This window comes from Cupriavidus respiraculi, assembly GCF_914271545.1.
Lineage (GTDB): Bacteria > Pseudomonadota > Gammaproteobacteria > Burkholderiales > Burkholderiaceae > Cupriavidus > Cupriavidus respiraculi.
On record NZ_CAJZAH010000010.1, the window covers coordinates 1 to 115,343 of the forward strand.

Annotated in this window: 94 protein-coding genes and 6 pseudogenes (1 of these 100 running past the window's edge); 53 read left to right on the forward strand and 47 right to left on the reverse strand. The window is 62.5% G+C overall.

The genetic code is table 11. The features are described 5' to 3' along the window. Window positions 1-990: ISNCY family transposase (locus LDO27_RS24525; RefSeq protein WP_224044520.1), on the reverse strand; the 990-nt coding region annotated here is incomplete at its 3' end. Between the two features lie 660 nt (window positions 991-1,650). Between LDO27_RS24525 and LDO27_RS24530 the strand changes: the two genes are divergently transcribed. Both LDO27_RS24530 and LDO27_RS24535 read left to right on the forward strand, forming a co-directional pair. Further along, the gene (locus LDO27_RS24530; protein WP_222208674.1) at window positions 1,651-2,004 is read left to right on the forward strand and encodes a type II toxin-antitoxin system TacA family antitoxin; all 354 of its coding nucleotides are present in this window, start codon (window positions 1,651-1,653) and stop codon (window positions 2,002-2,004) included. After that, entirely contained in the window at window positions 1,952-2,434 is a 483-nt protein-coding gene (locus tag LDO27_RS24535) for a GNAT family N-acetyltransferase (protein ID WP_224044522.1), read from the forward strand. The genes LDO27_RS24530 and LDO27_RS24535 overlap by 53 nt, the downstream gene beginning before the upstream one ends. 585 nt (window positions 2,435-3,019) lie before the next feature. Here the strand turns inward: LDO27_RS24535 and LDO27_RS24545 are convergent. Both LDO27_RS24545 and LDO27_RS24550 read right to left on the reverse strand, forming a co-directional pair. After that, a complete protein-coding gene (locus LDO27_RS24545; RefSeq protein ID WP_012435767.1) occupies window positions 3,020-4,405 on the reverse strand; it encodes a heavy metal sensor histidine kinase in 1,386 nt (461 codons plus the stop codon). Continuing rightward, entirely contained in the window at window positions 4,402-5,088 is a 687-nt protein-coding gene (locus LDO27_RS24550) for a heavy metal response regulator transcription factor (protein WP_012435768.1), read from the reverse strand. The genes LDO27_RS24545 and LDO27_RS24550 overlap by 4 nt, the downstream gene beginning before the upstream one ends. Before the next feature lie 189 nt (window positions 5,089-5,277). Here LDO27_RS24550 and LDO27_RS24555 point away from each other — a divergent pair, with 189 nt between their 5' ends. From LDO27_RS24555 to LDO27_RS24575, 5 genes are all read left to right on the forward strand, one after another. Beyond that, complete coding sequence (locus LDO27_RS24555) at window positions 5,278-7,152, forward strand: copper resistance system multicopper oxidase (protein WP_151023046.1); 1,875 nt, start codon at window positions 5,278-5,280, stop codon at window positions 7,150-7,152. 216 nt (window positions 7,153-7,368) lie between these two features. Beyond that, window positions 7,369-8,292 carry a copper resistance protein B gene (locus LDO27_RS24560; protein WP_053823090.1) on the forward strand — a complete coding sequence of 308 codons (924 nt, stop codon included), beginning with the start codon at window positions 7,369-7,371 and terminating at the stop codon, window positions 8,290-8,292. A 34-nt stretch (window positions 8,293-8,326) separates the two neighbouring features. Beyond that, entirely contained in the window at window positions 8,327-8,713 is a 387-nt protein-coding gene (copC, locus tag LDO27_RS24565) for a copper homeostasis periplasmic binding protein CopC (RefSeq protein WP_222208677.1), read from the forward strand. A 7-nt stretch (window positions 8,714-8,720) separates the two neighbouring features. Continuing rightward, window positions 8,721-9,638, forward strand: a complete 918-nt coding sequence (copD, locus tag LDO27_RS24570; RefSeq protein WP_053821804.1) for a copper homeostasis membrane protein CopD — start codon at window positions 8,721-8,723, stop codon at window positions 9,636-9,638. A 69-nt stretch (window positions 9,639-9,707) separates the two neighbouring features. Then, the gene (locus LDO27_RS24575) at window positions 9,708-10,184 is read left to right on the forward strand and encodes a cupredoxin domain-containing protein (RefSeq protein ID WP_222208679.1); all 477 of its coding nucleotides are present in this window, start codon (window positions 9,708-9,710) and stop codon (window positions 10,182-10,184) included. Between the two features lie 110 nt (window positions 10,185-10,294). On the opposite strand, the gene LDO27_RS24580 is transcribed toward LDO27_RS24575, so the two are convergent. The 5 genes and pseudogenes from LDO27_RS24580 to LDO27_RS24600 all read right to left on the reverse strand — a co-directional run bounded on the left by LDO27_RS24580 (window position 10,295) and on the right by LDO27_RS24600 (window position 13,753). Then, window positions 10,295-10,822 (reverse strand): c-type cytochrome, encoded by a 528-nt coding sequence (locus LDO27_RS24580; protein WP_222208681.1) that lies wholly within the window; start codon window positions 10,820-10,822, stop codon window positions 10,295-10,297. A 42-nt stretch (window positions 10,823-10,864) separates the two neighbouring features. After that, on the reverse strand, window positions 10,865-11,281 hold the full coding sequence (locus tag LDO27_RS24585; protein ID WP_222208683.1) for a DUF411 domain-containing protein: 417 nt from the start codon (window positions 11,279-11,281) through the stop codon (window positions 10,865-10,867). Between the two features lie 64 nt (window positions 11,282-11,345). Next, window positions 11,346-12,396 (reverse strand): annotated as a pseudogene (locus LDO27_RS24590) (HAD-IC family P-type ATPase); the annotation flags it as partial. A 518-nt stretch (window positions 12,397-12,914) separates the two neighbouring features. Beyond that, the gene (locus LDO27_RS24595) at window positions 12,915-13,151 is read right to left on the reverse strand and encodes a hypothetical protein (RefSeq protein ID WP_151023048.1); all 237 of its coding nucleotides are present in this window, start codon (window positions 13,149-13,151) and stop codon (window positions 12,915-12,917) included. A 131-nt stretch (window positions 13,152-13,282) separates the two neighbouring features. Beyond that, complete coding sequence (locus tag LDO27_RS24600; protein WP_222208685.1) at window positions 13,283-13,753, reverse strand: CzcE family metal-binding protein; 471 nt, start codon at window positions 13,751-13,753, stop codon at window positions 13,283-13,285. Between the two features lie 319 nt (window positions 13,754-14,072). Here LDO27_RS24600 and LDO27_RS25690 point away from each other — a divergent pair. The 3 genes and pseudogenes from LDO27_RS25690 to LDO27_RS24615 all read left to right on the forward strand — a co-directional run bounded on the left by LDO27_RS25690 (window position 14,073) and on the right by LDO27_RS24615 (window position 17,557). Next, window positions 14,073-14,748, forward strand: a pseudogene (locus LDO27_RS25690) (copper resistance protein B). A gap of 555 nt (window positions 14,749-15,303) precedes the next feature. Continuing rightward, a complete protein-coding gene (gene copK / locus LDO27_RS24610) occupies window positions 15,304-15,588 on the forward strand; it encodes a periplasmic Cu(I)/Cu(II)-binding protein CopK (protein ID WP_053821801.1) in 285 nt (94 codons plus the stop codon). Window positions 15,589-16,483: 895 nt separating this feature from the next. Then, the gene (locus LDO27_RS24615; RefSeq protein ID WP_222208687.1) at window positions 16,484-17,557 is read left to right on the forward strand and encodes a porin; all 1,074 of its coding nucleotides are present in this window, start codon (window positions 16,484-16,486) and stop codon (window positions 17,555-17,557) included. A 131-nt stretch (window positions 17,558-17,688) separates the two neighbouring features. Here the strand turns inward: LDO27_RS24615 and LDO27_RS24620 are convergent, their stop codons facing one another. The 3 genes and pseudogenes from LDO27_RS24620 to LDO27_RS24630 form a co-directional block, all read right to left on the reverse strand. Beyond that, window positions 17,689-18,330: a hypothetical protein gene (locus LDO27_RS24620; protein WP_222208689.1), complete on the reverse strand. Its 642-nt coding sequence runs from the start codon at window positions 18,328-18,330 to the stop codon at window positions 17,689-17,691. 49 nt (window positions 18,331-18,379) lie between these two features. Beyond that, window positions 18,380-18,574, reverse strand: a pseudogene (locus LDO27_RS24625) (response regulator); the annotation flags it as partial. 370 nt (window positions 18,575-18,944) lie between these two features. After that, window positions 18,945-19,142 carry a hypothetical protein gene (locus LDO27_RS24630; RefSeq protein ID WP_222208690.1) on the reverse strand — a complete coding sequence of 66 codons (198 nt, stop codon included), beginning with the start codon at window positions 19,140-19,142 and terminating at the stop codon, window positions 18,945-18,947. A 1,425-nt stretch (window positions 19,143-20,567) separates the two neighbouring features. On the opposite strand from LDO27_RS24630, the gene LDO27_RS24635 reads away from it, so the two are divergent. Both LDO27_RS24635 and LDO27_RS24640 read left to right on the forward strand, forming a co-directional pair. After that, window positions 20,568-20,933 (forward strand): hypothetical protein, encoded by a 366-nt coding sequence (locus LDO27_RS24635; RefSeq protein WP_222208691.1) that lies wholly within the window; start codon window positions 20,568-20,570, stop codon window positions 20,931-20,933. A gap of 134 nt (window positions 20,934-21,067) precedes the next feature. Then, the gene (locus tag LDO27_RS24640; RefSeq protein ID WP_222208692.1) at window positions 21,068-21,289 is read left to right on the forward strand and encodes a hypothetical protein; all 222 of its coding nucleotides are present in this window, start codon (window positions 21,068-21,070) and stop codon (window positions 21,287-21,289) included. 281 nt (window positions 21,290-21,570) lie between these two features. Here the strand turns inward: LDO27_RS24640 and LDO27_RS24645 are convergent, their stop codons facing one another. Both LDO27_RS24645 and LDO27_RS24650 read right to left on the reverse strand, forming a co-directional pair. Then, window positions 21,571-21,861 (reverse strand): hypothetical protein, encoded by a 291-nt coding sequence (locus LDO27_RS24645; protein ID WP_222208900.1) that lies wholly within the window; start codon window positions 21,859-21,861, stop codon window positions 21,571-21,573. Then, entirely contained in the window at window positions 21,788-22,114 is a 327-nt protein-coding gene (locus LDO27_RS24650; RefSeq protein WP_222208693.1) for a four-helix bundle copper-binding protein, read from the reverse strand. The genes LDO27_RS24645 and LDO27_RS24650 overlap by 74 nt, the downstream gene beginning before the upstream one ends. 626 nt (window positions 22,115-22,740) lie before the next feature. On the opposite strand from LDO27_RS24650, the gene LDO27_RS24655 reads away from it, so the two are divergent. The 3 genes from LDO27_RS24655 to LDO27_RS24665 all read left to right on the forward strand — a co-directional run bounded on the left by LDO27_RS24655 (window position 22,741) and on the right by LDO27_RS24665 (window position 25,687). Beyond that, a complete protein-coding gene (locus LDO27_RS24655) occupies window positions 22,741-24,249 on the forward strand; it encodes an FAD-dependent oxidoreductase (RefSeq protein WP_224044524.1) in 1,509 nt (502 codons plus the stop codon). A 168-nt stretch (window positions 24,250-24,417) separates the two neighbouring features. Next, on the forward strand, window positions 24,418-24,798 hold the full coding sequence (locus LDO27_RS24660; protein WP_222208694.1) for a DUF305 domain-containing protein: 381 nt from the start codon (window positions 24,418-24,420) through the stop codon (window positions 24,796-24,798). A 112-nt stretch (window positions 24,799-24,910) separates the two neighbouring features. Beyond that, the gene (locus LDO27_RS24665) at window positions 24,911-25,687 is read left to right on the forward strand and encodes a DUF305 domain-containing protein (RefSeq protein WP_222208695.1); all 777 of its coding nucleotides are present in this window, start codon (window positions 24,911-24,913) and stop codon (window positions 25,685-25,687) included. A 573-nt stretch (window positions 25,688-26,260) separates the two neighbouring features. Here LDO27_RS24665 and LDO27_RS24670 read toward each other — a convergent pair. After that, window positions 26,261-26,881 carry a hypothetical protein gene (locus tag LDO27_RS24670; RefSeq protein WP_222208696.1) on the reverse strand — a complete coding sequence of 207 codons (621 nt, stop codon included), beginning with the start codon at window positions 26,879-26,881 and terminating at the stop codon, window positions 26,261-26,263. A gap of 11 nt (window positions 26,882-26,892) precedes the next feature. Then, a complete protein-coding gene (locus tag LDO27_RS24675) occupies window positions 26,893-27,108 on the reverse strand; it encodes a hypothetical protein (protein WP_222208697.1) in 216 nt (71 codons plus the stop codon). Between the two features lie 193 nt (window positions 27,109-27,301). On the opposite strand from LDO27_RS24675, the gene LDO27_RS24680 reads away from it, so the two are divergent. Continuing rightward, complete coding sequence (locus LDO27_RS24680; RefSeq protein WP_222208699.1) at window positions 27,302-27,496, forward strand: heavy-metal-associated domain-containing protein; 195 nt, start codon at window positions 27,302-27,304, stop codon at window positions 27,494-27,496. A 349-nt stretch (window positions 27,497-27,845) separates the two neighbouring features. Here LDO27_RS24680 and fdx read toward each other — a convergent pair whose 3' ends face one another. From fdx to LDO27_RS24695, 4 genes and pseudogenes are all read right to left on the reverse strand, one after another. Continuing rightward, complete coding sequence (gene fdx, locus LDO27_RS24685; RefSeq protein ID WP_222208701.1) at window positions 27,846-28,184, reverse strand: ISC system 2Fe-2S type ferredoxin; 339 nt, start codon at window positions 28,182-28,184, stop codon at window positions 27,846-27,848. A 52-nt stretch (window positions 28,185-28,236) separates the two neighbouring features. Further along, on the reverse strand, window positions 28,237-28,458 hold the full coding sequence (locus tag LDO27_RS25715; protein WP_456064377.1) for a MerR family DNA-binding protein: 222 nt from the start codon (window positions 28,456-28,458) through the stop codon (window positions 28,237-28,239). Then, a pseudogene (locus LDO27_RS25700) lies at window positions 28,437-28,484 on the reverse strand (hypothetical protein); the annotation flags it as partial. The pseudogene LDO27_RS25700 and the gene LDO27_RS25715, both read right to left, overlap by 22 nt. Continuing rightward, window positions 28,471-30,996 carry a heavy metal translocating P-type ATPase gene (locus tag LDO27_RS24695; RefSeq protein WP_224044555.1) on the reverse strand — a complete coding sequence of 842 codons (2,526 nt, stop codon included), beginning with the start codon at window positions 30,994-30,996 and terminating at the stop codon, window positions 28,471-28,473. The pseudogene LDO27_RS25700 and the gene LDO27_RS24695, both read right to left, overlap by 14 nt. A 563-nt stretch (window positions 30,997-31,559) precedes the next feature. Between LDO27_RS24695 and LDO27_RS24700 the strand changes: the two are divergent. Together LDO27_RS24700 and copD (LDO27_RS24705) are read left to right on the forward strand one after the other, a co-directional pair. Next, window positions 31,560-31,640: pseudogene (locus LDO27_RS24700) on the forward strand (copper resistance protein CopC); the annotation flags it as partial. Between the two features lie 7 nt (window positions 31,641-31,647). Next, window positions 31,648-32,565, forward strand: a complete 918-nt coding sequence (gene copD, locus LDO27_RS24705; RefSeq protein ID WP_222208703.1) for a copper homeostasis membrane protein CopD — start codon at window positions 31,648-31,650, stop codon at window positions 32,563-32,565. A 150-nt stretch (window positions 32,566-32,715) separates the two neighbouring features. Here copD (LDO27_RS24705) and LDO27_RS24710 read toward each other — a convergent pair whose 3' ends face one another. The 5 genes from LDO27_RS24710 to LDO27_RS24730 all read right to left on the reverse strand — a co-directional run bounded on the left by LDO27_RS24710 (window position 32,716) and on the right by LDO27_RS24730 (window position 37,323). Continuing rightward, the gene (locus LDO27_RS24710; protein ID WP_222208705.1) at window positions 32,716-33,243 is read right to left on the reverse strand and encodes a c-type cytochrome; all 528 of its coding nucleotides are present in this window, start codon (window positions 33,241-33,243) and stop codon (window positions 32,716-32,718) included. 48 nt (window positions 33,244-33,291) lie between these two features. Beyond that, complete coding sequence (locus tag LDO27_RS24715; protein WP_222208707.1) at window positions 33,292-33,708, reverse strand: DUF411 domain-containing protein; 417 nt, start codon at window positions 33,706-33,708, stop codon at window positions 33,292-33,294. Window positions 33,709-33,772: 64 nt separating this feature from the next. Next, on the reverse strand, window positions 33,773-36,220 hold the full coding sequence (locus LDO27_RS24720; RefSeq protein ID WP_222208709.1) for a heavy metal translocating P-type ATPase: 2,448 nt from the start codon (window positions 36,218-36,220) through the stop codon (window positions 33,773-33,775). A 262-nt stretch (window positions 36,221-36,482) separates the two neighbouring features. Beyond that, on the reverse strand, window positions 36,483-36,719 hold the full coding sequence (locus LDO27_RS24725; protein ID WP_222208711.1) for a hypothetical protein: 237 nt from the start codon (window positions 36,717-36,719) through the stop codon (window positions 36,483-36,485). 133 nt (window positions 36,720-36,852) lie between these two features. After that, entirely contained in the window at window positions 36,853-37,323 is a 471-nt protein-coding gene (locus tag LDO27_RS24730) for a CzcE family metal-binding protein (RefSeq protein ID WP_222208713.1), read from the reverse strand. A gap of 637 nt (window positions 37,324-37,960) precedes the next feature. Here LDO27_RS24730 and LDO27_RS24735 point away from each other — a divergent pair. The 5 genes from LDO27_RS24735 (at window position 37,961) to LDO27_RS24755 (ending at window position 44,803) form a co-directional block, all read left to right on the forward strand. Further along, on the forward strand, window positions 37,961-38,368 hold the full coding sequence (locus LDO27_RS24735; RefSeq protein ID WP_222208715.1) for a copper resistance protein: 408 nt from the start codon (window positions 37,961-37,963) through the stop codon (window positions 38,366-38,368). A gap of 72 nt (window positions 38,369-38,440) precedes the next feature. Beyond that, the gene (locus tag LDO27_RS24740; protein ID WP_222208717.1) at window positions 38,441-39,748 is read left to right on the forward strand and encodes a TolC family protein; all 1,308 of its coding nucleotides are present in this window, start codon (window positions 38,441-38,443) and stop codon (window positions 39,746-39,748) included. After that, window positions 39,745-41,301 (forward strand): efflux RND transporter periplasmic adaptor subunit, encoded by a 1,557-nt coding sequence (locus tag LDO27_RS24745; protein ID WP_222208719.1) that lies wholly within the window; start codon window positions 39,745-39,747, stop codon window positions 41,299-41,301. The genes LDO27_RS24740 and LDO27_RS24745 overlap by 4 nt, the downstream gene beginning before the upstream one ends. Continuing rightward, window positions 41,298-44,468, forward strand: coding sequence for an efflux RND transporter permease subunit (locus tag LDO27_RS24750; protein ID WP_222208720.1), 3,171 nt, complete (start codon window positions 41,298-41,300; stop codon window positions 44,466-44,468). The genes LDO27_RS24745 and LDO27_RS24750 overlap by 4 nt, the downstream gene beginning before the upstream one ends. Further along, on the forward strand, window positions 44,465-44,803 hold the full coding sequence (locus LDO27_RS24755; RefSeq protein WP_222208722.1) for a copper-binding protein: 339 nt from the start codon (window positions 44,465-44,467) through the stop codon (window positions 44,801-44,803). Before LDO27_RS24750 ends, LDO27_RS24755 begins: the two co-directional genes overlap by 4 nt. A 417-nt stretch (window positions 44,804-45,220) precedes the next feature. Here the strand turns inward: LDO27_RS24755 and LDO27_RS24760 are convergent. From LDO27_RS24760 to LDO27_RS24780, 5 genes and pseudogenes are all read right to left on the reverse strand, one after another. Further along, window positions 45,221-45,433, reverse strand: a pseudogene (locus LDO27_RS24760) (four-helix bundle copper-binding protein); the annotation flags it as partial. Window positions 45,434-45,858: 425 nt separating this feature from the next. Beyond that, a complete protein-coding gene (lspA, locus tag LDO27_RS24765; protein WP_222208724.1) occupies window positions 45,859-46,353 on the reverse strand; it encodes a signal peptidase II in 495 nt (164 codons plus the stop codon). Further along, window positions 46,343-49,357: a heavy metal translocating P-type ATPase gene (locus tag LDO27_RS24770; protein WP_222208726.1), complete on the reverse strand. Its 3,015-nt coding sequence runs from the start codon at window positions 49,355-49,357 to the stop codon at window positions 46,343-46,345. The genes lspA and LDO27_RS24770 overlap by 11 nt, the downstream gene beginning before the upstream one ends. 85 nt (window positions 49,358-49,442) lie before the next feature. Then, window positions 49,443-50,075 carry a cation transporter gene (locus LDO27_RS24775; RefSeq protein WP_222208728.1) on the reverse strand — a complete coding sequence of 211 codons (633 nt, stop codon included), beginning with the start codon at window positions 50,073-50,075 and terminating at the stop codon, window positions 49,443-49,445. Window positions 50,076-50,214: 139 nt separating this feature from the next. After that, window positions 50,215-52,164, reverse strand: a complete 1,950-nt coding sequence (locus LDO27_RS24780; RefSeq protein WP_222208730.1) for a cytochrome c/FTR1 family iron permease — start codon at window positions 52,162-52,164, stop codon at window positions 50,215-50,217. 326 nt (window positions 52,165-52,490) lie between these two features. Between LDO27_RS24780 and cadR the strand changes: the two genes are divergently transcribed. Then, window positions 52,491-52,898, forward strand: a complete 408-nt coding sequence (gene cadR / locus LDO27_RS24785) for a Cd(II)/Pb(II)-responsive transcriptional regulator (RefSeq protein WP_222208731.1) — start codon at window positions 52,491-52,493, stop codon at window positions 52,896-52,898. 474 nt (window positions 52,899-53,372) lie between these two features. Here the strand turns inward: cadR and LDO27_RS24790 are convergent, their stop codons facing one another. From LDO27_RS24790 to LDO27_RS24855, 14 genes are all read right to left on the reverse strand, one after another. Next, the gene (locus LDO27_RS24790) at window positions 53,373-54,740 is read right to left on the reverse strand and encodes a heavy metal sensor histidine kinase (RefSeq protein WP_222208733.1); all 1,368 of its coding nucleotides are present in this window, start codon (window positions 54,738-54,740) and stop codon (window positions 53,373-53,375) included. Between the two features lie 2 nt (window positions 54,741-54,742). Then, window positions 54,743-55,420 (reverse strand): heavy metal response regulator transcription factor, encoded by a 678-nt coding sequence (locus tag LDO27_RS24795; protein ID WP_222208735.1) that lies wholly within the window; start codon window positions 55,418-55,420, stop codon window positions 54,743-54,745. Between the two features lie 5 nt (window positions 55,421-55,425). After that, a complete protein-coding gene (locus LDO27_RS24800; protein WP_222208737.1) occupies window positions 55,426-56,400 on the reverse strand; it encodes a cation diffusion facilitator family transporter in 975 nt (324 codons plus the stop codon). Between the two features lie 58 nt (window positions 56,401-56,458). After that, complete coding sequence (locus tag LDO27_RS24805) at window positions 56,459-59,629, reverse strand: efflux RND transporter permease subunit (protein ID WP_222208739.1); 3,171 nt, start codon at window positions 59,627-59,629, stop codon at window positions 56,459-56,461. A 14-nt stretch (window positions 59,630-59,643) separates the two neighbouring features. Beyond that, a complete protein-coding gene (locus LDO27_RS24810; protein ID WP_224044525.1) occupies window positions 59,644-61,221 on the reverse strand; it encodes an efflux RND transporter periplasmic adaptor subunit in 1,578 nt (525 codons plus the stop codon). A gap of 17 nt (window positions 61,222-61,238) precedes the next feature. Next, the gene (locus LDO27_RS24815; protein WP_224044527.1) at window positions 61,239-62,501 is read right to left on the reverse strand and encodes a TolC family protein; all 1,263 of its coding nucleotides are present in this window, start codon (window positions 62,499-62,501) and stop codon (window positions 61,239-61,241) included. A 182-nt stretch (window positions 62,502-62,683) separates the two neighbouring features. Further along, window positions 62,684-62,926 (reverse strand): hypothetical protein, encoded by a 243-nt coding sequence (locus LDO27_RS24820; RefSeq protein ID WP_222208759.1) that lies wholly within the window; start codon window positions 62,924-62,926, stop codon window positions 62,684-62,686. Window positions 62,927-63,081: 155 nt separating this feature from the next. Continuing rightward, on the reverse strand, window positions 63,082-63,549 hold the full coding sequence (locus LDO27_RS24825) for a hypothetical protein (protein WP_222208761.1): 468 nt from the start codon (window positions 63,547-63,549) through the stop codon (window positions 63,082-63,084). A 722-nt stretch (window positions 63,550-64,271) separates the two neighbouring features. Further along, the gene (locus LDO27_RS24830; RefSeq protein WP_222208763.1) at window positions 64,272-65,582 is read right to left on the reverse strand and encodes a hypothetical protein; all 1,311 of its coding nucleotides are present in this window, start codon (window positions 65,580-65,582) and stop codon (window positions 64,272-64,274) included. Between the two features lie 82 nt (window positions 65,583-65,664). After that, entirely contained in the window at window positions 65,665-66,009 is a 345-nt protein-coding gene (locus LDO27_RS24835) for a hypothetical protein (RefSeq protein WP_222208765.1), read from the reverse strand. 39 nt (window positions 66,010-66,048) lie between these two features. After that, the gene (locus LDO27_RS24840) at window positions 66,049-66,762 is read right to left on the reverse strand and encodes a hypothetical protein (protein WP_222208767.1); all 714 of its coding nucleotides are present in this window, start codon (window positions 66,760-66,762) and stop codon (window positions 66,049-66,051) included. A 95-nt stretch (window positions 66,763-66,857) separates the two neighbouring features. After that, entirely contained in the window at window positions 66,858-67,541 is a 684-nt protein-coding gene (locus tag LDO27_RS24845; RefSeq protein ID WP_222208769.1) for a hypothetical protein, read from the reverse strand. Continuing rightward, window positions 67,538-67,849 carry a cyclic-phosphate processing receiver domain-containing protein gene (locus LDO27_RS24850; RefSeq protein ID WP_222208771.1) on the reverse strand — a complete coding sequence of 104 codons (312 nt, stop codon included), beginning with the start codon at window positions 67,847-67,849 and terminating at the stop codon, window positions 67,538-67,540. The genes LDO27_RS24845 and LDO27_RS24850 overlap by 4 nt, the downstream gene beginning before the upstream one ends. Window positions 67,850-68,038: 189 nt before the next feature. After that, window positions 68,039-68,452: a hypothetical protein gene (locus LDO27_RS24855; protein ID WP_222208773.1), complete on the reverse strand. Its 414-nt coding sequence runs from the start codon at window positions 68,450-68,452 to the stop codon at window positions 68,039-68,041. 668 nt (window positions 68,453-69,120) lie between these two features. Between LDO27_RS24855 and LDO27_RS24860 the strand changes: the two genes are divergently transcribed. The 5 genes from LDO27_RS24860 (at window position 69,121) to LDO27_RS24880 (ending at window position 80,090) form a co-directional block, all read left to right on the forward strand. After that, window positions 69,121-71,781 carry a PD-(D/E)XK nuclease family protein gene (locus LDO27_RS24860; RefSeq protein WP_224044529.1) on the forward strand — a complete coding sequence of 887 codons (2,661 nt, stop codon included), beginning with the start codon at window positions 69,121-69,123 and terminating at the stop codon, window positions 71,779-71,781. 8 nt (window positions 71,782-71,789) lie between these two features. Beyond that, window positions 71,790-75,140: a UvrD-helicase domain-containing protein gene (locus LDO27_RS24865; RefSeq protein WP_222208778.1), complete on the forward strand. Its 3,351-nt coding sequence runs from the start codon at window positions 71,790-71,792 to the stop codon at window positions 75,138-75,140. Between the two features lie 445 nt (window positions 75,141-75,585). After that, entirely contained in the window at window positions 75,586-76,770 is a 1,185-nt protein-coding gene (locus tag LDO27_RS24870) for a ParA family protein (protein WP_224044531.1), read from the forward strand. 2 nt (window positions 76,771-76,772) lie between these two features. After that, entirely contained in the window at window positions 76,773-77,750 is a 978-nt protein-coding gene (locus LDO27_RS24875; protein WP_222208782.1) for a ParB/RepB/Spo0J family partition protein, read from the forward strand. A gap of 1,296 nt (window positions 77,751-79,046) precedes the next feature. After that, entirely contained in the window at window positions 79,047-80,090 is a 1,044-nt protein-coding gene (locus LDO27_RS24880; RefSeq protein ID WP_224044532.1) for a helix-turn-helix transcriptional regulator, read from the forward strand. Here the strand turns inward: LDO27_RS24880 and LDO27_RS24885 are convergent. Then, entirely contained in the window at window positions 80,053-80,832 is a 780-nt protein-coding gene (locus LDO27_RS24885; RefSeq protein WP_222208787.1) for a hypothetical protein, read from the reverse strand. The two genes, LDO27_RS24880 and LDO27_RS24885, sit on opposite strands and share 38 nt — an antisense overlap. A gap of 109 nt (window positions 80,833-80,941) precedes the next feature. On the opposite strand from LDO27_RS24885, the gene LDO27_RS24890 reads away from it, so the two are divergent. From LDO27_RS24890 to LDO27_RS24915, 6 genes are all read left to right on the forward strand, one after another. Then, a complete protein-coding gene (locus LDO27_RS24890) occupies window positions 80,942-81,928 on the forward strand; it encodes a 5'-nucleotidase (RefSeq protein WP_222208788.1) in 987 nt (328 codons plus the stop codon). Between the two features lie 17 nt (window positions 81,929-81,945). After that, window positions 81,946-82,809, forward strand: a complete 864-nt coding sequence (locus LDO27_RS24895; RefSeq protein WP_222208789.1) for a GIY-YIG nuclease family protein — start codon at window positions 81,946-81,948, stop codon at window positions 82,807-82,809. Between the two features lie 143 nt (window positions 82,810-82,952). After that, window positions 82,953-84,944 (forward strand): anti-phage ZorAB system protein ZorA, encoded by a 1,992-nt coding sequence (gene zorA / locus LDO27_RS24900; RefSeq protein ID WP_222208790.1) that lies wholly within the window; start codon window positions 82,953-82,955, stop codon window positions 84,942-84,944. Between the two features lie 11 nt (window positions 84,945-84,955). Next, on the forward strand, window positions 84,956-85,714 hold the full coding sequence (locus LDO27_RS24905) for a flagellar motor protein MotB (protein ID WP_222208791.1): 759 nt from the start codon (window positions 84,956-84,958) through the stop codon (window positions 85,712-85,714). 80 nt (window positions 85,715-85,794) lie between these two features. Next, window positions 85,795-87,480 carry an EH signature domain-containing protein gene (locus tag LDO27_RS24910; RefSeq protein WP_224044534.1) on the forward strand — a complete coding sequence of 562 codons (1,686 nt, stop codon included), beginning with the start codon at window positions 85,795-85,797 and terminating at the stop codon, window positions 87,478-87,480. A gap of 82 nt (window positions 87,481-87,562) precedes the next feature. Further along, complete coding sequence (locus tag LDO27_RS24915) at window positions 87,563-90,784, forward strand: DEAD/DEAH box helicase (RefSeq protein WP_224044536.1); 3,222 nt, start codon at window positions 87,563-87,565, stop codon at window positions 90,782-90,784. Window positions 90,785-90,891: 107 nt separating this feature from the next. On the opposite strand, the gene LDO27_RS24920 is transcribed toward LDO27_RS24915, so the two are convergent. After that, window positions 90,892-92,523 (reverse strand): ATP-binding domain-containing protein, encoded by a 1,632-nt coding sequence (locus LDO27_RS24920; protein ID WP_222208794.1) that lies wholly within the window; start codon window positions 92,521-92,523, stop codon window positions 90,892-90,894. A 204-nt stretch (window positions 92,524-92,727) separates the two neighbouring features. Further along, complete coding sequence (locus LDO27_RS24925; RefSeq protein WP_222208795.1) at window positions 92,728-94,080, reverse strand: replication initiation protein; 1,353 nt, start codon at window positions 94,078-94,080, stop codon at window positions 92,728-92,730. 1,539 nt (window positions 94,081-95,619) lie between these two features. Here LDO27_RS24925 and LDO27_RS24930 point away from each other — a divergent pair. The 6 genes from LDO27_RS24930 (at window position 95,620) to LDO27_RS24955 (ending at window position 101,529) form a co-directional block, all read left to right on the forward strand. After that, entirely contained in the window at window positions 95,620-96,687 is a 1,068-nt protein-coding gene (locus tag LDO27_RS24930; RefSeq protein WP_224044537.1) for a PDDEXK nuclease domain-containing protein, read from the forward strand. Between the two features lie 366 nt (window positions 96,688-97,053). Beyond that, window positions 97,054-97,305, forward strand: a complete 252-nt coding sequence (locus tag LDO27_RS24935) for a hypothetical protein (protein WP_224044539.1) — start codon at window positions 97,054-97,056, stop codon at window positions 97,303-97,305. A 363-nt stretch (window positions 97,306-97,668) separates the two neighbouring features. Then, window positions 97,669-98,172, forward strand: a complete 504-nt coding sequence (locus LDO27_RS24940; protein ID WP_222208800.1) for a molybdopterin-dependent oxidoreductase — start codon at window positions 97,669-97,671, stop codon at window positions 98,170-98,172. Further along, the gene (locus LDO27_RS24945; RefSeq protein ID WP_222208802.1) at window positions 98,169-100,010 is read left to right on the forward strand and encodes a hybrid sensor histidine kinase/response regulator; all 1,842 of its coding nucleotides are present in this window, start codon (window positions 98,169-98,171) and stop codon (window positions 100,008-100,010) included. The genes LDO27_RS24940 and LDO27_RS24945 overlap by 4 nt, the downstream gene beginning before the upstream one ends. Further along, complete coding sequence (locus LDO27_RS24950) at window positions 99,994-100,782, forward strand: SDR family oxidoreductase (protein ID WP_222208804.1); 789 nt, start codon at window positions 99,994-99,996, stop codon at window positions 100,780-100,782. The genes LDO27_RS24945 and LDO27_RS24950 overlap by 17 nt, the downstream gene beginning before the upstream one ends. 252 nt (window positions 100,783-101,034) lie before the next feature. Further along, window positions 101,035-101,529, forward strand: coding sequence for a hypothetical protein (locus LDO27_RS24955; protein ID WP_222208806.1), 495 nt, complete (start codon window positions 101,035-101,037; stop codon window positions 101,527-101,529). A gap of 20 nt (window positions 101,530-101,549) precedes the next feature. On the opposite strand, the gene LDO27_RS24960 is transcribed toward LDO27_RS24955, so the two are convergent. After that, window positions 101,550-102,449, reverse strand: coding sequence for a helix-turn-helix domain-containing protein (locus LDO27_RS24960; RefSeq protein WP_222208808.1), 900 nt, complete (start codon window positions 102,447-102,449; stop codon window positions 101,550-101,552). Window positions 102,450-102,906: 457 nt separating this feature from the next. On the opposite strand from LDO27_RS24960, the gene LDO27_RS24965 reads away from it, so the two are divergent. The 12 genes from LDO27_RS24965 to virB11 form a co-directional block, all read left to right on the forward strand. Next, complete coding sequence (locus LDO27_RS24965) at window positions 102,907-104,850, forward strand: YadA family autotransporter adhesin (RefSeq protein WP_222208810.1); 1,944 nt, start codon at window positions 102,907-102,909, stop codon at window positions 104,848-104,850. A 98-nt stretch (window positions 104,851-104,948) separates the two neighbouring features. Then, a complete protein-coding gene (locus tag LDO27_RS24970) occupies window positions 104,949-106,088 on the forward strand; it encodes an OmpA family protein (RefSeq protein WP_222208812.1) in 1,140 nt (379 codons plus the stop codon). Further along, a complete protein-coding gene (locus LDO27_RS24975) occupies window positions 106,085-106,450 on the forward strand; it encodes a TrbC/VirB2 family protein (protein WP_222208814.1) in 366 nt (121 codons plus the stop codon). The genes LDO27_RS24970 and LDO27_RS24975 overlap by 4 nt, the downstream gene beginning before the upstream one ends. After that, window positions 106,447-106,746 (forward strand): VirB3 family type IV secretion system protein, encoded by a 300-nt coding sequence (locus tag LDO27_RS24980; protein WP_222208816.1) that lies wholly within the window; start codon window positions 106,447-106,449, stop codon window positions 106,744-106,746. Before LDO27_RS24975 ends, LDO27_RS24980 begins: the two co-directional genes overlap by 4 nt. Beyond that, window positions 106,733-109,399 carry a VirB4 family type IV secretion/conjugal transfer ATPase gene (locus LDO27_RS24985; RefSeq protein WP_222208818.1) on the forward strand — a complete coding sequence of 889 codons (2,667 nt, stop codon included), beginning with the start codon at window positions 106,733-106,735 and terminating at the stop codon, window positions 109,397-109,399. The genes LDO27_RS24980 and LDO27_RS24985 overlap by 14 nt, the downstream gene beginning before the upstream one ends. Before the next feature lie 37 nt (window positions 109,400-109,436). Then, window positions 109,437-110,090: a type IV secretion system protein gene (locus LDO27_RS24990; protein WP_222208820.1), complete on the forward strand. Its 654-nt coding sequence runs from the start codon at window positions 109,437-109,439 to the stop codon at window positions 110,088-110,090. A 61-nt stretch (window positions 110,091-110,151) separates the two neighbouring features. Further along, entirely contained in the window at window positions 110,152-110,367 is a 216-nt protein-coding gene (locus LDO27_RS24995; protein ID WP_222208823.1) for a hypothetical protein, read from the forward strand. Window positions 110,368-110,757: 390 nt separating this feature from the next. After that, window positions 110,758-111,618, forward strand: coding sequence for a type IV secretion system protein (locus tag LDO27_RS25000; protein WP_224044541.1), 861 nt, complete (start codon window positions 110,758-110,760; stop codon window positions 111,616-111,618). Between the two features lie 25 nt (window positions 111,619-111,643). After that, entirely contained in the window at window positions 111,644-112,297 is a 654-nt protein-coding gene (locus LDO27_RS25005) for a type IV secretion system protein (RefSeq protein ID WP_222208827.1), read from the forward strand. Between the two features lie 136 nt (window positions 112,298-112,433). Next, window positions 112,434-113,129, forward strand: a complete 696-nt coding sequence (locus LDO27_RS25010; protein ID WP_224044543.1) for a TrbG/VirB9 family P-type conjugative transfer protein — start codon at window positions 112,434-112,436, stop codon at window positions 113,127-113,129. Beyond that, complete coding sequence (locus tag LDO27_RS25015; RefSeq protein ID WP_224044545.1) at window positions 113,122-114,519, forward strand: TrbI/VirB10 family protein; 1,398 nt, start codon at window positions 113,122-113,124, stop codon at window positions 114,517-114,519. The genes LDO27_RS25010 and LDO27_RS25015 overlap by 8 nt, the downstream gene beginning before the upstream one ends. 47 nt (window positions 114,520-114,566) lie before the next feature. Next, window positions 114,567-115,343, forward strand: partial view of a P-type DNA transfer ATPase VirB11 gene (virB11, locus tag LDO27_RS25020; RefSeq protein WP_222208832.1) — the 5' portion only. 297 nt of this gene lie beyond the right edge of the window; the window shows 777 of its 1,074 coding nt (coding positions 1-777); it begins with the start codon at window positions 114,567-114,569; its stop codon lies off the right edge, out of view.

Below are 115,343 nucleotides of genomic sequence, written 5' to 3' on the forward strand. Positions count from 1 at the left end.
GTTCTGCGACACCTTGCGCCATTCGCGCCAGGTAAAGATCCGCGTCAGGTCTTCATCGCCACGCACCGGCCGGTGCGCATCGAAGTCGCTGCGCGGCACCTTGGCAAAGCGCGCGTTGAAGTCGGCGATGAAGGCCGGTGCATAGGCATTGGCGGCCGCCGGCGTGTCGATCCCGCGCAGCCGCAGCTCCTTGACCAGCCTGTCCTGCAACGTGCCATTCATTCGCTCCACGCGCCCCTTGGCCTGGCTCGAATTGGCGCACAGGATGTCGATGTTCAACTCGAACAGCGCCCGCCCGAACTGCGTGTAACCGCGTCCATCCGGCCCATCCTTGGCATTGACCCGGAACACCCCCGCCTTATCGCTGTAGAACGCCACCGGCTTGCCGTGCCGCTCCAGATAGGCCCGCGTGGCCGCAAAGTACGAGAACGTCGATTCGGTCGGCACGAACAGCAGTTGCATCAGTTGTCCGGTCGCATCGTCGACGTAGACCAGCAGCGTGCAGGCCGGCCCCCGGTCCTCGAACCAGCGGTGATCGCTGCCGTCGATCTGGATCAGCTCGCCCAGGCAGGCGCGCCGGTGCCGCGGCTGGTGCACCTTGGGCGGGCGCAGCTTCCTCGGCACCCAGAAGCCGGCATCGATCATGATCCGGCGTACCGTCTCCTTGGCCAGATCAATGCCGTGGCGCTCGCGCAGCTTCTCGCAGGCGAGCGTGGGGCCAAAGTCGGCGTAGGTGTCACGGATCAGCCCTCGGACCCGCGCCTCTAGTCCAGGAGTCAGTTGGTTATTGCCGGCACGAGCAACACGGCCATTGATTAGCGCCACCGGTCCGATGGCCTCGAATCGCCTCAGCAGTCGCAACGTCTGCCGGGTGGACAGTCCCATGCGCCCAGCCGCAATCCCGGTCTTGAGCAATCCCTCGGCCAGCGCCTGCAACACCTTCAACCGATCGATCTGCCTCATGGTCAGGGTGATCCTGTCTGAAGACATGGCCGGCTCCCATCAGATGGCAGCCGGTCAGGGTACGCCAACTCACTCGGACATTTGAACTTGGCTAAAACCGGACATTACAACTTGGCTCCAACATCATTGCTGCCGATAATAAACCTTATGTCAAATGAGACACCTGAGATCGCGCGGAGCATAGCGCGGAAAGCGTTGGCCACTTTTGCCGCATATTTCCACCGTAGTCCTAGTCGGAAGAAAAGCGCAGAGGGCCGAATCGACGCCACGGACGCTTGAACTGCGAATTTTCAAGTCCTACCGCCGCTATGCGCATTCGCGGGGTTGGCTTAGCCCTCAACGTCGGGCTGGAGCCCCAGTAGAACACCCAGGAAGCTGGCAAGCAAGGAAGCCGCTCAGCTGGCTCCAGCGGAGGTCGGCCTCCACCGGCATTGCCCCTTTGGCCGCCCCTTGCGGGCCGTTCTTTTGGCCCAACAAGCTATTGGTGTCATTTTGACGCCATTGGTTGCATTTTGGCACCACCATTGGTATGATTGGTTTCCTTCAGCCGGGGCTCAGAAGGGCCGCGGGTGAAGGCTGACGTTCTTTTAACCGAGCTTTTTTATACGAGCTTTCTATACGAGTTTTTTATACGCAGTTGTCCCGCCACGCCGTGAGGCGCCCGGGACGCATAAGGAGAGAACGACCATGTCTACGAAGCACGAAAGCGCGCAGGAAGTATCAGCGCGTGGGCGCATCACAGCCCGATTGAGTGTGGAGAAGCAGGACTTGCTGCAGCTTGCTGCAGACCTATCGGGTAGTACCCTTAACCAGTTCGTTGTGCAGGCAGCGCTACGAGCGGCTGAGGAAGTAATTGAGCACGAGGAATCCATCAAGGCTATCAAGCTGAACGTGGAACAGTCGCGGCGCTTCTTTGCGCTGCTCGATTCACCACCGACGCCGAACGAAGCTCTGAAACGCGCAATGGAACGTTTCCGGAGTTCGAAAATTGGAAATCGAGATTCAACCTTTGAGCTCGAGCCACGATCGCAACACGTTTGATTGCGGGGTCGGTTCGATGAATGCCTGGCTGCAGAAAACAGCCAGGCAGCACCAAGATAAAGGTCTGTCCCGGACGTATGTCGCGACCGCGGAGGACGATCCTAAACGGATCGTTGGCTACTATGCGGTATCGGCAACGCTGGTGGAGACCGAGGGGATGCCGGGCAAGCACCCTAAGGAAGTATCCGCTGTGCTCTTGGGACGGCTCGCCGTCGACAAGAACAACAAAGGCCAGGGCCTCGGCGGATGCCTCTTGATGCATGCCCTTGAACAGGCGGCGAAAGCGGCTGACATCATCGGTCTGCAATGCGTCATTGTAGACGCCCTCGATGCCGATGCCGCGGAGTTCTATCGCTACTACGGCTTTGCGCCGCTCACGACAGATCCCATGCGGCTTGTCTTACCGATGAGCACGGTCCGGCAGCTGTAAGCGGCTTGGGAACGCCGCCTACGGCGGCTTTCGGCAGCCACCGACCGATGTCGTCGGTGATCGCCGGCCGCGGTACAGGGAGCCGGCGCAACACTTCCACCGCGTGATCCGCCGCCCTGCCCTGCTCTACGTGCATCGATGCCGGAATTTTCAAACAACGTGGCGATATCTTCGCGACCCCGCAGCCGGGCCATCGCCGCAAGCTGTCGCTGGATGCGCCCCAGGATGGCACGCGAGGACTGGCCATGCGCCCTCTGCTCTCCCAGGTATTGCGCGACTGCCTGGCGCGTACCGAGGCCAGCATGCCAGGCGCGCAGTGCGGCCAGCGAGGCGGCGTCTGGGAAGTTCGGCGATGCGTCGTCACGAACTCGGCCGATGCGGACGCTAGTGCCGGAGCCCGCCGTCGATTGAGTCAGGGGCGATTTCATGCGCGCAAGTTTAGCCCAGTGGACTGGCTATTACGATAAGGATACTAATCTCAATAGCGTCGCTATTGGCAGCGGGATCCGGCACATGGCCTAACAGTATGCCGATCTTGCTGGCATCAGCACGTGCCTCGCAGCTCGCCATGGGGGACCGGCCTCCCTAAGCTCGTGGCTGGCGCCGCGGGAAGGTCAGAATAAAGCGGGTGAGACCGCCTGACGACTCAGCCGAGATTCCACCGCGGTGCGCCACCATGATGGCTTGCGTGATCGACAAGCCAAGCCCCACGCTGTCCGAATCAGCGCGCGCCCTGGACTTGTCGGCCCGAAAGAACCGGTCGAACAACGACGGCAACAGCTCGGGATCGATCCCCTCGCCCTGGTTCTCGACCACGATGGTGGCGCCGCCGTCTTGCTCGCATGCCTTGATCACAATCGCTTTGCCGCTGGGCGTATACCGCAGTGCGTTCGACAGCAGATTGCTCAGTGCGCGGCGCAACATCAGGCGATCGCCCACGATGCTGGCGTCGCCCTGCAGGCGCAGCTGCACACCCTTGTCCTCGGCCAAGGCGTCGTAGAAATCAAACAGCGCGCGGGCCTCGTCGCCGACATGGATCGACTCCTCGTTGGGCAGCGTGATGCCGTGCTCCATCTTGGCCAAGTAAAGCATATCGGACACCATGCGGCCAAGGCGCAGCAGCTCCTCGGCGTTGGAGGCCAACACGTCGCGGTACTTGGCGGCCTCGCGCGGCTGCGACAACACGACATGGGTCTGGGTCATCAGGTTGGTGATCGGCGTGCGCAATTCGTGAGCCAGGTCGGACGAGAATTCGGACAATCGCCGGAAATCGTCCTGCAAGCGCTCGAGCATGGCATTCAGCGTCGCCGCCAGATCGGCCATCTCCACCGGCACGGTCTCCACGGGCATGCGGGCGTCAAGGTGATTCGACGTGACACCCTTGGCGCGAGAGGCCATCGTTCGCAACGGCGCCAGACCGCGCCTGGCTGCCCACCAGCCGAACAAGCCGCTGGCGAGCACCGCCAACGTGGTATAGAAGGCCAGCGAGCGACGAAACGCGTGCATAAAGTGGGCATGGATTTCGGTGTCCATGCCGACCATCACCGCCAAGGGCACCGACTCGCCGGGCACTGTCGCGTGCGCGCGCATACCTCGGTATTCCTTGTCTCCCTGCTGCCAGCTCAAGGTCGTCTCATCCGGTCCAAGCCGGCCAATAACGTTGAGCATGGCGCCAAAATCGAACCCATTGGTGCGGTAAATGACGTCACCTTTCGCGGTGCTCACATGGGCGACAAAACCGGGGTGATGTTCCACCATTTCCGCAAGACGGCTCGGCAGGTGCGTGCTGGATTGCTCCTGAGCGATCTTTTGAATCAGACGAACGTTGTCCCCAAGCACCACATAATCTTCGTCGGCAAAATGCCGGTCCATGGAAAGCCAGATCAGTATTCCGAGGCCAAGTAGCACCAATGCCGACGTCAGAGAAAACAACAACGTCAGCCGCATGGTCAGCGACATACGGCGCTTCATTCTTGCCCCTCGGGCGCTTCCAGCACGTACCCCATGCCTCGCACCGTCTGAATCAGCTTGGCGTCGAAGTCGTCGTCGATCTTGGCTCGCAAGCGGCGAATCGCAACGTCGATCACATTGCTGTCGCTGTCGAAGTTCATATCCCACACCTGGGACGCAATCAACGAGCGGGGCAGAACTTCTCCCCGCCTGCGGGCGAGCAGTTCGAGCAGCGCAAACTCCTTGCTGGTCAGCGCTATCCGGCGACCTCCGCGCGAAGCGCGACGTCGACTAAGATCAAGCACCAGGTCGCCCACCTGAATGCGGTCCAGCCCCATCTGCACAGTGCCGCGGCGCAGCAGCGTCCGGACGCGAGCCAACAGTTCGGAGAATGCAAATGGCTTTACCAGGTAATCGTCCGCGCCGAGCTCCAGTCCCTTGACCCGATCAGCGACGCTGTCGCGGGCAGTAAGGAACAAGACCGGAACCGCGCTCTCGGCCGCGCGCAGGCTCAGCAGAATTCTCCAGCCATCGAGGTCCGGCAGCATGACGTCGAGAATAATCAGATCGTAAGACTCGTTGAGCGCCAGGTGTTGTCCATCAAGCCCGTTGCCAACCAGGTCGACAACGAATCCGGCCTCGGTCAATCCCTGGCGCAGGTACTGGCCTGTCTTGGATTCGTCCTCTACGACGAGCAGTTTCATGTTCGAGCTTCCTTTTTCCGATTGTATGGCTGCGCTTGGGTCAGCCCATGGCGAGTCTACGCAGCCCTGCTCCGAGTGGCCCGGACATTACCGGAATGTAATGTTCAGGTAAGTTGTCGGTAGCCTCGTCCTCGTTACTCTCTCTTTGCCGCTGTCCGATGCGGCCATTCAAGCAAAAAGGACTATTTCATGGGACGTGATCGACAGTCTGGCATTGTGCTGGCCAACCTACCGCGCCGCCGCTTCGTGCAGGGTCTGGCTGCGGGGGGTGTGATGGCAGGATTGTCCGGTCTTGGGGGCATCGCGTGGGCCCAAGCATCAGACAAGCCGCAAGGTGCCGCGTCGGGGACGGCGCCGGTGCTGCGGGGGACCGAATTCGACCTCGTGATTGGCGAGTCGGTGGTTAACTTTACGGGCAGCCCGCGGGTGGCAACCACCATTAACGGGATGTTGCCCGGGCCGACGCTACGCTGGCGGCAGGGCGACACGGTAACGATCCGGGTCACCAATCGGCTGCGCGAGCCGACCTCGATTCACTGGCACGGGATCATTTTGCCGTTCGAGATGGATGGCGTACCAGGCATCAGCTTTCCCGGTATCGCGCCGGGCGAGAGCTTCACCTACCGGTTCAAGGTAGAGCAGACTGGCAGCTATTGGTATCACTCCCATTCGGGCTTTCAGGAGATGACCGGCGTGTATGGCGGCATTGTCATCGACCCGGCCAGCGGCGTGGACGGCGTCCGGGCTGATCGCGATTACACGGTGCTGCTGTCGGATTGGACCGATGAGGATCCGATGCGCGTCCTCTCCAAACTGAAAGTCCAGAGCGACTACTACAACTATAACCAGCCCACGGCGATCGACTTCTTCCGCGACGTCTCGAACGACGGGATCAAGAGTGCGCTCGCCAAGCGCAAGATGTGGCAGCAGATGCGGATGAATCCGACCGATCTGGCAGATCTCTCCGGTGCCACCCTGACCTATCTGACCAATGGCGTTACGCCGGCCGGCAACTGGACCGGTCTGTTCCAGCCCGGCGAGAAGGTGCGGTTGCGCTTCATCAACGGCTCAGGCAATACCTTCTACGATGTACGCATTCCTGGCCTGAAGCTTAAGGTGTTCCAGGTTGACGGGCAGAACATCGAGCCGGTGACGGTCGACGAGTTCCGTTTCGGCGCTGGCGAGACTTGCGACGTCATCGTGGAGCCGCGGGACGAGGCCTATACCATCTTTTCGCAGGCGATGGACCGCACCGGCTACGCCCGTGGCACGCTGGCCACGCGAGAGGGCCTGGTGGCCGCGGTGCCTGCGCTGGACAAGCCCAAGTGGCTCACCATGGCCGACATGATGGGTAGCATGGGTGGAATGGGCGGCATGAATCATGGTGGTATGGCCATGCAGGGCATGGACCACGCCGGCATGGACCATGGCTCCATGGGCATGCAAGCAATGGGACACGGCGCAATGGCCATGGACCACAGCCAGCACGGCATGGGCGGCATGAACAGCATGGGCGCTGACGCATCGCTCAAGGTCCCGAGCACCAAGGCGCGGCACGCGAGGACCGAATACGGCGCCAGCACGGATATGCGGGTCGACATGGCGCGCACCAACCTGGACGACCCCGGCATCGGCCTGCGCAACAACGGCCGTCGCGTGCTGACGCTGGCCGACCAACATACCATCGGCGGTCCGCTGGACCAGCGCGGCCCAGGGCGCGAAGTCGAATTGCACCTGACCGGCAATATGGAGCGTTATTCGTGGTCCTTCGACGGTGTCGAGTTTGGTAAATCCACCCCGGTCTACTTCAAGTATGGCGAACGGCTGCGCGTCATCTTGCATAACGACACGATGATGACGCACCCGATGCATCTGCATGGCATGTGGAGCGAATTGGAGGCGCCGGATGGTGCGTTCCAAGCGCGCCGGCACACCATTGCCGTGCAACCTGCGCAACGAATCAGCTTCCTGGTCACCGCCGACGCCTTGGGACGATGGGCTTGGCACTGCCACTTGATGTTGCATATGGACGCGGGGATGTTCCGCGAAGTGGTGGTGGCCTGACCTTAACCGACTAAGAACATGCACAACAGAATAAGCACGATACTGGCCGCTCTACTCGCCACGGCAGGCATGAGCACCGCTTGGGCTCAGCACGCCCACACACCGAACAGTCAAGCAGAGCCGACTGCGCGCGGTGTCGCTGAGAGCGCTGGCCCGGCGCCGAAAGCAGGCCCGCAAAGGGAGCCTACCGGCACGCAAGGCGTGGATGACAGCCAGATGCAGGGCATGGACCATAGCAAGATGCAGGGCATGGATCACGGCCAGATGCAAGGCATGGACCATAGCAAGATGCAAGGCATGGACCACGGCCAGATGCAGGGCATGGACCACAGCAAGATGCAAGGCATGGACCACGGCCAGGCGGCAGACATGGATCATGGCGACATGCAGATGCAAGGCGGCAGCCCCCCGGCTGACGCACGCGATCCGCATGCATATTCCGGTGGCTACCAGCTCGGGGTAGGGAAATACGCCATCGGACCCGCGCGATCGCTCCATATGGCAGACGAGCACGTGTTCGCTTCGGTGTTGGTCGACCGGCTCGAATGGGTCAAAGGCAACGAGAGCAATGCCGCTGCTTACGAGGCACAGGCGTGGATCGGCGGCACGTATAACAAGCTCGTCATCAAGGCCGAGGGCGAGGCGGAAAAGCGCAAGATCCACGAGGCCCGCACCGAACTGCTCTGGGGTCATTCGATCGCAACGTATTGGGACACCCAGCTCGGTGTCCGTAACGATGCCGGCTACGGACGACCAAGCCGGAATTGGTTGGCATTCGGCGTGCAGGGCCTGGCACCGTATTGGTTCGAATTGGACGCTACCGGCTATGTCGGCACGGAGGGTCGCACCGCGCTGCGCCTATCCGCGGAGTATGAGTTGCTCATTACCCAGCGTCTGATTCTGCAACCGAGAATCGAGGCAAACTTGTATGGCAAGAACGACCGGGAGATCGGCGTCGGCAGCGGGCTTTCCAGCGGCGCGGTCGGCGTGCGCCTGCGTTACGAGTTCAGTCGCCAGTTCGCGCCGTACATCGGTATCGAGCGGTATCAGACCTTCAGCAATACCGCCGACATGGTTCGCGCCTCAGGCGGCCGTAGTGGCGAAACTCGCTTTGTGGCGGGTGTCCGGATGTGGTTCTAAGCAACTATCTATAAATCTGTAATCGGAGTTCATCATGCAAGCGCCCCGCTTTACCCTTCGTGCCACGCTGGCTGCCGCTGCCGTACTGGCTAGTTCTGCTGCTTTCGCGCACCCCAAGCTCGTTTCATCCACACCGGCGGACAAGGCAGAGGTGTCGGCTCCGCAGAAGATCGAGCTGAAGTTTTCGGAGAACCTGGCGACCCAATTTTCCGGCGCCAATCTCGTCATGACCGGCATGCCGGGCATGGCCAACCATGCGCCGATGAAAGTTGCGGCCAAGGTGTCTGGCAGCGACGATCCCAAGACGATGGTCATCACCCCAGCGCAGTCTCTGGCGCCGGGCAGCTACCGGGTGGAATGGCGCGCCGTGTCGTCCGACACGCATCCGATCACCGGTAATATCGCTTTCACCGTTAAGTGATCCACTGATGGACTGGACAACGGTTGCGGTGCGCTTCGCGCTCTATGTCGATCTAGCGGCGCTGTTCGGACTGCCGCTGTTCGGGCTGTACGCCTTGCGCCGTGACGAGATGGCGTCACGACTTGGCACGAGCTTTGTCGCTATTTGCACGGCGCTCGCTGCCATTGGCGTCGTCTTCTCATTGGCTAATATTGCCATCATGGCCAAAGGCATGACCGGCGCATCGGCGTACTCGGAGCTGCAAAGCCATGTCTTCGAAATGATCGTGACCGGCACCGATTTTGGTGCGGCCTGGGCGATGCGGCTCATTGCGCTGCTCCTGTGCGTGGCGATAGCCTTGTTTGGCCGCCGGTGGCCGACGCTTCAGTTTGCGGTGTTAACTGCGGCGGGCGGCGTGGCGTTGTCCACCCTGGCCTGGGGCGGTCATGGTGCCATGGACGATGGCGTTCGCCGCTACGTCCATCTTGCGTCCGATATTGCCCATTTGATCGCCGCCGGAGCCTGGGTCGGCGCCCTTCTCGCCTTCGTTCTGTTGTCGCACACCTCTAGCGCGCCTCAGAATGTGGTCCTTCTGAGCCGCACCTCCAACGGATTCGCCCGCATTGGGACTCTCGTCGTCGTCACCCTGGCCATCACCGGCGCGGTCAACTACGGGCTCATCGTGGGGCCAGTGTTGCCCGAACTGTCGCTGACGTCGTACGGTGGGCTGCTCGTGATGAAGCTGGCGCTATTCGGTGCAATGCTCGCGCTGGCCGCGGCCAATCGCATTCATTTGAGCCCGCGGCTCGAGCGCGCCATGCAAGGGGGCGACCAGGCCGGCGCCGTTCGGGCCCTTCGGCGCAGCCTGATGTTCGAAACCAGTGCCGCCACCCTGATTCTGGCCTTGGTTGCCTCGCTCGGCATCCTGTCGCCCGCTGGCGCGTAGCATGCCAAGGTTGCCCGATGCACTGCACGACCTGCGTCCCCTTCCTCCGTCCACCGCCAAGGAGAGGTCATGAAGACGATCAAATCATTACTGTTGGCGTTGAGCATGTCTCCGATGCTGGCGACTGCCGCCGGTATGGAGGGCAATCATGCCCATCATGACGCCGCAATCAAATCCGCTGCAGGCCAGCCTGGCGATCCCGACAAGGTAACGCGTACAGTGAACGTGGCAATGCGCGACACGATGCGCTTTACGCCCGAGGCGATTGTCGTCAAGGCCGGCGAGACGGTACGCTTTGTCGTGCGTAACCTCGGCAAGGTCGACCATGAAATGATCATCGGCACTGCCAGCGAGTTGCAGGCACACGCGCAGATGATGCGCAACATGCCGGCAGACAAGCATGCTGGCCCGAATCAGGTCACGCTGGCACCCGGACAGCAAGGCACGCTCGTCTGGCAGTTCGCTCGGCCTGAGACGGTGGACTTCGCCTGCTTGGTGCCCGGTCACTTCGAGGCCGGCATGGTGGGCAAGATCGTCGTCAGATAGCAATCGAGCATCCTCGACACGAGCGCGTGGCCGGCCCCGCTCGCCCGCTGCCAGCCGGGCCCAAGGTTTGCTCCGCTCTCTAACCGGTATAGCGGACTCCGGGCGCGGCGCTATGGCTGGCTCGCATGCTGATCGGTGACTTCGCGCTGGGCCGCCGCCACCTTGTCCGGCCACGTGCTCTCGAAGTAGGCCAGCACCGCCACAATGTCGTCATCAGACATCGACCGACCGAATGCCGGCATGTCGCTCACATAGCCTGCGGGCGCGGTGACGCCTGGAACCAGTCCATGCTTGGTGATGCCAAAGAGCACCGCATCGGCATGGTGCCAAGTATTCCCGGAAGCATCGTGCGGGGGCGCTGGCATGCGACCATTGGAAAGGTGCTCGCGCCAGTTGGGCTGGCCTTCGAGCTTGGCGCCATGGCAGGACGCGCATGCCTGCGCATACAGCTGCTTGCCGCGCGCCACGCGTACGGCGTCCGACGCATCGATGCGTAACTGCGGGGCCGAGGCCGGCCGCTTATCGGCAATTGGGGCCTCCAGGTAGCGTTTGGTCTGCAGGGCAACGGCGACGGCAGCGGCCGCGCCTAACGCCAACCATGCGGCGATGCGCCAGCGCGAATTTTCTGACTGTGCCATATCGGTTGACCGGCAGCACCTGGTGCGCCGCCAGTTCGGCCATCAGTCTTTGGAAAACGGCCGGCCAGCAAAATCGACGGTCACCAGCTTACCGCCCATCTGCCCCATTCCAGGGGAGTTGGCTGGCATGCCGGGTACCGCGACGTCTTTCATCGATGGCTTGGCAGCGAGTTCTTGGATCGTCGTTGCCGGAACGTGGCCCTCCACCACTTGGCCGCTAGCGTCGATGACGGCGGTATGGCGAGAGGCGAAGTGTGCCGGGACACCGAGCTTGTTCTTCATTGCCGCAACGTCCGGCGAATTGACCACCTTGGTTCGGATCCCTGCCTGGTTGACATGCTTGGCCCACTCTTCACAGCAACCGCGGTTGGGGTCTTTATAGACCTTCAGCGCCGGCGATGCAGCATAGCCGCTTGCACCGACGGCGAGCAACGCGACAGCGGTCAGGATACGTTTCATCGATACTCCCGAGAAAACGATGGCGATGCGTGGCTGGTAGCGCGACGCGACACCGACTGCGCTATCAAATATTGGTCTGCCTTAGCCGCAACGCGTTTGAGTCCCAGACGCGGAACTCAAACTCATCGCCAGCGCGGCAATCATAGGCGAGAGCAGCCGCCCGGTAAACGGGTACGTTCCCCCGGCCGCCAACGGCACGCCGAGCGCTTTGTAGAGGAACGCGAAGCCCAAGTTTTGCTTCATGTTTCGGATCGTGGCTTTCGATAGCGGCCGGGCCCGCGCAATTCCGCGCAGGTCGCCTTTGATCAGCGTCACTTGCGCATTGTGCATGGCGACATCGGTACCGGTTCCCATGGCGATGCCGACATCAAACTTGGCGAGCGCCGGCCCATCATTGATGCCATCACCGGCCATGGCAACGACGGCGCCGCCCTGCTGCAGCCCGGTGACTAGTTCCAATTTGTCTGCCGGCTTAACGTCGCCGTGAACCTTGGCAATATCCGGCTTTGCCGCGACCGCTTTCGCGGTGGCCACACCGACGCCGGTTGCCATGACTACTCGGATGCCTTCGGCCTTGAGGGTGGCTAGCGCTTCGGGCGTGGAGCTCTGGATGGGATCCGAGACGGCCAGCAGGCCGGCAAGGCGACCATCGACGGCGAGATACATGACACTCGTGTCTTGCGCCCGCAATGCATCGGCCCCTGCAGCGCTTCAGTTGCGCTGCCGTCGGTTTGCATCCGCGCGGTATTGCCGATCGCCATCGTCGTGCCCTCTACCCTGCCGCGCATGCCGATGCCGGTGTTCGGCTCAACGTCTTCCGCGTTCTCCAGCGCCAGGCCACGGGCGCGGCCAGCCTCCACCAAGGCCGCAACCAGCGGATGTTCGCTGCCATGTCAAGACTCGCCGCCAGACGCAGAACCTGCTCGTCCGCAAAGTCATTCGCCCCAATGCGCGCTCGGAAGCATCGTTGCGCCTGAGCCACCATTTGCACGATCTGCGACAGCACCGTTTGCGAGCCCACCTTGTCGGACCGAATGACTAGCCTGCCGAACCGCATTCATCGTCGCGCCGATGACACGCTCGCTCGACTGACTCCTTGTTGTCGTGGCGCTGCCAGGCCAGCCGCTCCGTGGAGAACGCCCAGGCAGGCCATCGGTTATACGGTGAAACTGATGCACGATCAACCGCTGCGGCCATGCCCAGCAGCGGCCGCGAAGCACCGTGGCTGCCAGACCGATGTCATCCGCAGTGGCAACCCTCGGCGCACGCGCATAGCCCGAAACTCGCGTATTCGATCGGCGTAACTGCCTTAGCAGGGCAGCATACGCGTCCCCGTCGTGGGAAAGTCAAGTGGGACGATGGCTCAAAATACGCCCCCTACCGCATACGGGGTGATGGTCTAGCCTTAGGAGAGCATTTTGGGAGACCGAAATCAACACTGACGGGCAGTGCGCAGTGTCGCACCCAGAAAAATCCCAGGAGGCAGCGCAGAGGGTAGTATCCGGCAGGGCCGCCTGCTGGGCCGCGGTGCCATCATTAGAAACGAACGACGCCCGGTGTCGCGAAAGGGATTCCGCGATACTGGGCCTCGCTTCGGGGCCAGTCCGGTATGAGCAGCCCCGCTGCAGCAAGATTAGGCGCCGTCCGTGAAGGTGTCACGATCGCCGGCCGCATGGTTGCCATCGGTGAACGGATCGCGCGTCCCCGTGGTATGGCCCCCGTGCGTGTACGGATCGCGCGTACCCATCGCGTGCGCCCCTTCGGTAAAGGGATCGCGCGGCGAATTGACACCAGCATGGGCGAAGCCAGCAATGCTGCCAAGCGTGGTAACGGTCAGTGCCACAAGAGCGGTTCTCTTCAACTTCAGCATAATGTTTCTCCTATTGGAAAGGGCTCGATGAGCCTATGAGTTCAGTCTAGCGCGTAGCACCGAACCAAGAGCTGACAGCGACGTTACAAGCGCGTCATCTCGCTCGTTGGCTGCAGCGCTGCCTTAGTTCATCAGCCACCGGTGAAGAGTTGGCTGCGTTCGATGTAGACCCGCACGCCCTTTGCATTGGACAACGCCGGAAAGAGAACGCCGAGATCGACAGTGCTGCCGTGAACGAACTCGGCAAACGTCCAGGCCATCTCCTGAGCACCGCTCCGGAACGTGACCGTGTCGCCGGAGGCCACGCGCACGGTTTTCAGTCCTGGCGTAAGCGTGACCGCCCGTGATGCCGTGTTGGCCTGAGCGGGACTGCCGAAAAGCGCCGCCTGAGGTCCCAACGAAGTGGCGGCGTCCGATCTAGCCTTTGCCGCTGCCACGCCCGGAGCGGGCGACGTGCCGACCGGCTCGGCGGCTTGCCGCTGGACGTGCTCGGCCCAGTTATCGCCGGCGTTCGTTCTGGCCTTGTCCGCACTCCATGCCGTGGAAGTGGCCATCAGGGTAACGATGGACAGCGCGGTGAGCGCAGTTGTTTTGGTTTTCATGAAGCTCTCCATTGACGTTTCGAGGTAGAACCTCTTGAGCACAATGGTAGGCAGGGGCGCCTCTCCGAAGCGTTACTCGACTATTACATCCTCGTAAGTGGCGCGGCTTGTCGCGGGCGCCGATATAAATGGTTGGTGCCATGGTGAGTAGCGAGGGTTCTCCGACAACGCCCGTCTGGCATGGGCCACAGGGACTGAGAGTTCCCTTACTTGTCGGCGATCGAGCCCCAGGCCGATACGCGTGGCTTGCGCAGACAAGCGCTACTAGCATCTCGAACATTCGGGCGGTCGTGGTCTAGGCGACGCCAAGCCTAAGGACATGCTGGCCTGGGTCGGTCGGGATCTGAACCGGTTATGGGTCAAATCGGAAGGCACGCATATGTACGGCAACACGGTGGAGGCAAAAGCTGAGGCATTGTGGGGGCACGCCTTGGCGACATTCTGGGATTGATAACTCGGGGTGCGCCAAGACTTTGGCAATGAGCCGCCGCGCACTTGGGGCGCCTTTGGCGTGCAAGGTCTGGCACCGTACTGGTTGATATCGAAGCCACGGCTTATCTAGGGTCGGCCGGACGCGCTGTCGCCCGGCTGCGTGTTACCTACGATATCCGCCTCACGCAACGCCTGCTGTTGACGCCGGAACTCCAGGCGAGGCGGTTGCGGCGCGAGGCATAGGCAGCGGCGTGTCCGAGTTCAAGCTTGGCTTGCGACTGCGATACGAAATCCGACGGCAGTTCGCCCCCGACATCGGCGTGGTTTGGGGCAAAAAGCTGGGCAATACCGCCGATTTTTCGCTCGCGCCGGGGAGCGGACCACCGACAAGCAAATCGTTGCCGGCGGGCGCATCTGGTTCTGAACGCATTTCAGGCGCTGGTCAGGTGCTGGCCCGCGGGTGGTTAACCGCCAGCTTGCCGTGTGATTACATTTCGTATCCAGCTTACCAAGGCCAATCGCGTGCAAATAGAATGGCGACTATGGTCACGCGGCGGCCCTAATATGGGCGCGGCGGCTTGTGGCGTTAGTCTGAGTCCCGTTTGCATTGCCATGCCTGCGCAGCTTGGCATGAGTCGCCAACCCAGGAATGATCCATGAACGTCGGAAGGTTGCTAGTCGTGCTCGGTGGTACAGCAATGAGGATCGCGCCCGGCTCGATCCGCGCCATTCAGTTCGGTCGGAAGTCCACGCGAAATCTCAGTAGCCGCTAGTGGCAACAGTGCGACGGCGGGCCGGCCGCTACCCCGCCCGCGATGTGGCCTACCGTGGACCAGAAATGGGCAATTGGGTTGCTGTACTGTGCGGCGCAGCGGGACAGGGAAACCCGGCGATACGCGCTTGCCGCGGCACCGGTTATTCAATCATGGCAACGGCGCCGCGACTGCGCCGACTCGGACCCAGCGAAGCCATTGCCAGATGCGAGGCGGCAAAAACGTGACCGCGGCGAGCCCCGACCGCCGACACCGCAGTGATCTTGACGCGCCCTTTCGACACGCGCTTCAGCACGTGCCAACGCAGTCTTAACCTGGTCCATCGAGCGAAAGGAGACCTTGAAGATGAAAAGCGTACTCGTTGTTGCAAGTCTGATTGCCGCGGTATCGCTTACCGCGACCGCGACCGATCTGAGCACTGTCGTGAAAACCTATGAACTCAAGGACGGATCAAAAGTCCACGTTTTCAAGGACGGCAAGATGGGGATGGAGAACAAGTACGGGAAGGCCGTCAACATGCCACAAGGCAAGGTCATGGAAACTAAGGACGGCAGCAAGATCCTGATGAAGGGCAACGAGGTGTTCCGCCTCGAGGACGCACTGATTCAGGGTCACCGCGAAGGCGGCTAACCGGGCGACTTGACATTGGCCAGCGCATGCGGGCGCCCATGAGGCGTCCGCTTTTTAAAGCTAGTCCGTGCCTTACCAATGTCAGCGTTACTCAGCCCTCTCCCAAGATGAGCCGCGGATGCACTATTTAGCCTCAGGGTAGACGGACACGCTGAGGGGTCGGGACACCTGCAGTGTTGGGCATGACGACCATACCCATAAACCCGCGGCGATACCGGCCGCGTACAACGCATTGCGTGCCCGGCGTTATCTTGGGACCCGGGCCGGCTCATTCCCGGGACTGTCTAGGACCAGCACACAATCTCTTCCTGCGACAAGCGTTCGGCACCATGTTGCGTTGGACCGGCCCCGACGTCGATCAACCACTCAGCAGGGGGCGACTCGGCCGGGCCACCCGGCGTGAAAGCGGCAGGCGCCGATCAAGATCCAGCATGGCTGCTTGCGCCAACGCCGAAGCCCTCGCACCGACCCGCAACGCCCATAAGCCGGCTTGGATACCATTCAATCGAAGTCTCCCTCAAAGATGTGGGATGTGACCCGTCGCGCGATGTAATGGTAAGCCGCGCGCTGTGACATGCTCAAGGGTTGCTCGGTCGCGTTTGCCTACTGCAGCGCCCACGATTCTAGGCGGCGGGCCTATCAGGAAAACTATGAGGACATGGCAGTAGTGTCCTTTTTGACAACGCTCGACATCAAGGGGCGCGTCGTCACGCACCCTTCCCCTTCTTAACCAGGTTCTTTCCGGCTGCGCTGCTCGTTGCAGCGACCGCTGCGGTCGACAGAAGTTGCATCGTCCCGGATCAATGTAACCGGCTTGCAATGTCGCAGTAACCTTGGTCTGACTAGACTTCAGTGGCCTACCAAATTCCAAAAAACATGGCGGGCTGGAGACACTATGAAAAGAAAAGGAATGACTGCCGCGGGCATGCTGCTTGGGTCGCTGTCGCTGGGCGCCTATGCCCAGACGAGTGTCACGCTATATGGCGTCGCAGATGTCGGGATCGAGTATTTGTCGAATGTACCGTCATCGAGCGGGGGCAGCAACCAAATGCGCATGTCGGCTGGCAACATGTCGACCTCGCGCTGGGGCCTGCGGGGCACGGAAGATCTCGGCGGTGGCCTCAAAGCGGTGTTCGAACTCGAGAGCGGATTCTCGCTCGATACTGCCCAATCGAGCAGCGCTGGCCGTTTGTTCGACCGGGGCGCGCTGGTCGGTCTGTCCAGTCAATATGGTCAACTCACCCTTGGTCGCCAGACGACGGTGCTATACGACACCGCCATTCAGTTTGACCCGATGGGTTTCGCGCCGCGATATTCGCTCTTCAAGAGCGACGATACCATTGCTGGTCGCGCGGACAATTCCGTCAAGTACAAAGGCACATTTGGCGGGCTGACCGCCATGGCACTGTACAGCTTCGGCCGCACTGGCGGCGGCGAGGTCCCCGGCGAGCCGAAAGCAGACCGGGAGATGAGTGCCGGTCTGATGTATGCGACCGGACCGCTTTCCGTTGGCGCACTGTACGACGAGTACCGAGGGCTGACCGTTGCGTCACAGGGGCAGAAGGACCGGCGGGCGCTGGTGGGGATCAGCTATGGGATCGGCCCGGCGAAGCTGTATGCCGGCTACCGTTGGCTCAACGGTAATATCTCGAGCGCCGCGACGGCTATGCGCTCCAATCTGTATTGGGCAGGCGTGCGCTATCAGTTGAGCTCGGCGCTGTCGCTCACCGGGGCTGCGTATTATACGGATGTGCGGGGTTCCGACGCTGATCCGCTGATGTTCGTCGCCTCGACCGACTACGCGTTTTCCAAGCGCACCGACGTGTACTTCAATGTCGGCTATGTCCGAAACAAGGGTGGCTCGCAGCTGGGATTGAATGGCTTCAACGCCAGCAGTGGCGCCCCGGTCAACGTCGTGCCGGGCGATAACCAAACCGGCGTCGTGCTGGGAGTGCGGCATAAGTTTTGAGCCTAACCGTTCAAAGAACTCAAAGTCGAACGGTCCTTTTAGCGAAGGACAAGCAGCCACCGACCGCAACGCCGTGGCTACTTCATGAAAAAATTTCCGGACCGTAGCGACGGGGTTAAAGCCAAACGCCCCTAGCTGCGCGCCGTGTTTCGCTCAGGAGGAAACGTCAGAAGCGCGTTGTGCCGTCCGACGATTCCGCCGAACCCTGGCCACCATATGCGACCAATATGGCTTGCGTGATGGAAAGCCCCAGCCCCACGCTTTCGGACTCGGTGCGCGTGCCACGGAATGGTGAAACGCATGCATAAATGCGCATGGATCCCCGTGTCCATGCCGGCCACAACGCGCAATGGTCCAATTCGCGGGTCGGCCACTCTGTGCTGCGCGCGCATGCTGCGGTATTTCCGCTCGCTTTGCTGCCCGACGAAGGTATTGTCACGCGCCAATTCGCGTGGGATCGCCGCGAAAACGATCGCGAAATCAAAGTCTTGGTCGCACAGCTTTTGGCCCTGACCAGTCTGCACTTGTGCAACAGAGTCAGGATGGTGATTGACCAACTCCTCAAGCCGCTGGGGCAGCCGCTCGACCGGCGTTTCCCGGGCAAATCCCTTTCGATCAGGCGAATGTTGTCGCCGGAGCAACACATAATCTTCGGTGGCGAAGTGCCGATACATGGCCAGCCAGATGAGGACGCTCAAGCCAAGCAGCACAACCGTAGAGCAAAGCGAGAACAGGATGGTCAGTCGCATCGTTAAGGACACGCGATGCGTCATGCCTGCTCCTTCCGATCCATCGCCGGTGTTACGGTACTGCGACGGAGTAGCGTGCGCGCGCGAGCAGTTCCGAGAAAGCGAACGGCTTGACGGGATAGTGGTCTACGCCCATCTCCAACCCTCTGACTAGGTCGGTCACGCTGTCGCGGGCGGTCAGGAATAACACCGGGACCGTGTTATCCGCGGCACGAATCGTCTGCCGAACGCGCCAACCATCGAGATCTGGTAGCCTGACGTCCTGGATAGTTGCCTGGACTCTATGGGGATAGGTGGTGGACGATCGTCTGTTGAGTTGAGCGGCCTTTTCCGGGAACTACCGGAAGCGAAAGGCATCACGGCTGTTATCGCGCCAAGCCTGCTGTATCGGGGCTGCTGAGGACGTGCCGTCTGGCGGCGCGTGCCTGACCATACGGCGACTTCGGCGGCTATGCCCAACGACGCCAACAGGCCCACGCGGGCCGCCGAGTGATTCGCTGTGGGCGGTGGCCCTGACGCTTACACGCGTGCCGCTGATATTGGGGGGAACTACGGTCTAGCCATATCGCGGCGTTTGCTGCGCAACGCGGGCGCGTGGCCTAGCTGCGTATGCGCGGTTGCAGGCCAGCATAGCGTGGCTAATGCAGTCGCGCGAGGACATGCAAAATGTCGTTGCCCCGCGTCGTGATGTGGAGACGATCGCCGTAACCCAAATCTTCCAGATGCACCAACTGCCGCTCAACCAATGCCTCGATCGTCGCGCGATCGAGGTCGGCGACATTTGGTGCTGCGTCTTCGATCAGCATGAGTGTGGCAACTTCATGTGGTGTCAGCATCGTTGTCTCCAGAACCCCCAGGACTGAATCGGCGGATGATTCCGCTCTCGCGGCGACGGGCTTCAGTATTCACTCAATGCCGGCAGCGCAGAGTCGTCAAGGTAAGACACTGGTCGCGGGTTTGCCATAAGGCGATGCCCTACTTTCCTTGACGGCTATGAGGCCCCCCTTTACCAGCTGGGCCATCCAGACCAGTCCCTGCATGGAATGCCCTACGACTTTGGGGGCGGCGCTAGTCGTGCGCGGCATTTTGTACCTCTTTTGGGCGACATAACGATTGCTGCCGCGCACCGTTTGCCGATCTCGGCTACGACAAGGCTTCGGCATGCCGAACCCATCTCGGAGCGCAGTTTGGGCGGCGTGCGCACCGCTGAAGGCGCACAGCCGTGTCCCAGTCTGGACCCTGGTGGAGCGGCACGGAAATCCCTATCCGAGATGCAAAAGCCTGAATGCCAGCAAGCCGGCCGCTTGAAAACCGCGCTGCTGCTGGCGCAGGCGTGCACACCGCGACGGGGCCGCGCAGGTTCGCCGCGCAGCCCATCCTAGGCCCCGTAACTGAAGTCGGTCCGCGTGCCTGGAGCGCCGGCTTGCGGTGGTTGCTTGGTCCCTACTTCGCGATGCCGTCGACCGGCACCTTCTCTCCAGGCCTCACACGCGAGAAATCGCCGACATGCTGCGTCTGCGCCGTGGCGCAACTTGAAGCCGATGACCAATGCAGTGCCGATCAGGATTGGACTGATGGTCCCGGAATCAGCGCCGGCGCCGCGCCGTCATTCTACGAAAAGGAAATCTTGGCGTGAGCGCAGCAAAAACCTAGATTCACGGTAGCGCATTGCCGTTTGCAAACCGCTTCGCTGGTTTGTCAGTCGAGCCACAGACCCGCCCATGGTTCGCCCGCTGGTATCTCCCTGTACGACCAAGGAGGACTTTATGCGTATCCTATTGCTGATCACGGTCATGTTGGGTGGATGCGCGACCGTGGGCTAACGTACCGCGCAAGCCCAGCGCGACATGGACATCTCACTAGGGGTTCGGGGACCGGCTTGCAAAAGCTTGCACATCAGAAGGCTCGGATCCGTGGCGTGACTGCGTGTTACGGCTCAGTGCAGGAAGCGGACCATCTATGCATCGACGGTTTTGAATCCGATCGCCCCGTACCACGGGGCGTCTCACTGTCAGTTGGCTTCCCACGCAGCCCCGACGCGTAGCAATTGCGCGTTGCATTACCGCTTCCGGTTCTTTTCAATTGCTGCGCGAATGCAACCCACGCACTGCTTAACCTTACCCCCGTGAAAAGGTCCATAGTACAAATGAGGACGGCATGTCGGCGATCACGCCATGGCTGCACCACGCGCCATGGCGGGACACCTGCTCGCCGCGACGACGCTATCGCGCGTCGGCTCGGAGGGCCCAATGCGTAAGCCTATGAATCAGCTTTTGCGTGTCATCGTGCTGCTGACCTTGGCACTGGCTTTGCCCCTGCGCGCGCACGCCTGGCCATTGGACAGTTGCTGTATCGTCGGCATCGCTCAAATGCTGACACACATGCTTGTTCAAGAGGGGCAAGCCAGCGTCGATACCAGCAGTCAACATGGCTGCGTCAGTCAATCCAGTTGTGCCGGTCGTCTTCCCTGCCCGGCCTCCGCGTGTGCAGCCTTCGCGGGCACGCCGTGGGCCAGCGGATGGGCCACGGATGCATGGGCCAGCGTGTTGGTCGCGCATCCGGAATTCGCGTATCGCTCCATCGTTCCGCCCCGTATCGAGCGCCCGCCCAAACGGAACCGTGTGTAGCGCGATCCGCCACACAGGGATGCCGCACTTGGTGGCGTCTCACCAGCACGCTCCTGTCTGACTTGGACATCAGCGGCGTTGCCGGCCGCTCTCTTGGGTGCCCGGCGAGCTGCATACACCGAATGAGGAAAATCATGAAGTCCCTACTCCACGCGCTCGTGGGCGCCGTCTCCCTTCGCGTCTCCCTGTCGGCCGTCGCCGGGCCGAACTGGGATGTGATTGAAAGCGCTCGTACCGCCAAACGGGCTGAAGCGCAGCAACACAAGCCACAGAAGCCGGACGACTCCAAGGCGATGTTGCGCCACCATGACGCCATGATGCAAAAGTGTCGCGAAATGATGGATCAGGCCAAGTAACCCAGCCGCTCTCCGGTGCGCTGCGTGCGCGCGGTCGCCGGAGCGATCTCCGGGCGGGCATCAACTAGGCGGCCACCGCCCTTACCCGGCGCACTACGCGGCCGCCGGTCCAGCAACAACTTAGCCCGCCCATCATGCGCTTATGCATCAACAGCATGCCTACCACAGCCAGGATGGCAATCACGCAGATGATCGTGCACACAACTAGCACGGAGGCGGCTCTTCCGATGGACCCGCGATGGGTGGCACGCCGCAGCCGCCGGCACGAATGAGCGACTTCGTCAACGGTGACGGCGCAACGAATCGACGCTAGGGATGTCTTCGCCATGCTCGACCGGACGCTGAGACGGCATCCCGTCGCTGCTGGTGGCGGCGGGAAGAACCGACGCGTTTAATGACAGCGACGTTGCAGTCCTGTAATCCGCGCGGGCTTTCGCGTGACCGTAGAGAGCCAAAAAATTAGCCTCATGGCCGTTCTGCCGTTGGCAGCCCATCGTGCTACGCCATGGCGCGGCATGCCTGCGCACAACGCCGGCACGCTTGAGCGCATTCCTGGCAATGCTGAGCCGCATGTCGCTCGCACTCGGCACCGCATGCTTCGCAAGCGGTCGCGCAAAGGTTGCATAGATCCTTGGCGAAGCGACTTCCCCGCGCCATATAGGCGCTGGCCATCCGGCACATTGCGGCGCAATCGAGATCCAGGCGGATGCACTCGGCCATCTCCTGTACGTTCGGCTCACTTAGACACGAGGCGGCGCAGTGCTCGCATGCCACTGCGCAAGCATTGCACTCGTCGATGCAGTGTTGAAAATTCTGATGCGGCATGGTCGGCTCCTTGAAGTGATGGCGCCACGTCGGCGCCGCTATCGTCACAGCAATATTTGGACCGGCCGAACCGCGAGGCCGCAGCGCTCGCACGTTTTGCCCTCGCTTTGCTCGCGACGGTGCTATGACCGCGCTCATTTCCGCTTAAAGATTGGGGCCAAATTACAAGCCAAGGAATATCTTTCAGGAATAAGCTTGCGCGTTGATTACAGCCCGGTAATGTCGTGGCCTGCCGGCACTTCGAGTTTATGGCGACTTAGTAATTTCGCTGGTCATGCGCGGATGACTCCGTTTGATTCGCTTCCTTGGGAGGGGCGATGCCAACATTGCTCGGGCTGACCAGTTCGTCCCGCACACGCGCCTCGTCTCGCGTTGCCTTCGCCGACGAACGTTCGCCCGCGCGATGCCCGGCGCTCAATTTGAGACCAGCATTCACGCGCGGGCTATCCAATCACGGCACGCGCTTTGCTATCTGCTTTGCTATCTGTTGGGTTGCCAGTACCGCCGCGCCACCAAGGGACGGCGCCCGGCGCACGCAAGCACCATGGCGTTGACCCGCGATGTCGGGAAGGCCTGGACGCCTGCGCCGATAACCTGTGCCGCCATGAAACTCGGTACAAGGAGGCATGATGGGCTCGATCTCCATCTGGGCGGCCACGCGCCCGCGTCGGCCTCGACCGGCCCTTGAGGGCGACCTGCGCGTCGACGTGGTGATCGTCGGTGCCGGCATCACGGGCCTGACCGCCGCCCTGCTGCTCGCAAAGACCGCCCGGTCGGTGGCGGTGATCGAAGCCCGTGCCGTAGGCGCGGGTGATAGCGGCGGCTCCACCGGTAACCTGTATCAGACCGTCACCGGTGGCCTCGAAACGCTGGCGGCCAAGTGGGGAGCGGACACCGCCCGCGCCGTCGTAGCGTCTCGCGGGGAAGCGATCACCTGGATCGAGCAGCAAGCGCAGGCGATGGGGCCGAGCAGCGGCTTCCGCCGCTGCCCGATGTACCAGTATCCGCTAAGCCCGGATGCCGAGCCGACCATACTGGGAGAGCTGAAGGCATTGCGCGCAGCAGGTCTGGACGCGCAGTTGGCCTCTGAGATGCCCCCTGGCTTGCCCGCCGCAAAGGGCGCGGTGCTTCTGCTTTCGGCACAAGCGCAGTTCCATCCGATCGGCTATCTGCATGCCTTGGCCCTGCAAGCCGAACACGCCGGCGCCCGCCTCTTCGAAAACTCCCCTGCCCTCGAGCTGGACCTGGAAGCCGGCGTCGTTCGCACACGGACCGGTACCGCCTTCAGCCACCATATTGTGCTGGCCACCCATTCCCCGCTGGGTTTTCACTTGGTGCAAGCCGGCATGGCTGTGCGCCGCGAATATGGTTTGGCCTTCCACGAACAAGCCGTTCCGGCTGGCATCTTCTGGGCGCAGGGCCATCCCAGGCTATCGGTCCGCGGATTGGAGGCAAACGGCAAGCATTACTTGCTTTGCATCGGTGAACACCACGAAACGGGAAGGCATGATGCAGCCGCGGCACTCGCTCAACTTGAACGGGCCGCGCAGGAATACCTGGCTGTCGGTTCACCGGTTCAGCGCTGGTCGGCGCAACACTTTCATTCTCCGGACGGCCTTCCCTACATCGGCCGGGACGAGTCAGGGGCTTTCATCGCCACCGGTTTCTCCACCGACGGGCTGGTGTACGGCACAGTCGCGGCCCACATCATTACTGATCAGATCATCGGCGCGCAGAGCCGTTGGAGTTCGCTGTACCTTGCGAAGCGCTTTGAGCCGGTCAAGGCAGCACGCAACACCGTCAAGACTAACGTCGATGTTGCAAAGGCCTTCGTGCACGACTATCTGACACACCGCGAGGCCCAACCGCTGGATCGACTTTCGCCAGGGCAAGGGGCACTCGTGCAGTTGCCGCACGAGCGCGTTGCAGCGTTCCGGGACCCCCACGGAGCGCTCCATGCGGTATCGCCCGTGTGTACGCATATGAAGTGCATCGTGCATTGGAATCCGGTCGAGCAAAGCTGGGACTGTGCTTGCCACGGCAGCCGCTTCGCGGTCGATGGCCGCGTGCTCCAAGGCCCCGCGATCGCCCCGCTCGCGGACCGGCTTCCTGCGCTCCTGCGGCGGCTGGGATGAGGTAAGAAGCGTGGCCTCGGTCCCTCCATCCTGGCGCCGCTATTCCCTTGGCCTTGCGGTCGCAATCACGTTCAAAGACCGAAGACCAGCAACACAGGAAGGCTTCTTACGATGCGATGAACGGGGCATCGCAACCGCCTTACTCGCCCCCGCAAAAGGAGTTCCATCATGCATATCCCCAGAAATCGAGCCATTGCGAGTCTATTTTTGGCCGGCACGGCGCTGCTTCTCGACATGCCATCCGTGTTGGCTCAACACCCTACCGGCCAACACGGCCATACGGCGATGGCAGGTGAAGCAACCGGGCAACAGATGCATCGATCGATGGCTGCTGGCATGGACAAGATGATGTCGATGCAGTCCACCGGCGACGTTGATCGCGATTTCGCCACCATGATGAAGATGCATCACCAGATGGCGATCGATATGTCGAGCGCAGAAATGGAAAAGGGCAAGTCAGCCGAGATGAAGAAGTTGGCTGAAGGGATCATCAAGGATTCGCAGCGCGATATCAAAAGGATCGACCAATGGCTGGAACAGAAAAAATAGCGTTGATGGAACGGGCTGGTCCACCCGTCCCCAGCATTCTCAGCGCCCCCAGGTTTTATCGACCGTACTCCCCACGAATCAGTGATCCAAACCTTTCCTTCGGAGAACAAAAATGACGACACCAAATGCCTACGCTGTGGACGATGAACGCCCTTCGAGGACGGCATCGCTGCGCAAGCGCCTTGCTCGCAAGACCTCACTTAGCGTGTTGGGAATTGCTACGCTGGCGGCGCTGATCACAACACCTGCAGACGCCGCTGAACCGGGCAGGGGAATTACCGCCAGCTTTGAGGTCCGGCTGATGCAGCTGATCATTGACCACCATTATTCCGCGCTAAGGATGACCGAGTTGGCAGCCGGCACGGACCCGCAAAGAACCGGAAACATAGCGCCGAGCGAGGGCACTTCGCCTACCCCGGGCTATCCCCCAACCCGTCCGAAGTCCTCCCTTGATGAAGTCAAGTCGATGGCGAGGATGGAGAATCGCTCCCAGCGCGAACAGTTAGCGCAACTGCGAATGTTCTTGCTGCAGTGGTACGGCGTGGAGTATCAGCCGCGTGTGCGCCAGGAACAGCAGCAAATGCTCGCCCATTTGGAACATGCGCAGCCGGGCCGGGATTTCGATCATGTGTTTCTTGAAGTCTTCAGCCGCCATCACTACACGTTGCTCCAACCAATGAACGCATGTATCACAGGGGCCGATCGCCGTCATGATGAGCTGATACGACTCTGCGGGCAGATGTGGCATATGCAAACGACCGGGGTAGACGAGATGCGACAGCTGCTCGAGCGCCATTTCAATATCGTCGACTATCAACCCTTTGCAGGGGACCGGCCCTTACATTCGCAAGGTGGGAGCCCGAGAGGTCAGCATAGCGGGGGCGACTGACGTCGGTTGTGCCTTCCAGGCGACGTTGGCTTGTCAGGGGCGAACGCACGCGGCACCACACCTTCCGGTGACCACGCCGTTCTAGCAGGAGCCCCGCTTTCCATAACGCCGAGTGAAGGTTGACGGCAGCGTCCTTCGGTGATTGCGGGCGAATTGTCCAGCGCTGCTGTGCGAGCGCCGGCCCGGACGTTGATGCCGGCAAATGGATTGGCCAAGATGTATCGCCGATCAACCCGTCCGCGGCAATGGCTGCCGGGATATAGAACGTGCCCGGCTGCGTGAAGTCGTTCACGCAAAAGCCCGCCTCCCACAAGGCGGTGTGCAGGTCGGCCGCCGCATACAGCCAAAAATTCGCGTGGCGCCCGTCTGGCCCGGCGAAGGCGGCGGGCGGGCCAAATCGATAGGTGCGCTCCACATACGGCGGGATGACCGCGCCCGGATGCCGAACCGCCCGATAGAGGCGAGTGCCGGCGGACAGGGTGAGGTGGGCGCCGGCCAGCGCGCGGCGCAGGACCGGCGTTGGCGGCAGGGTTACAGCAATGTGTTCGGGTGCAAGGTTTGTTGGCGTTGTCATCAGCTGATCAGATCCGAACTGCGCGAGGGCAGCGCGGCCAACTGCGCGATCACCCTACCCTGCCGCTCATTGGCGGGTTGGGCGAGGTGACCACGCTGTGCGGCGCTGAGCGCCGCACGCGATTCGAAGGCCTTACCCGCCAGCAACTCGGCTGGCGTCAGGTCGTCGAAGGCGTCGACCGGGGTTACCCAGAACGCGTGGATTTCGCTGCTCGGCAAGTCTTTCATCTGCCGCAGGACCGCAGCCAATAGCTCCGGTACCGGTGGCGAGAATTGCCAGGCCGGGAACGCGCGGCCGATCGCCTTGCCGCGCGGCGTGACGCAATAAAAGCGAGCGTCTTCCACCGCGCGGTACAGCGTTGCCTGCGACATGTCGACCAGACCTTGGATGACCTCCGAGGGCTTCAGATATGACACGGCGAGTCGATCCTCGACTTCGACGGCCGGCGCTTCACGGATTCCGAGCGTTGCCGTGAGGCACTGACGCACGATGGCCATCACGCGGGCGCGCTCGCCGGCGTCAATGGTGTGCTCCAGGTGCTCATCGATGTCGTGGACCAATTTCTCGACCAGTTGGGGGCCGCGGCTGGCGACGGACGACGTATGGGCGTGCTGTGTCATATTGATCTCCATCAGATGACCGCATGGGGCGGCGCAAATGCCGGGTGAACCTTCGCATCGCGGTTGGAGCGAAGGCAGGACTCCACGTCCTTTGCTGCGGAAGCGATCCGCAGCCTGGCCAGGGCAATGATCAAGCGGATCCGGTCGCCCTTTTTGCCAACCGTATCGGCAAACCATTCGCTCGGCCCTCCCCGAGACACCTCGACGATCAGAGCGCCGGATTCCAATAAAACTTATGTCAAATCATGTAATCCTTTCTGAGGTGGCTTTCACTGTCGACGAACTGATCGCCGACGGGCCGCCGGTGAACGGGCGCAAGGTACGCGATCAAAAAGGCGGGCCTTCGTGACTTAGAGGCTTGACCCTCCAACCGTGGCAAGGTCCAAACTGCCGAGCGTCCCAACATGAAAGGAGTTTTCCATGCAGTTCCACATCGATGACATGACCTGCGGCGGCTGCGCCCGTACGGTAACGAAGGCGATCCAGATGATCGATCCCACCGCCAGCGTCGTGACGGATCCGCCGACCCGTCTTGTGAGGGTGCAAAGCTCGGCATCCGAGGAGCAGATCGTCACGGCCCTGCGCGAGGCCGGCTTCCCGCCCCGCGCACGGTAATGCATCCTTGCAGCCTCCCCGAGGCGCTTCGGTAGGCCGTTGTCCAGGAGGCGCCCCGGATACATGGGGGCGCCTTTTCATGCACAGTGTCAGCAAGCAGCGCCCACTCCCTCGGCGATGGCCACTATCCGCAGATTCAGCGTCAGCGATGTGTAGTCCGGCAGAATCTGGCACACCGTTGCTTGAGGCAACTACCAGAAAAGCAGATGCCCGCCCCTTGATGCTGTCGATGGCAACAGCAGAGGCGAGCGTGCTTGCACCTGCAGTCACCAGACGGGGTCCACAGACACATCAGCGGACGAAGCGTAGCCAATGGAGCCTCTTGTGCGCAGGCGTGCGCTACGCGAGCTCAGTCGTTTTCCTTGGCGTGATTGATCGTGTACTTGGGGATCTCGATCGTCAGGTCTTCACCTGCCACGACGGCCTGGCAACTCAGGCGCGACTGCGCCTCCAGTCCCCAGGCTCGGTCCAGCAAATCATCCTCGCCCTCTTCAACCTCGTTGAGGGAATTAAAGCCCTTGCGCACGATGCAGTGGCAGGTCGTGCACGCCCCACTTTGATCGCAAGCGTGTTCAATCTTGATGCCATGGTCGAGCAACCCCTTGCAAATCGACGTGCCCGCCGACACGTTCAACACGGCGCCCTCAGGCGCCAGATCTGCATGAGGCAGCACTGTTAGTTTGGGCATTTTGTCTCTCGCTCAGTGTGTGCAAGTGCATGACGCATCCGCGATAGCCGCTTTACCGCGCGCACGGCGAGGCCCCGCGCCGGTGCGCGCTCCTGAGCCCCAGCAGACCGCCAATCTCGGCCAGCGAATACCCGAGGTCGCAGGCGCGGCGAATAAAGTGCAACCCATGGATTTCAGTTGGGGTATAGGCACGGTGGCCGGAGTCGGTCCGGTCCGCCGCGGAATCAAGCCAATCCGCTCGTAGTGCCGAATCATCGTGGCCGACACGCGGGATGCTTTGTATGCTTCACCGATATTCATGCTTGTCCTCCTTGCTCAATGAGATGTGTGGGGTACCGTTGGCAGCGGCGGCCTGGAAGCGGCGCAGGCGCAGCGCGTTACCGAGCACAAACACACTGGACAGCGCCATCGCGCCGGCCGCGAAGATGGGCGACAGCAGCACCCCGTAGGTGGGGTACAGCACGCCTGCGGCCACTGGAATCAGCGCCGTGTTGTAGCCAAAGGCCCAGAACAGGTTCTGACGAATATTGCCGATGGTGGCCTTGGACAGCGCGATGGCGTTGGGCACACCTTGCAGATTGCCGGACATCAGCACCACGTCGGCAGATTCCACCGCCACATCGGTGCCCGAGCCGATTGCCAAGCCCACATCGGCCTCGGCCAACGCCGGTGCATCATTGATGCCGTCACCCACGAACGCGATCTGGCCGTGGGCTGCCTTCAGCCGGCGCACAGCCTCCACCTTGCCCTCGGGCAGAACCTCGGCCACGACTTCGTCGATGCCCAGTTGCCTGGCGATGGCCTGGGCGGTGCGCATGTTGTCGCCCGTGATCATCGCCACCTTCAGACCCAACTGGTGCAGCGCGGCGATGGCGGCGGGCGTGCTGGACTTGATTGGATCGGCGACGGCGATGATGGCAGCCAATCTGCCGTCAATGGCGGCATACAGTGGCGACTTGCCCTCGTCGCCCAGGCGTTCGGCCGTACGAGCGAAGCCGCCGACGTCTACGCCAAGCTCACGCATGTAGCGGTCAGCACCGACCTCCACACGGGCGCCATCCACGGTGGCGCGCACGCCCATGCCCGTGACCGACTCGAAATCGGTCATCACGGGCAGCGCAATGCCACCTTCCTCGGCGGACTCGACGATGGCGCGGGCAATCGGGTGCTCCGAATGCGACTCCACGGCCGCAACCCACCATAGCACCTGGCTGCGGTCGAATCCGGTGGCGATCTCCAGGTCGGTCAGTACCGGGCGGCCCTCGGTCAGCGTACCGGTCTTGTCCACGGCCACCACCTGGGCATCCTTGAGCAACTGCAGCGCCTCGCCCTTGCGGAACAGCACGCCCATTTCGGCACCCCGGCCGGTGCCCACCATGATGGAGGTCGGCGTAGCCAGGCCCATCGCGCAGGGGCAGGCGATGATGAGCACGGCCACCGCGTTGACCAGTGCGAAGGTCAGTGCTGGCCACGGCCCGAAGATCAGCCAGACCAGAAAGGTCAACAAAGCAGCCAGCATAACCGCGGGCACGAACCATAACGTCACCTTGTCCACCACGGCCTGGATCGGCAGCTTGGAGCCTTGGGCCTGTTCGACCAGCCGGATGATCTGCGCGAGCATAGTCTGAGTGCCCACGGCCGTGGCGCTCAGCGTCAGGGCACCCTTCTGATTGACCGTGCCGCCCACCACGGCGCTGCCGCTCGTCTTCTCGACGGGAATCGGCTCGCCGGTAATCATCGACTCGTCAACAAAGCTGCGGCCATCCGTCACTTCGCCATCGACCGGCACCCGCTCGCCAGGACGCACTTGCACGATGTCGCCCAGGGCCACGTCGTTGATCGGAATGTCCACAATGCGGCCATCGTGCGAGACGTGCGCAACCTTGGCTTGCAAACCGGCCAGGCGCTTGATGGCCTCGGAGGTGCTCCCCTTGGCGCGTGCCTCAAGGAAGCGCCCGAGCAGAATCAGCGCCACGATGACGGCTGCCGCTTCGTAATAGACATTCACCGTTCCGGCCGGCAGCAGGTCTGGCGCAAAGGTTGCAACCACCGAATAGCCGAATGCCGCCGCCGTGCCGACAGCCACCAGAGAATTCATGTCCGGCGCCAGGCGCACCAGCGCCGGGAAGCCCTTGAGATAGAAGCGCCGGCCCGGAATGGCCAGCACCAGCGCCGTCAGCACGAACTGCAGATACCAGCTCTCCTGCATGCCGATGGTGGCCATGACCCACTCGTGCATGCCGGGAATCAGGTGCGAGCCCATTTCGAGCGCGAATACCGGCAACGCCAGTACAGCGGCCAACGTCAGGTCGCGCTGGAGTTCGGCCCGCTCGGCGTCCTTCTTTTCCGTAACCTCATCGTCAGTTTGCGCTGCGACATCGACTGGACGGGCCTTGTAGCCCACCCTCTCGACGGCGGCCACCAAAGCCTCCACGGCGGCCACACCGCGCACGGTGGCCCGCTCGGTCGCCAGGTTCACAGCCGCCTCGGAGACGCCTGGCACGGCCTTGAGCACCCCCTCGACCCGACCGACGCACGAGGCACAGGTCATGCCCTCGACCGCCAACTCGACGGTACTGGCAGGCACGTCGTAGCCGACCTTCTCCACCGCCTGAACCAGCGCCATGCGCTTGACGGGGCCCGCCAGGCGGATGTCCGCTCGTTCGGTGGCGAGATTGACCGATACGCTTCCCACGCCTTCGACCTTGGCAAGGGCAGCCTCGACGCGGCCAACGCAACTTGCGCAAGTCATGCCTTCGATGGGCAGACTGATCGCTGTCGCTATGGCGCCAGCACCGCTTGTGCTTGGCATGTTCATGGTTTGCTTCCCATAGTTGAAACTCGATAGAAGCGCAGATTGATCCTTGCCATTGTGGGGAGGTCAAGCGCTTCTTTTACTTTTCTGCACCGCATTGGACTGCTCAGCAACGTACTCCAGCGCGAGCGCCTTGCACGTGCGCGGTCGCTGAGGGCGTGTCATCAACGTTGGAGCGTGCCCACAGCACATGCGCTGTGCGGCCGTCTGTGGCAGCCATACCCACTGAATCGCAATAACGCACGCTCGCAGTAGTTTCCTTCCGAGGACTGCTTGGCCTGGTCGTCGTTGTAACGCCTAGCCTCCCCAAAAACTTCTGCAGAGCCACTTCGGAAGGGCCGAAGTCCTGTGGCCCATCAATGGCTGGTGGGCTTCCCGGAGCCGCCAGAAGCCGAGCCGCGAATCTAAGACAAAGGAAAACCCCCCGGTATGAGCACCACGCGCACTCGCTCCACGCAGGCCGGCGGCCGGAGCGAGATGACAGACGAGGACCACGGAAAAGATCTAGGACTATGCCGAGGTAACAACCGCGGCGGAGGCCGCCATTGCGGACCCGCTGCGGGAGGCAGAGGGTGGATTGGCGCGCCGTGTCGTCTGACACGCATCCGATCAACGGCAATATCGCGTTCACGGTGAAGTAATCCGCAGATGGACTGGGCAACGGTTGCAGTGCGCTTCGCACTTTATTTCGATATGACAACGCTGTTCGGACTGCCGCTGTTTGCTCTGTACGCCTTGCGCCGGGATGAAATGTCGTCAGGAATCGTCTCGAGCTTCGTGAGAATTTGCACGGCGCTCGGGGCGTTGGGCATCCTGCTGTCCTTGGCCAATATGGCGATTATGGCCAAAGGCATGACGGGTGCCTCGGCGTACTCCGAACTGCAAAGCCACGTGTTCGAGATGATCTTGACAGGGACCGATTTTGGGGCGGCGTGGTCCATGCGGCTGGTTGCCCTGGTCCTCTGCGTGGTGGTTGCACTACTAGCCCGCCGACGGCCCGCGCTTCAGTTCGGCGTACTGGCTGCCGCGGCTGGGGTAGCCTTGTCCACGCTGGCCTGGGCCGGACACGGCGCCATGGACGACGGCATGCGCCGCTACATCCATCTCACCTCCGATATTGCGCATTTGATAGCCGCCGGCGCCTGGGTGGGTGCCCTTCTTGCCTTCGTGCTGTTGTCGCCCGCGTCAGCGACGCCCGCAAACGCCGCCTTGCTGAGCCGCACCGCCAACGGCTTTGCCCACGTTGGCACCATCGTGGTTGCCACGCTGACCATCACCGGCGTGGTGAACTATGGGCTGATCGTCGGTCCTGTATTGCCGGCTCTCACGCTCACCTCGTATGGTGGCCTGCTGCTGATGAAGCTGGGGCTATTCGGCGCGATGCTCGCCCTCGCTGCGGCCAATCGCTTTCATCACGGTCCACAGCTGGAGCGCGCCGTACGAAGCGGCGACTATGGTGGAGCGGTTCGGACGCTCCGACGCAGTCTGATGTTCGAGGCCAGCGCGGCGACGCTGATCCTCGCCCTGGTTGCCTCACTTGGGATCCTGTCCCCCTCGGATGGGTAGCGCCGGGATTCGCTAGTCGCGCGGCTTTGCCGCTGTGGCAGCAAGGTTGGCGTCAAGCACGCCCTGCGACTAAGGCGCGACGCGGCGTTCGGCTGCGCGTCGCGCACCTCAGCGGACCATCGACAACTAAGCAGTCCACCGGCATCAAGCCTATTGCCGAGTCGCATACTGTTCTGTCGCCTCCCGCTGGGCGGCAGCCATCTTGTCTGGCCAGGTGCTCTTGATGTAGGCCAGCACGGCGACAATCTCATCATCGGACATCGACTGACCGAATGCAGGCATGTCGCTGACGTAGCCTTCTGGCGCCGTCACGCCCGGAACGAGTCCATTCTTTGTAATCGCGAACAGCACGGCGTCCGCATGGTGCCAGGTATGTCCTGAAGCATCGTGTGGGGGGGCTGGCATGCGGCCATTCGGCAAGCGGTCGCGCCAATTGGGCTGTCCCTGAAGGTCTGCGCCATGACAGGATGCGCATGCCTGCGCGTACAGCTGCTTGCCTAGCGCAACACGTTCCGCATTCGAGGAATCGATATGCAATTGGCGCGTTTGACCCGGCCGGGTGTCGGCACGAGGCGCCCCCAGGTATCGCTTGGTCTGCAGGGCGACAACTGTGGCGGCCGCCGCGGCCAGCAACAGGAACGCAGCGATTCGCCAGCGCGATTTCTTTGACGCTTCCATATTTTCCTCGTCCGCCTGGCAGCGCCAGGGCGAGACGCAGGTCGGGCCTCAGTCCTTGGAGAAAGGCTTGCCAGCGAAATCGACGGTTACCAGGCTACCGTCCATCTGCCCCATCCCGGGCGAATTGGCCGGCATGCCGGGTACCGCCACGCCCTTCAACGATGGCTTGGCGACGAGCTTGCGTATGGCAGTGGCCGGTACGTGACCCTCCACTACCTGCCCGCTGCCTTCAATCACCGCGGTGTGGCAGGAGGCCAGCTGTGCCGGGACACCAAGCTTGTTTTTCACCGCCGCGACATCGGACGAATTAACCACCTTGGTCGGCATGCCGGCCTGATTCACATGCTTGACCCACTCTTCACAGCAACCGCAGTTGGGGTCCTTGTACACGGTCAGCGCGGGCGAGGCGGCATATGCGCCGGCGCCGATGCTCAGCAACGCGACAGTGGTGAGGATACGTTTCATCGATACTCCAAAGAAAACACAATAGTTCTGCTAGTGGCGAAGCGCGCCAAACACCTGTGCCGCCTCACATTTCGGTCCGCCTCAATCGCAACGCGTTCGTAATCACCGACGCCGAACTAAGGCTCATCGCTAGCGCGGCGATCATGGGCGACAGCAGCCACCCAGTAAATGGGTACAGCACCCCAGCGGCCAATGGCACGCCCAGAGCGTTATAGATGAATGCGAAGCCGAGATTCTGCTTCATATTACGGATGGTCGCCTCCGAGAGGGCCCGTGCGCGCGCAATGCCTCGCAGATCGCCTTTAACCAGTGTCACCTGCGCGCTGTTCATGGCGACATCCGTGCCGGTGCCCATGGCAATCCCCACGTCCGACTTGGCGAGCGCTGGCGCGTCATTGATGCCATCACCGGCCATGGCAACGACCGCGCCGCCTTGCTGCAGCCGACTGACGAGATCCAGCTTGTCGGCCGGTTTTACCTCACCGTGGAACTCCGCAATACTGAGCTTCGCCGCGACCGCCTTGGCAGTGGCTACGCCATCGCCGGTGGCCATCACCACCCGAATTCCCTCTGCCTTGAGGCTGGCCAGCGCTTCGGGGGTGGAGCCCTTAACGGGATCCGAGACGGCTAGCATGCCGGCAAGGCGCCCGTCGACGGCCAAATACATCACGCTGGCGCCTTCCGCACGCAGCGCATCGGCTTGTCCCTGTAGCGCCTTGGTCTCGATGCCTTCAGTTTCCATCAGTGCGGTATTGCCGATGGCAAGCTTGCTGCCTCCGACCACACCGCGCACGCCGATGCCGGTGCTTGACTCGAACTCATCGGCTTTCTCCAGGGCCAGGCCCCGGGCGCGGGCGCCCTCCACCAACGCGGCGGCCAGCGGGTGCTCGCTGCCCTGATCGAGGCTCGCCGCCAGACGCAGAACCTCCTCGTCGGGATAGCCGTTCGTGCCAATGGCCCGCTCGAAGGTGGGCCGCCCTTCGGTCAGCGTGCCCGTCTTGTCGACAATGAGCGTGGTCACCTTGCGCAGGTTCTCGATGGCAGCGGCGTCCCGGAACAGCACGCCATTGGTAGCGCCCTTGCCGCTCGCCACCATGATCGACATCGGTGTGGCCAGGCCGAGCGCGCATGGACAGGCAATGATAAGCACGGCTACCGCATTGATAAGACCGAAAACCCAGCTCGGCTGCGGCCCGAACACACCCCAAGCGAAGAACGTCGCGATGGCGATACCGATCACACCCAGCACGAACACGCCAGCGACCTGGTCTGCCATGCGTTGCATCGGCGCCTTCGACCGTTGCGCCTGTGCCACCATCTGTACGATCTGAGAGAGTACCGTCTGGGACCCGACCTTCTCGGAGCGAATGACCAGGCTGCCGGACGCATTCATCGTCGCGCCGATGACGCGGTCGCCAGCACGCTTGGTGACTGGCATCGGCTCGCCTGTGATCATCGATTCATCGACCGAGCTGGTGCCCTCGGTCACCACGCCATCGACCGGCACCTTTTCACCTGGCCTGACGCGCAGCAGATCGCCGACATGCACGTGAGTCAGCGGCACATCGTCCTCGGCCCCGTCTGGCCCAATGCGGCGCGCGGTTTTAGGAGCGAGCCCGAGCAACGATTTGATGGCCGCCGAGGTTTGTGAACGCGCCTTAAGCTCGAGCAGCTGACCGAGCAGCGTAAGCGAAATAATCACCGCTGCCGCTTCGAAGTACACGCCGATCCGGCCATGGGCAGCAAACTCCTGCGGGAATACACCGGGGACTACCGTGGCCATCACACTGTATAAATAAGCCGCGCCGGTCCCAAGTCCGATGAGGGTCCACATATTCGGACTGCGATGCACGACCGAATTCCCACATCGCTGAAAAAACGGCCAACCCGCCCATAGCACGACGGGCGTCGACAACACCAGCTCAGCCCAGCTCTGCGTCGACGGCGTCATCCAACCCAGACGATGCCCTACCATGGCGAGCCCAACCGTGACGACCGTCAGTGGCAGCGTCCACCAGAATCGGCGGCGGAAATCCACCAGCTCCGGGTTTTCTTCCTCATCGAGGTCCGGCAGCAATGGTTCCAGCGCCATGCCGCACTTCGGGCAGTTGCCTGGATGATCCTGGCGGATTTCTGGATGCATCGGGCACGTGTAGATGGTCCCGGGCGCCGTTGGCTCGGCAGCTGGCTCGGCCGGCGAGCCGGTGTATTTGACCGGATCCGCCTCGAATTTGTTGTGGCAGGAGGCGCTGCAGAAGTAGTACGGTCTGCCGGCGTAGGCAAGGCGGTACTTGGTGTCCGCCGACACCGCCATGCCGCAGACCGGGTCCTTACGCACGCCAGTGCCTGCGGCACTGTTGCCGCCTGACGCGCGATGGTGATCGTGATGATGGTGTTGGCCGGCGTCCTGCGCGCCAGGGTTGGGGGCAGAAGGCGCGCCATGGGCCTGGCACACGCCGTGTGGGGGATGGTCCTTGTCATGCCGCTCGTGATCGCCGCCGGTTTCCTTCATCGAATGACTCCCTTATCGTCCTGGTGCTACCGTGCAAGGTACACCTTCCAATCGTGGGAAAGTCAAGCTCCGCCACCGTGAATAGGCAGCATCGCGCGTCTGCCGGGGGAAATGTCCGGTCGGCACCGGCTTTTGGCGAGGGACACAGGATCGATGCTTGACGGGCGACCGCCAAGAAAAGCAATCGGCGCGGGACGAGGCCTCAGATATGAGGCCTCGTAGCGGTGCCAATTCACGTGTGTGAACACACCGCCGTGGTGGATCATGCGCCGTCGGTGAAGGTGTCACGCTGTCCGGCCGCGTGGCTGCCATCGCTGAACGGATCACGCGTGCCCGTGGTATGTCCGCCGTCCGTGAACGGATCGCGGGTCCCCATCGCATGCGAACCTTCGGTATAGGGATCGCGTGGTGTATTGCTGCCAGCTTGCGCGATGCCCGCGACGCCGGCCAGGGTTGTAACGGTCAGCGCCACAAGCGCGGTTTTCTTCAATGTAAGCATGGTGTTCTCCGGGTGGATCAAGGCTCAGTGAGCCCGCAAATTCAGTCTAGAGTGCTGTACCCAACCACGGCCTGACGTCGCCATTACAAGGCTGTCATGTCTCTGGCCGCTGCACCACTGGTCCCTTCGGGTGTCAGCCACCGGTAAAAAGTTTGCTTCGTTCGATGTCGATGCGCACACCCTTTGCATTGGGCATGGCCGGGAACAGGACGCCGAGATCGATGGAACCACCGCGAATGAACTCGGCGAATGTCCAGGTCGTTTCCTGAGCGCCGCTCTTGAACGTCACCGTATCGCCAGATCCCACCCTGACGTACTTCAGGTCCGGCGTAAGCGCGATGGCCCGCGATGCCGTGGTGGCAGGAGCCGGGCTGCCGAAGAGCGCCGCCTGCGGTCCCACGGATGTGGCGGATGTCGCGGCAGCCATCGCCGCAGGCGCGGCAGGCGCGGTCGGCGCGATGGCGGGCTCCGCGGCTTGTCGCTGGACGTGCTGCGCCCAGTTATCGCCCGCATTGGTTCTGGCCTTGTCCGTACTCCAGGCCGGCGACGTGTTCAGGACCGCCAGAATGGATAGCGCAGTCAGCGCGGCGGTGTTGAGGTTCATGATGCTCTCCATGGAGGTTTCGCGATTCGAAACGCTAGAGCGCAATGGTAGGTATCACCTCCTCACCAAGACGTTACCCAGCGATTACATCCTGGTAAGGTCGCCGGCGCGCCGCCGCGCTGGGTGCGCTATGTCGGCGCCATGGTGCACGGCGGGGAGTTTGGAACAGAGCGCTCTCGCTCGCGCGGGCGCGTTTCGCGACCACCATATAGCTTGCCGCCGCAAAATAGGCTTGACCTTTGCCCCGTGGGATAGTCGATAGTTGCAGCGAAAGCGACCGACATTGCAAAGCAAATCGCCGTAGGCGTCGGCGGCGTGTCAAGCTCGGAGGGGATCCGATGAATGCCGCGACACCATCATTGTTTGACGATATCGTGGTCGTATTCCGGCGTGCATGTGAAGAGGGAAACTATGGCGTCGCCGATCACCTCCTAGCAGCTTTGGAATCAATGGCACGAGAGGGCGATGTGGCGCTGGATGACGTTTATCTGTCTTTCGCGTCCCTTGCGCTAGGCCGTTGGCCCCGGCAGAGAGGCACGTGCTAAGTACGGACGATTACTCTGTGGCGAGCTGGCACATGGGCAAGTGCCGCTCATGGCAAAGCCTGCTAACATCCCGGTCGAAACGAGTGTCACATATGCGTATCTCCGTCCGCCGGCTTTGGTTTGCCGCATTCCTGTTGAGCGCTTTTCTGACCGTGCAACTGGCAGCGGCGGCTTACGCTTGCGCCGGCAGTCGCTATTCGGTCAGCGGCACGGAAGACATGGCCGGCATGACGGAGTCGTGCCCGGAGATGGCCGCAAAAGCCGCTCCTGTCAATCATGTAGACCGGCACGATGGCTTGTGCCTGGAGCACTGCCAACTTGGTTCCAAGTCGGCCGACCACTCGACCCCCCAGATCCCCGCGTTTCAGCCGGTACTGGTCAACCTCGTAGAGCCGGCGCTGTTGCCGGTCTTTGCGATCCAGAAGGCGACGGCTGCCGATGCCATCCCGCGTGGGCCGCCCCGCCCGTTGCCGATTCTGAACTGCTGTTTCCGCACGTAGCCTCCGAAGCAACGCCTGCTGTTGTGCCCTGACTCATCGTCGTCGGGGCCGTCGTTGCTTTACGGAGGCTTTATGCATTTGTGTTCCCCGCTTGCGTGTGGGCGCCGACTGGCGTTCGCCATCACGCTGCTTAGCGTAGCCCATCCAGGGTGGGCCGAAACCACGGCCGCCCTTTCCTTGCAGGAAGCGGTTGCACTAGCGTCGTCGCGTTCCGCGGATGCGGAAACCTCGCGTTCGGCGGTCCAGGCAGCCATCGAGATGGCGGTGGCCGGCAAGCAGCTGCCGGATCCGGTCCTGAAGGTCGGCGTCAACAACGTGCCCGCGGATGGCAGAGACCGATTCTCCATTGGCACGGAATCGATGACCATGCGGTCGATCAGCCTGATGCAGGAGTTCACACGATCGGCCAAGCGCGAAGCCCGCGCACAGAGTTTCGAGGCCGAGGCGTCTTTCGCGGAGGCGCAACGTACCGCTGCGCTCGCAGCCGTGCAGCGCGGGGCCGCCACGGCCTGGCTTGACCGCTGGTACGCTGAGGGTGCGTACAGCGTGCTCCACGAGCAATCCGAGTCTGTCAGGCTGATGGTCGACGCCGCGCGGGCCGCGTATCGCGGCAATCGGGGCTCCAGGGCTGACATCCTGGCGGCCGAGCTCGAACTTCAGCAATTGCAGGATCGGGAAGACGAGGCTCGCGCCGTGGTCGGTTCGTCTCGAGCAATGCTGCGCCGCTGGGTGGGGGATGCCGCGGAGCTGCCACTTGGCCAGCGCCCTGCTATCGAGGCGCCCGCATGGCTCAACACGCTCGATGACGCTGGCGTTGCTCAACTGCCCGAGGTGGCTGCCGCCCAGGCTCAGGTTGGCGTCGCCGAGGCCGAAGGCCGCTTCGCGCGGGCGAACAAGATACCGGACATAAGCGTCGAGCTGATGTACAGCCAGCGCGGACCCGCGTACTCCAACATGGTGTCCCTGAACGTCTCGTTGCCGCTGCCCTGGGACCAGCAGCATCGCCAGGACCGGGAGCTGGCCGCAAAGCTTTCGCGAGCCGATGCCGCCCGTGCGCAAGCCGAGTCGATACGCCGGGGCCTGGTCGGACAGTTACGCGGCAAGCAGGCGGAACTCGCGCACAGCCAGACACGGTTGGCGCGCTATCGGGACACCACCATGCCGTTAGCGAAGGCGCAGACCGAGGCCGCCCTCACCGCTTACCGCGCTGGGGCTGGCAGCCTGACGGCGGTGGCCGAGGCCAGCCGCAGAGCGCTCAACGTCTCGCTCGAGCGCCTCAAGCTTGAAGCCGCCACCGCGCGGCTTTGGGCCGAGCTCGCGTTCCTGATGCCGTTGCCTGCCGCGGCGCAATTCCCGCTGCCGCAAGGAGCTGAAGAATGAAAAGGAACACCATTGCACGGACGGTGACAGCTCTGGTTGTGGCGGCGAGCGTGGGGGGCGCCTATTACCTTGGCCATCAGCAAGGCCGCCAGCCGACGTCGGCGTCGGCGTCGGCAACGTCCGCAAGCGGCGGCGATACCGACCTCAAAGCTGGCCATATCGATTCCAAGACCGGCAAGCGCATTCTCTACTGGCACGATCCGATGGTGCCCGGGCAGCGCTTCGACAAGCCGGGCAAGTCGCCGTTCATGGACATGCCGTTGGCGCCGGTGTACGAGGAAGCAGAGGGCGGCGCGGCGGTGACCATCGACAGCCGCGTAGCGCAGAATCTCGGCATTCGGACGGCTGAGGTGAGGATGGGCCGCCTGGAGTCGGCACTGCAGGTGCCCGGCAACGTTGCAATCAATGAACGCGGCATTGAAGTGCTCCAGGCTCGCACGACGGGGTTCATCGAACACACGTATGCCAGGGCAACGCTGGACCCGGTTCGAAAAGGGCAGGCCCTGGCGCAACTCTATGCGCCGGAATGGGTGGCGGCCCAGGAAGAGTATCTGGCTGTCAGTCGCATGGCGGGCAACTTGTCCAGCGACCTGCGCGAGGCGGCGATTGCCCGCATGCGCCAGGTCGGCATGAGCGACAGCCATATACGGTTGGTGCAAACCACCGGCAAACTGCAGCCACGGCTGACTGTCACCAGTCCGGTGGACGGCATCGTCACGGAAGTGGGTGCGCGCGATGGCATGACGGTGGTGCCCGGGATGACACTGTTTCGCATCGCCAGCCTCGCAACGGTGTGGGTACTGGCCGAGGTACCGGAAACCCATGCGGCCGCACTGCGGCCTGGACAGACGGTGTCGGCCATTGCTGCAGCGTTGCCGGACCAGACGTTGGCCGGCACGGTGGACGCCATCCTGCCCGACATCAGCGTGGGTACCCGCACGGTCAAAGTCCGCATCGTATTGCAGAACAAGGCGCGCAAGCTCTTGCCGGGCATGTTCGTATCGGTGCGCTTTGACGCCCCACCGGGCCCGGACCGTCTGCTTGTACCTACCGAGGCGCTGATCCGCACCGGGACACGGACGATAGCGATGGTGCAATCGGACCAGGGCGGATTCAGTCCCGTCGAAGTCAAGACGGGTGCAGCGGCAGGGGGGCAGACCGAGATCCTCGAGGGGCTGAAGCGCGGCCAGAAGATCGTCGTTTCGGGGCAGTTCCTGATCGACTCGGAGGCCAGCCTGCGCGGCACCGCTCAGCGCATGGAGCCAGCGCCCGGCGCCTCCTCCTCGGCCCCAGCCGCCGTTTCCGGTCCCGAGCATGGCGGCGTCGGACGGATCGAGGCAATCGGCCCGGATGGCATGACCATTTCCCATGGGCCGATTCCTTCCGCCCAGTGGGGCCCCATGACAATGGAATTTGCCGCCCCCTCCGCCGGCATGCCGCAGGGCTTCAAGCCGGGGGACCGCGTTCGCTTTCGCTTCCATCTGAATCGCGAAGGCGTGGCAACCCTGTCGTCTGTCGAAGCGGCCACTCCCAAATCCGGAGCCGCACGATGATCGCCCGGCTTATCCTTGCTTCCATCCGGAATCGCTTCCTGGTACTGCTCGCCACGGTCATGCTGACCGCTTGGGGTCTATGGGCGGTACGCAGTACGCCGCTGGACGCCCTCCCCGACCTGTCGGACGTGCAGGTCATTATCCGCACGCCCTTTCCCGGCCAGGCGCCGCAGATCGTCGAGAACCAGGTCACCTATCCGCTGACCACGACCATGCTGTCCGTGCCAGGCGCGAAGACGGTGCGGGGCTACTCGTTCTTCGGTGACTCCTACGTCTACGTGCTGTTCGAGGATGGGACTGACCTTTACTGGGCCCGCTCGCGCGTGCTGGAATACCTTAACCAGGTGCAAGCCCGACTTCCCGCCGCCGCCAAGCCGGCGCTTGGGCCCGATGCAACCGGTGTAGGCTGGATCTATGAATATGCGCTGGTCGACAAGACCGGCCAGCATGACCTGAGCCAGCTGCGGGCTTTACAGGACTGGTTCCTGCGTTTCGAACTGAAATCGCTGCCCAATGTGGCGGAGGTCGCCTCCCTTGGCGGGATGGTCAAGCAATATCAGATCGTTTTGATGCCTGACCGCTTGCGGGCCTACAACTTGTCGCAAGGCAAGGTGCTGGCGGCGCTCAAGGGGGCAAACCAGGAAACCGGCGGCTCCGTGCTGGAATTGGGCGAAGCCGAATATATGGTCCGGGCGAGCGGCTACCTGAAAACCCTGGACGACTTTCGGCAGATTCCGCTGGTCACCAGCGATGCCGGCATTCCAGTGCGGCTGGGCGACGTCGCCACCGTCCAGTTGGGCCCCGAGATGCGGCGCGGCATCGCCGAGCTTGACGGTCAGGGCGAAGTGGCAGCCGGCATCATCGTGCTGCGCTCAGGCAAGAACGCACTGGAGACCATCGAGGCGGTCAAGGCAAAGCTGGCGGCTCTGCAAACTAGCTTGCCCCCAGGCGTTGAAGTCGTCACCACCTACGATCGCTCGTCGTTGATCGAGCGGGCGGTCAACAACCTCACCGCCAAGCTGATCGAGGAGTTTGTGGTGGTGGCGCTGGTTTGCCTGGTGTTCCTGTTTCATCTGCGCTCCGCACTGGTGGCCATTGTCTCGCTGCCGCTCGGCGTGCTGGCCGCATTCGTCGTGATGCACTACCAGGGCGTGAATGCCAACATCATGTCGCTGGGTGGCATTGCCATCGCCATCGGCGCGATGGTCGATGCCGCGGTTGTCATGATCGAGAACGCGCACAAGCATCTGGAGCACTGGCATGCCGACAATCCGCAGCGGGAACCGAGCGCCCAAGAGCGATGGCGAGTCATCGGCGAGTCCGCGGCGCAGGTCGGACCTGCCCTCTTCTTCTCGCTGCTGATCATCACGCTGTCGTTTATCCCGGTATTCACGCTGGAGGCGCAGGAGGGCCGGCTCTTTTCGCCGCTCGCTTTCACCAAGACCTACTCCATGGCAGCCGCTGCGGGATTGTCCGTCACGCTGGTACCGGTGCTGATGGGCTACATGATCCGGGGCAAGATCCCCTCGGAGCAGGCCAATCCGCTTAATCGGTGGCTGATCCGCGCCTATCGACCGCTGCTGGCCAAGGTGCTTGCATATCCGAAGACCACCGTCGCAATCGCCGTGGCGTTGCTGCTGGGGACGGCTTGGCCGATCCTGCGGATCGGTGGCGAATTCATGCCGCCGCTCGATGAAGGCGACCTGCTGTACATGCCATCTGCATTACCAGGCTTGTCGGCCGGCAAGGCCGCGCAGCTGCTACAGCAGACGGATAGGCTCATCAAGACGGTGCCCGAGGTCGCGACGGTATTCGGCAAGGCCGGTCGTGCCGACACCGCGACCGATCCGGCGCCGATCGAGATGTTCGAGACCACCATCCAGTTCAAGCCGCGCGACCAATGGCGCCCGGGCATGACCACCGACAAGCTGGTGGAGGAGCTGGATCGCATGGTCAAGGTACCGGGCCTGTCGAACATCTGGGTGCCGCCAATCCGTAACCGGATCGACATGCTGGCCACGGGCATCAAGAGCCCGGTGGGTATCAAGGTGGCGGGCACGGACCTGAAGGAGATCGATCGGTTGGCAACGCGCATTGAGGAGGTCGTAAGGGTCGTTCCCGGCGTCAGTTCTGCGCTGGCAGAAAGGCTGACTGGCGGCCGCTATATCGACGTCGATATCGACCGACTCGCTGCTGGCCGCTACGGCATGAACATTCAGGACGTCCAGGCGATCGTGTCGTCCGCCATCGGCGGTGAGAATGTCGGCGAAGTGGTTGATGGACTCGCGCGCTTCCCTATTAACGTCCGCTATCCACGGGACTATCGCGATTCCATCGAGCAATTGCACAGCCTGCCCATCGTGACTGACAAGGGGTTGCAGATCTCCCTCGCGGACGTTGCCCGTATTCAGGTTGTGCAAGGGCCTCCCATGCTGCGCAGTGAAAATGCCCGGCTCTCCGGCTGGATTTACGTCGATATTCGGGGCAGAGACCTGCGCTCGGCCGTGCGCGACATGCAGGATGCCGTCGCCAAGGCCGTGCCGATGCCGGCTGGCTACTCGCTGAGCTGGTCCGGGCAATTCGAATACCTCGAGCGCGCCACGGCGAAGCTGAAGGTGGTGGTTCCATTCACGTTGCTGATCATCTTCGTGCTGCTGTACCTGGTATTCGGCCGCCTGGATGAAGCGCTGCTCATCATGGGCACGCTGCCTCTCGCGCTGATCGGCGGGTTCTGGCTACTCTATCTGCTCGGCTACAACCTGTCGGTGGCCGGGATCGTCGGCTTTATCGCGCTCGCTGGCGTCGCCGCGGAGTTCGGCGTCATCATGCTGCTGTACCTGAAGCACGCATGGCGCGACCGATTGGAAAAAGGGGATGCCAGTGTGGCGGCCCTGCACGACGCCATTCGGGAAGGCGCGGTGCTACGCGTGCGGCCAAAGGCCATGACGGTCGCGGTGATTCTGGCCGGCCTGATCCCAATCATGTGGTCGCACGGCACTGGTTCTGAAGTAATGCAGCGCATTGCCGCACCGATGGTCGGCGGCATGGTGACGGCCCCGCTGTTATCGATGTTCGTCGTGCCAGCGGTGTATCTGCTGGTTCGTCGACGTCAGATCCAGCAAGGTTCCTTTTCCACTAACCTCTCGCTTCGGGAGAAAACGCAATGACCCCCCTCAAGACCCTCGTTATCGCACTGGCAATCGGCGTCGCGCCGGCCGCGTTCGCCGCCGGTTCCATGGAAAGCATGGACATGAAGGCACCGGCCACCTCGCAAGCCGCGGCGCGTCCCGTAGCGGCAGAGATCAAGAAGATCGATGTGCAAGCCGGCAAGGTCACGCTCAAGCACGGCCCCATCGAGCATCTGGCCATGCCGGCCATGACAATGGCTTTTCCTGTCAAGGATCGCGCCTCCCTTGGGAACTTCAAGGAAGGGGACACGGTGTCCGTCGTATTCGATACCGTCGGCGGTCAGCCGACGGTCGTTGACATGCGCCGCAATTGAGCCAACGGCCCACCTCGCGGTCGTGCGCGAGGTGTGGTCGCGTACGGTAAAACGCGACATCACGACGGCCACGCGTTGGCCCATTGCAGGCTGCCCTTTCCGATGGGCTCGGACGATGGTTGGCACGCCGCAGCGGCTGGCACAGTTGACCGACTTCGTCACCGCACGGTATCGGACGCATCTTTGGGACGGTAATAAGTGCGATTGGTGGCACGCGGAATGCATTGGCTCCTCGACGTCCCCTAATGCTCGACCGGACGCGTAACGGGATCGTGCGGCTGCGGTATCCGGCCGGACGATGCATGGAATGCAAGGGACATTGCAATCCTGTAATCCGCGCTGCGTAACCGGAGCGACCCAACAAGTTGGGGCCATCGCCATGGGGACGCCGGCAAGCAGTGCATCGTGCTCCGCCATGGCGCGGCATGCCTGCGCACAACGCCGGCACGCTGGTGCGCACTCCTGGCAATGCTGAGCCGAGTGTCGCTCGCATTCCGCACCGCATGCTTCGCAAGCGGTCGCACAAAGGCTGCAAAGATCCTTGGCGAAGCGACTTCCCCGCGCCATATGGGCCCTGGCCATCCGACACATCGCAGCGCAGTCCAGACCCAGGCGGACGCACTCGGTCATCTCTTGAACGTTCGGCTCACTCAGACACGAGGCGGCGCAGTGCTCGCATGCCACCGCGCAGGCGTTGCACTCGTCGATATAGTCTTGAAACCAACACGAGCGTATCGAGCCGCTTGAGCCACCGCACCAAAGGGCTTTCCGGGTAGCCCAAGTCGTCGACCTTAGCGCCTGCACTCCGGGGCTGATCGAGACTTATGCGTTGGCCTTCGTGTTCGCCGCGACATAGTTCATCAGTACCGCAATAGAGGTTTAGATCCGACTACCGATGACCGCGCTGGGGGATGGAAAGGGTGGATTGCCTCTTGAGATCAAACCTTGCCCGCTTGGCGGCCAGTTGAGACAGCCCTCGAATAGCGGCTTGGCACACGCTGCCCGACGGCGCGCGATAACGCCGGATGAGCAACCGGCCCGTTTGTTCTCCCTGTTTAACCATTCGTCTCGCGTACCTGCTTACGGCCGAACAATTCATAAATAACGAGCAATGCGGCTCCGACAGTGATGCCGATGTCGGCCATGTTGAACGCGGGCCAATGGTGCATTCCCCAGTGAAAGTCGATCCAGTCCACCACGGCGCCGCGTGCGGTCCGGTCGAACATGTTCGCCAGGGCACCGCCCAAGATCAGGCCAAAGGCCATTTGCTCGGACCGCGAGGTGCCAGGACGCCGGATCATGAAGACCAGAAAGGCCGATGCCACCAGGGCGACCGCGATGAAGAAGACGCGTTGCCAGCCTCCCGCGTCGTGCAGAAAGCTAAAGGCGGCACCCCGGTTGAGCAGATGCACGATGTTGAGAACCGGGAGCCAGTCGTGTTGAGTCCCGTACTCGACCCAGCCGACGATAGCGGCTTTCGTGACTATGTCGGCGGCGAGAACCAGTGCCGCCAGCAAGAAGCCCGAGCGAGCGTTGCGGTCAGCTTGCATGGTGCCGATCATTTGATGCCGAACCGCCCAACAGGCGCAGCCCGTTGAAGACTACGGCTAGACTTGCCCCCATGTCGGCGAGGATGGCCAGCCACAGGCTGGCATGGCCGGTGAAGGCGAGCACCATGAATACCGCCTTGGTGCCGATGGCAAAGGCGATGTTGGCCTTGAGGACGCCACCGACCCGGCGCGACAGCGCGATGAACTCCGGCAGCTTGCGCAAATCATCTTGCATCAGCGCCACGTCGGCGGTCTCGATAGCAGTGTCCGTGCCGGCCGCGCCCATGGCAAAGCCGATATTCGATTTCGCAAGCGCCGGCGCGTCGTTGACGCCGTCGCCCACCATGCCGACCGGGCCCCGAGAAGCGAGTCCTTCGATCGCGGCCATTTTGTCGTGGGGCAGCAGGTCGCCGCGGACATCGCTGATGCCGACCTGCGCCGCAACCGCTTCTGCAGTCTTGCGATTATCCCCGGTGAGCATCACCGGCTCGACGCCCAACCGCTTGAGCGCCGCAACCGCCTGCTTGCTACTGTCGCGGACCGTGTCGGCGACCGCAAGCACCGCCAAGGTCTGTGTGTCGGTGGCCAATACCACCGCGGTCTTCGCCTGCGCTTCGAACGTCTCGAGCAGCGTGCGCACTGCTTCCGTGGCCACGTCCAGTTCATTGGCCAAGCGGTGATTGCCGACATAGTAGGTCTGGCCGTCGATGTCCCCCCTCACACCCCGGCCGGGCAACGCTTCAAACCGCTGTACTGCGGCATGGGGTCGGTCTCCGTAGGCGCTGACGATCGCCGTGGCCACCGGGTGCTCCGACAACGCATCCAGGCTGGCAGCAATACGCAGCACTTCGCCCTCCGAGACCGAGCTCACCGGCACGGCATCGGTGAGCGCCGGCCGTCCGTGCGTAAGCGTGCCCGTTTTATCCAGAGCCACGGCACGCAGCACGCGCCCTTGTTCCAGGTACAGGCCGCCCTTGACCAAAATGCCGCGCCGCGCGGCGGCGGCCAAGCCACTGACCACAGTTACCGGGGTCGAGATGACGAGCGCGCACGGACAGGCGATCACCAGCATCACCAGGGCCTTGTAGACCCAATCGAACCACGGCAGGCCAAGCAGCAACGGCGGCATCACCGCAATGGCAACGGCCAGGGCAAACACCACAGGGGTGTACACGCTCGCGAAACGGTCAACGAAGCGCTGTGTCGGTGCCCGTTGGCCTTGTGCTTCCTGGACCGAGCGGGCAATGCGGTCGAGCGTGGTGTCACCCTTGCGCGCATGCACTTCGTATTCCAAGATGCCACGCTCGTTAATTGAGCCAGCGAAGACCGTATCACCGACATTCTTCTCCACCGGCATGCTCTCGCCGGTAATCGGTGCCTGGTTGATTGCAGACACGCCCGAGATCACCACGCCGTCCAGGGCAATGCGTTCGCCGGGCCGCACCCGTACCATAGCGCCGACCGGCACGGCCTCGGCTTTGACCTCCTGCCAGCGCCCGTCGTCGTGACGCACCAGTGCGGTCTCCGGCGCCAGATCCATCAGCTTGCGGATCGCGTTGCGCGCTCGGTCCAGGCTCAATGCTTCAATCATCTCCGCGATGCCGAACAGCCAGATCACCACGGCGGCTTCCGGCCACTGGCCAATCAAGGCGGCACCGATAACAGCGATCGTCATCAGCAGGTTCATGTTCAGCGACAGCGTACGCAGCGCAATCCAGCCCTTCTTCAGCGTTTCGATGCCGCCCAGCGCGATGGCTGTGAGCGATGCCGCCACGACCGGTAAGGACGATTCCCCCCAGCCGGAAAAGGCAAGGATTTCCGCACCGACAGCTAGCACACCTGCCGCACCCATGCGCAGCCACCGCGCCTTCGAAATGCCGGCGCCGAATCCCCGTGTTACTGCTGGCGCCGGTCGACTGTGGTCGCGCAGGACCGGCTGCATGCCCAGCCGCTCGATCGCCGCCGTGATCGGCGCCTCGTCGTGAAGCGAATGGCTCACAGTCAGCGTGCGACTCATCAGATTGAATTGCAGGCCCGCGACACCGGACATGCCTTCGAGTGCCTTGCGCAGCAGCGCCTCCTCAGTCGGGCAGTCCATCTTCTCGATCAGGTAAGTGGCCTGTCCCATGGCGCTCGGCCCAGCTTCGCGCTCAACCGTAGCATGCATGCCAATTTCGCGCAGCGCCGTGAGCACCCGGGCGGGGTCATCGAGACGATGCTGCACGGCCAAGCGCCGGTTCATCAGATCAAAATCGAGGTGGTCGATGCCTGCCACTTGGCCCAGACACTTGCGGATTAGCGCTTCCTCGGTCGGGCAGTCCATGTTGGTGATCAGGAACTGCGTGGTGTTGCCGCTGGCGGCCGGCGCCTGCGACACGGTCTTACCGCAGGGGCCGCATCCTGCGTCCCCCGTGGGCCCGGACGACGGCACCGCCGCTGTGGCATTTGGCGCCCGTGCCTCCATGCCGATCGCCCGCAACTGCGTCAGGATCGAATCCACCGACGGCAAGTTGTGCACGACCGACAGGCGACGGTTGACCAAATCGAACTGCAGCCACTTCACCCCTTCAAGCGGCTCGAGCCGGGCCCGGATGGCGGCCTCCTCCGATCGGCAATCCATGTTCGGGATGGTGAAGACCGCGATCGACACGCGGCTTTGGTTGTCATTGCAGGACGAAGCGCATGCGGACCCGTATGGGCGGCTGTCAGCCAGCGCATCGGTGTTATCTAACGAAGCCGCCATGCCGATTTCGTTCAGCGCGTGGAGCAGCGGCTCGACGGTGGGCAGCGCATGCGCAACTGCCAGCCGACGCTCCCCCAGGTTGAACGCGAGCACCCGGATCTCTGGCATTTGAGCAAGCCGAGCGCGGATTGCCGCCTCTTCGTTGCGGCAGTCCATGTTGGGAATGTGCAATACCGTGGTTGCGCCGTGCGTAGTGGGCGCATTGCCCGTTCTATGCGCACTTTGCCCTGCGCTGGTTTTGTCGGCTTGATCGGTTTTCATTTCAGGATCTCCCATCGCTGAGTGCATTCCACACCCTGAAGTCCCTTCAGAGTCAAGCGCAGCGTTTCGCGCCCGGGCAGCACGATCAGCCTGGGCCGGATCGGGACTTGTGTTTCGCCTCAGTCGCCTCCCTCAGGATCTCCCGGCCGCCGTTGAGTGCGATCGTCGCCACCACGAGGCCGAGGACCAGATCCGGCAAGTTCGAGCCCAACCACATCACCAGGGCGCCGGAGAGGACAATTCCGAGGTTCACGATGGAGTCGTTATTCGTGAAGACTGTGGACGCCTTGAAGTTGACGTCTTCGCCACGGTGGCGCTTCAGCACGCGCAGGCAGACGATGTTGACCGCCGCGTTGATCGCGGCCATGCCCATCATCGCGCCCCCCACGGGAGCATCTCCGCCGAAAAAGCGGCGCAGGACGTCCACAAACAGCATGACGGCCAACACAATCAAGAGCCAACCCGACAGACGCGCGGCCAACACTTTGATGGCCGGTGCGCGGCCGACGGCATAAAGACTGACGCCATAGACCGATGCATCGGCCGGATTGTCCAGCGCCGCCCCGACTACTGCCGTGGACGAAGCCCAGAGTCCGACGACCGCGCCTGCCAGACATTGGCCCACATTGATCAGCAGCACCAACCAAAGAAGCCGCCGATCGGCCTCCTGGCTAGCATCGAACTCGTGCCCGTCCTCGTCGAGGCTATCGTCGCTCATCGCGTTGCTCCTAGGGGGACAGCCAAAACGCGGCGCGGCTGGCCGCCCGATCCGCAACGGCATCCGCCTTGGGACAGTCGCACAGCCAACATGGACCGGTGACGGCCATGACAGTGCGCGCGCGACTCTCCGCGTGAGATCAAGCGCCTGTCGCCTTGCCGGCTCTCACAGGCCTTGTGTTCATCGCGAAGCCGACGATCGCGATGGCAAGCACGGCCGCCTGCGCCAGCACAGTCTGCAGCGTCGGATAGAACCCAAGCAGATCCACGCGCGGGATCGACATCATCGTGATCCCCACCAGACCGGCTTCCTGCAGGCCTGCTACGCCCTTGCCCGCGAGGACGATGGCCAACGCTGCGACCAACAACGAGCTGACCGCGAAGAATTGACCGATCGGCAAGCGCGCACTGGTGCGTAGCAAGACCACGGCTGCTACGGCGAGCACGACGACGCCGCAAGCCAAACCGGCCAGCAAGGGCATGCCGTTATCGCCGGTCCATAGTGCAGCGAAGAACAACACCGTCTCGAACACCTCCCGGTAGACCGCAACAAACGCGAGCGATGCCATGAACCATGCCGTGCGGCGGGTCATCGCCGCTGACATCTTTTCCTTCAGATACTGCTGCCACCGTCCAGCACTGCTCTTCTGGTGCATCCACAGCCCGACGCACAGCAAGACGATTGCCGCAAAGAGTGAGGAGAAGCCCTCGGTCAACTCGCGGCTCGCGCCACTGATGCTGACGAGATAGGTGGCCACGCCCCATGTCAAGCCGCCAGCGGCCAACGCCGCAACCCAGCCTGCATGGACGTACCGGACGATCTCGGGCCGGTCGGCCTTGCGCAGGAACGCCAGCATCGCCACCACTACGAGCAACGCCTCCAACCCTTCCCGCACCAGGATGGTCAGAGCGGCAAAGAACGCGGCCAACGAATCACCTTCGCCAGGCGCCAAGGCGAGATCGGTTTGGTCCAGCAACGCCTGCAAGCCTGCTTCGGCGGCACGGACGTCGTCCAACGAGCCGTGGGCGATCGTCGCGCGAAAGTTGATCATCGCCTTCTCGACGTTGCGAAACAGCGTGTCGTTCTTTGCCGCCAGCGCCGGCTCCAGTGCCTCGAACCCATCGAGATACGCAGAGAGCGCGAGCTTCGTGGCGAGCGGCCGGTTGCCGGCTTGGAAAGCGGCGACGCTCTCCTGCAGCCTTGTCTTCGCCAGCGCGGCGCTGCGGCCTTGGGTGGCGACCATCGCGCCAGGATTGGAGCGCAGATAGGCTAGCAACTGCGCGGCAGCGGTGTCGCCGATGCTTGACGCAAGCTTTGCCTCCGAAATCTGCGCCAGTCCCTCCATCCCGACCATGGCGGAACGCAGGCCCTTATTGTCTTTCCACAGTTCCTCGCCTGCAGCTTGTTGTGCCGCGTCGTAGGAAAGCGTGCCAACGAAGAACGCCAGTGCCCACCGGTCGTCTTCAGACAGGGACGCGAAGCTGGGCATGGCGGTGCCCTCGACGCCATTGCTCAGAATCTGATAAAGGGAAAACAACGAACGTTCGCGCGCACGACTGTGGTCATCGAACGCCGTGGGCTTTGGCTCCAGTTTGGCCGAGAGCGCGCCGTCACCCTTGCCTGACCCGCCATGGCAACTCGCACAATTGGCTTGGTAAAGCTGGGCGCCCCGTTGAAGGTCTGGCGCCTTGGTAGGCGCGACGGGAAAAGGGAATCGCTGCTGGACGGCACCGGCGAGTTCACGCGCGTGCTCCGCGACTTTGGCTGCGTCAGCCCTTGCCTCAATCAGAGCTCTCAAATCTCGCGCGTCGGCCATTAGCCCTTCACTGGCGGTCTGCGATTGCAGTTCCCTCAGCTGCCGTTCGACATTGAGGGCGAAGTCTTGCATCTCGCGGTACTCGTTCGGCTCGATGATGTTTCCCCCGGATACGGCTCCGCTGTAGTCCACGGCGATGTAGTCGAGCAACTGCCAGACTTGCCGCGCACGGCCGTCGGTCTCATCGGCATGCGCGACTGCGGCAATCAGCCAAGAAGAGAATAAGGCACAAACAAAATAGAGAGTTCTAGAACGGCTGATGGAACGAGACATTGCTTAAAGGAAAGGAATTGGTCGGTTGCTCGGTGCTGCGGCGTCACAGTCAGTGGTTGCACCGCGGCCGGCCAGATATTAGTGACAGGTTTCGTGTGGTTTTTCGTGCTGGCATTGGAGACCATAAAGCCACTGCAGGGTCAAGGCCGCCTCTCAATGCCAGCATCCATGCGCGACATCGCGCGGCAGGGGTGTCCACACTGGCCGTAGTGACGACAACCTCGGCCCTACGTCGTCGGCGACGGCGTCGCATTGAGGGTGGCCCTCCGCGTCAAAACTCTATAGTTAGAGTAGACTTTCGCAACTCCACTAACGTGAGGACGACTATGAAAATCGGCGAACTCGCCCGAGCCAGCGGCACGACCGTAGAGACGGTGCGGTTCTATGAGCATGAAGGGCTGCTGCCATCCCCGGCCCGCTCCAACGGCAATTACCGGATCTATGCGCCTGAGCACCTGGAGCGGGTGGCTTTCATCCGCCATTGCCGCTCGTTGGATATGACGCTAGATGAGGTTCGGGTACTGCTCAACGCCAAGGACGCGCCGAATCAAGATTGCGGTGAGGTCAATGTGTTGCTCGACAGCCATATCGCCCATGTGGCGCACCGCATAAGGGAGTTGCAGGCACTGGAACGGGACCTGAAGCAGCTGCGCGGTCAGTGCGGCCGTGCACGCGTGGCAAGGGACTGCGGCATCCTAGACGGCCTGGTGAAAACCATCCGGCACGCCGCTTAAAGCCACAGGCCTAGAGGGAATACGGGTCCTCGGCCTAAGGGAGGAACGCCACGGCGCCCGGCCACGTTCGGCCGGCGGCGCACCGTGCTGCAGTCCAGGGCGACCAACGACAGCGAGCCGGCTCAGGGGTGGAGATGACACAGCTGTAACCATTGGGCAATCTGGTCGAAACCGCGCTTGGCTCAAGATGACGGCTAGTCAGTTCCACACGCGCTATACACCTCATAGCCTTTTTGTCCGGAGCCCACGATGAAGACCGTTCTAACCATTCTTATGGTATTCGCTCTCGCCCCTACGATTGCCTTCGCGGCAACGAGCACGTCCGCGCCAAGCGCCGCGGCCTTCGATATGGCGTCGAGCCCCGCCCATGGCGCCGTAACGGGACCGCGAGACCCCTTCTGCGATGGCGCCTGATAGGCTTTTTTTCTTGGTAAATCTGTCGGCAGCCATCCGGTTGCCGCGCGCTGCCTAGAATCAAGGTCGGCCCGAACCAGGAAAACGCAACTCGAATTGTGTGACGCGCCCCGCGAGAGTCCTGGCCGTCGCGGTGCCGCCGTGCAATTCCATGATCGATCGTACGATCGCGAGTCCTAGCCCGGTGGAGCGGTACGAGTGAGAACGCGCGCGGTCTGCCCGGTAAAAGCGTTCGAAAATATGCGGAACATCCTTCTCAGGAATTGGCTGTCCGACGTTGGATACCTGGACAAGAATGTCGCTCTCGGCATCCACCGTTTGAACGCATACTGTGGAGCCGGAGTCGGCGTGTTCAATCGCGTTGGCAAGCAGGTTATTGATGGCCCGCCGGAACAGCATTGCGTCAGCCTTCAACCGGCCCTTCGCATTCACGGAGAACGTGATCGCTCGCTCTTCAGCCAGCACGGAAAAATAGTCAGTCAACTTGACCAGTTCGTCCGCAAGACTGATGACTACTGTTTCAATCCGCGTGTTCGCGCCGTCCGCTCGTGCGAGGAACAACATGCCGTCGATCATGCGCGATAGGCGTTGGTACTCGGCGAGGCTCTCTTCAATCAGCGCTTCATATTCGGCTGCCGTGCGCTCCTTGGACAGCGCAACTTCCGCGTGACCAATGAGGTTGTTTAGCGGTGTTCGCATGTCGTGGGCCAGGTCCGCGGAGAACCGGTAGAGCCGTTCGTAACCAGATTCCAGGCGTTGAAGCATCGCATTGAACGCCGTTGCAATGGCACGAACCTCGATCGGGCGGGCCGGCGCATCCACCCGATAACTAAGCTGTTCCACGCTGATCCGATTGACCTGCTTAACGAGGCGCTGCGTGGGCTGAAGTTCGCGTCTCGTGATCAGAGCGCCCAGCATCGCGGTCAGGATCGCTCCTACCGCCGTGCCAGCCAGAAGGCTATTCTGGAATCTGGTGATAACCTGCGCTCGCCCCTGACTGCTCTGCGCAACCGTCAACCTCGCTGGCGTCTTGTCGCCGCCGGCACGTTCGATCACCGCGCCGCGCATGACGAATGACTGGCGAAGGTCAACGCTGCGGCGCCCGGCCTCCAAATCAAAGTCCGCAGGCAAGGTGTCGCGTGTGCGATAGCGGAGCACGCCCTGCTCGGTGCGAAGCCGAATAGCCAGACCGTCGTGCCCGCGGACAATGTCATCTAACCGATGAGGCCAGCTTGCCACGGGGCCTGCGCCGTCCAGCTCTTCAATGAGATGGGTTACCTGCTCCAGTTTGCCGCGCACGATCTCCTCATCTCTCGATAGCAGCTGCGCCTGGAGGGCATAATAGGAATACGCGCCCATGCTCGCGAGCGCAATCGTGGCGAGGAGGGAGAAGAGCAGGGCAAGCCGGCCGGGCAGCGACTGTGGCATCGTTATCCCTTTCGCTCAGGGTCGAGCACGTAACCCATGCCCCGTACCGTGTGGATCAGCCTAGGCGCGAACCCGACGTCGATCTTTGCGCGCAGACGGCGGATCGCGACGTCGACCACGTTGGTGTCAGTGTCGAAATTCACATCCCATACGTGAGAAGCGATGGACGTTCTGGATAGCACCTCACCGGATCGTCGGGCAAGCAGATGCAACAACGCGAACTCTTGGGCGGTCAGTTCGATTCGAACCTCGCCGCGAAAAACGCGGCGACCAAGCACATCGATGTCTAGGTCCGCAATACGCAGCCGCTCCGACTCCCGTCCGATACTCTGCCTTAGGCAACGGCGAATCCGGGCCAGCAGCTCGGCAAATGCGAACGGCTTGACCAGATAATCATCAGCGCCAAGCTCGAAGCCTTTGACTCGGTCGGCAACTTCATCCTGTGCGGTAAGAAACAGGACCGGTGTGTTGGACCGCATCCGGATTGACCTGATGACGGCCCACCCGTCCGCACCCGGCAACATGACGTCCAACAGAATCGCGTCGTATTGCATCTCCGCCGCGAGATGAATGCCGTCGGTGCCCGTCATCGCCACATCGACGACGAATCCTGACTCGGTCAAGCCTTTCTGAAGGTACTCCGCTGTCCTAAGTTCGTCCTCGATAACCAAGATTTTCAATGTTTCTACCTCCCTAAATCGGAAGGACCTACCGTCTTTCCCTCTGCGATCTTGCTCCCTTGCAGATAGTGCGCCGCGGATTCGAAGTGCACCGAGCGATCGGCTTGGCGGCAGGGCGCTAACTCGCATTGCACAGTGATGTGGGTAATACCAAACTGTTGTGCCAGCAGGTCGCGAATCGCGGGCAATATCTCCCGCTCCGCATTGATGGCGGCATCGTTGACCACGTGCACCGTGAGACTGACCTTGCCACTCGTGAGCGCCCAGACGTGCAGATCGTGGATGCTCTTGACGCCTCTGATCGAGCGCAACGCTTCCTCCACCCGACCAATTTCGATCTCCTCAGGGACGCCCTCCAGGAGAATATTCAGGCTGGATTTGAGGAGAATCCACGTGCGCGGGAGCACCCATAGTCCGATCATCACGGCAACCACGGTGTCGACCCACGCCCAGCCGGTAAAGCGAATGATCAGAGCGCCGATGATGACCCCCAGCGAACCTAGCAGATCGCTCCAGACTTCGAGGTATGCCCCCTTGACGTTCAGGCTGTGATCCTTGCCGCCCGCGAGAATGCGCATGCTGGCAAAGTTGACCACAAGGCCCACTACGGCAATCAGCAGCATCCCGGTGGATTCGATGTCAGGCGGCGATTGCAGCCGCTGATAGGCCTCATACAGGATGTACAGCGCCACGCCGAACAGCAGCAGCGCATTTAAGGCAGCGGCAAGGATTTCGAAGCGGTAGTACCCGAAAGTCCGCGCCTTGTCGACAGGTCGCTTCGCGATTTGGATAGCGGCAAGGGCGATCGCGAGTGCGGCGGTATCCGTGAACATGTGGGCCGCATCGGATATCAGCGCCAAGCTTTGGGTCAACAGCCCGCCAACCAGTTCGACGACGAGAAAGGTTGCCGTCAGGCCAAGCGCCCACTTCAAAGCACGCTCGTTGCCGGTTGCATGACCATGGTCGTGACCAGCTCCCATTGCACTCTCCTTGTCGAGTCGCGGGTGCCAAAACAGATAGCACCCGCCTAGGGACATCTTAAGCAGGCAGCGTAACCGGCGAGACTTCCACCTCCTCGTCTTCATCCCGGCGATGCGCCAATCTGTACAGCGCCGGCAGTACCAGCAAAGTCAACGCCGTGGAGGAAAGGATGCCGCCGATGACAACCGTCGCGAGAGGTCGCTGCACCTCCGCGCCGGTTCCGGTTGCGATGGCCATCGGAACGAAACCCAGCGAGGCAACCAGTGCTGTCATCAGCACTGGGCGGAGTCGAGTCAGTGCGCCTGTGCGGACGGATTCATCCAGCGGTTTTCCCTCTTCCCTCAGCGCCCGGATAAACGACAGCATCACCAAGCCGTTCAATACCGCGACACCGGACAGCGCGATGAACCCGACAGCCGCCGAGATGGACAGCGGGATGCCCCGCAACCATAACGCCAGAATGCCGCCCGTCAAGGCAAACGGAATGCCGGTGAAGACCAGCAGACCGTCCTTGACGTTGTTGAACATCGCGAAAAGCAGCACGAAGACCATCAGCAAGGCAACCGGCACAACAATCTGAAGGCGCGCGGTGGCGGATTGCAGTTGTTCGAAGGTGCCTCCCCAGGTCGTCCAATAGCCTGCAGGGATCTTCACTTGCTTCTGGATTGCGGCCTCGGCTTCGGGTACGAACGAGCCAATATCGCGACCTCGCACGTTTGCGCTGACCACGATCCGGCGCTTGCCATTCTCCCGCGAGACCTGATTTGGTCCCGGCGCGAGGTCCAGTGTTGCAATCTCGCTGAGCGGGATGTAGGTGGTACGCACTTCGCTACTTCCGTTTCTTGGCAAGGGAATCGGTAAGCGGCGCAGCGCCTCAACGTCACCCCGGACGGCATCGGGGAGGCGGACCAGGATGTCGAAGCGTCGGTCGCCCTGGAAGAACGTGCCAGATTCTTTGCCGCCCATGGCGATCGCTACCGCGTCCTGCACGTCGTTCATATTGAGACCGTAGCGTGCAGCCTTGTTTCGGTCGATGCTGACGGTCAGCATCGGCAGCCCAGTCGTCTGTTCGACCTTCACCTCCGTGGCGCCCTGAATACTCTGAAGGACAGTCGCAATCTTGTTTGCGGTGTCGTTGAGGACCGCGTTGTCATCCCCGAAAACCTTGACCGCCACATCCGAACGCACCCCGGAAATGAGCTCGTTGAACCGAAGTTGAATGGGCTGGGAAAATTCGTAGTTGTTGCCGGGGAGCTTAGCGACTTCCGCACGAATAGCGGCGATCAATTCGTCCCGCGTCTTAGTCGGCTCCGGCCAGGCGGACTGCGGCTTGAGCATGATGTAGCCGTCCGAGATGTTCGGTGGCATCGGGTCCGCCGCGATCTCCGCGGTGCCGGTACGCGCGAAGATTCGCTCGATCTCCGGGAATTTCGCCTTCAAGGTCGATTCGATTTGCTTCTGCATCTCGACCGACTGGGAAAGGCTCGTCCCTGGGATTCGCAGCGCCTGGATCGCCAGATCGCCCTCATTGAGATTGGGCACGAATTCGCTGCCAAGCCTGGTGGCAATGGCCACGCACAGTGCGATAGCGACGCAGGCAAACGTCAGTACAACAGGCGTGTTGGCCAACGACTTATCCAACAGCGGCGCGTAGCGCGCCTTGGCCCACTCCATCAGGCGGTTCTCCTTCTCCGCCACTTTGTCACCAATGAAAAGCGCAACTGCCGCCGGCACGAAGGTAACCGACAGAATCATGGCGCCCAGGAGCGCTAGCACGACGGTGAACGCCATCGGATGAAACATCTTTCCTTCGACGCCGGTGAGGGCGAAGATGGGCAGATAGACGATCATGATGATGAGCTGGCCGTAAAGCAAAGGCCGTCGCGCCTCGCGCGAAGCCGCGAACACCTCGTGAAACCTCTCCGCGCGGGTAAGAGGCCTGCCGTGGTGGGCTTGGGCGTGGGATAACCTACGCACACAGTTTTCGACGATCACCACGGCACCATCAATGATGATGCCGAAGTCCAGCGCACCAAGGCTCATCAGGTTTGCGCTGATCTTGTAGTTCACCATGCCGGTGAAGGTGAAGAGCATGGACAGCGGGATCACCAGCGCAGTGATGATTGCAGCGCGGATATTGCCCAAGAACAGAAAGAGAATCGCGATAACCAGAACCGCGCCTTCGAGAAGGTTCTTCTTCACCGTGGCAATCGCCTTATCGACCAGCACGGTGCGGTCATAGACCGTGATCGCTTTCACGCCCGCCGGCAAGGAGCGGTTGATGGCCTCCATCTGTTTATCCACTGCCTGGGAGACCGCACGACTGTTTTCGCCGATCAGCATGAACACCGTGCCGAGCACCACCTCCTTGCCGTTCTCGGTCGCCGCGCCGGTACGCAATTCCCGCCCGATCTCGACCTCTGCGATATCCCTGACGCGGATCGGTTGTCCCTGTGCCGTACCTACAATCACGTCGCGAATGTCGTCGATCGATTTGACCTGACCCGGCGCCCGCACCAGATACTGCTCGCCGCGACGTTCGATATAGCCGGCGCCGACATTGTCATTGTTCTTTTCAAGCGCCGTCACCACATCGGACAACGAGAGCCCATATGACGCCAGCCGTTCGAGACTGGGAGCGACGAGGTACTCCTTGGCAAAGCCGCCGATGGAGTTGATCTCGGTGACGCCGGGCACATTGCGCAACTGCGGCTTGACCACCCAATCCTGAATCTCCCGCAGGTCGGTCGGCGTATACGGCGTGCCGTCGGGCTTGCGCGCCCCGTCCTCTGCTTCAACCGTCCACAGATAGATTTCGCCAAGACCCGTAGAAATGGGGCCCATCGCAGGAGAGATTCCAGCCGGCAGCCGCTCGCGGGCTTCTTGAATGCGCTGGTTGACCAGTTGGCGGGCAAAGTAGATGTCCGTACCGTCCTTGAAGATGACGGTCACCTGGGACAGTCCATATCGGGACAGGGAACGAGTCTGCTCCAGCCCTGGGAGGCCAGCCATGACGGTTTCGATCGGGTATGTGATGCGCTGCTCCGCCTCGAGCGGCGAATACCCCGGTGCGGCCGTATTGATCTGGACCTGGACATTGGTAATGTCCGGCACCGCATCGATCGGCAGGCGTGTGTAGTTGTACGCGCCGAGTAGCGCCATGCCGAATACGGTCAGCAGGATCAGCCATCGTTGCTCGATGGCGAAGCGAATGATACGTTCGAACATGCTCGTCTCCCGTATCAGTGCGTATGCTCGGCGCTGGCTTTGCCGAGCTCCGATTTGAGGATAAAGCTATTCGCGGCCGCGTAACGCACGCCCGGTTTCAGGCCTTCGAGCACTTCCACCAGCTTGCCGTTGGTGCGTCCGATCTTGACCGGCTGCGCGACAAAGCCCCCCGGGACGGCAATGAACACCGTGCTCTGCCCGTCCACCTCCTGCACGGCGTCGGCCGACACGGAAACCGGTACCTGAACATCCTCTCCCAGGACATTGACGGTCACGAAAAGGCCTGGCCGCCAAGCCATGTTCGGATTCACCAGCGTGACGCGCGCCTTGGCCGTGCGCGTCTGCTCACCTAGTAGCGAACCCACATAGGACACCCTGCCCTCCGCCTTCCCGTCGAAAGCGGTGGAGCTGATGGTGACCTTCTCCCCCACTCGCACATGGCTGAGATCTTTGGCCGAGACGACGAATTCCGCCCAGACCGTAGAAAGATCCGATATCGTGAAGATGTTCGCGTCTTCCTTGACCGCCTCGCCGAGGGCCAAGTGTTTCTCAACGATGATGCCATCGAAGGGTGCACGCAGCTCGAACTGGTTGAGCCCTTTCGAAGCCCCGCTTGCCCCGATGGCGGTCAGCTTCTGTTGCGCATTCTGGACGGCGATTTGTGCCTCCTGCAGTTCGGTTCGCGCTTGCAGGTAATCCTGCTCCGCTGAGATCTTCTCTTCCCACAGTTTCTTCTCGCGCTCATAGATAGTACGGGCGAGTTCCAGTCGCTTTTGCGCTGCGAGGAGCTGGCTGCGCTGTTCGGCGAGGGTTGTGCTGGCGATGACGGCCAACACCTGGCCCTTTTTCACTTGCTGGCCGATATTGGCCGGCACCGCCTCCACGACGCCAGCCAACCGCGGGACCACATGGGCGGTGCGATCTTCGTTGAAGCGAATTTCTCCGGGAAATTGTTGGCCGGACTGGACCGTTGCTGGCGCGGCGACCTCGATGGCTATCGCCGCGGTCTTTATTTGCTCAGCAGTCAGTTCGATCTTGCCCTCTTCCCGGGAGAGCCGGGCGACGATGGCGTTCTTCTCACCCGGCAATACAGCCGAGACCGTGGCATCGAACACGTGCGGCTCTTCGATGTCGACGTCGCTCTCGAGAAAATCTCTCCCGAGCTTGAACTTCAGTGGAATGGATTCGCCAGTCGCCCGCTTCAGTTCGCCGGACATCGAAGTACCGGCGAGGACGGGCTTGCCGTCCTTGGAAACCCACGCCCTCAAGCGCGCTGCGCCGCCTTCCTCTGCCAACGCCAGTTCGATAGCGTTATCGCCCTGCGTGTACAGGTTCCCACCGTGCGGTCCTTTCGTGGGCGCTTCATGATGCTCTTCATCGGCATGTTCGTCTGCATCGGCATGGCCCTTTTCGGCAGCATGCCCATGATGCTCGCTGTCGTCATGCTCCTTCGCTTCCGAGTGTTCCGCATGCCCGTGTCCGCCTTCGTCGTGACCGGTCGTTCGCCCCGTGAGGAGTACGGCGGCAATGCCGAGCACGCCGGCGAGAATGATTGCCGCGATTGCGGTCCTTTGTTTCTTTGAGGTAGTCATGGTTCCGGAATCCGTGATTAGCGTCCGAGGATGCGGTCGATCGTGGTTGCCGACTGGTAGGTCCTCGCGAGGACGCCGAGATATCGGATGCGCGCTTGGAACAGCGTGCGCTGCGCGTCAAGCACGTCCAGGAAGTTGAATTTACCGGCTTCGAATCCGCGTGTTGCGGCGCCGTAGGCTTGTTCCGCAGCCGGCAGCACCGTCGTCCGTAGTGCCTGAGCAGAGGCGCGCGAAACCGACAGTTGGTTCGACGCCTGCTGCAGTTCGTTGGTCAAGCGAATCTGGGTGGCGAGGTACTCATCCTGCGCCTTGTCGGCACGCTGAATGGACTCGTACAGATTGCCCTGATTGCGATCAAATAGGGGAAGTGGAATGGCGATGCCGAGCACTGCCATGTTGCGATTCGCTTCGTTATCGCGCTTCGCGCCAACACTGAGCGTAATGTCTGGATATTGCCGGCTGCGCTCCACGCCAATTTGAGCTTGCCGCCGTTCTACGTTGAGCCGACTCGACAGCAGCAGCGGCGAGTTTTCCAGTTCCTTAAGCAGTGCATCGGGGGCTGGGCGCGACGGCAGGGAATCGAGGTCTCCCTGTGCCGTTGTGAACTGGGGGCCGGAATTGCCCCACAGCGCTGACAGGGCTTGCCGTGCCGATTGCAGTTCGGCGTGGGCCTCGGCAAGCTCCAGCTCCGCATTGGCCTGTTCCACCCGGGCCTTGGTCTCCTCTACCGGGGAAATCTTTCCGGCCGTGACGCGGCGGGCCGCTGCCTCAGCGCCCTTGGCGGCGATATCTACCGAGCCGGTGGCCAACTCGACGCGCTCCTGTGCAATCAGGACAGCAAAGAACGACGCGATGACCGTGGCGCGGAGGTCCGCGCGCAGACTACCGAGGTCCGCCTGCGCGACATCGCGGCCACGCTCCGCCGCTGCGATACGCGCCGAGCGCTTGCCGCCCAGTTCGATCGGAATATTGACCTGCCCGGTCGTATTGCGAGTCGCGCTTCGCGTGTCCTCGACGAGCGCCGCGATTTCCGGGTTGGGGATCGTGCGCGCCTGCATGATGGCGCCTTCGGTTGCCTCAACCTCCTTGCCGGCCGCAGACAAGGTGAAGTTGCTTGCCGCCGCCAGCGCCAGCGCATCGTCCAGCCTCAGGGGCGCGGACGGCTCGCGCAATCCAAGCGCGGCGGTACTGGACACCGGTTGCGCGTGCGCGGCAACGGAGTAGGGAATGAGCACTGCGGCCGCCAACCAGAGCGGCAGAACCCAAAGCAGACAACTCATAGCGGCTCCGCATGGCCTTTGGCCCTTGCCATTCGGCCGAGCGCAAAGAGCTCGCTCGTGCGTTAGAACGGGTCGACTTGGCTGAAGCTATGACCTCGGTGATTGCAGGTCCGTTTCAAATCTGATGCCCACGGCGCCATGCCGACCGAGGAGTGGCCAAATGGGAAGCGATGACCTTACCTCTACCGCGGACCGGGGAAACTCTTTACGAACTTGATCGTGAAGTCAGGGAAGCTCTCTACCAGCTTGATCTTGAAGTCTGGAAAGTTGTTGACGATTTTCCACTTGCCCGGCCTATTCGGAAAGCTGCTCACCTCTTGAACGTGAAGATCTGCGAAGCTTTCAACCACCTTCACCTTGTAGTCGGGGAAGTGCTCAACATACTTGATCTTCCCGAAGATCTTGCTTACGTCCACCTTTGCCATGGTTGTCTCCTATGTGTAGCGGTAATGGTACTACTGACTTTTGCACGGGTCTAAGCCATTAGGACCTGCGTCAATTTCCCTGTTAGAGCGAATTGCCTCGCCGTGGCCCCATGTCAATTTCAGATTCAAATCGTTGAACGGCGTTTTCCGGGCCGCTAAACTCTGGTGCTTCCCGCCCCGGTACCGATTGCCGTCCGGACATCGAGGGCAAGGCGACTAGCTAGTTCGTGGCTCCATCCGCGCGAGAAGTGTTTGGCCTCGATGAGAGTCATCGGCAACGTTTTCCGCCGGAGGTGGCGGATCGCGTCGTCACCGTGGACAACAAGAACCCTTGGCTTGATCCGTTCAAGGAGAAAATCGAACGGGGCGGTGATCCGGCGCTCTAGCTCAAGGTCGGCGATCTCTTCGGTGGCCGCAGAGTAGATATTCGTTTCGAGACATTTGATGGGAGCCAGCGCGGGGAGCATCCACTCGATGACTCTGCGGGTGTTACTGACGGCGTTTCGGCGCGTTCTTCCTGGCTTCAATGGATGCGCCGCGCGCTCTGCCTTGTATGCCTCAAACCACCTTTCCTTGTTAAAACCTGTCGTTGAGTCCCAGAATTCCCAGAAATCAGCTTTCATGGGACTGGCCGGATTCAGGCCGACAATGAAAACCTCGCATTCCAACGGCGATCCTCTGCACACGAACGGTCGGAGGTCCGAAGGCCGACCTATCAACGAGCCCAGATCCTGCGCGAAACCCTCCAAGTTATTCATGTAACGTCCTTTCCATCATTGACGGGCGATTACTGCTCCGGCACCGCGCTTCGTAGCAACCTGTGCGGCTTAGCTGTTGAGATGAACGAGATGTTGGACAACGCGCCCCGACGGGCGACGTGGCTGCGCAAGATGGTCTGCAGGAGAGGCTGACATCACGCAGCGCCAGGCCGACTACGCGTCGAAGGTCATCACGCCACGTTGTCCTCTCCCGTGGCAAGAAATCATGCCAACGCAAGTACCGGAAGGAAGCCCCGGCTACCCGCGGCTTGGGAGGCCATCGGTTTTGCGAAGCTCCGGTTTGCCAATCCCTACCACCGCTCAAACCGTCCGTCTCGGACGCGCAGTATTCAAGAGGTGCCCCGACGTCGCCCAGCGTCCACGTCGGTTCCAGCACGCGCCAAATAGCAGCGCAGGCGAGCTCACCGTGTTGGGTTGTGTTGTGTCCAGATCAATTGCAGGAGCGGGCACCAGACCAAGCAAGCTTGGCCAGCTCTGAACGGTCAGGCAGGTGCCACCGTGACACGGCTTGCCGTTTCCTATGGCTTCGAAGCGTCACGGAAACAGGCAGCCGATCCAAGATGGCGTTACAGTAAAGCTGCGTTCTGTACCTGGCCCTCGCCATCGTAAGTCAAAGCTATTCGAATAGTTCCGTCGGGATGTTGCAGTCGACGGAGGCGCTCTGCCAGCTGCGTCATCATTGAGTCGTAGTGCCGTTGCTGCGTGGAGGCGTCCGCGAGCAGACGTTCAGATTTCTCAATTACGTCTTCTCTTCTGCGTGTCAATTCGTCGCTCCTGTTCCAGAGCGCCTTCGACAGTAGCTGATTGGACTTATCGCGGAGGTTCTGTGCAACGGCGGCCAGCATTGCAACTTGATCCGCCGAACCTACGGCGAGAGCGGCCCCCAAGGTTGCCTTACCTAACGGATCGATATAGGCCCGACAGAGGTTCAGCAGAGCCATCATCCGCAGCAGCAGGTTCCGCTTTGCGACAAGGTCATACGCGGATTCGGCATGTGCGAGTAGGGCCGCATACGTATGTTCTGTCCCTCCGAACGTGTCCTGATCTTTTTGCATCGCGATTCGCTTCGCCAATGCATCCGCTTGCCGCTCGAGTTGTACACCCCATTGCATCGCTTCTCTGGTGATTTCTTCGAGCTGATGACGCTTCTCCGGCGTAATGTCGTCTGGCGACTGCATCGAATTGATCAGAGACGCAAGGTATTCAAGGTAGAGAACGGTGCCCTGCAGTCTGGCATGGTCCTGGTCGCCCAAGTAGCGCCGGACATCGGAGATTCCTTGCTTGATGTCGCCTAAGCTGCGGTTGATATGGTCTAGATGCGACTGCGCGACCGCGATACTGAGCAGCTGAAAAGCGCCGGCGGCGATCTGCCTGGCTCGGCCGGCGTCTACAATTCGGCCATGCCCGGCGATCTTCTTTGAATCAGTCGCCCGGGCCATCAAGCGCGCGCCGCCACCCTTTGCCTTAACGATCTCAAGTGTTCCGTCCGCTAGTCCCTCCTGGATCTTTGGATCGAACACCAGTTCTACGGTCGTGCTACGCAGGCCTGTGGTCCCTTTGAACAGGTCAGCAGCAAGCTGCTGTGCGCGATGAAGTCCCACATCGCCAGGACCGCCCAGGAGTTCTGCGCCCTCTGGCATTCCCTGCAGCACCCTGGTCCGCACGAGAGCATGGCCGTCGGCATCTACTAACGATAGCTCGCTGCCCAGTGCAGCCGAATTCCCATCGTCCCGGCTCACTGCATTCCGAGAGTTAAACAAATGCGTCGTTGCCGTCGCGGCCGCTTCCCTCATCCGGCGCTTCGCCGGCGATGCGATGTAAAGCCAAAGCACGACCGCCAGCAACACAAGCACCAGCACAATACAAGCCACCACCATCTTCGCTTTCCTTTGCAGTAGAAACGCTCGGCAAACCGGTCACTGGCCGTCTAGCGACGGCTTGAAAATGTTATGCAGTCGTTCAACAATGGCACGGCAGGTATTCCCGTGCCTCGTCCCCGGCGGCAAGTCCGCTCGTAGTCAAAGGCGGTATGCCCAGTGCTTCCCGCTTGGCATCCATCCGCTTGACGTAGTCGGCATTCATTGGATTGCGCCCATTTTTCCGCTCTGCAGCCTCAGCGGTACTGTCGTAGACGTGTTCGTGCTCTTCACTGAAGAGCTTCGAACGCAGCCACTCTGTTGCCGCAACCATGATGGCCCGCTTCGAAAGCTCTACCCGAGCTTCTTCATGGGTCAGGCCGGAGGCGACGAGCTGCTGTAACGCAGCGGCAGCCTTTTCAGCTTCGTGACGTTTAGCCCGGTTCATATTTTCCCAAGAATGGCGGTTTGCAGACGATGCAGTAGATCAAGCAGTGAACCGATCTGCTTTGCAGCGCCTTGCTTTCAGGCGGATCTTCCGTGCAACGAGATCAACGCGAAACTCTTCTAGTTGAGACGGATGCTCGTCAAAAGTCAGGCGGCCTGAGTGCTGCTCGACGATGTCGTTAAGCGCAATAAGAAAGGTGTGCAGATCTACCATTCTCCTCCGTACGAAGGGGCCTGGTTTACCCGAGAGCACGCTTTCTTTTTCGAACGACACCGTTACTTCATACGGACCACTCTCTCCGATGGACAAATACTCGGGCAGTAAGGCATCCGCGTTCGCTGGCGGGTCAGCGTCGTCGCGATTAAGGGATTGGCACCACCGCCGGTAGAACTCCTGTTGCTCGGCCACCGTTGCGGGTACCACATCGTTTCCATTTTCAAAGATTCCGACCAGATCGGACATGGCCGACTGCTTTCCAAGGCTGAGCCGGTACACCTTGAGGCCCTCGCCCATGTCACGCGCCATTCCCGAAGGAAATGCCTTGAGGCTCGCGCCGTAACAAACCGGGATCAGGCCATCTTTCTCGAGCTCAAGCCGCAGTGAGCATAAAGCCTCGAAATAGTCTGGCCCCGTCGCCGTCAATCGCCGGCCATTCAGTTCACACGTCAGTGCGCAGTCGTCACCCACCCCTGTCTGAGTGAAGACAGCAGCTTCGTCTCCCCGACCGCCATTCAGTTTTACTATGTGCCTCATGCTTTTTCTCCCACGATGCATTCGCCGCGGCGCGTCGGACCATGCGTCAGCCGCCGGAGCCGCGGCAGATTGGATGTATGTCTAACGATTGGGCCTCACAGGCCAAGGGGGAGATGATCCCCAACGATCGGTGCCCAACGTTTCCAGCTAAAGAATGCGCTCGGGTGTCTGATGAACAAGAGCTTAAGCTGGCGATCCCCCATCGTCAGGCGCGCGACGCGTGGTTGATGGCTGCCAATTTTCGGCCCTACCTTTTGGATGGCGCAGGTCATCTGGCGCTGCGCCGCTACATACTTCAGCGCCTGGCGCTTCGGCGATTCCAGGCCGTACACTAGACACTGGCCGATATCCAGCAAGTCGCAAAGGTCGAGGAGCTCGGTCCACCCTGTTCGATAGTCTTCATCGGATGGCCGTACATGGCTTGACGCCAGCGGACGTAACACCAGGTTGTGATACGCCACGGATGACCACAGGCTGTTCTTCTGATCATGGCTGGGTCGCGCGGTGCGGAATATTGCGCGCTCGACGTTGCGAACGTACGGTGAGACCCGATCAAATTGCAGCGCGTGATTGGTGTGGGTGATGCGCAGGCCGTCGGGTCGAGCATACCGCTCTTCAAAGACCTTCGACTCCGGTTGCCAGCGATATACGCTCTCTCCGACGATCATGGTTTTCGTCGTAGACGCCTCGAAGTGGCTGCCTATCCATGGCCACCAAGGCAAAGTCGCTCGGCCTGCAAACAGGTGGTCGTAAGCCCCGCTGATCGTTTCGATCTTCATTTGTTCCCCGTTCCTTTGCCCAGAGCCAGGCGCTCAATGGCCATGACCCCAGCGCGCATTCTTTCCGCTGCAGCTGCGTTAGCCGAGTGAACTGTTATTCGCGGCGCCGTAAAGCCCGTCAAGGCAACGGCGCGTTCAATCCATAGGATCACATCGTATCCGGTACCACGCTCGTCATTGCCCAGATCGTGGTTCAGGCTGATCTCCTCCACCGCCCCGGTTTCCAGGAGACGGATAGCTTCGTCCGGCCAATATGTTCGCGTCCAGCCCTCCGGAGTGGGCCTCTCATCGTCGAGAAACTCTTTCATGCTTGCCGCTCCATGGTCACCCGCGTCGATGCCATATCGGGCTTCCGCGTCAAATCCGTCGGCCCTAAGTACCTGGCAACGCAAACGGCTTGGACCGAGAAGTTGCATATTGCTGAAGCCGCTCCGTGACGCAGCGCTCGCTGGCCTGCGTCAGGCCTGAATCCTCTATTCCTGCGATGCCACCACTTATCAAAACCTGTCTGCCCACTTGTCCCAGAATCCTGGCTCGTCGTGGTGGGCGTTACCCATCGCTATATCGAGCGGTAATATCAGGAAACGCATGCCGCCAAACCGGAGCTGCCCATTCGGGTGCTCAAGGTATGACTGCAGCGCGAGGTAGCGGGGATCCTGACAATCGTAGGGTGTGTCCACATAGATCGAACCTCGGTATGACGCGAACCCGCTCTCGCTAGCTATCTCCCCGCAGGGCAACCATTGGTAACCCTCCCGGTCAAGCCACTGGACGACAGCGGCTCGACTTTCGTTGTGCTGCCAGTGCACCGCTACCCGACTTCCGTCGGGTTGCTCAAAGAAGACCAGATACAGCACATCGCGACCCTTGCGGCGGGCTATAGCGTCGATATGATCGATGGCTTGGGGCATGGGAAGGTCCTCTGGACTGACAACGGCCTGAACGACTTGTCGCGACAACCGCGCGCCGTGCGTCACGGGGAACGACGTATGCCTTGCCGCAATCCCCGGCGGCCCGGTACGCCGCTGAACCGCCGCTGCTGCGGGAGCAATGACCCCATTCTCCTACCTCGACCGGTCACAGGGTGTCCGGTCGAGGTAGGGCCCCTGGCCAGCGCCAAAGCCGGTCGCGCACATCCCGCCAGAACGATCCAGGGTTCCTCCAGACCCATGCTGCGGCGACCCCACAACGATCTATCGGAAGCCTGGCGAGTTTTCTTTATCCATTGCCCTGCAGTCTTCGGGCGGCTAAGCAACCATAGAGACCGAGACGGCCTCGAGCCGACGGCCGGGCGGTTTGCCAGCGCGCATCGCGCCATGCGTTGGCCTTGCGCCGCGTCCTCGCCCGGTATCGCATCCATCCCACTGCCCGTCGACAGACGTCCGTCCCTCCTACCGGCCGGAGTCGACTGAATTCCGTCGGTGGCCGGGGAACATGCGGGCGGACCGGACAACAATTGTCCGGTGACGGTGGCACTATTGCCGGGTTTTAGTTCGCACAGTCCACCAGAAGTCGAAGGCTGTGTTGCCGGCAGCGCCACAGCGGCATCGCCTGATGTTCTCCAGCACCAATGCACACAATGAACAAGACCTTGCAGCGCAGGACCATCGTCGTCCAGGGCAGGCTCGCCAGCCGAGAATGGCGGCTTCGCGCAGCGCGCGAGCAGAGTCACGGACTACATATCGTTACGATCGAGCAGTTAGCTGCGCGACTCGCCGGCGGCTTTCAGTGCGCAGCTGATGACGAGAGCATTCGTACCGCCCTTGGCCTGGCGTTGCACGAGACGGCATTGGGCGAACTGGACGGCATCAAAGGTCTTCCCGGTATGGTGGACGCGAGCCTCGGGACGTTGAGGAAGGTATGGAACGCAAACTTCGAGCTTAAGGCTCAACGGCTGCAGCATTCCAGGCTCGATGCCCTCGCCAGGCTGGAAACAGCGACGCTGAGGCGGCTGCCGGCGGGGATGCTGGCGCCGGCTGACCTTGCTATCGCGGCAATGCAGCGGATCGCCTTGGCGCCGCGGCTGCTGGGCCCCATCGACTTCGCGGGAGCCGCGGACATCGCGGCCTGCTGGCGCCCGCTGGTACTGGCCTTGGCGGAGGTCACGCCGACACGCTGGCTCGCCGGCACACGCTCTCTACCTCTATGGTTGGAAGGCAGCGCCGTTGCTGCCGTGCGATCATCGCCGCACCAGCCGAAGGTCGAGTGCGTCAGTGCTGCAACGGCATATCACGAGGTGATTGAGGCCTTGCGCTGGGCCCGTGAACTCATCGCGACAGGCCGGGCTGCCCCCTCGGAGATCGCTATCGCAGCGGCCTCACCGGCTCAGTACGACGATCATTTCCTGGCGCTGCGGGAGGATGCCAATATCGCCCTCCATTTTGTGCATGGCATTCCCGCGATCGCGACGCGCGCTGGTCAGGCTGCCGCGGCACTCGCAGATATCCTGGTTCGCGGCATCTCCCAGTCGCGCGTGCGCCGTCTGGCGGCATTGCAGGCGGGCGCCAGTGTGTTTGCAACACTGCCGCCCGGTTGGACACGCATTCTCCCTCCGGACGCGCCCCTTGCCACCCCGGCCTCTTGGTACCGGCTGCTTGACGCCTTGTCCCCGGACGCATGGCCTGAGGGCGCGGACCCGCGTGACGCCCTGCGCAGTATTGTGGCGCGATTGGATTGCGGCACGGACCGTGCGGCCGAGATGGGAGAAGGAATTCTGTCCGGCCAGGCCTTAGCCATCTGGCGCAAAGCCCTGCTGGCTGGTCCCGCGGTAGCGCTGGATGCCACGCTCCAGCGACTTAAGATCGATGACCGCCATGAAGCATGCGCTGGCGTAGTGTGGGCCTCCGCCAATGAGCTTGCTGGCACGCCACGTCGATTCGTGCGCCTGCTCGGCCTGAATTCGTCGCGCTGGCCCAGAGGCATCACAGAGGATCGTCTGCTGTCCGATCATATTGTGCCAATGCGCCAACTCGAGCCGCGCCCATTGGCAGTGGTCGACCGGGATGACTTCCGGACCATCTTGCAGAGCGCTGCTGCGGAAGTCGTCCTGTCGAGCGCACGCCGGGATGGCGAAGGCCGTGTGCTGGGCCGGAGTGCTTTGCTGCACGGCTTGGGGAAGGACAGGTATCTGGATCGCAACGCAGCGCCTGCGCACGCCTTTAGCGAAACTGATCGCCTCCTGGCACGCAAGGCCGAGTTCCGCGCCTTGTCCCGCTCCGTTTCCGCGAGCCAGTGCTGGGAAGACTGGCATCGGACCGAGCTCACCGGGCACGATGGGCTCGTCCGGCCCGGGCACCCGGTGGTGAGCCTCGCCCTGGGGCGCATCCAGTCCGCCAGCTCGTTGAAGCTGCTGCTACGCAATCCCTTGGGCTTTGTGTGGAAGTACGGCATGGGGCTGCGGTCGCCCGTTATCAGCGAAGAGCCGCTGGTATTGGATGCCCTGGGGATGGGGAATCTGGTGCACCTGACGCTTGAGATCGCGGTAGGCAAGCTTGTACACGCTGGTGGCCTTGGCAGCGCCAGTCGCGAAACGCTACAACAGGCCGTGACAGCGGCGGTCGCCGACGCCGCCGCGCAATGGGAGACAGCGCAGCCCGTACCTCCCGCCCTGATCTGGCAGCGTACCTTGAACGAGGTGCATCAGCTATCTATCGCTGCGCTGATGGGGGGCGAGCCGGTGCCGCCCGGAACACGATCCTATGGCGAAGTGCGCTTCGGGGGCGCAAAGGGTGTCAGCGACTGTCCCGCCCCGTGGGATGGTGACGCACCGGTCGAGATCCCGGGCACGCGGATTCGTATCAACGGCTATATCGACAGGCTCGACATCGCCCCCGATGGACGTCATGGCTGGGTGCGCGACTACAAGACCGGAAGGGCGCCTAAGGCCGACTTTGGGCTGAACGGCGGCAATGAGTTGCAGCGGTGTCTATATGCATACGCCGTTAAGGCCATGCTTGGCCAGGACTTTGAGGTAACGGCATCCCTGCTCTATCCCCGCGAACAACGTGAGTTTCCGTTAGCCGATGCCGATACCGCGCTGGCTGAACTGAGCGTGTATCTGGCTGCTGCATACGAAAGCCTGCTGGGCGGTGCGTCGCTACCTGGCAAGGATGCAGCCGACACGTATGACGACCTTGCGTTTGCGTTGCCCGCGAATGCGCGTGTCACCTATTACAAGCGCAAGTCGGCCGCGACACTGGCGCGTCTGGGGGTAGCGGCCCGTGTTTGGGAGGTTAAATAAGGATGTCTATGCTGCTTTCCGATAACGAGGCGCGTCGCATCGCGATTGCCGAACATGACCGGGCGCTGCTCGTTGAAGCCGGTGCGGGATCCGGCAAGACGGCCGTGATGGCGGGCCGTATTGCCATGATGCTGGCCAGTGGCATCGCACCCCGCCATATTGCCGCCGTGACTTTCACTGAGCTGGCCGCCAGCGAGCTGGTGATCCGGGTACGGGATTTTGTCGAGGCGCTGACGGCGGGGTCGGTGCCGGCCGAGCTTCGCGTCGCGCTTCCGGATGGACTTAGTGACATGCAGCGGCGCGAGCTTCTTGCCGCGGTGGAGGTGATCGACGACCTGACCTGCTCAACCATTCACGGGTTCTGCCAACGGCTCATCGCGCCCTACCCTGTCGAGGCTGGCATCGATCCCGGCGCGGCCATCATGGACCGGGACGCCGCAGACCTGGCCTTCGATGACATCGTGGACCAATGGCTACGGGAGCGGCTCGGTGAGAATGGCTCGGGTCTGCTTGCGGACCTTGTCGCCCAAGACGCCTCCGGCACGCTGCAACTGGTGCATGACATCGCCTCCGCACTCCGACGCCACCGTCATGCAACGGGGCCCGTTGCACTGCCGCTGATGCCGTTGGTGGAAGATTTCAGGCGCTCGGTTTCCGCCCTGACCGGATTCATGGCGACATGCTCGTTCGCCGAAGAAGCCACCGTCGAAACAGCCCGCCACTTCGCTGCCATGGCGCAGGCGCTGGACTGGGAAATCGACGAGTCCAGCCCTTCGCACCTCGCCAGACTAGTGGCGCTTCGGCCGGTGCCTGCGCTATGCACGGGCTCCGGATCCTTTCTGGCATTCCGCCGCAAGACTGCATGGGAGGCCGCTGCGAAGCGGGAAGGTATGCCGGCCTCCGCGGGGAAGGAAGCGTTCGGCGTGGTGTCGGATCTGTACAAGGCTTGTTGCGAGGCATGGAGCGCCCTGGAGGCGCAGGTTGCCACGCGCGTCCTTGGGGAGCTGGCAACGCACGTTCGTGCCGTCGTGCAAGTCTTTTCTCAGTACAAGCGCGACAGCGCCCTGCTCGATTTCGATGACCTGCTCTACGCGGCACGGGCACTGCTACGGGACCACGAGCCCGTCCGACAGGCGCTCGCTACGCGCTATCGCCATGTCCTTGTCGACGAGTTCCAGGACACGGATCCTCTGCAGGCGGAAATATTCTGGCGTCTATGTGGGGACCCCGAAGGCAGCAAAGCTGGCGACTGGACATCGTTCAGGATCCGGCCGGGTGCGCTGTTTCTGGTAGGCGACCCAAAGCAGGCGATCTATCGGTTTCGTGGGGCCGACGTGGCTGCATACGTGCAAGCCAGGACGGCCTTCGGGGCCATGGACGCAGGCAGCGTGCTCACCATTTCGACCAACTTCCGCTCGCACGCGCCGATTCTGGACTTTGTCAATGCGCGCTTCGCACCTTGCTTGTCCGCCGACGGCCAGCCGGGCTTCACCGCACTGGCACCATTCCAGCCGCACAACGGCGAAGACCCTTGTGTCGTGGCACTTGATATCCAGGCCGCTTCGGAGAAGCCTGCCGCAGACGAGTTGCGCGACGTCGAGGCGGTAGCCGTCGCCCGTCTGTGTGCACAGCTGATTGGCCGGCATCGGGTAGTGGATCGGAGAACCGGTGGGGCGCGTGCCTGCCGTGCGGGCGACATCGCATTGCTGGCCCCGACGGGCACGGATCTATGGCGTTACGAGGCTGCTCTTGAACGACTGGGCATTGCGGTGGCGACACAGGCGGGCAAGGGTCTGTACCGGCGTCAGGAGATCCAGGACCTGATTGCGGTCACGCGTGTGCTGGCGGACCCGGGGGACACGCTGGCGTTGGGCGCTTTGCTGCGGGGCCCTCTCGTCGGACTCAGTGATGAGGCTATCCTGGATATCATCGCGGCACTGCCCCGGGACGACAGCAATGCCGGCACGCTACCGCGGCTGTCCATTTCCGTGGACCCGGCCGGTATCGCCAATCCGATTGCACGGGAAGTTGTCACCTCGCTTCAAGCCCTTCGACGACAGGTGAACTCGACCACGCCGTATGTCCTCCTGTCCCAGGCCGTTGACGCGTTGCATGTGCGTCATCTTTTGCTGGAGCGGCATCGCGACCAGGCGGACCGGGCACTGGCGAACGTCGATCTGTATCTGAACATGTCGCGCCGGTTTGCCGTGCGCGGGTTGCGCGCATTTGCTGCAGCCATGACGGCGGCCTGGACCGACGCCTCGCGGGCTAGCGAGGGCCGGCCGGATGCGCAGGAGGACGCCGTTGCGCTCTTCACCATGCATGCCGCGAAGGGTCTTGAGTGGCCGGTCGTTGTGCCGGTCAATACGATGACCGCGATCAAGCAGGCTGACAGCGTTTTTGTGGACCCTGAATCGGGACGTCTCTTCTGCCCTGTGTTTGGCGTCCGGCCGGCGGGGTACGATGCCATTCGTTCCGCCGAGGGTGCCGAACTGGAGCGCGAACGTGTACGTTTGTGGTACGTGGCCGCAACGCGTGCCCGCGAACTGCTGGTGCTGCCCCGCCCTGCAGTCACGAGCGACAAGTCGTGGGCCTCGCTGGTGGATATGGCGTTGCAGGAGCTGCCCACCGTGGCGTTGGAAGAGGATCCACCGCCGATGTCCTCGCAGACTGGGGCGTGCCCCAATCAGCAGACGCGTGAAACCTTCGCAGCCGAAGCGCGCCTGATTGCCGAGTCGCATCGCGGTATTCGATGGCTGGCGCCAAGTCGCGATGAGGGGCACATGTCGGGCGCCGTACTTATCCCCGAAATCGCCCAGGTTGTTCTTCCGGGCGCCGAGTCCGGAACCGAGGGTAGCGCCGTCGCAGTACGGGGAAGCCGGGACCGCGGCGTCATCTTGCACAAGCTGATGGAAGAGGTATTGAACGGCGAGGTGTCCGATGATCTGGCGACTTTGACTGAGCGTGCCGCAACGCTGATCTGCACGATGGGTGCGGGCTGCCATGAGGACGCGTCCACCGGCCTGTCTCCGGCAGAGATCGCTGGATGTGTCCTTCGTACGCTAACGATTCCGGACATTGCGAAGATGCGTCCGCGTCTGATGGCGGAGCTCCCCGTCTATGGCTCGGCAGCGTCGACGTTTTTGGAGGACGCGATTGTCGGAGTAGCAGACGCGGTGGCGGTCGGTGAGGATGGCAGGCCGGAAGTGATCATCGACTGGAAGAGCGACGTTGCCCCGAGTACCGCAACACTTGAGCACTATGGCGCGCAGGTGCGGTCGTACCTTTCGATGACGTCCGCTAAGCGAGGCATGATCGTTCTGATGACTAGCGGACACGTCATACCGGTCGAGCCATAGTATCTGCGTGTTGATGCGTCGCTGAATTCGCTCGTAGTGGAGCCTCAGGGACCCGCCTGTTACCGGCACTAGCCACCCACCGGCCGCTACGCCGGACACCTTCTGCGTAGCGGCAGGCGTGTCCCCCTGCCGCCTCGCGACGAGCGGCACGTCTGCACGGCCTCTACGCTTCGCCCGCTCTCCAGACATTCCCCTGCTCCGCCCGCCTGCCGATATGGGCTACCGTTGCGCCCCTCCTCTGTCGGCCGCCGTTCGCCATGCAGACGATCGCAGGCCGTTAATTGCGTGTTCCCGACCGTTGCGCGTGGACGCGCTTTCCGGGACGGATTCCTTGCCGATCACTTGTCGCCCCGGTATCCTACGGTCACCATTGAATTACGAGGAAACCGTCTAGCAAACGGTTTACTTTGACTCTACAAGTGAACGCGCCATGGCGACAAGTTTAATGAAGGCCCAATTGCCCCGCCCGGACAATCTGGAGGGTGAGAGCCTGACCATAGACGGTCTGGCACGCATCGCAGGACAGGCTAATGATGTATTCGGCCAGATCCGGGACGCAATGCTGGAACCCTACCCCCGTAAAAATCCGCCTACCTTTACCAGCAGTCAGATTGCATCGCTCTGCGGCATCGATAAAGCGCGGTTCCACTACCTGGCTACCAAAGGCGGGCTCCCGCCAGGGGTGTCACAAGGCAACGGCCGGGCTAAGGTGTTTTCTTTGGAGGACGCCATTGCCTGGGTACAGCAGGCCGGTGGCCGTATGCCACGACCTGAGGGGAGCCGCGGCCGCATTGTCACCGTCGGAAACTTCAAAGGTGGGGTCGCCAAGACCACCACGGCGGTTTGTCTGGCTCAGGCGTTGACCCTTCTCGGCAGACGGGTGTTGCTAGTGGACTGTGATCCCCAAGGCACGGCGACCCAGTTGTGCGGCTGGGCACCAGATGCCGAGATCGACGAGTCCAAGACTCTGCTGCCGCTGATCTATGGCGATCAGGAAACGCTGGACTATGCAGTACAGACCACGTACTGGCACAACCTCGATCTGATCCCCGCCTCGTCGGCGCTGTTTGATGCGGAGTTCGAGATTCCGTCCAAAGTCCTGCAGGAGAGCGGCTTCCACTTCTGGGACATCCTGCGCAAGGGCATTGAACCAATGGCAGAGCATTACGACGCCATTGTCATCGACACGCCCCCGGCCCTCAGTTACATCACCATCAATGCATTGATCGCTTCCGACGGCATCCTGATGCCCTGCCCGCCCGACGGACTGGACTTCGCGAGCTCGACCCAGTTCTGGCACCTGTTCTCCGACATTGCGCGCCGTCTGCCTGGCGTCTTGCAAAACAAGCAATTCGATTTCATTAACATCGTGCTGACCAAAGTGAAGTCGGATCCGGTGTCGCGCGTCGTACGTGAATGGATGGTCAAGGCGTACGGGAACCGTGTACTTGGCATTGAGATTCCTGAATCGACCGTGCCAAAGGGCGCGTCGGCACAGCTTGCGACCGTGTACGACCTGTCGCGGCCGGAAGGCAGTGTCGAGGCGTATAACCGCTTTCGTGAACCGCTTGATCGTCTTGCACAGCATGTCGACGATCTGTTTGCCGTCGCTTGGTCGAAAGGGAATTGAAAATGGGTATTGGTGACAAACTACTGGCCAAGACCGCCGGCGTAACCGTCAAAGCTCAGAGCGATCTCAAGACATCGCCCTCCACGGGTCCGAAGACGTCGCCCGGACGTATGCTGGTCGCGCAATCAGCGGTGGCTTCCGCAGAGCGCCGTGTCGCGGAACTCGAGGCCGCGCAGGGACATGCTGTAGAGCTCCCGCTGGAGGACATCATCCTAATCCCGGGCCGCCGCCGCAAACTGTCGACGGAGCAGTATGAGGAACTGAAGGCGAATCTGCAGCAGCATCCGATGATCTATCCCGTCACGGTGGTTCGCCGTCCGGACGGCAAGACGGAACTCGCGGCGGGGTATAACCGCTTCCACATTTATCGGGAACTGGGACGCAAAACGATTCCTGCGGTCTTTCGGGAATTCGCCACTGAGGACGAGGTAGAACTCGCAGCGTTCTATTCCAACCTCCTCGCCCCTTCCCTCCCGGACTTCGAAAAGTTTCTCGGATTTCTTGACCGACAGAAGCGCAGCGGTCTGAGCCAGCGAGAAATCGCCATCGAGGCGGGTATCAGTGAAGGGCAGATTTCGAAGCTCTTTGCATATGGGCGATTGCCCGAAGCGGCCGTTGAGGTGCTCAAGACCGCGGCGATTCCAGATTGTCTCGGCGCAGTAGCCGCGCAGGAGATTGCCAGCATCCTCGCGGATCGACCGGAGGCTGCCGCGGTCGCCTTGGATCTTATCCGGCGTCTGGCGTCAGACCGGTCATTTACGCAGAAGCAGGCGTTGGCCCAGTTAAACAACGCTGTGAAACCGACGCCTCCCCGCCCGGCGGAACCGCGCATCATCAGGCGCGGCAAGCGGCATTTCTGCGCCATTTCTGCTCGCAGCGGCGTTCTGGCAATCCGCTTTAAGGAGCCGGAAATGGCGAATGCATGGGAGGAACGGCTTGCTGCCTGGATTGAGTCCGAGTTGGAAAAGGCAGAGTCGTAGGAGGCGCGAACGCATGCCGGTCGCCAGCCCACATCGGGCGCAGCCCGGACAAAGGCCTGGACCGCGGTCCAGGCCTTTGCTTTTTGAGGGCGCCCGCGGGGGCCAACGAGGTGTTGGGAGGTTTAAGTCATCTATGCATGCGAGCCAGAGACATACTGGGGCCGGTAAGCCGCGGAGGATCCGGCCCCGATGGATCAGGGTGGACCAGCCAAGGAGAAAAGCGTTTGACCTTGGGCCGGCGAGCCGGGTGCGATTTTCCGGTACGCGTCGGCGCGGGGACGCCCTTTAAAGGTTCCGTTCTGCGGCGAGCAGACATTGGCACGTCGCCATTGGGGCGGCCGGCGCGCATCGAAGGTGAATAACACGTGCATAGCCATTCCACATTGTCTGACCAGGCCTTTCAATTCGAAATTCCTTTCCGATCAGCAACTTACGTTTTCAACACCGCTTGGGCGAGCCGGGACGGGCGAGACATCCCTGCACATTGCGCTCGCGAGCCGGCTTCACCGAAAACGGTATTGCACTCGCGCCTCTGTGGCCCCGCGCAATGGAGAAAAAAGGCCTCCAACGACGCGCCGCATCGCGCTTCATCAGTCTCGTGACCGACGGAAAAATAATTTACATTGCACAATGCCCCACAAAAGTGCACGGTCGCGACCGACCCGAACTATTTTGTGCTGCCAAATCAACGGTTTAGCTCTCCTGCCGCACCGCGCGTCAGAGCGGTCGGACACTACCGCTAATCAAGCACGCTCCCCTGGCATGCGCGTTCGGGACGCAACGGCCCCGCTGGTCTACCGAACGGCACAAGGAGCGCCTTACCGGGGGAAGGAGCTCGGTTAAGCAACCATCGGGCTTCGTGGTGTCCACGCTTGCCCGGGGATAGGTGCGCCAGACAACGGCCGCCTTCTTCGCAGAAGTACAGGTCTTTGAAGTTAAAGGACTTTCCAGTTGAAACGTCGGGGTCGGCCCCGGCCATGGCCAATATCGCTTGGCAGCAACAGCAGCGGAACCCGAGGACGCCGCTTCACCCCGTCAGACCATACTCGCCCGAGAGCGGATTACGGGCTAGGCGTATTCAGCGAGGACCTACCCACACAAGGGAAGACAGCGCGGTCTCACCGTGAGATCGGTGGTAGGCGCTCGCGCTCCGCCTCCCGAGATCCGCGCCCGACGGTCGCGATCCCTTTGCCCACAATTTCATAGACAAGTGAACGCTCCATTCGTAGCATGTAGCGTCACACTTTGTTACACACGGGAATGCTGTCGCCAGAACAAGACTCTGTACTAGAAGCCATGCAGACCGCTCCGGAGCGCTGGTGGCCTTCGACGGACCTCAAGAACATTATCTGGGGCAGATCTCCGGCGCTACCCGATCGCAAAGTGCGTCGGATACTGGAAGGGTTGGAGGAGGGTGCGTGGATCGCGAGGGAAGGGAACGGCCCTGCGACCCGATGGAAGCTGCTAAAGCGCGCACCGTCGCGGGAGATGAAACGCCCGTCGGCAGATCTGGCGCTCGCCCTGTTAAAGCTGCGCCAGCTCGCGGGCAGTCACTTACCTCAGCGACTCGGCGAGTACGAGCAATTCTTCGCGAGCGCGGCCCAGGCGCTGGGAGAAAGTGCTGCCGATAGCCGGCTGGTCAGCGCGAAGGCCTGGATCGGAAAGACGGTCCGCTTGGATGGCGGCTATCCGCTTATCCCGCCTGCCATTGACCCCGAAACGTTTCATGGCCTCCTGGGCGCGCTGTATCGCGACGAGACGCTGTCTATCCGCTATCGCAAGGCGGATCAAAGCGACGGCGGCGGTAAGGTTTATGAGGTACTTCCGTACGCGCTCGTCGAGAAGGGCCCGTTCTGGTATCTGGTTGTGCGCAATCGCCGCTCCAGCGGCAGGCAAGGTGATCCGTTTCTGATGCGTTGCGACCGTATCCTCGAGGCCCGGAACATTGGATATGTCCTGGAACGCGACCCGGACTTTGACCTAGACGGTTTTGTCCAAAACGAAAAGGTCCTGGAGTGGTTTCCGGATACCCCTCAGGCTGTCGTTCTACGTGTCTGGGAATCCAATAACATCCCGAGCCAGTTCAGGGTGGTCCGGATTGCAGAGGACCAAGCAACCGAAGAATGCGAAGGCGGCTTTGTGATTCGCGCGACGGTGGCGCCGTCAGTCGCGTTGAGGAACCTGCTGCTCCAGCACGCGCCCTTCGTGGAAGTCCTATCGCCAGCATCCTTGCGCACCGAGGTCGCGCAGATGCTGGAAGCGGCTATCCGTCGATATGGAAAACCGGGGGAGGGCGCCGGCTCTACGGCGCGACGAGATCAGGCCACGGCAAGCCGATGAGCCCGCGGATAGCCGTCGCGGCACAAGGCGGGGAAGCGGGGCCCTGGGTGGCCCTGATGTCGAGTGCGGTACCGCTCCACTTGAATTGCATCCGGTCCTTCAGCGCCGAGTGGATAGGCTCAGGCGAAACGAGCCAAACTAGTGTGGGCTCGGTCAACGCTGTATTGAAGACTCGCGTCAGGGCCTGTTCCACACCCGCAATCAAACCGTGCGGGTCATCGGCTTCGGTACAGAACAGCTGGGCCACGATGTCGTGCGCGGCAAGTTCTCGGAATCGGGCAACAGTCGCCTCCCTCGCGCCCGGTTCCACCAACACCCTCAACAGCAGTTGCAGGGCAGCCGGCAACCTCCGCTTGCCGCATTGCACCCAGCATCCAGCTCGCACCACTGGTAGTCGTTCGATGCCGCCCATGACGATCGCAATTTCAGCTCTGCCACGGCCACGGGCGCTACGCAGCGCATGCACGGGTCCCATGGCATTCCACTTTGCGGCGCCAGTCCCTACGAGCCCCTTGGCATCGACAAGGTGGATAACGAGATCCGGGACAACGCCCGGCAGTTCCCCGAGCTGCCATAGAACCGAAGCCTCCACATCCCTTCCTGCGGCCCGGCACTCTTCCAGCGCGGACAATGCCTCCTCCGGGGACAGGCCCCAGCGCTGCAGCGTGATGCGCAAGGGAAGGCCAACGCCCACACCACCAGATGCGCCGCGAACAGAGTGGCTCGGATTGCTGTTGATCATCGTACGGAAACTCCCAGAGTTGCAGTCCCGCAACTCTGGCCTAAGCACCGGTCAACACGCTGTCCGGTGAGCCGGAGAACATTCGGCCGCTCTCTCCGAACGTTTGGACATGTCCTATCCCATAGAAAACAAACTGGTCATTGGCGTCGCGTCGAGTGCGCTCTTCGATCTCAGCGAATCGCATCACGTCTACCTTACCGACGGCGTGGAGCGATATCGCGAACATCAAGAAGCCAACCTCGACATCCCATTCCCTAAAGGTGTGGCATTTCCTTTCATCCGGCGCTTCCTGAAGATCAATCAAAGCTTTCCCGAGCAGATGCCCGTCGAGGTCGTCCTGCTCTCCAGAAATTCCCCTGAAACCGGCCTACGCGTATTCCGATCCATCCGCCACTACGGCCTCGACATCACGCGAGCCGCATTTACTGCAGGACGATCGCCACATACCTATCTGCCGGCCTTCAATGCGTCGCTCTTCCTGAGCGCGAACGAGCAAGACGTTCATGACGCCATCGATGCCGACTATCCTGCCGGCCTGGTGATGCGATCACGCGTCTATGACGACGAGGCGGACAACCAGTTGCGGGTGGCCTTTGACTTTGACGGCGTGATCGCCAACGACGAAGCGGAGGCCATCTACAAGAAGAATCACGACCTTCGTGAGTTCGAAGCGCACGAAACAGCCAGGCAAGCTATTCCACACGGTCCGGGGTTGATGGCCGAGTTGTGCGTTGGTTTGTCCAACCTGCAGAAACTGGAAGAGGAGCGAATCAAGCAAGATCCCAGCTATCAGAAGATTGTCCGGATCGCGCTGGTGACCGCGCGCAACGCGCCTTCCCATGAACGCGTTGTCACGACGCTAAAGAGTTGGGGCGTCTCGCCCGATGAATCGTTTTTCTTGGGCGGCATGGAAAAGTCCCGCGTTCTGACAATCATGAAGCCGCATATCTTCTTCGATGACCAACGCAGTCACTTGCGCTCACCTGCGGAAGATATCCCGATGGTCCACGTACCGTATGGCATCGCAAACCAAACCACTAGCGCGCCCAGTCCGGCGGCAGTCGAGCCGGCCGACGAGCTGGCTCCCGCTGTCTGACAGTAGCCAGGTCACCCATGCTCGCACCCGCACAATACTGGCGCATCGCCCTGGATATCGACGACGTGTCCGTCCCGTCTTCGGTCTATCCGCTTCCGCCGTGCCTGACCTCACAAACGCGCCCGCCCGCACCCGGCGACGGACTCCTGTTGGCGGCCTACGATCGCGATTCTCAGATGGGGATGATCCGGTGGATCGGGTTGATTGACCCGGGGCAGGGCGAACTGCTCTGCGTGAATTGGCGTCCGGTGGAAGCGCAGATATGGGTCGACACCGTCCTCGGCCGGAGATTCTGGTCGTCCAAGCCAGGCTTTCGCTTTGCGGACAGCAAGGTGACCCCCTATGGTCTCGTCGAGCTGTTCCTTGGGAATTTTGAGGGGATGGAGCGGCGGACACGGCGCGGTAAAACCACGAGCTCGCCGATCGAACGCGCGCCACGCTCTCGACAGCAACCGCGGCGAGTTTCCGTGGAACGGCTCGTTCCGAGCGAGATTGTGGGAGAGCCGACCGATTCGACCCGTACGGGAGTGGTGTACGTGTTGCAGTCGGCATACGGCCACAAGGTCGGTCGAACACGCAATGTCCCCGCCCGAATGCGGGCGTTCGGTGTTCACCTGCCGTTCCTCTACACCATTCCCCTTTGCGCGTGGTTCGACGACTGCGTCGCTGCGGAAAGCTACTATCACGCCGTTTTTGCCGACAAGCGGATCAACGGCGAATGGTTTGACCTTACCGACGCTGATATCGAGCGAATCCGCTCTCGCGAGTTTGCCGGCGATTCCACCGACGCGGTGCCGCTGCGCGAACCGAGCGCACCGCTGACGTCTCCACTCACGACTATCGCAATTGAGCAACACCCACGCGGACGGGTCCACAGTTGACACCTTAACCACTAGTATTTACGTTTTGTCACAAATTGCTGTCTTAGGTCGCGTTCGCCAGGCCCGCGCTTCAACACAAGGAGAGTCGGCGGATAGCGCTTTCCACGGACAAGTGTTGACGCCGCGCACACGCAGAGTTCGCTATGACTACTGATTCTTTCGCCCTCGTTTCCCAGATCGTCCATTGGACGATCTGGCTACTGCTGTTCGGGGCCGTTATTTCTTTCGTAGCTCTGTTCCTGGTACCTGCTGCGCGTGTAGGAAAAGAGTTGCAAGTCGCGATTGACGGATTGGCTACTCTGCGCGGCAACGGACCGGTTCTCGATTTGGATAGTCTTCGCAGTAGCACGATGCAAGGCGAGGCACTTCGCCATTGCTGGACGGAGTATCGGGACACATTGCATGGGCAGAAGCAGGCGACGGCCATGGGGACTATGGAGGTCTCGAGGTGGCGTGCCACCGCCATGGCGAATGGCTTCTTCACCGAGCAGACGCTAGTGGACTCGCCACTTCGCACTGAGTTCTTCAAACACTTACCCGGCATCCTGACCGGCCTAGGCATCATCGGCACCTTCTCCGGGCTCATTCTCGGCTTGCAGAGCTTTCGGGTCTCTGACGACGCCGCGGTGGTCCGCAGCAGCCTGGAGGCTCTGATTCTCAGCGTCGGCGGCGCTTTCATCGTATCCGGCGTTGCGATTGCCTTTGCGATGCTCGTCACGACCGTAGAGAAGCTCATGCTGAACGGTCGCTATACCCAGGTTGAAAAGCTGTGCGGCCTGATTGATGGGCTGTTCGATGCGGGAGCAGGGGAGGAGTACCTGCAGCGCCTGGTGGAAGCGTCGGAAACTTCAGCGACGCAAGCGATGCAGATGAAAGAATCGCTAGTCACCGATCTGAAGCAGGTGCTCGGCGAACTGACGCAGCAGCAGATCGCGACCATCACCTCAACAAGCGCTCAGCTGGGGCAGTCGATCACGAGCAGTCTCTCTGAAGGGCTAGCCGAACCGCTGGCTCGTATCTCGAGCGCGGTCCAATCGGTAGGGAACAGCCAGGGAGAAGCGGTCAACAAGCTGTTGACGGATGTGTTGGCCAGCTTTAGCGCCCAGATGGAAAACATGTTCGGCACGCAGATGCGCGGCATGAACGAAATGCTGGTGCAGACGGCAAATACAATCCAGACCGCATCCGCGAGTTTTGAGCGCTTGGCCGGCCAGATCCAGCAGGCCGGCTCGGGGGCGGCCGATGCGATGGCCAAGCGAATGGACGAGGCTCTGCAGCAAATGCAGGCGCGTCAAGCTGAATCGAACGACCAGATGAGGGCGTTCATTGATCAGCTCAAACAGAACGTCGCTCAAGGTCAGCAGGAGTCGGCGGAAGCGACGCGGCAGATGATGCGCGACCTGAGCGAGAGCACGACTGCGCTGGTCAAGGGCTTGCAGGATCAGGCACACGCGGCTCACCAGAATCACCTTCAAACTCAGAACGACTTTGCCGGACAGGCAAGCGGTCTGATGGCGCAGCAGTCTGACCACGTACTGCGACTCACCGATACGATCTCCGAGAGCACCACGGCCATGCGCCAGGTCGCTGAGCGACTCGAAGCCAGCACACATGCCAGTATCGACCGCATGGCGCTTGGCGCAGAGCGCCTTCAGCACGCATCGACGCGCCTCAGCGAAAACCTCGACGCCATGACATCCGCTAGTGCTGGTGTGGTCGGCACGACGGAGGCGCTCGCCAGCTCTGCCAACATGCTGAGCACCGCGCTCACGTCCACTCAGCAGATTCTCAGCGAACAGAAGGCCGCGCGCGACGCGACGGCATCCATGGTGGCTACCTTGCGCGAGATTCTCGAGAACGCCAAACGAGAGGCAGGCATGACGGCCGAGCTTGTCGGCAAGTTGGAAACGGCGTCGCGTCATCTTGCGGATGCACAGGACAAGGCGGGGGACTATCTGGAAGAGATCAACCAGGTCCTGGCGGAAGCACATGGCGCTTTCGCCCAGCAAGTTACCGAGACGCTGCGCCACGGCAACAAGGCCTTCCACGAGGAATTGGCGCAGGCGACCGGGTTGTTGAAGGGTGCAATTCAGGATCTCGGCGAGACGCTTGACGCCATGCCCGCGGCCGCATGAAAGGCTGAACCATGATTGGCATACAGACTGCGCGCCCGAGGCGGGGCCGGGAAGAAGGTGAACGCCCTTTCTGGATTTCGTTCTCGGATCTGATGACCGCGTTGATGGTCCTGTTCCTAGTTGCACTCAGCGTGGCGCTGCTTGCCGTGACCAAGAAGATCTCGGACGAGGAACGGCAGGAAAAGGCACGGTCCGAACAGATCCACGAACTGATGTCGGAAGTGCGGAAGGTCGCTGCGCAATTCGACGGAGTGCGGGTCATCGATCGGACCATCGACTTCGGTCCGCGGGGACGCTTCGAACGGGAAGGCCAGAACGTATTGTCGCCAGCCCAGCGCGCGTTGTTGCGAGAATTTACCCCGAAACTGCTGGAGCAATTGCGCACCACGGATGCCGGGCGCAACTGGTTCAAGCGTGCCGTCGTCGAAGGGTACGCCAGTCAAACCGGCAAGTATCTCTACAACCTGAACCTCAGCCTGGAGCGCAGCGAGCGCGTGATCTGCGAACTGTTGCGCGAGCCGCCGACCGGAGAGCCGGCACTGTCTGAGGAGGACCGGAAACTCGTCGCCACTCGCTTCTTTGTGGGCGGTGCATCCTTCAATTCGCTCAGGGCAACCGCGGAAGACAGTCGGCGAATCGAGTTCAAACTCGAGTTCAAGACACGGCAGGAACAACAGGATGAGTCAGCCCATCCTTCTCCTGTGACCGACGACGTGGCGCTGATGCAGGCGCTCGATCCCAAAGAAAGATGTCCGATCGCCGACCGCTAGAGACGTTGCGCTCCCGGCTCGCCTTGGAGATGGATTCGCAACGGGTACTTCGTCCGCCTGTGTGGGGTAGCCCTCGTGCCATGACGGACGTACTCAAGGACATCCGCGCCACGTTCGAGAACGAAGTGGTTTCGCTGTCGTCGGACGCCATTCAGCAGTCGTTGCAGCGCTTCGGGGCGACGAACGACGTGCGGAACTTCACCGAGCTCAAGTACGTGTGCTACGGCGTCACCGTACCGGTCGGCGAGCGGCAATGGCGCATTATCGACAGCGAACCGCTGTTCCATCGGCTTCTGACGTTGGTCTCTCACCAGGAAGGCCGCCCCAAGCAGTATCGCCGGTGCTATCAGGGGCTGCTGAATGGCTACTTTCACTTTGAGCAGCGCAGCGCCGCTGCGCCCGCGACGGTCAACTGGACAACGCTTCAGTCGTTCCTCGCGGGGCGCCTGCCGGTCGTCACGGAAGCAGCCTTGCGCCGCGGTGTCATTCCGGCCTGGCTGACTACGCTTGGCGAGCATCGGAACCTTCTGACCAATGACCCTTGCAGCCGGTATGCCGGCCAGCTGATGGACGGCCGCACCGACGACCTTCGTTCGCTTTGCGAGGGGCTGGGTATCCCCAACAATTCGTGGGTGTGGGACGAGGCGCTGATGGCGTATGTGCAAGCCGTCTGCGCCAGTGACGACGCACGGTACCAGGCGCAGCTGAGCGGGGTCCTGCAGCTCATCAACGGTCGCTCCGACCTGAAGCTACCCGAAGCGCTGGCCAAGCGTTCAACGGCAATGACCGTGGTGCGGTACGCCAAATGCGGGTCCAGACCCGAGCACGTAGCCCTACGCGATACCTGTATCAAATGGATCGGCAACCCCTGGCTTAAGCGCATGACATGGGATGCCGAAGTCGCGCATGAGCCGGCACGACGTATGGTCGAAGGCTGGGTTAAGCGGCGTCTGATCCGCGACTTTTTTGAGCTGCTCGCCGAGGACGGGTCCGCCGACGTGCGGCGGCTGAATTACTGGCTTGCCTGGGAGCCTGAGATTTCCCAGATGTGGTTCGTGCTGGGGGATGAAGCCCGGCGCAATAGGAGCGCAGCGTTCGTGAACCTGCGCAAGAGCATGGAAGGGCAGGAGCGCAGCCTTGCGGACAGCAACGCCAGCAACAATGCCTTTGTCATGAAGATCGGTCCGCTCCTTGTCATCGAGTTCGGTGTGACCGGCAACGCCTGCTATGTGTTCCCCGCGTCCGACTTCCGTACCAACCTCGACGCGCCGCGCTTTACCATTCACGACCTAAAACAGAGGCTTGGAGCGACGCGCCTTTCTCATCAGGGAAGCTGGGAAAGCAGCTTCGACTACAAGCTGAAACGCCTGCTGCAATCGGTTCCCAGATCGAGAGGCGAACTTCGCGCGACAGTTCAGTCCTCGGCACCGTCCCGCGACGTGTCCCCGTCCAGTTCACGCCCCAACGGCGCGACACAGGGCGGTACCCCATCATCCGATATCGCTTCTACCCCACCGTTGAACTGGCGCGCCCCTTCACCGGTCGGCGAAGCAAACACGGCGAGTGCCAGCACGTTGAGCGACAGGGACTTCGCTTCACTGGTGGAGGTGTGTCGCCGACTCGGGATCGAGTGGGAAGACAATCGCGGTAAGGGCGGGGCGTTGTGGGTACTGCTACCTGACCCGAGTGGACGGCCGCAACTTGTCGCACGCCTGGAGGCAATCGGCTTCCGACATAAGCCCGGCACCGGCTATTGGATGAAATAGGAACACACATCATATGTTTGGCGCATGGATAGGCAAGGCTCGCGTTGAGCCAAGCACCGCAGCACGATCGACTTCTCCCCGCATGACACCGGAGGGTGTGCGATACGCGGCGCCTGGCGGGCTTGCCGCCGACTGGCTGGCCGATCCTTACGCCGCTCCTGACACCGCCTATCTGGCCTCTACCCTCGCGCAACTGCAGCTCGAAGGTCTTGGCGAATGCCAGCTTGGCGAGTATCTGTTGCCCTGGTCGGCGTTGTATGAACTGCTGCGCCGCCCGGAGCTGCAGGAACTGCAGCAAGGGCTGAACATTCCCCCCCAGTCGACCGCGCGGCCCAGGCTAACGAGCAAGGGAGCGATTGGGGACGAAGATTTTGCAATCTTGCTTGCGGAATGGGTTGATCCCTACGGACGACCACTGCAACCGACGCCCAAGCTGGTGGGTCGAGCCTTACTGGCAGACGGCTCGGCGACCCTCGTCTCCGACGATGTACATCGATTGCTTTCCGAGCTAGAGCACTTTCATGGCACTCCTGCTGTCGACCGGACAAAAGAGTGGAAGGAGCGGTCCTATGCCCGGATGCGGAGTTTGGCGACGTCGATTGGATGCCCCGTTTCAGACTATGTGGCTCGCACTATCCTCCTGACGCCCGAACGCCTCAATCTTGGATTGCAGCAGCGCGGTGAAGGGGATACGCGGGTGGTGGAAGCCATCCCAAGCTTCGTCGACGCGCCCGACCAGTGGCTCCCTCTGTTCGACCGACTGCCGTTGCAGGACAGCTACGATGTGCCCGATGGTCCGTCGCTCGTCCGGGTAGTGTTATCGCCCGCGGTGAAGACCGTGCTTGCGGAGATCAAGCGGATGCCCGGTCGCCTGGTGGTGGGGCCGCGGGCAGAGGCGTTCGTACGGAATCCATTCGCCCTGCTCGGCGAGAGTGCGCATGAGGTGATTGATGCCGAGGAGTTCCAGGGAAAAGCTGCAGCAGCGGGGGTCCGCTTTCATCGCTTCACTCCAAAGGCTGACCAGTCCGAGGCCGGCCAGATTCTAGGGGTCGCTCTGCTGATAGAGGCAATGTCTGATGCCGCCACAGATGACGCCGACGTAGCGACCAGCTGGTTCGATTCGCCTGCGGACCTGGAGCGCTTCACCGGCAAACTCGGACGTTGCCTGGCGGACGGCTCGCAGAGCGTCGCCTGGCAGGGTCGGGACCTCGAAATACTGGGCGAAACAGCGACGGACCTTCAGACACTCGAAAGCTGGCTCCACGCCTGGAGACAGCCGGCGCTATGGACGGCGGCCGAGGTACTGGATCTGAGCAATTACTCGGAGCGCATTGAAGGCATCGGCATAGAAAAGCCCTTCGTCGTCCCAGTGATCGCCAGACAGGACGAAGGCAAAGGTTGGTTCGAGGACAACGTAGCGGTCGGCGTCAAAATCCAAAGCAGTGAGGATGAGTCTTCGGTTACCGCGGCGATTCCTTTCGGCGATATACCTTCGCTGCAGCAAGCTGTCCAGCGGGCGGAGCAGGCGGGTCAGACGCATGTGTCCTTGCCTGGCGTGCCGGCGGTTGTGCCGCTCGCCGATGCGCGCAGCGCGGTGGATGCGCTGGTCCGGGCACGCGCCGCACTGGCGGGCGGTGGCTTTACGCCTCCACCGCCCCGAATTTCCGAGGAGCGAAAGCGGCTGGTCATCAAGCGGAACCTTGAGGACGTCGACTATAGCGAGGTGCGAACCGATTCGCTGCAAATGCCGCAGGACAGGCAGCCTCGACTGCCGCAGGGATTGAAGCCGGAGATCGTTCTCAAGGCGCACCAGCACACCGGCGTGGCATGGCTGCAGCATCTGTGGGACGCCTCACCGGATAACTGCAGGGGTACTGTGCTGGCCGACGACATGGGTCTGGGGAAGACGCTCCAGCTGCTCACTTTCATGGCATCGTGCTTTGAGCGGGACCCGTCGCTTCCACCTGCCCTCGTCGTCGCACCGGTGGCCCTGCTGGAGAACTGGCGCAACGAACTGAGCCGCTTTTTTGAGCCGGGTACGTTGCCCCTTCTCATGCTGTATGGCGACGCCCTGCGGTCTTTGCGCGTTGGCAAGCATGAACTGGATGCGGAACTGCGCGGTCAGGGTGTCACGCGCCTTCTCAAGAAGAACTGGGTCGGCGATGCAAAGCTCGTGCTCACAACCTACGAGACGATGCGCGACCTCGAGTTTGCAATGGCAAGCCAGCCGTGGTCCATCATGGTCTGCGACGAGGCTCAAAAGATCAAGAATCCAGCGGCCATGGTCACGCGTTCCGCGAAGAAGCAAAAGGTCCGGTTTCGCATCGCCTGCACCGGCACGCCGGTCGAGAATACCCTGGCAGATCTCTGGTGCCTGTTCGACTTCGTTCAGCCGGGAATGCTCGGAGCACTGAACCACTTCTCGCGCACGTATCGGCAGCCGATCGAGGTGAAGACAAACGAGCAGCAGCAGAAAGTGGAGGAGTTGCGGGCGTTGATACGGCCGCAAATCCTTCATCGCCGGAAGACGGACGTTGCGAAGGATTTGCCGCCGCTGCTGGAAGACGCCGACTGCAAACAGTTGCCGATGTCGGCGTACCAGCAGCGGTTGTACGAAGGGGCTTTGGCGTCGTTGCGCGAGCAGCGTGCCACCAATCCTTCCGCGCAGCTTCAGGCTTTGCACGCCATTCGGAAGATCTGCTCAGATCCTCACGGTCATGCCGAACAGGACAGCGCTTCCATTCCGATAGAGAGGCTCGTCAATGAGTCACCTAAACTTGGCTGGCTTGTTCGGCATCTTCGGCGTCTGGCCGCCGATACCGATGGGAATCACAAGGTCATTGTCTTCTGCGAATTCCGGCAGCTGCAACTACAGCTGCAGAGGGTCATCGCTGCCTTCTTTGGCTTTGCCCCGAGCATCGTGAACGGTGATACTTCCGCGGATCCGAGGGTGGGGGAGAACCGGCAACAACTCATCGATGCTTTCCAGGCCAAGGAAGGCTTTGGGGTCATCATTCTTTCGCCTCTGGCAGTGGGATTCGGCGTCAACATCCAGGCGGCAAACCATGTTGTTCACTTCACAAGGACCTGGAATCCCGCCAAGGAAGACCAGGCCACCGCCCGCGCGTATCGGATCGGGCAGCAGCGCACGGTAACGGTCCACTACCCCGGTGTGGTCAGCGATCGGTTCCCGAGCTTCGACGTCAAGTTGGACGCATTGCTGGGCAGCAAGCGCGCCTTGGCGCATGACATGCTGAATGGATGCAGCGATCTGAAGGCGTCCGACTTCGCCGATTTTGGATAAGGCCAGCGAGGCGAGGGCAGCGACATGCTTGAACGTTGCCGGTGCGCCTTCCGAGCGCGCGCTGTGCGGGCGCGCGGCAGCGCCACGTCGGTAGCCGTCCAGGCTTGCTAAAGCCGCTCGAGCAGGATCTGCGCTGCCCGCTCGGATAGCACCAGGACGAGCTTCATCGTCGCCCGTGTCGCCCCGACAAAGAGGCGTCGGATCTCGTTGTCGCTCAGCTCCGCGAAGTCGATTTCGGCGAAGACGATGGCGGGAGCGGATTGCCCTTTGAACCGGAAGACCGATTCGGCTAGCACGTCACCCTCCGAGTAGACGGGGTGCCCCGCAGCGTCGTACTTGCCTGTGAAGGACCGCAGGTGGTTCGGGCCAATGCGATCGTAGTGCAGCAGCGCCGAACTCTCCCGGCCGCGGTAGCTCAGCAGCGCGACATCATGCGTCTTGAAGCCTGCGGCGTAGCATTGACGAAGAGCGTCTTTGACGCCGTGTAGCAGGCCCGCATGGTCGCCATACACGACAAACTCGACCTCTTCCGTCGAGATCGGTGCGCTGGCCTCGATAACGTTGTCACCCGACAGCAGCGGCTGGAGCATTCGCACAACGGGCCGCGGGCTGCGGTAGTTGTTGTTCGCGCGAAGTCGTACCCATCCCGGCAGGACGGCAGGGGAGTGCCCATACAGGTTCTGCATCGGGTCTTCGAGCCACAGCATGCGGGCTGACGGTCTGGCATGGCGTAACGCCTGTTCGTACCAATCCGGTGAGAAATCCTGCCCTTCATCGATGATCAAGGTGTCAAAGAGAAATGCGTCTGACACCGGGACCCGGGCCGCGTCTGCGACTAGTCTGGCGAACGCATCCGGCTGTGAAAAGTCAGAAGCCTGCCCGGCATCCCGAAGCAGCAGATCGCACAGCGTATGGAAGGTACATACGAGGCCTCCCGCGGGCGCAATTCGCGCGAAATGATCCGCCAGCGGCCGGTTGAAGCAGAGATAGAGGGGACGCTTGCCGTTCCGGATGGCATCGCGGTATTCGGCCAACGCCAACTGCGTCTTTCCGGAACCTGCGGTGCCGGTGACACGCAGGCGGAACGGTTCCATCTCGATCCGGCGAGCCCAGTGCGCAAGTCCTTCCGAGACGCGCGTGACCATTGCCCGCGCCTGACCGATCAATGCGCTTACGTCCGTCTCGAGCTCGATGGTGTCGCGCAGGAACTGATGCACCCGGGCGGTATGGGCGTGCGCCTCGCCGACCGGCAAGATCTCCTGGATCGTCTCGCAAAGACCGCCGCGTCGCTGCGCATCGATGATGCGCTCCGGCGTAAGGCCCGCGGTCGTCGGATGCTTGACCGTGTGGTCAGGGCAGTAGAGCAGGTGCTCGATGATCACGGGCTGATTGCTAAGCGCCCGCATCAGTTTGCCGCGCAGCCCATCCACGGTACGTCCCATCTGCGCAGCAACGAGCTTTGAGCGTCCGGCGTAGTTCTTGGCGAGCCCCTCCGCCGTCTCGTCAAGGAAGCCGCTCTTCTGCTCGATGACGAGCAGATGACCAGCAGCGTTGACGATCACAAAATCGATCTCGCCGTAGATCGCGTGCTTGCGCGAAACATTGGTCCAGTGGACGGAGTGATAGACCGTGTAGTCGTCAGGAAGCCCGGCGTGTAGCGTCCTGAGTGTCTCCAGTTCCCGCTGCAGCGGGCCGACCGCCTCCATGGTTTCCCAACCATCTGGAATGACACACGCCACCTTTCTCTCCAATGTTCTAAAGCGCCAGCAAAAACCCTGAAAGACTTGGCAGCCGCGACCGCTTTGTCTAGTAACTACGTGCAACGAGCCGCACGCCAGGCATGTTCCACCTCGTACGCGGCCCGCGATCAGATGTCGTCAACAGCAAGCAAGGGACAGAACGTTGGCGCAGCGAAGGGATGCTTGGTGCTGTCTGTGGTGCCTTCAGGAGGCCAAGCGCGGACCAGTGGCCTTGCGGTTCATGAAGGCGCCCAGTTCGACCTTCAACGCCTTCCTGGCAAAGATGGTTTCCTCGTCCGGCGCAGCCTTGACCTTGGCCCGCTTGACGGCCAGCTTGAACGTGACTTCACGGTAGAGGGCATCGCGCACGCGCGTGCGTGCCTCCGGATCCAGTGCGAGATACGCTTCGATCCCGGCTTCGGTATTTTTCTCGATCGTTTCGTCCAGCCTTTGCACTGCCTCGACGTGTACGGGAGGCAGCTGTGGCGTCTCTACCTGCGCTGTTGTGCCGGCCGCGGCTTCACGCTCGAGCTCGCTCAACATCCAGCCTTCCTTGATGGCTCGCATCAGGTACGCGGCGGGAGACTTGATTTCGCTACCCTTGGTCTTGACCCGGTGCTTGACGAGTTCGATGGCGTTGCGTACCCGCACATCGGTGTACACGTCACGGTTCGCCATGATCTCGCCGATTTGCCGGGTACTGAGGCCGAACACCCGAACGAGAGTGTCGTAGAGGTCCTTGAGTTCGTGCGGCCGCGCCAGGTCAAGCACCAGTTTGCCGTTCGCGTTGGGTCGCAGCCTGAAACGGATTGCCGCCACACGCCGGGTGCCAGGAGCGTTCTTGGTCTCGAACTCGGCGTCCAGGTCAGTCAGATCGTTGATTTGCTTCAGGCTCTTGTCGAGCACAAGACGCTTGAACTGCTTGTACTCGGTGAGGGACTTCACCGCGTCAGCATTGACCCAGCGACGGACTTCTTCGAGGGGAATCCAGTCCGTCGTTCCCATGAAGCGCATGGAACTGAGCCGCTCGTACAGGATGTACGCATAGTTCGTCAGCGCTGCAGACATGCGCAGCGAAAGATAGGTGTACCGCTGGGGATCTTTGAGCTGGCGCCGGATGAGGTCATCGACCTTGAAGACCACACGGCCACTGGCGATCGCGACGGAGCCCAGCAGGGGCACGGAGGCCCATTGCGGCCCACTATGGGCGTTACCTTCGACTGTGACCTGGACGGAGGCACTCTGGCATTCGCGTAGCGCTTTCTTCAGGTGAGCCAGGTTGTTGGAGGTCTCGTACTTGGCGAGCCACTTGAAGTAGCCCAGCTCAATGTCGAAATGGTCCTGGTGCGGTTTCTGCGAAACCTCGAGCCACAGCGCGTTGATGGCACGCCTGGCCAGCAACGACAGCGACGTGACGTCGATCAGGACGTTGGTCTTGCGGTATCCGATCTCGCGCGTGGACTCCGTAATCGCGGTATTGGGTCCCAATTCCTCGCGCACGGCGGTAAAGATATCGAAGCCGAGCTGCTCGGGGATATTCTTTACGATGTTGGACATGGCGCGCGGGCGGGTGCATCGGACCAAAAATGGAATGCCGCTAATATCCACGCTAAGGTGTAAGGCGTCAAGTTAACCATTACACCTTCGCCGGGATCTGCGGCAGGTCCGCAACGGGTGATAGCGCAAGGTGTAATCGGTTGGTGCCGCAGAAGGACAAAGGCGGTGCCGCACCTTGCAGACCAAAAAATGCCACCCTGGCACCAATGGATTGCACCTTCTCAAGGCGGGATACCAGTGAAGCCTAGCCTGGCAACGGCCCAGGCCCAAAGGGCACCCGGGCCAATGTATTGCACCTAAGGCCAAAAAACGCCACCAAGTGACCAATGAATATCACCTTGCCGCACCAATGCATTACACCTTGCGGCACCAATCGAATGCACTTTCCGACCAACCACTTGCACCTTACGACCAATCGTTAACACTTTGCTTGTCGCAACCTCTTGATTTAGAAGCGAAAAAAGAGCCCTGTAAACGTTAGTTAGCTTTGTAAACAATAAGCCGCTAGCTTCTGCGGAAGAAAAGCAACATCAACACCGGTGGCGGGAACGAGCCTTGACGGCCATCCGGGGCAGCAACAGACCCCCATCGGCCACCAATCGAGTACACCGTAGCCCTTTCCCTTTCCTTAAGTGCATTGATTTGGTGGACAGCAGGGCGTTGCGGATATGCATATCACGACACATTGGCGGTGCCGCAAGGTGTAATTGGTTGGTGCATGCGCGGGGCAAACGATGTGCCGAGTGGGATGGCCAGCGTATTCCCTGCCGCAAACAGCCTAAGGTGCAACGGATTGGTGCGGAATCAGTTGAGATTTTTCTTTGAGAGAATCGGCTAAGTGGTTGTTCCACAGCGGTTTTTCGTCAAATCCGCACATGCGGATCGTGGAAATGCGGAACCCGCGGACGCTGTACTTCCGCAGTTCGTCCCAATCCATTGCACCTTTGCCAGCCAACGCCCCGGTCGGGGCAACACCATGGCAACACAGTCGCGATAGAAAATGGCTTCAGCGAAAGTGGCCGCTCACCTCTACGAATCCGATGACGCAGGGCAGCACGCGGCAGTGCTGAACCAATGCTTTGCACCTTGGCATCAGCACCGTGGCCAAGCGTCGCTGGGCGCCGCAACTAGGCGCCAGCTTTCGGGCATGCAGGCCGACGGCGCGGTGTGTTGCGGGCGCTGGCTGCGGCAGGCGTGAATGCACACACGGATGCCACCAGCGCACTTCGTCTGGGAGCCCATCGCCGCAGGCCGCATACCCGCACCAATACGTATCACCTTGCGGAAACGAGTCCCCGTCGACTCCACAGTGGAGGCCAGCACCGGCCCGGCAGCGGCCGGCCCTGGTCGGGCCTGCGGGTGGTGGCGCGCAACGAAAGCACGGAGCGTGAAAATCACAGGGTCAAAGCGCACCGTTGTGGCCCGCGGGGCCGATGTTCCTTCGTATGCATGCGCTGGTAAGATGTTGCGCTCCAGCCGCGACGTGTTGAGGCATCTGCTTGTCTTTGCGGATGCGCCTTGCGCCCAACTTCGTACCCCATGACGCTTTCGCTTCCCGGCACCCCTCCCTCCGACGAATCAGCCCTTGTTGCGGAGTTGCAGCAGCTGATCGACCGGGCCAGGCAACGCACAGCGGCTGCCGTCAATGCCGAGATCTCGATGCTGTACTGGCGGGTGGGCGACCGGATCCATCGCGAAATACTGGGAAGCACCCGGGCAAACTATGGCGACGAGGTTGTTGTGTCGCTGGCGCGGCAGCTGACGGCTAGCTATGGGCGAGGATGGGGTGCCCGCCACCTTCGCCTCTGTGTGCGCTTCGCCCAGTCTTTTCCAGACGTCACGATTGTGCACACGCTGTGTACCAAATTGAGTTGGTCTCACCTGAGACTGATTGCGGCCGTTGACGACGCGGTGAAGCGCGAGTTCTACATTGAGCTGAGCCAACTGGAGGGGTGGAGCGTCCGGCAGCTCCAGGAGCGCATGCAATCGATGCTCTTCGAGCGCAGCGCGATCTCCAGGCAGCCTGAAGCAACCATCAGACAAGAGTTGCAGCGTTTGCGCCAGGACGCCGCGCCCGCACCTGCCTTGCTCCTGAAAGACCCCTATGTGCTGGACTTTCTCGGACTCAATGATCGCTATCTGGAGCGTGATCTGGAGGACGCCATCCTGCGCGAGATAGAACAGTTTCTTCTCGAGATGGGAGCCGGCTTTACTTTCGTCGCGCGCCAGAAACGGGTGCAGATCGATTCGGACGATTTTTATATCGACCTCCTGTTCTACAACCGCAAGCTGCGCCGTCTGGTCGCCGTCGAGCTGAAGATCGGCGAGTTCCGTGCCGAGTACAAGGGCCAGATGGAGCTGTATCTCCGGTGGCTGGCCAAACATGAGCAGGAGGCCGGCGAGAATCCGCCTCTAGGCATCATTCTCTGTACCGGCAAGAAGCGAGAGCAGATTGAGCTGTTGGAACTGGACAAGAGTGGTATTCACGTAGCAGAGTATCTGACTGTGCTTCCGCCGCGCGAAACGCTTCAGGCCAAGCTGCATGCCTCCATCGCGGCCGCACGGGAGCGTCTGCTGTCCGGAGGCGACGAGCCGCAAGGCTCTTGAGCCTAGGGCTATTGCGGCCATCTAAGTTAGATCGTGGCATCCAGATATCACCAATAGGCTGTGCCGGCGAATCGAAAGCAGGCAGCGACGCTGTGGCTCGACCCAATTCAATTTCATTCCTGACGATCGAAAAGTCTCGCCCCGTGGCCTCGCATAACCGTTTGATCGACGGCCAGTTTCGCGCCGGCTACGAAGCGGCCGGGAAACCGTTGGGAGCGTCAGACATGATGATCGCACTCACGCCAAGGCGCTGTCTGCCGACACAGGAGAAACGACCATCCTCATTACGTCTGACCGGGCTTTCTCCAACATACCTGGCGGTCTCCACATCGAGGATTGGACCACCGCCACCCAGGGCTTGAGCCGATGACCCGCAAGTTCGCCCCCATTGATCCGCTGCCACCAGGCCGCTATATCGTGACCGCCAGGGAGAGTATCGCCCACGGCGAAGTCGCGTCGTGGAACACAAATGGAACGGCACAAGCGGCCCTCTGTGTCAGTGATGGAAAATGGTGCACGTTCTTTGTGAACGGCGCCGAGGTTTGGGGGTGCAACGCGCACTACGCCGCTGCCCATTTCGACACGGCGCCGGCCGAAGCGGACGACGTTACCGTATAGGTCGGGCCGCACACAAACGCTCGGACATCTCCGCTTTCCACGTCGCCCACGGTGCTAGGCTGCGCCGCTCGTCGCCTCGAGCTAGTTCGGCAGTCCGGCCTATACAGGCCGAGACGCCAACACATTGCGAGGGTGAGAACGGATCCGCGGCTTTGTCCCCCCGAAGCCGTTGACGCCGTCCCACGGCGGTTCCACCGCCCATGTCCTCCGCGTCGACGCTTGGGACAAAAACCGCATGTCGCACACCTTTCCGAAATGTTTCCGTAACGATTTCGCCGACCATGGCTCAACGCAGCGGAGAACTAGGCCGCGCGCGTTGACCGAGCGGCAGGGGAGGGGCGCCGCACGATTGAGGTGAGGCGCATGACAAAGCATCGAGGGAGACAGTGGGGGTGTCTGGCGTTGGCGTTGACGATCACGGTTTCCATCAACGCCAACGCTCAGACAGCCACGCTGGATGTCTCCGGGAAGATCTCCCGCTACACGGACCGGACGACTGGTACCTACCGCTTCAGTGAGGTGGAACTGCTGGGGCTGCCGCAGTACCACATCGTCACCGCGACCAGTTGGACGCCGAAATCGGAGTTCGTCGGGCCTCTGCTGCTGGACGTGCTGGCACGGGTCGGGGCGCACGGGAGCACCCTCGAGTTCCACAGCCTGAACCAGTACACCTTCGCGATCCCTGTCGGGGACGCCGCCCGCTACGGTGTGATTCTCGCCCTGAGTCGAGACGGCAAGCGCCTCACGCCCAGCGATTTCGGCCCGATCTTTGTCGTCTATCCGCGGGACCAGTATCCGCGCGAATTGAAGACGCCCATCACCGAGGCAAAGTATGTGTGGCAGGTGACGGGCTTCCGTGTCCAATGATTCGCGCAGGCCGTATTGGAAGGCACCTCTCCATCATCCTGGTCGCTGCGGCGCTGGTGATTTGCGCGACGTGGATGTATGTCCTGTGCCGCGTGCTCCTGGCACCCGTCGACCTGGCGCTGGTGCTGGGTCCGGGAGAAGGGTACGTCTGGACGGCCACGCGCTATCAGATTGCCTACTCGCGGTTCGAACGCCAGTTGCTTGTATACGCGCTCCGCCACGACACCCAACTCGGCGAACTGTCACACCTGCACGACAACCTGAGGGCCTCGTTCGGTATTCTGACGAGGCCATCCGAGTTGTCGGCCTACTTTGTTGGCATTCCGCAGTACGAGGCGGCGGTTCGGCAGCTCAACATGATGATGGGCAAGCTCGACACGGGGATGTCTCATCTTGAGCGCGATCCTCTGGACCACCACGCGCTGGAAGACATGCTCGCCACCACCCAGCAGTACTGGTCGCCGATCCAGGGATTGCTCAACAGCTTTCGGCTGATCGAGATCAACCAGCGCGATCGCGCGTTCTGGGACTATCAGCAGAAGCGCGAAACGCTATTCCACATCAGCACGTTTGTCGTCCTTCTGTTCGGCGCGTCGCTCGTGCAGCTGGCATTGGTGCTCCGGCGCCGGCAGCTCGTCATCCAGCAGCAGCGCACGACGCTTATTGCCGAGCGTCAGGCCGCGATCGAGGCCCGTGCCAGCGTCCAGGCACGCAACACGTTGCTGGCGATGGTGAGCCACGAATTGCGCACGCCCTTGCAGGCTATTACCGCCGCGGCCGATCTCCTGCTGTCCCGGCAGCAGCAGGAGCGCGATGCCGTGGCCGTCGGGCGCATCCACGCCGCTGCCGCGGATCTCCTCGAACTCATTACGGACCTGACGGACTACGCGCGCCTTGAGGCGGGCAAGCTCGAGTTCAAGCGCATGGAGTTCGATATTGCGGCGCTGGTGCGCGAGTTGGTGGAGGAGGCAAAGGGTCTGGCCGACGGCAAGGCGGTAGAGGTCAGCTGCGAGATTGAGGCCTATGCAACCCGGTTGGTATCGGACCCGCATCGGGTCCGCCAGATACTGGCCAATCTGCTAGCCAATGCCATCCGCTATACCGACAACGGGTCCGTGATTGTCACGCTCCGTCTTGGCTCGACGTCAGACATCCCGGTGCCTTCGCTCGAGATCTCGGTGGCCGATACCGGTCCCGGCATTGCCGAAGCCGACCAGGGCCGGGTATTCGAGCCGTTCACGCGCCTGGATCCGTCCAACACGCGGGCGCACGACGGGCTCGGCATGGGACTGTCCATCGTCCGGGCCCTGACGCTGGCGTTGGGCGGGCACATCGCCGTGCGCAGCGAACTCGGGCGGGGCACTACGTTCTGCCTGTCGCTGCCGCTCGAGCAGCCGACGGAGGACGCCGCCGCGCGGAAGTGTGACGCGCCGTTCTCCCCCTTGGACTTGCGAAATCTCCGCGTGCTGGTGGTGGACGACCATGCGCAAGCACGCGAGGCGATCACCTCCTTGCTGGACCTTTGGGGCGTGGTGAGCGATGCGTGCGCTAGCGCGGACGAGGCGTGCCAGAGGCTGGCCGGGCATGTCTATGACGCGTTGCTGCTGGACATTGCGATGCCCGGTAGAGACGGCATCGCGGTCGCGCGCTGGTTGCGCCATAACGCGCCGTTGAACGAAACCATTCCGATCATCGCCATCAGCGCCCATCTGCCGGCATGGCTGACGGACGAACAACGCCGCGACTTCGACGCGTATCTGGCCAAGCCGGTCCGTGCCAGCGAGCTCGCGGCGTCCTTGCAGCAATTGACTTCCAGGAGCGATGCCAGTGGGCCGTAGAGTGGTGCTTGTTACCGGGGCAGCGAAGCGGGCCGGCCGCGCCTTCGCGGAATACTTCAGTGAGCGCGGTGATGCGCTGGTGGTGCACTATGGGGCGTCGGCCAGCGAGGCGGCAAGTCTGGTCGCATCCATTCGCCTTCGAGGCGGAACGGCGGTGGCGATGCAGGCCGACCTGCGCGACCCCGAGCAGATACGAGTTCTCGTCGAACGTGCCTATCGGCACTACGGCAAAGTGGACGTGCTGATCAACAACGCGTCGGTGTTTGGCCAGGACGCTTTCTCGGATTTCAATGTCGAGACACTGGAGGAGGCCTGGCTCGTCAACTACCGCGCACCGATTCTACTGGCACGCGCCTTCTATGATCTGGCGAAGGCGGCCAATGCGACCGGTGTCGTGGTCAACGTTGTGGATCAGAAGGTCAAGGGCTCGTTCCACAAGGATCATTTCACCTACACGGTGGGCAAGGCCGGCATAGGTAACCTCACGCAGATGCTGGCGATATCGGCGCACCCAGTCCTGCGCGTCAATGCGGTTTTTCCGGGACTCATGCTGGAGAGCGACGACCAGACCGCCGACGATTTTGCCTATGCCTCTCGGCACGCTACGCCGTTGGGGGTGATCGCAACGCCGGAGGATGTCGCTGGTGCGATCGACCTGCTGACGAGTCCGGCCTACAACGGCTTCGACTTTCTCGTCGACGGGGGGCAGCATCTGGTCAAGCGCACGCAGGACGTGCTGTACGAGCATCGCGCACCAAAGAATGACGAGTAATGTCAGAAAAGCGAAAGGTGCCGCGGTCCCATCGTGCTCAGATGTCATCCTCTCAAATCTGCTAGCGGCCTGTCGCCCCGTCAGTCTGCGATCTATGCTGTATCCGTGCAGCCGTAGTATCACAATGGCGGGGTAGAGACAGGGTATACAAGACCGCAAGGGAAGCCCTGACGCGGCTTCTAGCAGAGCCGAGAGTGCGCCCGCCTTCCCCGCACGAGCGGAAGGTCTCTCTGATGACCTCAGGAGGCCACCATGAGCCACTCCGCAAAACGCCGCCGCGCTCGCTTGAGCGCGACACGCGGCAATCCCGCCAGACGCTCCGCTACGCCTTTCCCGACTTCCTCACGCGCGCCGTCCGTGCCCGCCGAACGGTCGCTGCGGCAGACGCCACGATCGCCCCATCGGGACTCGGCGAGCACGATTTCTCCCGCAATCTTCCACCCCTATCGATCCGCCATCAGCGAGGCTGCAGAAGCCGCACTTGTCGATGCCGCGCAGCTGCTGACCTTGATGGATACGCTGGTCGGTGCGTTGGCGGAAGCGGAAGCTGAGTGCGCAATCCCGGCGGACTCGCTGGCGGCCATCACGCGTACGCTGCGCTTGCTCGCTAAGCGTGCCTGCGATGGCATCGAGGCGATGCAGCCGGCGGTGCAGGCGGCCTGGCAGGCGGAGCTGGATGCCTGGCAAGACATGGATCGAGGCACGGCAGCGGAGGGTGGTGCTGACCCTGCGCAGCGGCACGCCTGATGCTCAGGCTTGCCGTCCGCTTACCGCCGTGATGCACCTCTGCCGTGGGGCTGCAGTGCCTGCGTCAGCTGCGCGAGCAGGATGGCGAGCTTGAGCGGCTTCTCGGCGTAGAACACGTTGAAGGTGTCCACGAGGCGTGCGATCTCGGCCTCGCTGTCCTGGCCACGGCCGGTCAGCAGGATCACCGGGGCATCGGCATTCTCGCTGCGCCGGATGCGTTCGATCGGCTCGGCGGCGGTGTGGTGTCCCACGCTCCAGTCGAGGATAAAGCCGTCGAAGTCGACGCCATGCAGCGCCTGCAGGAACGATGGCATGTCGTAGTACGGTCGCGTGTCGAAGCCCTGCTCGTTCAGGTACTCGCACAGCGTGTCGGTGACCGCGGGGGCATCGTCGACCACCGCGATCACCGGCTTGTCCGGGTCGGCGCAACGGCTCGGTATGACGATGCGCTCGACCTGGAACAGCGCGCTAGCAGGAGCCGCCGCGACGTCGTACACCGACCATTGCTCGCCGACCTTCGTCGCCACAAACTCTCCCACCACGGGATCCTCCGTCGGTTGCCGCACGGCGTGGCGTCGGCCCGCCAGACCACTCGCGAGGGGCTGTCCGATCCAAACCTCGCACACCAGGCGCAGTGGCCCAAGCGCCAGCACGCCGGGGCACGGCTGGCACGCCGCTTCTCCGACGCCGTCCAGCAGCGTTCGGGACGGCTCTCCATAGTGTTCTGCCACGGCCTTCAGTTGCGACAGCGTCCATGGCAACTGACCCTTCAACTTGCGGCTGGCGGCGGAGAAGCTCACGCCGAGCAGACGGCCGAGCTCGCCGGCGTGGCTGCGTTTGGCCACGCCGTGCCGGACCATGATGTCCCTGACCTGATTCGCGATGGATAGCCAGTCGATAGCGGATTGATCTTGCTGCATCCCGATTCCGTTCCACGCCTCACGAAACAAATGCGCAAAAGCTTTCGAGTTTGATCCGCGAGCGGTCCAAATCCGAGGCTGCACGCTGCATGCATGACGCACAGCTTCAGGTTGACGACCTAAGCTGACCGTCAGCGTCAGGTTGCTGGCGTCCAGATCGATAGAAGGTAGGACATCGGCCGCGAGACAGCTACCACTTTGCTGCACGCGTTGCTCAGGACGTCGAGGGTTCCGTTCATGCCGTTCACCGTCGATCGGCGAGATGGCGACGCGCTGGACCCGCGCCGGGGATGGAGTGACTGCAGGCGCTGCAACGAGACGGTCAGAAGCGGTGTCGGCGCACCGCCTCTGCCCTAACCATAACAAGCAAGGCTGAGAGGACCTTTTCAATATGGCTTCGAGGATTGTAGGACAGGCGCGGCATCGTGCGTGTGCGGCAAGGTTGTTACCGATCGCGATGGCGGCAACGTGTCTGCTCTTCGCCGGAGGCACCAGCGGGGCGACGATCTGTCTGCGAAACAGCGACGGGACTTACGACACGCTGCGCACCGGTGGCGACACGCTTTACACGGGCAACGGCAATCAGGCGGGCATCGTTGGGGGCTCCATCTCCTTTACGCCAGAAGTCGGCGAGGGCAGCGGCGGCACGATGAATTCCTTTATTACGGGGTTGGGCTCGGGTGGAATGCCGCTCAGTGTGGTGCAGGGTGGGCGATCGGGAATGGGCGTTGTCGGCAAGGGCGACACGACGCTCGCGCAGACGAGCTTCGGCGGAGGCGCCGGCAATCCCTGCGGAGTGGGAGGGGCGAACGCGTCCAACACCGCGGCCATGGTCGCCGATGTGCAGGCGATGGCTGAAGCGGTGGCCGCGACACAGGGGGAAATCATCACCAATGCACCGCGCTCCGCGGCGGCGGCGCTGGCCACGGGGCAGAATGCCACCGCGGTCGGCCGGGGTTCGGTCGCGGACCGCGACAACGCGGTGTCGATGGGTGTCGCTGGCGGCGAGCGGCAGATCACGCATGTCGCGCCCGGCACCAGCGGCACGGACGCGACCAATCTGGCGCAGATGCAGGCGGCCGACGCCGCCACGTTGTACAAATCACGCGCCTATACCGACGCGAAGACCGCGCACGTCGTGCGCTATGACGTCGATGCGAGCGGCCAGCCGTTGCACACGGTGACGCTTTCGGACGGCGATGGCGTGCCCATGCGCCTGCGCAACGTCGCCGCAGGCGTGGCGGAGACCGACGCCGCGAACGTCGGCCAGGTCCAGGCCGGTGATCGGCAGACGCTCAGCGATGCCAATCGCTATACCGACTGGAGAACCAGGAACGCCATCGAGTACGACGTGGATGCGATGGGACAGCGCGCTGGATCGGTGACGCTGGCGGGTGGTGGTGCTGGGCCTGTCACGATCCGGAACGTGGCCGCAGCCGTCACGGACAACGAGGCGGTGAATCTTGCGCAGATGCGGGCCGGTGATGCGGCAACGCTGGATGCGGGCGAGCGCTATACCGACCGGCGGCTCCGGCATGTCCGTCTCACTTCCGCACTCGACGATGCGCAGGCTGCCGGCAATGAGTCTGTGGCCATCGGCGGGAACGCGTCGGCCTCGGGTGCCAACTCGGTGGCGATCGGCACAGCGGCGATGGCGGCGCAGGCAGGCAGCGTTGCCCTGGGTGTCGACGCGCACGCCACCGCAGCGGATTCCGTTGCTTTGGGGAACCGCGCCATTGCGTCGCGCGGTGCGGAGCAGTACGTCGATCCGATCAGCGGGCAGGCAAGGCGGTCCGCGGGTGAGGTGTCGGTTGGCACGTCGGGGGCCGAACGGCAGATCACGCATGTCGCGGATGGGCATCAGGCGAGCGATGCGGTGAACCTGCGCCAACTGCAGTCAGGGCTGTCCAGCGCGCGCGGCTATGTCGACGAACGGATTGCGATCTATCCCGGCGGTTCGATGCCGGCGCCCGTGGCCACCGCGGACAACGCGGTGGCCATCGGCCCCGGCTCGGTCGCGGACCGCGCCAACAGCGTGTCGGTGGGCGCGGCCGGCAACGCGCGCCAACTGACCAATGTCGCGCCTGGCACGGCGCCAACCGATGCGGTCACGGTTCAGCAGCTCGGCGCCGTCTCGGAGCAGGCGCGCCGGCTGGTCAGCGCATCGGGGGCAATGTCGGCGGCGATGGCCGCCATGCAGCCCAACGCGCGGGCGGAAGGGCCGCTATCCGTCTCGGTTGGCACCGGCACCTATGGGGGCACCGCCGCGCTCGCGGCGGGGATCAACTACTACGCGTCCAATCGGGTGCTGGTCAATTTGAAGGCCTCGGCCGCGGTGGGCTCGGGCCTGTCGGGAAACCAGCTGTTCGCCGTGGGGGCGGGCGCGACGTTCGGCTTCTGATCGCCGCTTCGTGAGCAGGAAGCGCGGCCCTTCGTCGCTTCCTGGCCATTTCCACGGTCTTCCCCACGGTCTCCGCATTCCTCCAAAAGGAACAAGCCATGTCACGCAATATCTCCGCCGGGCTGCTCCTGTCGGCCCTGGCCTGCGCGGCTTCCGGTGTCCTCGCGATGCCCCTTGCGCATCCCACTAGCGGGTCGCAGACGGACAAGGGGGCGCCGGCCGCGCTGCAGGCTCGGCTGGACCGCCTTGCGCATCTTTCCGCGTCGCCGTCGCGCACCCGGGCGCAGTGCTGGATTGATCTGGCTCGCCGGGAGCGGCAGCAGAGCGCGACCCATGCAAACCGCACGCCGGACAAGGCGCTTCACAACGCCGATGCGCTGATTGGCGCGCTGGAGGAGGGGCGGGGCAACGCGCCGGTGGAGCCGATCTTTACGGAGCGTGTGTATCCCTCCACCGATCCGCGTCACGGTCGGCCCAGCTGGTTCGCCGATATCCGGCAGATCGAGGACGCGCTGGCGGCGTACCGCGACCGCCATTGCGAAACGCCGCTGTCGGCCTGCCTGGACGTGGCGTACCAGAGCGTGATGGAGAACATGGAGGAAAGCCGGGGCGGGCGGTGGCATCACGGTCGCACGGAAGTCGACCACGCCCTCGCCCTGGCGCGCCGAACGCCCGATGACCTGGCCGCGTGTGCGGGTCGGCCGACCGCCACGCCGCTGGCGGATCCGGCGCCGGTTGCTACGGCTCCTAGGCAACGGGTTGTGATCGCGCAGCGCCTGGCCGCTGACGCGCTGTTTGGATTTGATCGCGCGGATCTCACCACGGCGGGCAGGGAAGCGCTCGATCGGTTCGTGTCGGGGCTGGCGCAGCGTTCGGACGTGGTCCGGATCCGGGTGGTCGGCTACACCGACCGCTTCGGCGGCGACGCCTACAACGTGGCGCTGTCCCGGCGAAGGGCGCAGGCGGTACGTCGGTATCTGCAGGCGCGGGCGGTCAAGCTGCCGATCGTGGAGATTGGTGCCGGCGCGTCAAGACCCCGTGCGGATTGTCCCGGGCGGGCGGATGAGGCGACGGTCGCTTGCCTGCAGCCGAACCGGCGCGTCGAGTTGACGGCGGAGTCCTCTGCGGAGCTTGAGACTTCGTCCGGGTTCCCCCCGCACGAGTCTGCGTTCGCAAGCGGTGCTATTGAGGCCGAGCGCCAGTTGGCCGAGACCGTTGCCGGAGGGGACCAGCCATGAGGGTCCGGGATATTTGCGCTTTAACGCGCTTGGCGAGGACGGTCGAGCGTGCGGAGCCGGTCTTCCACGCTGCCTCGCACGTCGTGATCGCGGCGGCGCTGGTGCTGCCGCAATGCGCCCATGCGCAAGGGGTAGGTGGCATCGGCTCAGGGGTCACCGATCTGCTGAAGATGGTGGCCAACCTCGTGGTGTTCGAGTGGGGCTACTACCTCGGCATCATCCTCCTCGCCTTCCAGGGCTATCGCTGGAAGACCGGCCGCTGCGATCTGATGGAACTGGGCAGGTGGGCGTTCGGGATCATTCTGGTGTTCTTCGCCCCGAATATCGTGACGGAGTTCCGTGGTCGGGCGGGCGGGATATGAGCACAGCGACGCTGACTTTCGATGAGGGGGAGGCGCTGGTCGTCTCGATGACACGGCCGACGATGATCGGCGGGTTGACGCTGAACAGCATCGCGCTGAGCCTGTATCTGCCTGGGATCGCGATGCTGCTGACACGCTCGGTCGTGCCGGCGGTGCTGGTGCCGGCGCTGCTGCTGGCGAGCTATCTGGTCTGTCTCAGGGACGTATATCTGTTCGATGTGGCGTTGGCCGCGATGCATCTGAAGCCGGGCCGCAACACGCCGTTATGGGGGTGCCGCCGCTATGCCCCTCGCTGATCTGCTGCGACGCCATTGCGATATGGCGTTGTCGATGCCGGCACCGGCGGGCGCGCGCCTGGACCCGCGGGAACTGATCGCCAGCGACATGATCCCGTACACGGTCCACTACGACGACCACACGGTGGTGACCAAGGACGACGGTCTGCTGCAGGTGATCAGGATTGATGGCCTGCATTTCGAGTCGCTGAGCGCGGAGCAGATCCGTCAGTTCGAGCGGCGGCGCAATACCGTGCTGCGGGCGATCGCCGGCAGCGATCGTATGGTCTACGTGCACCTGATCCGGCGCAAGGTCGCCGCGTATCCCGATGGCGATGGGGAGGTCTGGTTTGCGCGCGAGTTCAATGCGGCGTGGCGGGCGCGCTACGCGTCCCGGGCGTTCTATGTGAACGAGATCTATGTGTCGATCGTGTGCACGCGCTTTCGGCGGGGTGCGCCGGGGCTGCTCGACCGAGCCTTTGGCGCGCTGTCGGGCGGCAAGGGTGGCGGGGATGACGCGCTCGCGGGCTATGCCCAGCTGGCCAAGGATCTGTATGCCGCCTCCCAGTTGCTGCTGCAGTCGTTGTCGGACTATGGGGCGCGGCGGCTATGCGTTCAGCGCAGGCCCGTCTTCGCGGAGGCACGTGTGGCGCGCACGGCCGCGCGGCGGGAGATTGTCCGCTGTCATCGGCATTGGGACGATTTCCTGCGGCTGTATGGGGAGGCGGAGGACTACAGCCGGGAGGAAGTGGAGGACTTCCTGGGGGAGGAGGTCTCGGAGATCGCCAGTTTTCTGCACTACTTGGTCAATCTGCAGCAGGCGCGAGTGCCCGTGAGCAGCATGCCGCTGGACCGCGCGCTGGCGGCGTCGTGGCTCGATTTCGGGTTGCTGGGCAACACGATGGTGGCCGAGGGGCTTGGCGAGCGGCGCGCCGCCGCGGTATTGAGCATGGCGGAATGGCCGGCGCGCACGCCGTCGCGGATGCTGGACGAGTTTCTGCGCCAGCCGGTGGAAGCCATCATCACGCAGTCGTTTGCCTTCACGGATCGCATCAGCGCGGAGCAGGCGCTGCGTCAGGAGCGGCGGCGCGTTACGGTCAACGATCGCGAGGGGCTCGCCACGGAGGATCGCGACGAGCTGGCCCGGGGCCTGCAGGAGCTAGCCAGCGGTCGCTCGGTCAATGGCCTGCATCACCTGACCATGCTGGTGCATGTGCCGGTGGCCACGGGCCATGGCGATGCGGTGGCGGACCGGCGGCAGACCTTTGCGAAGCTCGACGCCGCCGTTGCCATGTTCAAGAAGGCATTCGTCAATCTGGGCGTGCGACCGGTGCGCGAGCGCTTTGCGCTGGAGACGTTCTTCTGGGCACAGCTGCCCGGGCAGGCGCAGCACTTTCTGGGGCGCAGGGGCAAGATTGCATCGGCGAACTTTGCGGGCTTCGCGTCGCTTCACAACTTTGCCCAGGGGCGGATCGACGGCAATCTGTGGGGGCCCGCAATCATGCCGTTCGAGACCGAGAGCGGCACCGCGCACTACTTCAATTTCCATCGGGAGATGGACGGCATGGTGTCGGGCCATACCGCGATCACGGCGGATACCGGGTCGGGCAAGACCACGATCCTGTCGGCGCTGATCGCGATGGCCGACAAGGTCCGGCCACGGGTGGTCTGGTTCGACAATCGTGAAGGCGCCCGGGTCTTTATGGAGGCGATGGGCGCGCGGCATACGACGCTGACGGTCCAGGGCAGGACTGGCTGGAATCCCTTCCAGCTGCCGGACACGGCGGAGAACCGCGCCTACCTGGTCGAGCTGCAGATGCTGATGCGCACCTGCTATGGCGGCGCGGCGAGCGCCGACGATATCGAACGCTTCCAGCATGCCGTCTCGGAAAACTATTCCCTGCCGCCGGCGGACCGGCGACTGCGCAATGTCGCGTGGTGCTATGGCCAGGGCGGGCTTGCACGCGACATGCGCGTTTGGCACGGCGCCAGAGGCGAGGAGGGCGCCAACGCCGGGGTGTTCGACAACGCCGACGACAACCTCGACCTGGCGGCCTGCCGCTACCACTGCTACGAGATGCGGCAGCTGATCCGCGACGGCGTGGCGCGGCCGGAACTGCCGGTCGTGCTGAGCTATCCCTTCCACCGAATCGCGCAGGCGATGAACGGGGAGCCCTTCATTCTGGTGCTGGAGGAGGGGCAGAACCTGGTGCGGCATCCGTACTGGCGCGACAAGATCGACAGCTACATCATGCAGATGCGTCGCAACAACGGTGTGCTGATCTTCGTTACGCCGGATCCCAAGTATCTCTACTGCGAAACCGACGCGATCCTTAAGCAGACGGCGACCAAGATCTATCTGCCCAATGCGGAAGCGCGGCGGGCCGACTATGTCGACGCGCTGGGTCTGACCGAAGCGGAGTTTCGGTTTATCCGGGACACGCCCCCGGGACAGCGCAAGTTCCTGATCCGCCGGGGCAACGAATCAGTGCGTGCCGCCTTCGATCTGTCCGACCTCCCGCAGTTTATCCCGGTGCTGTCGTCCAACGACAAGGGCGTCGCGCTGATGAAAGCCATCCAGACGGAGCTCGGGACCGACGACCCGGCGCAATGGGTGCCGGTGTTTATGGCACGCGCGCTGGCGCAGAACACGCACAACGTGGGGCGGGGCTGACATGGGTGCCAGTGCCCGCGTAAGGGGCCGAGCGGCGATGGTCGCCGTGATCCTTGCCGCCGTGGTACTCGCAGTAGGTCCCCTGCCTGCGCGGGCGAGCGGCATCCCGACTGTGGATGTGGCCGCGATCGTGCAGCTGAAGCTGCAGTACGACCAGTTGCTGCAGCAGTACGACACGCTGCGGCATCAGTACGAGGCCGTGACGGGGCATTACGGCCGCGGCGCCGGCTTTGGCGAGGCGGTCACGGCCGCGTCGGTCGTTCCAGGGTCGTGGCAGGCCGTGGTGGCGGAGCAGTCCAGAGGCGCGTTCGGGGCGCGCCAGGCGCAGGCCGAGGCGCTGATCCGCACCGCGCCGCCGGATAGCTTCGCGGATCCGGCTTCGCCGGCAGCGACCAGCTATCGGTTCGGCACGGACGCGGTGCGCAGCGCGATGGCTGGCGGCGACGCGCTGTACGCCCAGGCGCAGGTGCATCTGGCCAATCTGTCTCGGCTCGGCCAGCAGGTCGACACGACGGAAAATATCAAGGACGGGCAGGACCTGCAGAACCGCATCGCCGCAGAGAGCGGCCTGCTGCAAAGCGCGCTGGCCAAGCTGGCGACGCTCAACATGAATCTGCAGGCCTCGGTGGCCAATCAGGTGAATCAGGCGACGGCGCAGCGCCAGCGGTACTTCGCGCCGACGACGAAATAGCTCGGTTCCTTCGTTCAGCACACGCCCCGGGCGGGGCAGGGAGTCTTCGATGAAGCGATGCATGACCTTGCTGGCGGTGGTGACGGCCCCCGTCTGGCTGCCGATCTGGTTGCCGCTGTGGTTGTTGCGGCGGTGCTGGCGCGCGCTGGCGGCGCTCACGCTGGCGGGTTTTCTGGGTGGCTGCGCGGCGGCCTCGAATCGATTCGACACGTCTCCGTGCGCGTGCGCCTTCCTGCCGGTCAATGTGTCGGCGGCCGAGGTAACGGGCCATGCCTGAGATCCGTGGGCGTGACATCCGCTTGATGCTGATCGGCGGCGCGCTTGGGGCCTTGGGCGCGATGGGCGGCCTTGGGGCGCTGGGTGCGATGGCGGGCCTGAGTGCAGGCGGGAGGCAACCGTTGTCCCCGTCGGCGCTAGGGCAGCCGTGCGGGCTTTCGTCGGGGCGGGCGCGGGCGTATTTCGGTGGGGCCGGAGAGGACGGTGCGGCGTCGCGCACGGAAGGGTCGGCAGATGCCGCAGAGTCGGTGCCGGGGGACGGGGCCGCGCAGAATACGACGCCGGATTGCGATGACAATGCCCATGACGAGGCGGCGTTCGTCCCGCTGCGGTGCCGGCGCGATTCTCTGCCCGGCGAGGTATCGCGATGAGCGCGGTGACACTGGGGGGCATGCTGGGCGCGGCCGACGGCATGACGCGCTCGTTTCTGGCCAGCACGTATCCGGCGGTGGCCCGCAGCGTCGCGGCTCCGGTGTATTGCGGGGCGGTCCTGTACTGGGCGCTGCATGGGTACAAGGTGATGGCGGGCCACGCGGCGCTCGACTGGAGCGAGCTGGTCACCAAGGCGGCGATGACGGCGATCGTGTTCGGCACGTTGAACTGGGGCGGTCTGGCGGGCGAGATCTACCAGGCGTTCGTCTCGACGATGAACGGAACCGCGGCCACGATCATGGCAGGCGAGCCGACGGTCGACATGCTCGATGCCTTGTGGGTCAACGTCAATGCGGTGTCCGACACGCTGCGCAACAGCAGTCTGTACGAGATGGGCATGATCCTGGACGGCTTCGGTCTGTGGATCGTCAACACGATCCTGTTTGCCATTGCGCTGGGTTATCTCACCCTCGCCAAATTCGGCCTGGCGATCACGATGGTGCTGTTGCCCCTGTTTGTCGGCTTCGGGATGTTTCCACTCACGCGCCAGTGGCTGATGAACTGGCTCGGCTACATGATGTCGTTCGCCTTTCTCTACATCCTGGTGATCGCCATCGTGCGGTTCGGCTTTGCCGCGTTCGGCGATGCCGTGCGCGAGGCGGGGCAGGCGGCGGGCGTGATCGGATCGAAGGGCGTGCGCAGTGCGCTGACGGCCGAGCTGTTTTTGCTCGAGACCTCGCTGTGCATTTTCATGTGGCGGGCCCGGGAATGGGCAGGCAGCCTGGCCGGCGCGACTACGTCGTCTTCCGGCGCGCTGATGCTGGTGATGCGCGGGGCGTTGCCCCGGGGAGGGCAGGGTGCGAGCCGCGGCAAACGTTGATGGCGCGGGCAGTGGCCGGGGAACCATGGTGGGCGATCCGACGACGCGCGCGTTGCAGTTGGGCGGGACGAACAAGCTGCGGCAGCAGCGCAACCGCGCCTATCTGTTCAACGGCCTGCAGGCGGTTTGCCTGGTGGCGCTGTCCGCGGCGGTATGGCGGCTGGCGGATGTGCATACCGTGATCCCGGTGGTGTCGGTGATCGACGCCAATGGCCACGTGACCCGGCAGTCGGTCGTCAGTCCTCAGACGATCGCGGGCCACGAGAGTTTCGTGCAAAGCCAGGTGTTCAACTTTGTGACGTACTGCAATACGTTCGATCCGGCCTGGCGGCAGCACTACGCGGATCTGTGCCGGCTGCACGCGACCACGGCCGTGGCGCGCCAGTACGAGGCCGAGACCGCTGCCGACAACCCGGACAACCCGTATTACGCGGTGGGCCCTGGCGGTCGCCGCTATCCGCGCATCACGGCGGTGACGTCGTTGGGGCGGGATGCCTATCAGGTGTCGTTCCGCTCGATCACGGAGCGGCCGGGGGCGGAGGCGACGACGGAGTATTTCACGGCATTGGTTCACTACACCATCACCTATCAGCCGCTGGCGCTGGGCGACCGTTGGGTCAATCCTCTGGGGTTCGCCGCCACGGCGTATCGCAAGGATCAGGAGCTGGCGCGCCAGTAGGCGCTGCCACGATATCGGGGATACCACCATGACATGGCAGGGCAGGCGGGTGTCAATCGGGATGCTGTCGGGGCTGGGGCTCGCTCTCGGGCTTGTTGCGAGTCCGGCCGTGTATGCCGCAAAGGCGCCGCGGCCCGTGCTGACGGACACCCGTGTCAGGCAGGTTCTATTCGATCCGAATCAGGTGTACGAGGTCGCCGGCACCTACGGGTATCAGACGGCCATCGAATTCAGCCAGGGCGAGTCGATCAAGGTGGTGTCGCTTGGCGACAGCATCGCCTGGCAGGCCGTGCCGTACCGCAATCGCCTGTTCCTCAAGCCGGTGGAGCCCAACGCGTCGACCAACCTGACCGTGATCACGGACAAGCGGACGTATTTTTTCCGGCTGCGGGGTGCCGCGGCGTCGCAGCCGATGACCTTCGTGGTTCGGTTCGTCTATCCGGGCAGCGGCGGCCGGGACGCGCAGGGCCGCCATGGGGATGGCGACGCGCCGGGCGGGCGCGCCGGCGGGCAGAGCGTCGACATCGGCAGGCTCAACTTCGACTACGGGCAGTCCGGAGACCGGGCGGCGATTCCGCTGATTCGGGCGTTCGACGACGGGCAGTTCACCTATCTGTTGTTCGACAAGGACGGCGACGTGCCGGCGGTGTACCTGGTGGCGGCGGACGGCACGGAGTCGGTGGTCAATACCCGGCGCGAAGGTGAGTACCTGGTGGTGGAGCGCGTCGGCGCGCGCTTCACGCTGCGCAGTGGCAAGGCTTACCTGTGTCTGCAGAATCGCCGCCTCGCCGGGCGCGGGGCGGCGCCGACGGAGGGAGGCGGCAATGGATGAGCCGGCTTCGTCGGAGCGCGGGGTCGGTACCGATCTCCGCCAAGGGTCGGGACCACGTGCGGGCGGCCGGAATGGGCGGCCCGACGTCGAGCGCCCTGACGGGGGTGCGTTCGATGCGCAGGATAGGGCGGTCGCCGACGCATCGCGCGGTCCGTCGGCGTCCGGACACGAGGAGCGGGAGGCGGCGATCCGCGCTTGGGAAGTGCAGTGCGATCGGCCGCTGTTGGCCGAAGGGGGCAGGGCGCGGCGTGGCGCGATCTGGGCCGGCGCCCTGTTGCTGGGTGCGGTGGGCGGGGGATGGCTGCTTTGGCGCGGCGAGCCTCCGGCAGCGCCACGCGCGGGCAGCGACTCCGCCATCGCGGAGCGCAAGCCGGTGCCCAAGCTGCACCAGATGCCGTTCGCGGGCGCTTCAGCGGCCTCTGCGGCCGGTGCCGCGCCGGCGGCTTCCACTTCGCCGCCTTTTTCGGCGGTTGACGTTGCTGTGCCCCCGGACGACCCGCTGCGGTCCCGGCGCGATGAGCTGGCGCTGCAGCGTGAGGAGCAGGCCCGCAAGCTGGCCGCGGCACGGCTCAAGTCCGCGATTCTGGTACCGGTCCACGGCGAGGCGGAGCTTGCGTCGGGGGAGGGTGGGGCGGCGCCGGCCTTGGGGGCCGATGGCGGACAGTCAGGGGCCCGTGCGGATGTCCATGCCGAGGACGGCAATGCGCGCTTTGCGGACCGGGCGGGCGGCACCGGGGTTGCGATGAGCATGGCGAGCCGGATCGGCGATCTGGACCAAAAGGTGCTGCGTGGCAAGTGGATCGAGGCGGTGCTGGTGCCGCGGGCGGTGTCGGATCTGCCCGGCACGCTCTGCGCGACGGTGCAGCGCGATGTGTATGGCGAGCGGGGCAGGGTGGTGCTGATTCCGTGGGGCTCGCGGGTGTGCGGCGTCTATCGCGCGGAACTACGCAAGGGCCAGGACCGATTGTTCGTGGTCTGGCAGTCGCTGCGCGCGCCCGACGGGGCGCAGGTGTCTCTCGACAGCGCCGGCGCCGATCAGCTCGGCTCGGCCGGCATGGGCGGCCAGGTGGACACGCATTTTGCGCAGATCTTTGGCATCTCGGCGCTGCTGTCGATCATCGGGGCGGGCGCTTCCACTGCGGGCGTCGCTTCCCAGGATCCTTACAACTCGGTCTCGTCCTACCGGCAGTCGGTGCAGCAGGCCGCGGCGCAGAGTGCGCAGCAGGCATTGCAGCCGTATCTCGGTATTGCGCCGACCGTCACCGTGCCGGCCGGCGATCGGATCCGCATTCTGGTCAATCGCGATCTGGATTTCTCGCGGGTGTTCGCGCGCGCCGATGCTGCGGACGCGCAGGGGTCCCAGGCGTCCGGCGTGACGTTTGTTCCTTAGCCTGGGTGTCCATCCACGCGCCACCCCGTCGATCCCGGAGACCGCCCATGTCGCATGCCGCTTCCTTTCGCGCCAAGTTGTCGCTGCTGGCCCCTTTGTTGGACGATCCCGACGTGACGGAAATTGCAGTTAACCGCCCGGGCGAAGTCTGGCTGGGATGCCGCGGGACGCGGGGCATGCAGCGGGTGGCGATACCAGAGATGTCGCTGGCGTGGCTGCGCTCGCTGGCCGATGTCACGGCGTCCTATACCAGCCAGGAGATCACTCGCGAGCGGCCCCTGTTGTCGACGACGATGCCGATCGATCTGCGCGAAGGCGTGGACGACGCCGCGCGCGGCGGCTATCGCGTGCAGCTGGTGATCCCGCCCGCGGTGGAGGAGCAGACGATCGCGCTGTGCATCCGCAAGCCGGCGCAGGTCGATATCGGCCTGGCCGATTACCGGGGGCAGGGTGCATTCGAGCGGGTCAATCGCGCGGACGCCTGGGAAGCGCTGTGCAGCGACGCGTGTGCGCCGGACCGGTGCGAGCTGGCGTTGGCGCCGTGCTCGCACGAGGCGTTGAGGGAGCTCTATCGGCGCGGCCAGTGGGAAGCGTTCCTTGTTGGCGCGGTGCGCGCGCGCAAGAACATCGTGATCTCCGCGGGGACAAACAGCGGCAAGACGACCCTGCTCAATGCGCTGCTCAAGATAGTGCCCGACTCCGAGCGGCTGGTGACGATCGAGGACAGCAGGGAGGTCCTTCCACCTCAGCCCAATTGCGTCCACCTGCTGTATTCGCGAGGCGGGCAGGGCGTGGCGCGGACCACGGCGGTCGACTTGCTGGAG

Excerpts from the sequence above, each read along its gene's own strand:
- LDO27_RS24530 (WP_222208674.1), top strand. The coding sequence starts at position 1,651 with ATGTCTACGAAGCACGAAAGCGCGCAGGAAGTATCAGCGCGTGGGCGC.
- LDO27_RS24545 (WP_012435767.1), bottom strand. The coding sequence starts at position 4,405 with ATGAAGCGCCGTATGTCGCTGACCATGCGGCTGACGTTGTTGTTTTCT.
- LDO27_RS24550 (WP_012435768.1), bottom strand. The coding sequence starts at position 5,088 with ATGAAACTGCTCGTCGTAGAGGACGAATCCAAGACAGGCCAGTACCTG.
- LDO27_RS24555 (WP_151023046.1), top strand. The coding sequence starts at position 5,278 with ATGGGACGTGATCGACAGTCTGGCATTGTGCTGGCCAACCTACCGCGC.
- LDO27_RS24560 (WP_053823090.1), top strand. The coding sequence starts at position 7,369 with ATGCAGGGCATGGACCATAGCAAGATGCAGGGCATGGATCACGGCCAG.
- copC (WP_222208677.1), top strand. The coding sequence starts at position 8,327 with ATGCAAGCGCCCCGCTTTACCCTTCGTGCCACGCTGGCTGCCGCTGCC.
- copD (WP_053821804.1), top strand. The coding sequence starts at position 8,721 with ATGGACTGGACAACGGTTGCGGTGCGCTTCGCGCTCTATGTCGATCTA.
- LDO27_RS24575 (WP_222208679.1), top strand. The coding sequence starts at position 9,708 with ATGAAGACGATCAAATCATTACTGTTGGCGTTGAGCATGTCTCCGATG.
- LDO27_RS24580 (WP_222208681.1), bottom strand. The coding sequence starts at position 10,822 with ATGGCACAGTCAGAAAATTCGCGCTGGCGCATCGCCGCATGGTTGGCG.
- LDO27_RS24585 (WP_222208683.1), bottom strand. The coding sequence starts at position 11,281 with ATGAAACGTATCCTGACCGCTGTCGCGTTGCTCGCCGTCGGTGCAAGC.
- LDO27_RS24595 (WP_151023048.1), bottom strand. The coding sequence starts at position 13,151 with ATGCTGAAGTTGAAGAGAACCGCTCTTGTGGCACTGACCGTTACCACG.
- LDO27_RS24600 (WP_222208685.1), bottom strand. The coding sequence starts at position 13,753 with ATGAAAACCAAAACAACTGCGCTCACCGCGCTGTCCATCGTTACCCTG.
- copK (WP_053821801.1), top strand. The coding sequence starts at position 15,304 with ATGAAAAGCGTACTCGTTGTTGCAAGTCTGATTGCCGCGGTATCGCTT.
- LDO27_RS24615 (WP_222208687.1), top strand. The coding sequence starts at position 16,484 with ATGAAAAGAAAAGGAATGACTGCCGCGGGCATGCTGCTTGGGTCGCTG.
- LDO27_RS24620 (WP_222208689.1), bottom strand. The coding sequence starts at position 18,330 with ATGACGCATCGCGTGTCCTTAACGATGCGACTGACCATCCTGTTCTCG.
- LDO27_RS24630 (WP_222208690.1), bottom strand. The coding sequence starts at position 19,142 with ATGCTGACACCACATGAAGTTGCCACACTCATGCTGATCGAAGACGCA.
- LDO27_RS24635 (WP_222208691.1), top strand. The coding sequence starts at position 20,568 with ATGAATCAGCTTTTGCGTGTCATCGTGCTGCTGACCTTGGCACTGGCT.
- LDO27_RS24640 (WP_222208692.1), top strand. The coding sequence starts at position 21,068 with ATGAAGTCCCTACTCCACGCGCTCGTGGGCGCCGTCTCCCTTCGCGTC.
- LDO27_RS24645 (WP_222208900.1), bottom strand. The coding sequence starts at position 21,861 with ATGCGGCTCAGCATTGCCAGGAATGCGCTCAAGCGTGCCGGCGTTGTG.
- LDO27_RS24650 (WP_222208693.1), bottom strand. The coding sequence starts at position 22,114 with ATGCCGCATCAGAATTTTCAACACTGCATCGACGAGTGCAATGCTTGC.
- LDO27_RS24655 (WP_224044524.1), top strand. The coding sequence starts at position 22,741 with ATGATGGGCTCGATCTCCATCTGGGCGGCCACGCGCCCGCGTCGGCCT.
- LDO27_RS24660 (WP_222208694.1), top strand. The coding sequence starts at position 24,418 with ATGCATATCCCCAGAAATCGAGCCATTGCGAGTCTATTTTTGGCCGGC.
- LDO27_RS24665 (WP_222208695.1), top strand. The coding sequence starts at position 24,911 with ATGACGACACCAAATGCCTACGCTGTGGACGATGAACGCCCTTCGAGG.
- LDO27_RS24670 (WP_222208696.1), bottom strand. The coding sequence starts at position 26,881 with ATGACACAGCACGCCCATACGTCGTCCGTCGCCAGCCGCGGCCCCCAA.
- LDO27_RS24680 (WP_222208699.1), top strand. The coding sequence starts at position 27,302 with ATGCAGTTCCACATCGATGACATGACCTGCGGCGGCTGCGCCCGTACG.
- fdx (WP_222208701.1), bottom strand. The coding sequence starts at position 28,184 with ATGCCCAAACTAACAGTGCTGCCTCATGCAGATCTGGCGCCTGAGGGC.
- LDO27_RS24695 (WP_224044555.1), bottom strand. The coding sequence starts at position 30,996 with ATGCCAAGCACAAGCGGTGCTGGCGCCATAGCGACAGCGATCAGTCTG.
- copD (WP_222208703.1), top strand. The coding sequence starts at position 31,648 with ATGGACTGGGCAACGGTTGCAGTGCGCTTCGCACTTTATTTCGATATG.
- LDO27_RS24710 (WP_222208705.1), bottom strand. The coding sequence starts at position 33,243 with ATGGAAGCGTCAAAGAAATCGCGCTGGCGAATCGCTGCGTTCCTGTTG.
- LDO27_RS24715 (WP_222208707.1), bottom strand. The coding sequence starts at position 33,708 with ATGAAACGTATCCTCACCACTGTCGCGTTGCTGAGCATCGGCGCCGGC.
- LDO27_RS24720 (WP_222208709.1), bottom strand. The coding sequence starts at position 36,220 with ATGAAGGAAACCGGCGGCGATCACGAGCGGCATGACAAGGACCATCCC.
- LDO27_RS24725 (WP_222208711.1), bottom strand. The coding sequence starts at position 36,719 with ATGCTTACATTGAAGAAAACCGCGCTTGTGGCGCTGACCGTTACAACC.
- LDO27_RS24730 (WP_222208713.1), bottom strand. The coding sequence starts at position 37,323 with ATGAACCTCAACACCGCCGCGCTGACTGCGCTATCCATTCTGGCGGTC.
- LDO27_RS24735 (WP_222208715.1), top strand. The coding sequence starts at position 37,961 with ATGCGTATCTCCGTCCGCCGGCTTTGGTTTGCCGCATTCCTGTTGAGC.
- LDO27_RS24740 (WP_222208717.1), top strand. The coding sequence starts at position 38,441 with ATGCATTTGTGTTCCCCGCTTGCGTGTGGGCGCCGACTGGCGTTCGCC.
- LDO27_RS24745 (WP_222208719.1), top strand. The coding sequence starts at position 39,745 with ATGAAAAGGAACACCATTGCACGGACGGTGACAGCTCTGGTTGTGGCG.
- LDO27_RS24750 (WP_222208720.1), top strand. The coding sequence starts at position 41,298 with ATGATCGCCCGGCTTATCCTTGCTTCCATCCGGAATCGCTTCCTGGTA.
- LDO27_RS24755 (WP_222208722.1), top strand. The coding sequence starts at position 44,465 with ATGACCCCCCTCAAGACCCTCGTTATCGCACTGGCAATCGGCGTCGCG.
- lspA (WP_222208724.1), bottom strand. The coding sequence starts at position 46,353 with ATGCAAGCTGACCGCAACGCTCGCTCGGGCTTCTTGCTGGCGGCACTG.
- LDO27_RS24770 (WP_222208726.1), bottom strand. The coding sequence starts at position 49,357 with ATGAAAACCGATCAAGCCGACAAAACCAGCGCAGGGCAAAGTGCGCAT.
- LDO27_RS24775 (WP_222208728.1), bottom strand. The coding sequence starts at position 50,075 with ATGAGCGACGATAGCCTCGACGAGGACGGGCACGAGTTCGATGCTAGC.
- LDO27_RS24780 (WP_222208730.1), bottom strand. The coding sequence starts at position 52,164 with ATGTCTCGTTCCATCAGCCGTTCTAGAACTCTCTATTTTGTTTGTGCC.
- cadR (WP_222208731.1), top strand. The coding sequence starts at position 52,491 with ATGAAAATCGGCGAACTCGCCCGAGCCAGCGGCACGACCGTAGAGACG.
- LDO27_RS24790 (WP_222208733.1), bottom strand. The coding sequence starts at position 54,740 with ATGCCACAGTCGCTGCCCGGCCGGCTTGCCCTGCTCTTCTCCCTCCTC.
- LDO27_RS24800 (WP_222208737.1), bottom strand. The coding sequence starts at position 56,400 with ATGGGAGCTGGTCACGACCATGGTCATGCAACCGGCAACGAGCGTGCT.
- LDO27_RS24805 (WP_222208739.1), bottom strand. The coding sequence starts at position 59,629 with ATGTTCGAACGTATCATTCGCTTCGCCATCGAGCAACGATGGCTGATC.
- LDO27_RS24810 (WP_224044525.1), bottom strand. The coding sequence starts at position 61,221 with ATGACTACCTCAAAGAAACAAAGGACCGCAATCGCGGCAATCATTCTC.
- LDO27_RS24815 (WP_224044527.1), bottom strand. The coding sequence starts at position 62,501 with ATGAGTTGTCTGCTTTGGGTTCTGCCGCTCTGGTTGGCGGCCGCAGTG.
- LDO27_RS24820 (WP_222208759.1), bottom strand. The coding sequence starts at position 62,926 with ATGGCAAAGGTGGACGTAAGCAAGATCTTCGGGAAGATCAAGTATGTT.
- LDO27_RS24825 (WP_222208761.1), bottom strand. The coding sequence starts at position 63,549 with ATGAAAGCTGATTTCTGGGAATTCTGGGACTCAACGACAGGTTTTAAC.
- LDO27_RS24830 (WP_222208763.1), bottom strand. The coding sequence starts at position 65,582 with ATGGTGGTGGCTTGTATTGTGCTGGTGCTTGTGTTGCTGGCGGTCGTG.
- LDO27_RS24835 (WP_222208765.1), bottom strand. The coding sequence starts at position 66,009 with ATGAACCGGGCTAAACGTCACGAAGCTGAAAAGGCTGCCGCTGCGTTA.
- LDO27_RS24840 (WP_222208767.1), bottom strand. The coding sequence starts at position 66,762 with ATGAGGCACATAGTAAAACTGAATGGCGGTCGGGGAGACGAAGCTGCT.
- LDO27_RS24845 (WP_222208769.1), bottom strand. The coding sequence starts at position 67,541 with ATGAAGATCGAAACGATCAGCGGGGCTTACGACCACCTGTTTGCAGGC.
- LDO27_RS24850 (WP_222208771.1), bottom strand. The coding sequence starts at position 67,849 with ATGAAAGAGTTTCTCGACGATGAGAGGCCCACTCCGGAGGGCTGGACG.
- LDO27_RS24855 (WP_222208773.1), bottom strand. The coding sequence starts at position 68,452 with ATGCCCCAAGCCATCGATCATATCGACGCTATAGCCCGCCGCAAGGGT.
- LDO27_RS24860 (WP_224044529.1), top strand. The coding sequence starts at position 69,121 with ATGAACAAGACCTTGCAGCGCAGGACCATCGTCGTCCAGGGCAGGCTC.
- LDO27_RS24865 (WP_222208778.1), top strand. The coding sequence starts at position 71,790 with ATGCTGCTTTCCGATAACGAGGCGCGTCGCATCGCGATTGCCGAACAT.
- LDO27_RS24870 (WP_224044531.1), top strand. The coding sequence starts at position 75,586 with ATGAAGGCCCAATTGCCCCGCCCGGACAATCTGGAGGGTGAGAGCCTG.
- LDO27_RS24875 (WP_222208782.1), top strand. The coding sequence starts at position 76,773 with ATGGGTATTGGTGACAAACTACTGGCCAAGACCGCCGGCGTAACCGTC.
- LDO27_RS24880 (WP_224044532.1), top strand. The coding sequence starts at position 79,047 with ATGCAGACCGCTCCGGAGCGCTGGTGGCCTTCGACGGACCTCAAGAAC.
- LDO27_RS24885 (WP_222208787.1), bottom strand. The coding sequence starts at position 80,832 with ATGATCAACAGCAATCCGAGCCACTCTGTTCGCGGCGCATCTGGTGGT.
- LDO27_RS24890 (WP_222208788.1), top strand. The coding sequence starts at position 80,942 with ATGTCCTATCCCATAGAAAACAAACTGGTCATTGGCGTCGCGTCGAGT.
- LDO27_RS24895 (WP_222208789.1), top strand. The coding sequence starts at position 81,946 with ATGCTCGCACCCGCACAATACTGGCGCATCGCCCTGGATATCGACGAC.
- zorA (WP_222208790.1), top strand. The coding sequence starts at position 82,953 with ATGACTACTGATTCTTTCGCCCTCGTTTCCCAGATCGTCCATTGGACG.
- LDO27_RS24905 (WP_222208791.1), top strand. The coding sequence starts at position 84,956 with ATGATTGGCATACAGACTGCGCGCCCGAGGCGGGGCCGGGAAGAAGGT.
- LDO27_RS24910 (WP_224044534.1), top strand. The coding sequence starts at position 85,795 with ATGACGGACGTACTCAAGGACATCCGCGCCACGTTCGAGAACGAAGTG.
- LDO27_RS24915 (WP_224044536.1), top strand. The coding sequence starts at position 87,563 with ATGACACCGGAGGGTGTGCGATACGCGGCGCCTGGCGGGCTTGCCGCC.
- LDO27_RS24925 (WP_222208795.1), bottom strand. The coding sequence starts at position 94,080 with ATGTCCAACATCGTAAAGAATATCCCCGAGCAGCTCGGCTTCGATATC.
- LDO27_RS24930 (WP_224044537.1), top strand. The coding sequence starts at position 95,620 with ATGACGCTTTCGCTTCCCGGCACCCCTCCCTCCGACGAATCAGCCCTT.
- LDO27_RS24935 (WP_224044539.1), top strand. The coding sequence starts at position 97,054 with ATGACCCGCAAGTTCGCCCCCATTGATCCGCTGCCACCAGGCCGCTAT.
- LDO27_RS24940 (WP_222208800.1), top strand. The coding sequence starts at position 97,669 with ATGACAAAGCATCGAGGGAGACAGTGGGGGTGTCTGGCGTTGGCGTTG.
- LDO27_RS24945 (WP_222208802.1), top strand. The coding sequence starts at position 98,169 with ATGATTCGCGCAGGCCGTATTGGAAGGCACCTCTCCATCATCCTGGTC.
- LDO27_RS24950 (WP_222208804.1), top strand. The coding sequence starts at position 99,994 with ATGCCAGTGGGCCGTAGAGTGGTGCTTGTTACCGGGGCAGCGAAGCGG.
- LDO27_RS24955 (WP_222208806.1), top strand. The coding sequence starts at position 101,035 with ATGAGCCACTCCGCAAAACGCCGCCGCGCTCGCTTGAGCGCGACACGC.
- LDO27_RS24960 (WP_222208808.1), bottom strand. The coding sequence starts at position 102,449 with ATGCAGCAAGATCAATCCGCTATCGACTGGCTATCCATCGCGAATCAG.
- LDO27_RS24965 (WP_222208810.1), top strand. The coding sequence starts at position 102,907 with ATGGCGGCAACGTGTCTGCTCTTCGCCGGAGGCACCAGCGGGGCGACG.
- LDO27_RS24970 (WP_222208812.1), top strand. The coding sequence starts at position 104,949 with ATGTCACGCAATATCTCCGCCGGGCTGCTCCTGTCGGCCCTGGCCTGC.
- LDO27_RS24975 (WP_222208814.1), top strand. The coding sequence starts at position 106,085 with ATGAGGGTCCGGGATATTTGCGCTTTAACGCGCTTGGCGAGGACGGTC.
- LDO27_RS24980 (WP_222208816.1), top strand. The coding sequence starts at position 106,447 with ATGAGCACAGCGACGCTGACTTTCGATGAGGGGGAGGCGCTGGTCGTC.
- LDO27_RS24985 (WP_222208818.1), top strand. The coding sequence starts at position 106,733 with ATGCCCCTCGCTGATCTGCTGCGACGCCATTGCGATATGGCGTTGTCG.
- LDO27_RS24990 (WP_222208820.1), top strand. The coding sequence starts at position 109,437 with ATGGTCGCCGTGATCCTTGCCGCCGTGGTACTCGCAGTAGGTCCCCTG.
- LDO27_RS24995 (WP_222208823.1), top strand. The coding sequence starts at position 110,152 with ATGACCTTGCTGGCGGTGGTGACGGCCCCCGTCTGGCTGCCGATCTGG.
- LDO27_RS25000 (WP_224044541.1), top strand. The coding sequence starts at position 110,758 with ATGCTGGGCGCGGCCGACGGCATGACGCGCTCGTTTCTGGCCAGCACG.
- LDO27_RS25005 (WP_222208827.1), top strand. The coding sequence starts at position 111,644 with ATGGTGGGCGATCCGACGACGCGCGCGTTGCAGTTGGGCGGGACGAAC.
- LDO27_RS25015 (WP_224044545.1), top strand. The coding sequence starts at position 113,122 with ATGGATGAGCCGGCTTCGTCGGAGCGCGGGGTCGGTACCGATCTCCGC.